Consider the following 112,159-nt stretch of genomic DNA (forward strand, 5'->3'; position numbering starts at 1 on the left):
TGGGGGGGGGTAGTTTTGTTTGTTTTGTTCTCCTCCTCCCCCCTGTCCCCCAACACACCCAACAAATACGCAGGGCCCTTCCCCCCCCCCCCTTCCCCCCCCCCCCCCCCCCCCCCCCCCCTCGGGGCGGCCGGTACGGCGGTTACTGCGGGGTCATGCGCTCCACCATCTCCGGGTGCTCCTCCAGCCAGGCCGCGACGGCTTCCTCCTCGTGGCCCTGGCCGCGGTTCTTGATCTCGGCCTCGAGCGTGCCGAGCTCGTCCTCGCTCATATGGAAGCCCTTGATCCACTTCGTGAGCTGCGGGTACTGCTCGGGGAACTTCTTGCTCGCGATGGTGCGGATCGTGTTGCCCTCGCCGAAGGCCTTCTTGGGGTCCTTCAGCTTGGTCAGCTCGTACTCGCTGTACGCCCAGTGCGGCGACCACAGGGTGACCGCGATGGGCTCCTTCTTGGCGAGGGCGCGCTTGAGCTCGGCCAGCATCGCCGGCGTGGAGCCGTCGACGACCTTGTACTCGTCCTCCAGGCCGTAGCCCGGCATGACCTCGTTCTTGAGCAGCTGCATCTCACCGGTGCCGGGCTCGATGCCGATGATCCTGCCGTCGAAGAGGTCGGCCTTGCCCTTGAGGTCCTCGAGGGACTTGACGTCCTTGACGTACGAGGGGACGGCGATCTCCAGCGAGGTGGGCTCGTACCAGGTGCCCAGGTCGGTGAGATCGTCCTTGCTCTTGTCCCAGTAGTTCTTCTGCGCGTACGGCAGCCAGGCGTCGAAGTTGAGGTCGAGGTCCCCGGACGCCAGGCCGGTGTAGACCGGGCCGACGTCCATCTGCTTGAGGTTCAGCTTGTAGCCGCGCCGCTCCAGGACGTTCTTCCACAGGTAGGTGACGGCGATGTCCTCGTCCCAGGGGAACCAGGCCACGTCCAGCGGCCGCTTCGCCTCGGCGGGGGCGGCGCCCGACCCGGACTCGACCGGGGCGAGCTTGTCGACGACACCCGGGTTGTCCTTGAGCCAGGCCCGGACGGCGTCCTGCTGCTTGCCCTTGCCCGCCTTGTTGATCTCGGCCTCGAGGCCGGTGAGCTCCTCCTCGGTCATCGAGAAGTCCTTCAGCCACTTCCCGACGACCGGGTTCTCGCCGGCGAAGCCCTTGCGCGACACCAGGTGCACGCCGTCGCCCTCGCCCCAGGATCCCTTGGGGTCCTTCAGCTTCTTCAGGTCGTAGTCGCTGTACGCCCAGTGCGGCGACCAGAGCGTGACGACGACCGGTTCCTTCTTGCTGTAGGCCCGCTTGAGCTCGGCCAGCATCGCCGGCGTGGAGCTGTCGACGACCTTGTACTCCTTGTCCAGACCGTAGTCCTTGAGGACCTTGCTCTTCAGCAGGCCCATCATTCCGGCGCTGGACTCGATGCCGGTGATCTTCCCGCCGAACGTGGAGGCCTTGCCCTTCAGGTCCTCCAGCGACTCGATGTCCTTCATGTACGCGGGGACGGTCAGCTCCAGCGTCGTCTCCTCGTACCAGGTGCCGAGGTCGTCGAGCTGCCCGCCGTACTTCTTCCAGTACGACTCGTGGGTGGTGGGCAGCCAGGCGTCGGTCTGGAAGTCGACGTTGCCCTGGGCGAGCGCGGTGTAGAGCGGCCCGGCCTCGAACTGTTTTGCCTCGACCTCGAAGCCGCGCTGTTCGAGGATCTCCTTCCACAGGAAGGTGGAGGCGACGCCCTCGTCCCACGGGATGTAGCCGATGCTGATCTTCTTGCCGTTGCCGACGTTCTTGCCGTCGGCGGTGGTGTCGGAGCCGCCCGCGGCGCCGCCGAACAGTCCCATGCCGCCCGCGACCAGGGCGAGGACGACGACACCGATCACGGCGACCTGCGGACGGGGCCGGTAGGACCAGATCTTCAGCCCCTGGGCGGCACGCGCCTTGGCGGCGGCGCGTCGGCCGAGCGGGGAGACATGGGTGCCCAGGGCGCTGGTCATGCGGTCCAGGTAGATCGCCAGGATGACGATGGCGATGCCGGACTCGGCGCCGAGGCCGATGTTCAGCTGGCCGATGGCCTCGATGACCGAGCCGCCGAGGCCGCCGGTGCCGACCATGCCGGCGATCGCGGCCATGGACAGGCCGAGCATGATGACCTGGTTGACGCCCGCCATCACCGTGGGCAGCGCCAGCGGCAGCTGGACGCGCAGCAGGGTGTTGCGGGGGGTCGTGCCGAACGCCTCGGCGGCCTCGACGAGTTCCTTGTCGACCTGGCGGATGCCCAGCTCGGTCATGCGCACGCCCGGGGCGAGCGCGAAGATCAGGGTGGCGACGATGCCCGGGGCGGAGCCGGTGCCGAAGAACAGGATCGCCGGGATGAGGTAGATCATCGCGGGCAGCGTCTGCATGAAGTCCAGGACCGGCCGGACGATGGCGCTGACCCGGTCGGAGCGGGCCGCCCAGATGCCCACCGGCACCGATATGACCAGCGCGATCACCGTGGCGACGATGACCAGCGCCAGCGTCACCATCGAGTCCTCCCACAGTTCGAGGGAGTCCAGGAAGGCGAAGCCGACGAAGGTGAGGACACCGGCGAAGGTGCCGCGCAGCCAGAAGGCGATCACCGCGAAGATGCCGCAGAGGATCAGCGGTTCGGGTGCCTGGAGGACGGCGTTGACGCCGTCGTAGGCGCCGGTGAAGACGGCCTTGAAGAAGTCGAACAGCCAGCTGACGTTGTCGAGCAGCCAGTCGACGGTGCTGTTGACCCAGTCGCCGAGCGGAATCCTAGGCACGGGCCATCACCTTCTCGCCGCCCTTGTCCCGCGGGGTGTCGCAGACCCCGGGGTCGGACTCCTCGTCGCCGAGGAAGCCGACGAGGCGCTGCCGGGGCACGACACCGACGAGCGCGTCCTCCTGGTCGAGCACCGCCACGGGGTGCGGAACCCGGGCGCTGATCGCGCACAGATCGGTGAACGGTGTGTCGGGCGACGCCGTCTCGCAGCCGCAGTCGGCCTCGTCGCCGCGCACCTCGCGGTCCATCACCGCGCCGGCGGTGAGCACGCGGGAGCGGTCGACGTCCTGGGTGAAGGAGGCGACGTAGTCGTTGGCGGGCCGGATCAGGATGTCCTGCGCGGTGCCGATCTGCACGATGCGGCCGTCGCGCATCACCGCGATGCGGTCGCCCAGACGCATGGCCTCGTTGAGGTCGTGGGTGATGAAGACGATCGTCTTCTTCAGCTTCTTCTGCAGTTCGATCAGCTGGTCCTGCATGTCGCGGCGGATCAGCGGGTCCAAGGCGCTGAAGGACTCGTCCATCAGCAGCAGGTCGGCGTCGGTGGCGAGCGCGCGGGCGAGGCCGACGCGCTGCTGCATGCCGCCGGACAGCTCGTCGGGCCACGACTGCTCCCAGCCGGCCAGACCGCACAGGGCGAGCGCCTCGTCGGCGCGGCGTTCGCGCTCGGCGCGGGGCACGCCCTGCACTTCCAGACCGTAGGCAGCGTTGTCACGGACGCTGCGGTGCGGGAACAGCGCGAAGTGCTGGAAGACCATGCTGATCTTCCTGGAGCGGACCTGGCGCAGTTCCCGGTCGGGCAGCGCGGTCAGGTCCTGGCCGTCGAAGCGCACGTGTCCGGCGGTGGGCTCCAGCAGGCCGTTCAGCATCCGCAGCAGGGTGGACTTGCCGGACCCGGACAGGCCCATGACGACGAAGATCTCGCCCGGCTCCACCGTGAACGAGGCGTCGATGACGGCCGCGGTGATGCCGTCGGCGCGGAGTTCCTCCCGGTCGGCTGTGTTCTTGCGCAGTCGTTCGACCGCCTGGTCCGGTCGTCTGCCGAACACCTTGAACAGATGCTCGGCCTCAAGCCTGGATGACACGCGTACCTCTTGTCTCGACGGCAAATGGCAGAAGCGATGTCCGGCGGACGGCTCACGCGGTCCAAAACAGTTGAATCTGTAACCGGCATCGCTCCGGGGGCGCGCCTCCCCTCTTTTGTATGGGGCAAACGTTTTCGTGTGACGCCTCACACAGGGAGCGCAGGGCGCAACTCGTTGTGCATCGTGCGGCAGGCACGTTCGCGCGCTTTTGCGGGGCGCTGTCGGTGGGGTGCGGCATGATGCGGGGCGTGACCGGACGACTGATGCTTCTCGACACCGCCTCCCTGTACTTCCGCGCCTACTTCGGCGTCCCGGACTCCGTCAGGGCTCCGGACGGCACGCCGGTGAACGCCGTGCGCGGACTGCTCGAATTCATCGACCGCCTGGTCAAGGACCACCGGCCGGACCACCTGGTGGCGTGCATGGACGCCGACTGGCGCCCGCACTGGCGGGTGGAGCTGATCCCCTCGTACAAGGCGCACCGCGTCGCCGAGGAGCACGCGGCGGGGCCGGACGAGGAGGAGGTGCCCGACACGCTGTCGCCGCAGGTGCCGGTCATCGAGAGCGTGCTGGACGCGGTGGGCATCGCGCGCGTGGGGGTCGCCGGGTACGAGGCGGACGACGTGATCGGCACGTTCACCGCCCGGGCGACGGGACCGGTCGACATCGTCACCGGGGACCGCGACCTGTACCAGCTGGTGGACGACGCGCGCGGGGTGCGGGTGCTGTATCCGCTGAAGGGCGTCGGCACGCTCCAGATCACGGACGAGGGCACGCTGCGCGAGAAGTATGGCGTGGACGGCGGGGGGTACGCGGATCTGGCGCTGCTGCGCGGCGATCCGAGCGACGGTCTGCCGGGCGTGCCCGGCATCGGGGAGAAGACGGCGGCCAAGCTGCTGGCCGAGTTCGGTGACCTGGCCGGGATCCTGGCGGCCGTGGACGACCGGCAGGCGCAGCTCACGCCGTCGCAGCGTCGGCGTCTGGACGAGGCGCGGCCGTATCTCGCGGTCGCTCCCAAGGTCGTCCGGGTCGCGGACGACGTGCCGCTCCCGGAGGTCAGTACGGCGCTGCCGCGCGGGCCGCGCGATCCGGCGGGCGTGGAGGCGTTGGCGGCCCGCTGGGGACTGGGTGGCTCGTTGCAGCGGCTGCTGACGACTCTCTCGGCGTGACCGGCGGGGCGCGGCGGGGTGGTAACTTAGGTAACCCTAACTGCTACCGCTGGGAGGCTCCTCATGGCAGAGCGACCGGAACGCGCCCCGCGCGCGCCGCACAGCGCGGAGGTCCTCCGCACCGAGCGGCTGACCCCGCACATGCAGCGCGTCGTGCTCGGCGGTGACGGTCTTGCCGGCTTCTCGGCGGACACCTGCACCGATCACTACGTCAAGCTGCTCTTCCCGGCACCCGGGGCGACGTATCCGGAGCCGTTCGACCTCCAGCGCATCCGTGAGGAGTTCCCGCGCGCGCAGTGGCCGGTGACCCGGACGTACACGGTGCGCCAGTGGGACGCCGAGCACCGCGAGCTGACCCTGGACTTCGTGGTCCACGGCGACGAGGGACTGGCCGGGCCGTGGGCCGCGGGCGTCCGGCCGGGCGAGGTCGTCCGGTTCCTGGGTCCCGGTGGCGCGTACGCCCCGGACCCTGCCGCCGACTGGCATCTGCTCGTCGGCGACGAGAGCGCGCTGCCCGCCATCGCCCGCTCGCTGGAGGCGCTGCCGCACGGCGCCAGGGCGTACGCCTTCGTGGAGGTCTCCGGGCCCGAGGAGGAGCAGAAGATCGACTCCGACGTGGAGGTCCGCTGGCTGCACCGCGGCACCGGGCGCGTCGGCGAGGCCCTGGTGGAGGCCGTGCGGGGTCTGGAGTTCCCGGAGGGCCGGGTGCACGCGTTCGTCCACGGCGAGGCCCACTTCGTGAAGGAGCTGCGCCGTCTGCTGCGGGTGGAGCGCGGTGTTCCGCGCGAGGACCTGTCGATCTCCGGCTACTGGCGGCTCGGCCACAACGAGGACGGCTGGCAGGCGTCGAAGCGCGAGTGGAACGCCCGCATCGAGGCCGAGCAGGAGGCGGGCACGCGGAGCACCACCGCCTGACCCGGTCCCGGTGCACCCGCCCACGGCCGGTGGGTGAGTCGGGGCCGCGCCGGGGGGAGCCGCCTGCCGCCGATCCGCGGGCAGTCGTGCCGCTGGGGCGGCACGGGTGGGCGCGACGGCACCCCGTAAGCGCCGGGCCGCGCGACCACCCCCCGGCCCACACCAACGCGGAGCGCCCCGCAAAGCGCCGGGCTGCGAAGTCCCGCCCCCCAACACCGCTCACCGGCGCTCGCAGGGTGCCGCTGCGCCCACCCTCCCCCACTCTCGGCTTCGCTCGAGCGGGAGGTACCCCCATCGCCCAAGCGGCACGACTGCCCGCAGCTACGCGGCAACGCGCAGCTACGCGGGGCACCCGCATGGCGCCGGGGCTGCAAAGCCCCCGGCCCGCAGCTACGCGGGGCACCCGGACCGGGCCAGCCGGGTGAACCGTCACCCCTCGCACCGGGCACCACGGCGTGGCGAGCCCCGCCAAGACGGGGCCCTGCCCCAGGATCCGGCCGCGTGGCACACACCTTCGACGAGCTCGTGGCCAAACAACGCGCCGCGGACGAGGCCCACGCCCGGATCCGGCAACTGCGGGAGACCTACGACCCGCACACCCGCGCCCGGTGGAGCGAGCACCAGACCTCCACCTGGGAAACCGCCTGGCGTGCCTGGCGCGACCTCGCCCGCGAGGTCCGCATCGCGGTGACCGAGTACGCGCGCGCCGAGGGCAGACCGCTCGGAGAGATCGAGGCGGAGCTGGCACGGGCGGTACACCGCGAGGAACCCCCCGAGCCGGGCGGCGGGTAGCGCCGGGACCCTCCGTCCCCGCCCCACCGCCCGTACGCTTGCTCGATGTGAGACGCAGACGGCCGATTCCCCCCTCCCCCCTGCCGCAGCGCGACGGCGTGGACCCGGTGCGGGTACGGCTGCCCGCCGGGGGCCCGGGGGCCACCGTGCGGGATCACCTGGTGGGGCGGCTCTCCGCCGGCCCCGGTGTCGTGGACGGCATGTTCGACGCGGGGCTGATCGTCGGCGCGGACGGCCGGGCCGTGCCGGCGGACACGCCGTACGCGCCCGGCATGTTCCTGTGGTTCCACCGGGAGCCGCCCGCCGAGGTGCCGGTGCCGTTCCCGCTGGAGGTCGTCCACCGGGACGAGCACATCGTCGTCGTCGACAAGCCCCACTTCCTCGCCACCACCCCGCGTGGCAGCCATGTCACCCAGACCGCGCTCGCCCGGCTCCGCCGTGACCTGGACATCCCGGAACTCGGCGCCGCGCACCGCCTCGACCGGCTCACCGCGGGCCTGGTGCTGTTCACGGTGCGGCCCGAGGAGCGCGGCGCGTACCAGACGCTGTTCCGCGACCGGCTGGTCCGCAAGGAGTACGCGGCCGTCGCCCCGTACGACCCGGGGCTGGACCTGCCCCGGACCGTGCGCAGCCGGATCGTGAAGGAGCGCGGGGTGCTGACCGCCCGGGAGGTCGAGGGCGAGGCGAACGCGCTGACGCGCGTGGACCTGGCCGGCCACCGGGCGGACGGTCTCGCCCGGTACCGGCTGGTGCCCGGCACCGGGCAGACCCATCAGCTGCGGGTCCACATGAACGCCCTGGGCGTGCCGATCCTGGGCGATCCGCTGTACCCCGAGGTGACCGGGCCCGTCCCGGCCGGTGACTTCCGGCGTCCGCTGCAACTGCTCGCGCGGACACTGGAGTTCACCGACCCGGTCACGGGGGTGGAGCACCGGTTCGACAGCGGCCGGGAGCTCGCGGCCTGGGCCTCGTACGAGGACTGGGCCGCCGGTCAGTAGCCGCGCCACCACCGCAGGAAGCGCTGCCACGCGTTCCGCGGCGGGGCGGGTGCCGCCGGCGGGGGCGGTGGCACCGGCACGGGCTGCGGCGCGGGCGGTTCGACGTGCGGCTCGGGGGGCGGCGCGGTGCGCGGCCGGGCGGCGTCGATGTGCCAGTCCCGCCGCGGGGCCCTGTCGTTCTCGTGGCTGGGGCGCTGCATCACGTCCTGCTGCGGCCGGGGCCTGAAGTGCACGGGCAGTTCCACGAGATGCCGTGAGGCGATGGACTCGGTGAAGGACAACTGCTCCTCGGCGACGCTGAGTTCCACGTCGGGCAGCCGCATGAGCAGGGCGTCGACCCCGACTTCGGCGATGAGGCGGCCGATGTCCTGGCCGGGGCACTCGTGCGTGCCGCCGCCGAAGGCGAGGTGCGAGCGGTTGCCCTGCATGTCGGCGGTCGGGTCGGGGCGCACGCGGGGATCGACGTTGGCCGGTGCGGGCGCGAACAGCAGGCCGTCGCCCTGGCGGATGCGCTGCCCGCCGAGCTCGGTGTCCTGCTTGGCGTAGTAGGCGAAGATGGTGCTGAACGGCGGTTCGTCCCACAGGAGTTGCTCCACCGCCTGGGGCACCGTCATCTGGCCGCCGTTGAGCTGGGAGCGGAAGCGCGGGTCGATCAGCACCTGGCGCAGCACGTTGGCGAGGAGGTTGGCGGTGGCCTCGTAGGCGGCGATGAGGACCACCCTGAGGTGCTGGCTGACCTCTTCGTCGGTGAGTCCGGCCGGGTGCTTGACGAGGTGGCCGGTGAAGTCTTCCGCCGGCTCGGCCCGGCGGCGGACGGTGAGGCGGTCCAGGGCCGCCATGACGTACGCGTTGCTGGCGATCGCGGTCTCGGTGCCCCTGATCATGTCGCGGGCGGCTTCGACCATCCGGTCGTTGTACTCGTCGGGCATGCCGAGCACATGGCACATCACGGCCATCGGCAGGTGCTCGGCGTACTGGCCGACCAGGTCGGCCTCGCCCGCCTCGCAGAACCGGTTGACGACGCGCTGGACGCTGCGGTTGACGTGCCGGCGCAGGCCGCGGAAGTCCGTGGCGGCCACGGCTGCGTCGATGGCGCCGCGCAGCCGCCGGTGCTCGTCGCCCTCGGCGTGGGCGCACATCGGCTGCCAGGCGATGTGCGGCATGAGCGGATGGTCGGGCTTGATCAGGCCCTCCCCGAGCGCGGACCAGATCCGGCTGTCCTTGCAGTACAGCGCGGGGCTGCGCACCAATTGCTGGCTCTCGGCGTGGCCGAGGACCACCCAGATCGGCACGTCGTCGTGGACCAGCACGGGCGCCACCGGGCCGTGCTCGGCCCGCAGTTCCTCGTACAGCTTCTTCAGGTCCTCCGACTCGTGCAGCCGGCTCAGCCCGCCGGGGCCCGATCCGTGCGCTGGGCAGCCGGGGGGCGGGCCGGGCCGGGGGGCGTCCGTTCCGGTCGGGGAGTCTCCCGTCAGGGAGTGGGGTTCAGGCGTCACAGTGGTCGCTCCGAGAGGGAAGGCGGGGTGTCTGGGGTCAGGTGAGCGAGCCGGTCATGGCGAGCGAGTGCAGGAACCGCATCAGGGTCATCAGGACGTCACGGCTGGAGGCGCGGCGCCGTACGTCGCACTCCATGATCGGGATCTGCTCGGACAGGTCGAGGGCGGACCGCAGGTCGGCGATGGGGTAACGCGGGGCGTCCGGGAAGGAGTTGACGGCGACGACGAACGGCACGCCGCGTTCCTCGAGCCGGCCCATGACGTCGAAGCTGACCTCGAGGCGGCGGGTGTCGACCAGCACGACGGCGCCGAGCGCCCCTTCGAACAGGCCGTTCCACAGGAACCAGAAGCGTTCCTGGCCCGGGGTGCCGAACAGGTACAGCACCAGCTGGTCCGTGATCTTGATGCGTCCGAAGTCCATGGCGACGGTGGTGGCCGTCTTGGACGCGGAGCCGAAGTTGTCGTCGACCCCGACGCCGGCCTGCGTCATGGTCTCCTCGGTGGTCAGCGGCTTGATCTCGCTGACCGAGCCGACCATGGTCGTCTTGCCGACCCCGAACCCGCCCACGATCACGATCTTCACCGCGGCCTGTGCCGTGTGCGGCAACTGGTCCTCGGCGCGGGGGCCCGGGATGGTCTCAGAGCCTTTGAAGTCCATGCATCACCGCTTCGAGAAGGGAACGGTCGGGCAGCGCCTTGCGGACGATCGAGGAGCGCGCCTGGACCAGTTCCGCCGTCAGCATCTCGGTGAGCAGCACCGTCACCACGCTGAACGGCAGGTTGAGATAGGCCGACAGTTCGGCCACGGACAGGGGGGCGACACAGAGCCGGAGCAGCGCCGCCTGCTCGGGGGTCGCGGAGGGCGGGGGGTCCGGGGAGCGCGCCACGATCAGCGTCACGAGGTCGATGTCCGCACGTTCGCCGTCCGGTCCGGCGACGACGTACAGCCGCTCCGGGTTGCCGCCCTCGCCCTCCTTCCTGGCCGGTTCGGCCGGTTGCGGAGGGGGGACGTCCTGGGGAAAGCGCCTCTGGCGTCGCGGAGGAGTCATACGGTCTGCCCGTTCCGTCGGGGCGGACTGGTCAGATGGGCGCCGATGCGGACGACGAGGTCGCGCATCATGCCGCCCATGCGGCCGGGTTCGCAGGTCATGTCGGAGAGCACGGCGAGATAGGCGTTGGCGCCGGCCGCCATCAGGTAGAAGTAGCCCTCGTTGATCTCGATGAGCACCATCTTCATCTCGCCGTCGCCGTGCGGGAGTTCCTGGGCGACGGCCCCGGCGAGGCTCTGTACGCCGGCGCAGGCGGCGGCGACCCGGTCGGCGGCGTCCGGCTCGCCGCCGTAGCGGGCGATGCGCAGGCCGTCCGCGGAGAGCACCACGATCATCTCGACGCCGGGAACGCCGTCGGCGAGTTCCTTGAGCATCCAGTCGAAGTTGGCTCGTTGCTGGATCACTTGAGGTCCCCCTCGTCCTCGGCCTCGGTGCGGGCCGGTTCGTTGATGAGATGCAGGTAGGCGGTCGGGTTCCGGGTGAAGTCGGTGGGGTGGACTCCCGGGTCGAGGTCCTTCGTCATGCCCTCCCAGAAGGCGTCGACCCACAGCCCGGGTTCGCGGTCGTTCTTCTTCTTCTCGGGTTCGGGCGTGGCCCAGATGTCGTGGTACTCCTCGCCCCGTTCCCTGGCCTCCCGTTCGGCCCGTTCGGCGGCGGCCTGCTCGGCGTACCGCTGGGCCAAGGGCGTCTTCACCCGGCTGCGGCGCTGCGGCAGTCCGCCCGCGGTCCACTCGGTGACCTCGGGGACGTCGTCCTCCATGGCGACCGTGTCGGGGATGCGGGGGCTGGTGGGGCGGCGCTTCTTGGGGGTGCGCTCCGGGCCGGGGAGCGCGTCGACCGGGCGGGGCACGGCGGTGGCGCCGATGCCGTGGGCGAGGCCGACGCCGGGCTCGTCGGTGAGCATCTCGCTGGGCACGACGAGGACGGCGCGTACGCCGCCGTAGGCGGAGGCGCGCAGCGAGACCCGCATGTCGAACGCGGTGCAGAGCCGGCCGACGACGGCGAGGCCGAGGCGTGGGTTCTCCCCGATCTCCTGGAGGTCGTGGCCCTTCTGGGCCTGTTCGAGGATGCCCTCGATACGGGCGCGGGCCTGTTCGTCGAGGCTGACTCCGGCGTCCTCGATCTCGATGGCGACGCCGGTCTGGACCTCCGTGGCGGTGACGCTCACCTTGCTGGTCGGCGGGGAGTAGCGGGTGCCGTTGTCGAGGAGTTCGGCGGCGGCGTGGATGACCGGCTCGACGTAGATGCCCTTGACGTTGACCTTGGCGATCGACTTCAGGTCGATGCGGCGGTACTCGAGGATGCGGGACATGGCGCCGCGCAGCACGCTGTAGAGCGCGACGGGCTTGGGCCACTGGCGTCCGGGGCGGCCGCCGCCGAGGACGGAGATGGAGTCGGCGAGGCGGCCGATCAGCGCGGTGCCGTGGTCGATGCGCAGCAGGTCGTCGAAGACCTCGGGGTTGCGGCCGTGGTCCTCCTCCATCTCCCGGAGTTCCTTCGCCTGCTGGTGGACGATCGCCTGGACGCGGCGGGCGATGCTGACGAAGGAGCGCTGGGCGGAGTCGCGCAGGTTCTCCTCGTCGTCGATGATCTTGAGCATCGTCCGCAGCAGGTCGATCTGGTACTTCGGCAGATCGCGCCAGGCCGGATCGAGCTGCGGGAGGAGGCGGAGCACCTCGTCGGGGTCGTTCCCGGAGTGCAGGACGTCCAGGGCCGCGGGAGTGACCTGCTGGGTGAAGTACTGCGTCTCCGTGTCATGGGCGGCGATCCGGGCCTCGAGATACGCACGGTGACGGTCGTGCTCGGCCTGTGCCTGCCTGAGGGCGCGGCCCCGGCGTACCGCCTCGGCCGCGGCCGTGGTCACCAGCAGGGTCGCGACGGCGCCGCAGACCCCGACGGCGATCCGGGCGGGCTCCGCCACCAGGGCGACGGCGGCTCCGGTCGCCGCCGCCATCACTATGGCCGGCAGCAACAGCACGCGTGCGTAAGGAAGTTGGACACTCGCCATGTGAGCCCTCTGAAGCGAATCGACTGATGGTCGGAGAATGTGCATATAGGGGAACAAGCGCACGAATTCATCTCAACTCGGTGCGCTGCGGGCGAGCTTAGTCCGACAGGATCATCGCCATGTCATATTCAGCAAGTGCCGGAAATGGCCCCTGAGGCAGGAGTACGCTCAGGTCATTTGCACGATGTGCCGCTGTTCGAACACCGTGAGTCACGGCGCACGGGCGTACGAAAATCACTCACCGTCATGGGTGAGGAAGGCCCCGCCGCTCCCTGATCCTTCCCACGAAACCGGCCGGTGATGCCCCGGCGCCGGGGCGCACGGAACGCGGAAGCCCGGCGCGCACGGGGCGCACCGGGCTTCGGACGGTCGGGGCGACGGGGCCCGCGGGGGTCAGCCCACGGAGGAGTAGGCGACCACCCCGCGCAGCAGTCCGTCGACCGCCTTGCGGGCGTTCTTGGCGACCGTCGAGCCGTCGGCGGACGGGGCCGCGGCCGCGATCTGGCCGAGCACGTCGATGACCTGCTTGCACCAGCGCACGAAGTCGCCGGCCGGCATCTCCGCCTCGCGCAGCACCTCATCCAGCCCCTTGCCCGACGCCCACATGTAGGCGGCCCAGGCGAAGCCGAGGTCGGGCTCTCGCTGGCCCACGCCCTCGGTCTGGCTGATCCGGAAGTCCTCCTCCAGGGCGTCCAGACGTCCCCAGATGCGGACCATCTCGCCGAGCGCCGCCTTCGCCTTCCCCGAGGGCAGCTTGGGCGCCATCGCGTCGTCGGCGACCCGCGCCTCGTACACCAACGCCGAGACGCACGCGGCGAGTTCGGCGGGGGCGAGTCCCTCCCAGACCCGCTCGCGCAGGCATTCGCTGGCCAGCAGGTCCAGTTCGCCGTACAGCCGCGCCAGCCGCTTGCCGTGCTCGGTGACCTCGTCGCCGCGCAGATAGTCCATCTCGGTCAGCAGCGCGACGATCCGGTCGAAGGTGCGGGCGATGGTGTTCGTCCGGCCCTCGATACGGCGCTCCAGCTGCGAGGTGTCGCGCAGCAGCCGGTGGTAGCGCTCGGCCCAGCGGGCGTGGTCCTCACGGTCCTGGCAGCCGTGGCAGGGGTGCGCCCGGAGCGCCTTGCGCAACCGCGCGATCTCCCGGTCGTCGGCCGCCTGGGAACGCTGCTTGCGGTGCCGCTCGGGGGCGATGTGCCCGGCCTTGGTGCGCAGCGCGGAGGCCAGGTCCCGACGGGACTGCGGGGAACGCGGGTTGAAGGACTTCGGGATCCGCATCCGCTCCAGCGCCTCCACCGGCACCGGGAAGTCGATCGACGCCAACCGCTTCACCTGCCGCTCCGCGGTCAGCACCAGCGGGCGCGGACCGTCCGCGTACTCGAAGCCGCGGTGGCCGTTGGAACGGCCCGCCGGCAGACCCGGGTCGAGGACCAGCGCCAGCCCCGCGTACTTCCCGGTGGGTACGTGGATGACGTCACCGGGCTTCAGCTTCTCCAACGCGACGGCGGCCTCCGCGCGGCGCTGCGCCGCGCCCTGCCGGGCCAGCTCGGTCTCCCGGTCCTTGAGTTCGCGGCGCAGCCGCGCGTAGTCCTCGAAGTCGCCGAGGTGGCAGGTCATGGAGGCCTTGTAGCCCTCCAGACCCTCCTCGTTGCGCTGCACCTGCCGGGAGATGCCGACGACCGACTTGTCCGCCTGGAACTGCGCGAAGGACGTCTCGAGGAGTTCCCGCGACCGGTGCCGGCCGAACTGCTCGACCAGGTTGACCGCCATGTTGTACGACGGCCGGAAGCTGGACCGCAGCGGATAGGTCCGCGTACCGGCCAGTCCCGCCAGGTGGTCGGGGTTCATCCCGCGCTGCCACAGCACGACCGCGTGGCCCTCGACATCGATGCCGCGCCGCCCGGCCCGGCCGGTCAGCTGGGTGAACTCGCCGGGGGTGATGTCGGCGTGCTGCTCGCCGTTCCACTTGACGAGCTTCTCCAGCACCACCGAGCGGGCGGGCATGTTGATCCCCAGGGCGAGGGTCTCGGTCGCGAACACGGCCTTCACCAGACCGCGGACGAACAGCTCCTCGACGACCTCCTTGAACGTCGGCAGCATGCCCGCGTGATGGGCCGCGATGCCGCGCTCCAGGCCCTCCAGCCACTCGTAGTAGCCCAGGACGTGCAGGTCCTCGGCCGGGATGGAGGCGGTGCGCTCCTCGACCAGGGAGCGGACCTGCTCGCGCGCCTCCTCGTCGTTGAGCCTCAGACCCGCGTACAGGCACTGCTGGACGGCGGCCTCGCAGGCGGCGCGGCTGAAGATGAAGGTGATCGCGGGCAGCAGGCCCTCGGCGTCGAGCCGCTCGATGACCTCGGGGCGGCTCGGCGTCCACACGCGCGAGCGCTGCCGGCGCTCCCGCTCCCGGTCCGCCTCGCGCATGTTGTTGCGCCCGCGCCGGCGGTCGCCCCAGGAGGGGCGGCTGGCCTCCAGCCGGGCCATGCGCGTGAGATCCGGGTTGACGGCCCTCTTCCGGCCCTCGCCCTCCTCGAACAGGTCGTATATCCGGCGGCCGGCGAGCACGTGCTGGAACAGCGGCACGGGCCGGTGCTCGGAGACGATGACCTGGGTGTCGCCGCGCACGGTGTCCAGCCAGTCACCGAACTCCTCGGCGTTCGACACCGTCGCCGAGAGCGACACCAGGGTCACGGACTCGGGGAGGTGGATGATCACTTCCTCCCAGACGGCGCCGCGGAAGCGGTCCGAGAGGTAGTGCACCTCGTCCATCACCACATAGCCGAGGCCGAGGAGGGTCTGCGAACCGGCGTACAGCATGTTCCGCAGCACCTCGGTGGTCATCACGACCACCGGGGCGTCGGAGTTGACGCTGTTGTCGCCGGTGAGCAGGCCCACCTTCTCCGTGCCGTAGCGGCGGCACAGGTCGGCGTACTTCTGGTTCGACAGCGCCTTGATGGGAGTCGTGTAGAAGCACTTCCTGCCCTGCTGGAGGGCGAGGTGGACGGCGAACTCGCCGACGATCGTCTTGCCGGAGCCGGTGGGCGCGGCGACCAGCACGCCCTTGCCCGCCTCGAGCGCCTGGCAGGCCTCGATCTGGAAGGGGTCGAGGCCGAAGTCGTACATCTCGCGGAAGGAGGCGAGCGAGGTGGCCTGCTCGGCAGCGCGCCTGCGTGCTGCCGCGTACCGCTCGGCCGGTGAGAGGTCCTCTGTCATCGTGCTTTCGAGCGTACCGGGCCGCACCGACAACAGGACGATCATTATCCGGAACCGTCCCTGTGAGCGATGCGGCCCCGCCGGTTCAGGGGCCCACGACCCGCAGGGCCCCCGGCACGCACCGCGCGGTCAGCGGCAGCGGACCCACCGGTTCGCCGTCCGCGTAGCCGGTGACCCCCTCGGCGGCCAGCTCCACGCTCGCCGCCCGCACCACCGTGACCGCGGGATGGTCGACGTGCGTCCCCCGGTACACCCGCGGGAACACGCGCAGCAGCGTGGACCGGCTGCACTCGCCCACCACCGTGATGTCGAACAGCCCGTCGGTGAGGTCCGCGCCGGGGCATATCCGCATGCCACCGCCGTACGACGGCCCGTTCCCGACGGCGACCAGCGTCGCCTCGACCTCACGGACCTCGCCGCCGTCGAGGGTGATCCGGTACGGGAGGGGCCGGAAGGCGGCGAGCTCGGCGACCATCGCGAGGTCGTACTTGAAGCGCCCGAGGGGCAGCCGCATCCGGTTGCCCCGGTCGTTGACCCGGGAGTCGAAGCCGGAGGCGAGCACGGCGCCGAACCAGCGGTCGCCGATCCGGCCGAGGTCGATGTCGCGGACCCGGCCGCACTTGAGGGCGTCGGCGATCATCCGGCCGGCCGCGGCGGGCTCCCGCAGGGGCATTCCGAGGGCCCGGGCGAAGTCGTTTCCGGTTCCGGCGGCCACCAGGCCGTAGGGGGTGCCGGTGCCGACGACGGCCTGAAGGGCGAGGTTCGCCATGCCGTCGCCCCCGACGGCGATCAGGGCGCCGGTGCCCTCCTCGACGGCGGCACGCGCCCGGTCCAGGGCGTCCCGGGGGTCGTCGCCGAGCACGGTCCGCACCGAGAAGCCGGCGTCCCGCAACGCGGCGGCGGCCGGGCGCGCCGCGCGGGCGCCCCGGCCGCCGCCCGCGGTGGGGTTGACGAAGAGGGTGATCTCGCTGGTCACGGGAGTGACCCTATGAGCTGCCCGCCGTTCCTCAGGTCACGTCGTCATAACCGTTGACCCGGTCCTTGGTCGTCTGCTCGGGCAGGGCCGCCACGGGCTCCACCGGTTCGATGGACTCCGGTGTGAGATCCAGCTCGGACGCCTCGTCGTCGGCGGGGCCCTGGGCCTCCTTGCGGGCCCGCCGTCTGTCGTTGAGCATCGAGAAGCCCACGGCGACGAAGTAGAGGACGACGATGGGTCCGGAGAGCGCGATCATGCCGACCGGGTCCGTGGTGGGCGTGGCGACCGCGCCGAAGACGAAGACGCCCATGACGACACCGCGCCACCAGCCGATCATGCGGCGGCCGGAGACGATGCCGACCAGGTTCAGCATGATGAGCAGCAGGGGGAGCTCGAAGGCCAGGCCGAAGACCAGCACCATCCTGATGGTGAAGTCGAGGACCTCGTCGAGCGAGAGGATGTTCGCCGATCCCCCGGGTGTGAGGCTGAGCAGCACCTTGATGCTGACGGGGAGGATCACGTACGACAGGTAGGCTCCGCCGACGAACAGCGGAACCGCGGCCGCGACGAAGTAGTACGTGTACTTCTTCTCGTGCTTGTGCAGCCCGGGGGCGACGAAGGCCCAGAGCTGGTAGAGCCACACGGGGCTGGAGACGATCAGGCCGGCCATGAGGCTCACCTTGATCGTCGTGGTGAACGGCGACGTCAGCGTGTTGAAGGAGACGATGGCGCAGTTGCCGCCGTCGCTGTTCGCCAGGTCCTCGCATTTGGGCACCGGCTCCGCGAGGAACTGCATGAGCTGCTCGCTGTAGAACGCGGCAACGATCATCACCACGACGATCGCGACGACGGCCTTGGCGAGCCGATTGCGCAGCTCACGCAGGTGTTCCACGAGGGGCATCCGCCCCTCGGGATCCCTCTCCTGCTTGCGGGCAGACTTGAGCAACCCACGTTCCCATCTCGTGCGGCGGGCCGGATGTCACCGGCCCTGCGTCAGCGCTTGGTCGTGTCCGTCGGCTCCGTGACCGGGCGGGAGCTGGTCACGTCGCCGGGGGCCGCCTGGATGGTGCGCTGCGCCGGGGGCTGCTCGCCGGTGGCCGGGGGGTCGGCCGGGGCGGAGGACTTGTTGTCGTCCTTCATCGCCTTCGCCTCGCTCTTGAGGATGCGCGCGGACTTGCCGAGCGACCGCGCCATGTCCGGAAGCTTCTTCGCGCCGAACAGCAGGATGATGACGACGAGGATCAGAATGATCTCGGTAGGTCCGAGCCGTCCCATAAGTCTTTACCTTCTCACCGAGGCGGGTGGGTGGGTGGCTGTCCGACCGGTCGGACATGTGTCCGAACGACGGTGCTGGCAGCGATCGTAACGCTCCGGGGTAAACGTTCGGCAATCCCCGTGCGTACTCCCGTCCGCGGTCCGGGCCTCGTTATCCGGGCCGCGATCAGCAGCGTACCTGCCGGGACCCACAGGGTGACAGGGCGAAGCCGCGCCGGGAGCGACGGATGGCTCAGAGGGCCTCGGCCGAGCGGGCCGCCACGGTCGCCGCGTGCTCCAGGTCCTCCGCGGCGCGGTTGATGCGGCGGGCCGAGTCCGTGACCTGCCGGGCGAGCCGCTCCGCCTCGACGAAGACCCGGACGGCGAGCACCCCGAGCACCAGCAGACCCAGGAACCCCATGGCAACCGCGAACATCGGCCAGAACATGAGGGCGAGCCTAGACCGTCGAGTGGAGTCGCAGCGTCCGGACCCCGCCGCCGGTCAGCAGCTCCACGATCCGCTCCCCCGCCGGCTTGCGGACGGCCGCCCCGCACTCGGGGCAGGTGAAGGAGTAGAACGTGGTGCGGCTGCTGGCACCGATGGCCAGGCGCAGCGCGCTCGCGGCGAGCTCGAACCGCTCCCGGCAGTCCGGGCAGCCCGCCCGGAACATCACCGGGGCCACGTTTCTCATCCCCGCGAACGCGGACGCCGCCGTCATGGTCCGCGCACCGGACGTCGCCGACTCGCTCAAAGCCCTCGCTCCTGCCTGTCGTCCTGTCCGTCCCGTACCGGGTGCGGGCGGCTCATCCGGCCGCCTCGGCCCCGTCGTACGCCGCCAGCGCCTCGCGGGCCGCCTGCCGGGCGCTGTCGGCCAGCCCGGACGGCTCGACGATGCGGCCGTCGCGGCCGAGCCGCAGGGCCAGCCGTCTGAGCGAGGCCGGGTCGGGGGTGCGCAGAGTGATACGCAGTCCGCCGTCGGGAAGCTCATCCGCGCTGTCGTGCGGGTAGTACTCGGCGACCCAGCGCCCGCCCGGTCCGACCTCGACCACCACCTCGGGGTCCTCGGCCGCGGGCTGCACCAGCCCTTCCGACAGGTCCCGCAGCTCGACCTCGGGCGGCGCGGACGGCTCGTCGAGGATCCGGATCTCGGCGACCCGGTCGAGCCGGAAGGTGCGGCGCGCCTCGGAGCGACGGCACCAGGCCTCGACATAGGTGTGGCCGACGCTCACCAGGCGGATGGGGTCGATCTCCCGCTCGGTGACCTCGTCCCGCGCGGGCGAGTAGTAGCGGATCCACAGTCTGCGGCGCTCGGCGATGGCCCGGTCGACGTCCGCGAAGACGCCGCCCTCGGACTCGAAGGTCACCGACAGCCGGGCGCTGGCGCCGGCCGCCTCACCGGCCGCCGTCTCCACCTTGGCGGTGGCCCGCAGCAGCGCCTGCCGGTCGCTCTCGCGCAGCCCGGGCAGCGTGGCCACGGCACGCGCGGCGACCAGCAGGGCGGTGGCCTCGTCGGCGGCGAGCCGCAGCGGCTCGGCGGCCTCCGCGCCGAGCGCGGCCGGATTGTGCCACCAGATGCGCTCGCCGTCGGTGTCGATGTCGAGGAGATCGCCGCCGCGGAAGCTGGTGCCGCACATGGGCAGCACATCGAGGTCGGAGACCAGCTCGTCCTCGGTGATCCCGAAGGCGCGCGCCACGTCCTCGATCCGGGCGCCGGGGCGCTCCCGCAGATACGTCACCAGGGAGAGCATCCGCCGGGTCTGGTCGATGGCGTTCACGGGCCTGACCGGTTTGCCTGCCACGTCTTGTCCGCTCCCCCTCAGCCCTTGGCCACGGCACGCAGCCGGTCCACCACGTCGGCCCGCAGCTCGGCGGGTTCCAGGACCACCACGTCGGGCCCGAACTCCACCAGCCAGGCATCCAGGCCGTGCCCGTACGGAATCTCCAACTCGTCCCAGCCGTCACCGAGTTCCCGCACCACGGTGGCCTTCGCCCGAAGGGGGTATCCGGCGTCCGAGCGCAGCCGGATCCGCGCCGAGCGGTCGGCGGTCTCCCCGGCCCAGCTCGCCACGGTCTCCCGCACGGTGACGACGTCCGGCACCGGGACGGTGAACCGGCCACCGCGCGAGCGCACCTTGCCGGTGATCCGGGAGAGCCGGAAGACCCGCTCGGCGCCCCGGTCGCGGTCCCAGCCGGCCAGGTACCAGTGGCCGCGCCAGCACTCCAGCGCCCACGGCTCGACGTGCCGCTGGCCCGGCTGGGCGGCGTTGGCCTTGCGGTAGTCGAAGACGACCGGCCGGCGGTCGCGGCAGGCCAGCATCAGCGGCTCGAACGCCGCCTCGTGCACGGGGATGCGGGGCTCCAGCGCGCCGTGGGCCCCGTACGGGTCGACGTCCTCGGGGAGGCCCGCGGCGCGCAGCTTCTGGAGGGCGCCGCTGGCCGCTCCGGCGAGCCGGGCCTGCTGCCACACCTTGGCGGCGAGCCCGAGGGCGGCGGCCTCCTCGGCGTCGAGGGTGATGGGCGGCAGCCGGTTGCTGTCGCGGCGGGCGAGGTAGCCGGTCTCCCCGTCGAGGTTCTCGACGGTCTCGATCACCAGGCCGAGTTCGCGCAGGTCGTCCTTGTCGCGCTCGAACATGCGGTTGAAGGAGTCGTCGGAGCCCGCCTCGAGGTAGGCCTCGATCGACTCGCGCAGTTCGCGCTTGCTGAGCGGCCGGCGCGTCCCGAGCAGACACAGCGCCAGATTCATCAGCCGCTCGGCCTTGGCAATGGCCATCGACCCGCTTCGCCTCCCTATGGTGCTTACGACCGATGACCGTACCGCCCCGGGGTGGCACGGTAAAAGCCGAGGGCCCATGCCCGGACAGGCATGGGCCACGGATGATCGACTCCGGTCGGATCAGACGCCGAGCAGGTCGACCACGAAGATCAGGGTCTCACCGGGCTTGATCGCCGGGGTGGGGCTCTGGTTGCCGTAGGCGAGGTGGGCGGGAATGGTCAGCTGACGGCGGCCGCCGACCTTCATGCCCTGCACGCCCTGGTCCCAGCCCTTGATGACCCGGCCGCCGCCCAGCGGGAAGCGGAACGGGGTGCCACGGTTCCAGCTGGCGTCGAACTCCTCGCCCGTGCTGAAGGCGACACCGACGTAGTGCACGGTGACGGTCTGGCCCGCCTTCGCCACCTCGCCGTCGCCCTCCCAGATGTCCTTGATCTCGAGGTCCGCCGGGGGCTCGCCGCCCGGGAAGTCGATCTCGGGCTTGTCGATGCTCACGTCTAACGCTCCTGCTTGTCTGCGGAAAGGCGAACACGCACAGTCTTACATCCTCACGCGGTCACAGCTTCGCGAGGATGTCGACCGAGAAGACCAGCGTGGAGTCCTTCTTGATGCCGCTGCCCTGCGGCGGCTCGTCGCCGTAGCCCAGCTCCGGCGGGATGACGATGAGGACCCGGCTGCCGACCTTCTTGCCGGTCAGCCCCTGCGCCCAGCCCTTGACGACCTGCTGGAGCGAGAACGACGTCAGCTGCCCGCGGCCGTACGTGGAGTCGAACTCCTTGCCGCCGTCCCACAGCACGCCCTTGTACTGCACCAGGACGCTGTTCTCGGCGCCGACCTCCTCCCCGTCGCCCTCGAGGACATAGCTCGACACGAGCTTCTTCGGGGCGTCCGCGTCGGGCACCTCGATGGAGGGCGCCTTGCCGTCGGTGTTGGTGCCGACCTTGGGCAGGTCGGTGTTGTCCTGGGCCACCTCGCTGCCCTTGGCGGAGCTCTTGGCGTTGAACGTGTCCTGCACGTCGACCACGAACACCAGCGTGTCGGTGCCCTTGATGCCGGCCTGCTGGTTGCCCTGCTCGCCGTACCCCCACGTGGGCGGCACGGCCATCTGGACGCGGCTGCCGGTCTTCTTGCCGGTCAGCGCGTACCGCCAGCCGTCGATGATGGTGCCCTGGGCGAGCTGGATGGCCAGCGGGCTCTTGCGGTCGTAGGAGTTGTCGAACACCTTCGCGGTGCTCCACACCTGGCCCAGGTAGTGGGCGACGACGAAGTCGTTCTCGGCGACCGTCTTGCCGCCGCCCGCGATGACCGTCTTGACCGCGAGGTCCTTGGAGGGGTCGCCACTGCCCTTGGCGACCGTCGGCTTCTCGCCGAACTTCGTACCGGCCGTGATCGCCGGCAGCGGCCCGTCGACGATCTTCGGCGCCGGCGCCGCGGACGTCTGAGGCGCCGAGGGCGACGCGCTGTCGCTGGCCTTGCCCGAGTCGGACTTGTCGTCGCCGCACGCGGCGAGGGTGGCCAGTCCGGCGGGAACGGCAATGAGAAGTGAGCGTCGGCGCACGGTGGGGGCCTCGTAATCGTGTCGATCTTGTGGATGGCGTCCGCGCAACTCTACGGCGTGAGAAGGGCGCCGCACGATGAAACGTACGGCGCCCGTGTGACGTTCCGGGAATTTTGGATCCCCTGGCGGAACGTGCCTCTCACATTCCCGCGATCAGCTTCTCCACGCGTTCGTCGACCGAGCGGAACGGGTCCTTGCACAAGACCGTCCGCTGGGCCTGGTCGTTGAGCTTGAGGTGCACCCAGTCCACGGTGAAGTCGCGGCGCTGCTCCTGGGCCCGCCGGATGAAGTCGCCGCGCAGCCGGGCCCGAGTGGTCTGCGGCGGAACGGACTTGCCCTCGAAGATCTTCAAATCGTTGCAGATCCGGGCCGCTTGTCCCTTTTTCTCCAGCAGGTAGTACAGACCCCGCCGGCGGTGGATGTCGTGGTAGGCGAGGTCTATCTGCGCGACCCGCGGATGCGACATGGTCATGTTGTGCTTGGCCCGGTACCGCTCGAGGAGCTTGTACTTCATGACCCAGTCGATCTCGGTGCCGATGCGGTCGAGGTCCTCGGACTCGATCGCGTCCAGCGTACGGCCCCACAGCTCCAGCACCTGCTCGACGGTGCCGGTGCGGATGCCGCGGCGCTCGCAGAAGTCCAGCGCCTTCTCGTAGTACTCGCGCTGCACCTCGAGCGCCGAGGCCTCCCGGCCGCTGGCCAGGCGCACCTTGCGCCGGCCGGTGATGTCGTGGCTGACCTCGCGGATCGCCCGGATCGGGTTCTCCAGCGTGAGGTCGCGCATCACGGTGCCCGCCTCGATCATGCGCAGCACCAGGTCGGTGGCGCCGACCTTGAGCAGCATGGTCGTCTCGGACATGTTGGAGTCGCCCACGATGACGTGCAGCCGGCGGTAGCGCTCGGCGTCCGCGTGCGGTTCGTCACGCGTGTTGATGATGGGCCTCGAACGGGTCGTCGCCGAGGAGACGCCCTCCCAGATGTGCTCGGCCCGCTGGCTGACGCAGTACACGGCGCCGCGCGGCGTCTGGAGCACCTTGCCGGCACCGCACAGCAACTGCCTGGTCACCAGGAACGGAATGAGGATGTCCGCCAGCCGCGAGAACTCCCCGTGCCGGGCCACCAGATAATTCTCGTGACAGCCGTACGAGTTGCCCGCGGAGTCGGTGTTGTTCTTGAAGAGGTAGACGTCGCCCGCGATTCCCTCCTCGTGCAGGCGTCGTTCGGCGTCCACCAGGAGTCCCTCGAGAATGCGCTCGCCTGCCTTGTCGTGGGTGACCAGTTCGGTCACGTTGTCACATTCCGGCGTTGCGTATTCCGGATGTGATCCCACGTCGAGATAGAGGCGGGCGCCGTTCCGCAGAAAGACATTGCTGCTGCGGCCCCATGACACGACACGGCGGAAGAGGTACCGCGCCACCTCGTCAGGCGACAGGCGGCGCTGTCCCCTGAACGTGCACGTGACACCGTACTCGTTCTCCAGCCCGAAAATGCGGCGGTCCATGAGGGAACATTACGCCCGATCCCCCGAGCTGAAACGAGGTTCGACGGCACGATTTGGATCATTTTCCGAACGGGCCGCAACCACCGCTCTCCCGGCGGGAACTGCCAGTACCCGCCCAGTGGCGAGCAAAACCAGCAGCGACACGCCGCCCGCGACGCCCGGCACCGCGAAGCCCCACACGGCACCGCCCGCCTCGACCACCGGGCCGGTGAGGCCTGTTCCGACCGACGCGCCGACGGTGAACGTCGTCACCAGCCAGGAGAACGCCTCGGTGACGGTTCCGCGCGGCGCGTGCCGGTCGACCAGCACGAAGGCGCAGGCGATGGCCGGCGCCAGGAAGAGCCCCGCGACCACGGTGAGCAACGTCATGGCCACCGCGCCCGGCATCAGCATCAGCGGCAGGTAACACACCGCCAGCAGGGCCACCAGCACCTGAAGTCGCCGCGCGGGTTCACCGGCCCACTGCCGTGCCCCGTACGCCATACCGCCGATGAGCGCGCCCAGCCCGATCCCCGCCATCAGCCAGCCGTACACGTGGTCGCCGCCGTGCTCGTCCCCGTACGGCACCGCCGCCACGGTGATGGACCCCAAGGCGATCCCCACACACAGGAAGGCGCCCAGCAGCGCGAGCAGCCCCCGCGAGCGCAGCGCGCCCAGCCAGTGCGCCTCGCGCGGCGCCGACCGCCAGGCCCGCGAGGGCGGCGACACGACCACGGAGAGGGCGCCCAGCACGCCCAGGGCATTCACCACCAGCAGCGCGCCCTGGGCGGACCACAGGGAGACGCACACCGTCACCAGCAGCGGCCCGACGGTGAACATCACCTCCTGCGCCACGGCGTCCATGGCGTACGCCCGGTGCACGTGGTCCTCCTTGTGCAGGACGGAGGACCACAGGGCCCGCAGCCCGCCCTCGAGGGGCGGTGTGAAGAGCCCCGCGGCGGCCACCGCGCCGTACGCCAGCGCGAGCGACCCGGTCCCCGCGAAGGCGAACACGGCCATCGCCAGCGCCGACAGCACTGCGGCGGGCAGCTGCACCCGCGGCTGCCCGCGCAGATCCACCAGCCGCCCCAGCACCGGCTGCCCGACGGCGTTGGCCACGCCGTACACCGCCGCCAACGCGCCGGCCAGGCTGTACGTACCGCCCTCCGCGCGCACGAACAGCACGATCGCGATGGCGGCGGTCGCGTTGGGCAGCCGCCCCACGAGCGTGCCCACGAGCAGCCGGGTGGCGTGCCGTGCCCGGAGGATCTCCAGGTATCCCGTGGCCATACGGGCCCCTTCACTGGAAGTTTTACGTATAACTAAGCCCTCCATACGTACCATGTCCGCTGTTCACCAGTCCAGACGAAGGAGCGGCCCGACGATGCCCCGAGCCGGCACCCGCCCCACGAGCCGGGACGTCGCCCAGGCCGCCGGCGTCTCCCAGGCCGCGGTCTCCCTGGTCCTCGGCGACAAATGGCGCGGCCGGGTCTCGGAGGCCACCGCGGAACGCGTCCGCGAGGCCGCGCGCACCCTGGGCTACCGCCCCAACCTCGCCGCCCGCAATCTGCGCCTGGGCCGCACCCGTACGGTGCTGCTGGTCGTCCCCGCCCTCACCACGGAGTTCTTCGCCGGCGTCTACACCGGGGCCGCACGGGTCGCCTCACGGCACGGCTTCGGTGTGGTCCTCTACCCCTCCCCCGAGGGCATCGGGCCCGCCCGTGACCCGTTCGCGTCCGCCCAGGCCGCGCTGGACGGCGTGATCGCCTCCTCCATGGCCGCGGAGGCGCTCACCGCGATCCGCGGCGACCAGCTGCCGCTGGTGATGCTGGACAGCGACCCCGCCGGGAGCGTGGGCGCGGCCACGGTGAACCTGGACATCGCCGACGGTGTCCGCCAGGTCACGGAACACCTTCTCGGGCTGGGCCACCGCCGTTTCCTCCACCTGGCGGCGGACGTGGCCTCCTGGACCTTCGAGGTCCGCGCGCGGGAGCTGGCGGCACGGCTGCGGGAGGTACCCGGGACGTCCTTGCGGACCGCGCGGGCGCCGATCTCCATCAAGGGCGCGGAGGTCTCGGCGGAGGCCGCGCTCTCCGGGGCACCGGACCGGCCGACGGCCGTGGTCTGCGACGACGACCAGCTGGCGGCGGGCGTGTACAAGGCGGCGCGGCGGCTGGGGCTGCGGGTCCCGGAGGATCTGTCCGTCACCGGGCTGGACGATCTGGCGCTGGCGACGGCGATCGACCCGGAGCTGACGACTGTGCGGCTGGACGCGGAGCTGTTCGGGGAGCGGGGGATGGGGGCGCTGCTGGCGGTACTCGAGGGACGCGAGCCCGTGGCCGGGGACATTCCGGTCGAGCTGGTGGTGCGGGGCTCGACGGCACGGGTGCGGACGGGCTGACGCGTCGCGTTTGTCGCAGCGGGCTGCACGGCGCCGTGCGGGGTGCCCCGGCGTGGGTGTGGGCCGGGGGTGGGTCGCGCTGCCCGGCGCGGTACGGGTGCCCTGCGCTGGTGTGGGCCGGGGGGTGTCTGCGCAGCCCCGCGCGGGTGCCTCCGGCGTTCGCGGGGCCGGGCGCCTTGTGGGGTGCCCCGCGTTGGTGCCGGCCGGGGATGGGTCGCGCGGCCCGGCGTTTACGGGGTGCCGTCGCGCCCACCCTCCCCCACTCTCGGCTTCGCTCGAGCGGGAGGTACCCCCATCGCCCCAGCGGCACGACTGCCCGCGGATGCGGCGGGGCGGCAGGCGGCTGGTCGCGGAGGGCGGGGCGTAGGGGCCGTACGCCGGGCGGCGGATTGTCGCCGACGGCGTGGAGGGGACGGGGCGGGGGTGGCCGCACGCAGTGGCTGGCGCGTCCGCGCCCTCAGCCACTCCAGCGTGCGTGATTCGCGCCAGTCCGAGGACGGACCCCCCGACCCACCCACCACCCGCAGGCGACCGGGCTACTCGACGTCCCCGCCGGACTCCTCCTCCGCCTCGGAGGCCGTCTCCGCGCCGCCCGCCTCCAGGAGACGGGCCAGCTGACGCCCCCCGATCCGCTTGAACTTCCGCTGCTGCGGCCGCGTACGGTCCAGCACCGCCACCTCCAGCCGCTCCGCGGGAATCTCCCGCTCACTGCCGTTGGTGTCCCGCGACAACGCCTGCACCGCCAGCTTCAGCGCCTCCGCCAGCGTCATCCCGTCCCGGTGCCGCTGATCCAGATACCCGCTGATCTGCTCCGCGTTGCCCCCCACCGCCACCGAGCCGTGCTCGTCCACGATGGACCCGTCGTGCGGCAGCCGGTAGATCTGGTCCCCCTCCGCGGTCTCCCCGACCTCGGCGACCACCAGCTCCACCTCGTACGGCTTCTCCCCCACGCTGGAGAAGATCGTGCCCAGCGTCTGCGCGTACACGTTCGCCAGACCCCGGGCCGTCACATCGTCCCGGTCGTAGGTGTACCCCCGCAGATCCGCGTACCGCACGCCCCCGATCCGCAGGTTCTCGTACTCGTTGTACTTACCGGCCGCGGCGAACGCGATCCGGTCGTAGATCTCGCTGAACTTGTGCAGCGCACGGGACGGGTTCTCACCGACGAACACGATCCCGTCGGCGTACTGCAGCACCACAAGGCTGCGACCACGGGCGATGCCTTTCCGGGCGTACTCCGCCCGGTCGGCCATCGCCTGCTGGGGTGAGACATAGAACGGCGTCGACACCGGTTATCCGTCCCTTTCTGTCGAAGTCACTGGACTAGAGCAACGAGGCCCGCGGACCGTCCGGCTGCTCCAGCCGCCGCTCCAGCACCGACCGGGCGATGTCGGACGCCTCGTCCTCGGAGAGCCGGCGGAAGCCGTCCTCGGTGATCACGGTGACGATCGGATAGATCCGGCGGGCGACATCGGGACCACCGGTCGCCGAGTCGTCGTCTGCCGCGTCGTACAGCGCCTGCACCACCAGCGTGGTGGCCTCGGCCTCACTCAGGTCGTCCCGGAACAGCTTCTTCATCGCACCGCGCGCGAAGATCGACCCGGAACCCGTGGCGGCGTACCCCTGCTCCTCGGAACGCCCGCCCGTGACGTCGTACGAGAAGATGCGCCCCTTGTCCCGGTCCACGTCGAACCCCGCGAACAACGGGACCACGGCCAGCCCCTGCATGGCCATGCCCAGATTCGAGCGGATCATCGTCGACAGCCGGTTCGCCTTGCCCTCCAGCGACAGCTGCGCGCCCTCGACCTTCTCGAAGTGCTCCAGCTCCAGCTGGAACAGCTTCACCATCTCGACCGCCAGCCCGGCCGTACCGGCGATGCCCACCGCCGAGTACTCGTCGGCCGGGAACACCTTCTCGATGTCCCGCTGCGCGATCACATTGCCCATCGTGGCCCGCCGGTCACCGGCGAGCACGACACCGCCCGGGAAGGTCACGGCCACGATCGTCGTGCCGTGCGGCGCCTCGATCACGCCCTTGACGGGCGGCAACGACCGCTTCCCCGGCAGAAGTTCCGGCTGGTGCTCGGAGAGGAAATCCATGAAGGAGGAAGATCCTGGCGTCAGGAAGGCAGCTGGTAGACGCCCGGTGCTACGAGTGTTGGCTTCCACGCGATTCCTTCCACGTATGCGGCAGCCCGCCTTATGGCATCGGGCCGATCCTTGAACTGCCCCAGCGCAGCGTTGCAGCTGAAGCACAGTACGCCACGGACCCTACCCGTCTCATGGCAGTGATCCACATGCTCGGCGGGTGCGACAAGGCAGATACAGCAGACGCCTTGTTGTTCCGCGACCAGCATGTCCAAGTCCACTGGCGTCAGCCCGTACTTGCGCTTGAAGTAGCTGATCCGGTTCCGCTCCGCCCGGCACACTCTGCAGTAGCTCGCCCAGCCGTCCGACGAGGACTTGTTCCGCTCCCACTCGGAGTGCGCCTTCACCTCTCCGCACTGCGGACAGCGCTTATGGCCCGGCGGGACCGGCACCCTCTCCCGGACTCTCCTCCCCTTGGCCTCCTGACGCTGCCGGTAGTACTCGGCGGAGCATTCCCGGCAGTACGCCTGGAGGCCATCGGGCATCGCCTTGTTGCTTGCGAACGCCGCCCGACGCAGGTGCTGCTTGCAGCGCGAACAGCGCTTTCCGTCAGAATCTTGATTCACTCGGCATTTCCCCCGCTTCACCTTCCAATCGAAGGTAAAACCGGGCCTACTGGCCGCCCTTCTGAACGAAGGACCTCACGAAATCCTCGGCGTTGGCCTCGAGTACGTCGTCGATCTCGTCGAGAACATCGTCCACGTCCTCGCTCAGCTTTTCCTGACGCTCCTTGAGGTCCTCCGCAGCCTGCGTCTCCGCCGCCTGCTCCTCGACCTCCTCCGTGGACCGGGTGGCCTTCTGCTGTCCGCCGCCGGTGTCCTTGGTCGCCATCACCCTCACCCCGCTCGGTTCGCCCGACACACTTGCTCGGTCAAGATCAGACCCTACTCGCCGGGTCCGACAATGCCCCCGCAGTTGCTCCAACGTACGGGGACCACCTCGATGATTCCCGGACCCGGCGTCTTCCACCCTGTCCGGCCGGCCCTTCCCGGGTACCCCTGGTACCCGCTCAGTTCCCGGACAACACCCTGACCAGGTCTTCTGCCGTACGGCAGCGGTCCAGGAGCTCCTTGACGTGATTACGCGTTCCGCGAAGCGGTTCCAGGGTTGGCACCCGCTGGAGCGAGTCGCGGCCCGGCAGATCGAAGATCACCGAGTCCCAGGACGCCGCCGCGACGTCGTCCGCGTACTGCTCCAGGCACCGCCCGCGGAAGTACGCCCGTGTGTCCTCGGGAGGCGCCGTACGGGCCCGCTCGACCTCTCCCTCGTCCAGCAGACGCTTCATGCGGCCCCGGGCCACCAGGCGGTTGTACAGGCCCTTCTCGGGGCGTACGTCCGCGTACTGGAGGTCCACCAGGTGCAGCCGGGCGGCGTCCCAGTCCAGGCCGTCCCTGCGCCGGTAGCCCTCCATGAGCTCCCGCTTGGCGACCCAGTCCAGCTCGCCGGCCAGGCTCATCGGGTCGTTCTCCAGCCGGGTGAGCGTGTCCTCCCAGCGCGTGAGGACGTCCTTGGTCTGGTCGTCGGCGTCGGCCCCGAAGCGTTCCTCGACGTACTTGCGGGCCAGCTCGTAGTACTCCATCTGGAGCTGGACCGCGGTCAGGGTCCGTCCGCTGCGCAGCGTGACGAGCCGCTTCAGCGTGGGATCGTGGGAGACCTGGTGCAGCGTCCGCACGGGCTGGTCGACCGCCAGGTCCACCGCGATGAACCCGTCCTCGATCATCGAAAGCACCAGGGCCGTCGTGCCCAGCTTCAGGTAGGTCGAGATCTCCGACAGATTGGCATCTCCGATGATCACATGCAGTCGCCGGTACTTCTCCGCGTCGGCGTGCGGCTCGTCCCGGGTGTTGATGATCGGGCGCTTCAGCGTCGTCTCCAGGCCGACCTCGACCTCGAAGTAGTCCGCCCGCTGGCTGAGCTGGAAGCCGTGCTCGTGCCCGTCCTGGCCGATGCCGACGCGGCCGGCGCCGGTGAAGACCTGGCGGGAGACGAAGAACGGCGTCAGGTGGCGCACGATGTCCGAGAAGGGGGTCTCCCGCTTCATCAGGTAGTTCTCGTGCGTGCCGTAGGACGCGCCCTTGTTGTCGGTGTTGTTCTTGTACAGGTGGATCGGCTGGGCACCGGGGAGCTGGGCGGCCCGTTCGGCCGCCTCGGCCATGATCCGCTCGCCGGCCTTGTCCCAGAGCACGGCGTCGCGCGGGTTGGTGACCTCGGGGGCGCTGTACTCCGGATGGGCGTGGTCGACGTAGAGCCGCGCGCCGTTGGTGAGGATCACGTTGGCCAGGCCGATGTCCTCGTCGGTGAGCTGGCTGGCGTCGGCGGCCTCACGGGCGAGGTCGAAGCCCCGCGCGTCCCTCAGCGGGTTCTCCTCCTCGAAGTCCCAGCGGGCCCGGCGGGCCCGGTGCATCGCCGCCGCGTAGGCGTTCACGATCTGGGACGAGGTGAGCATGGCATTGGCATTGGGGTGGCCGGGGACGGAGATGCCGTACTCCGTCTCGATGCCCATTACTCGCCGTACGGTCATGCGGCCCTCCTTGCCCGGCGGCGTCCCCGGTCGGGGGCGCTGCTGTACCGCCGGCGCTCCGGTGCGTGTGCGGTGCCCGTCCCCGCACTGCGCGACTCGGCGGTACGGAAGAGCCTAGAACGCCTTTGCGCTGGTGGGGAGATCATTTGCGTCATTGCTGTGCTCCAGCCGTGGCCCGAAAAGCAGTCGGCTGCGGGTACCCGTCGAGGGCACCCGCAGCCGCCCTGGCTTTTACAGGTACTGACCGGTGTTCGCCACCGTGTCGATGGAGCGTCCGGTGTCCGCACCCTGCTTTCCGGTGATGAGCGTCCGGATGTAAACGATCCGTTCGCCCTTCTTTCCGGAGATGCGGGCCCAGTCGTCCGGGTTGGTGGTGTTGGGCAGGTCCTCGTTCTCCTTGAACTCGTCCACGCAGGCCTGGAGCAGGTGGGAGACGCGGAGGCCCTTCTGGTTCTTCTCCAGGAAGTCCTTGATGGCCATCTTCTTGGCGCGGCCCACGATGTTCTCGATCATGGCGCCGGAATTGAAGTCCTTGAAGTACAGGACTTCCTTGTCGCCATTGGCGTAGGTGACTTCCAGGAAGCGGTTTTCCTCGGATTCGGCGTACATCTGTTCCACGGCGGTCTGGATCATGCTCTGGACCGTCATGGCCTTGTCGCCGCCGTGCTCGGTGAGGTCGTCGCCGTGCAGGGGGAGGCGCTCGGTGAGGTACTTGCCGAAGATGTCCTGGGCCGCCTCGGCGTCCGGACGCTCGATCTTGATCTTCACGTCCAGCCGGCCGGGCCGCAGGATGGCGGGGTCGATCATGTCCTCCCGGTTGGAGGCGCCGATCACGACCACGTTCTGAAGGCCCTCCACGCCGTCGATCTCGGCGAGCAGCTGGGGGACGATGGTGTTCTCCACGTCCGAGCTGACGCCGGAGCCGCGGGTGCGGAAGAGGGACTCCATCTCGTCGAAGAAGACGATGACGGGGGTGCCCTCGCTGGCCTTCTCACGGGCCCGCTGGAAGACCAGGCGGATCTGCCGCTCGGTCTCGCCGACGTACTTGTTCAGGAGCTCGGGGCCCTTGATGTTGAGGAAGAAGCTCTTGCCGGCGGCCTGGCCGGTGACCTCGGCGACCTTCTTGGCCAGCGAGTTGGCGACGGCCTTGGCGATGAGCGTCTTTCCGCATCCGGGGGGTCCGTAGAGCAGTACGCCCTTCGGCGGGCGCAGTTCGTGCTCCTTGAACAGGTCGGGGTAGAGGTACGGCAGCTCGACCGCGTCGCGGATGGCCTCGATCTGGCCGCCGAGGCCGCCGATCTGCTCGTAGCCGATGTCGGGGACTTCCTCGAGGACGAGTTCCTCGACCTCGCTCTTGGGGACGACCTCGTAGACGTATCCGGAGCGGGGCTCCATGAGCAGGGCGTCGCCGGGGCGGATGGTGACGTCCAGCAGCGGCTCGGCGAGCCGTACCACCCGTTCCTCGTCGGTGTGCCCGAGCACCAGGGCCCGCTCGCCGTCCTCGAGGATCTCCTTGAGGGTGACGATGTCGCCGACACGCTCGAACTCCATGGCCTCGACCACGTTGAGCGCTTCGTTGAGCATCACTTCCTGGCCGCGCCGGAGCTCTTCCAGCTCGACGCTGGGGCTGACGTTCACCCGGAGCTTGCGGCCGCCGGTGAAGATGTCGGCGGTGCCGTCCTCGTTCGCCGTGAGGAAGACACCGAAGCCGGCCGGGGGCTGTGCGAGCCGGTCGACCTCCTCCTTGAGGGCCACGATCTGGTCGCGGGCCTCACGGAGCGTGCCCGCGAGTCGTTCGTTCTGGGCGGACACGCCGGCCAGGTTGGTCTGCAGCTCGACGATCCGCTCTTCGAGAATCCTCGTGTGTCGCGGAGAGTCGGCGAGCTTGCGTCGCAGGACGGCGATTTCCTGCTCGAGATAGGCAATCTGCCCGGCCGGGTCGTCGGACCCGCGTCCTGGGCGGATGCCGCGGTTCATGTCGTCGTCGTGGGCTGCCACGGTCCTCACCTCCTCCAAGGGGAGCTGGACGCTTCCAGACCCTACCTGGGCGGGTGTCGATTGAAACCCCTAGATCACAAAGACGGTCGGGGTGTGTCCGATCTTCACCCTTGCGCTCTCCCTCACGCCAGGGGAATACCCACCGAAGATGAATGGAATCCAGGCGGAGGTAGGGTCGAAGTGTTCAACACCCGTCAGAGCTGGCCGGATTCCCGTCCGGCTCGACGCAGGAAACGGCAGGAGAGATGAGCGTGCAGCAGGAGGCCGGTGTCGGCGGCGAGGCCCTGGAGGTCTGGATCGACCAGGACCTGTGTACCGGCGACGGCATCTGCGCCCAGTACGCGCCCGAGGTGTTCGAGCTGGACATCGACGGCCTGGCCTATGTGAAGAGCCCGCAGGACGAGTTGTTGCAGGACAGGGGGGCGACAACGCCCGTGCCGCTGCCGCTGCTCACGGATGTGATCGACTCCGCGAAGGAGTGTCCGGGCGAGTGCATCCACGTGCGTCGGGTTTCGGACAGCGTCGAGGTGTACGGGCCGGACGCCGGGTGACCGGTTTGACACGTCGCGTCACGGCTGTCTGATTTCTCACAGCACCGGGGCGTGCGCCCCGCGGCGCCCGCGCGTGGGTCACACGCTCCTGGCGCCGGCCGGGGTGGTGCGCACGAACGCGCTGTTCTCCCATCGCCACTTCACGCTCTCGCGCACGTCCGGGCAGCAACTGGGCACGTCGGCGGACGAGTAGCCGAGGAGCGCGGCGGTGATCTCGCCGTCACGCACGGCGAAGTCGTCGACGTTGTTGCGGTCCTTGGGGTCGACGAGGGTGGCGACCACGCGCGGTTCGGTGCTGCCCGCGGCCTGGGTGAGGACGTACACGCCGTCGGGCGGGGTGCCCATCGGGGCGTCGCAGCGGACGACGGCCACCGTCTCCGGGCGTCCGTCGCCGTCGAGGTCGCCGGAGGCCTTCTTCCTCACCACGAGCTTCACCGGGCCGCAGTCGAGGGGGAACTCGACGGCCGCGGGGTCGGGCGGGGCGATGTGCGCCGGCGCGTTCTTCGTGTGCGGTCCGGGCGTGGGGGCCGCCGCGGTGGCGGCGTCGGGCTGGAGGACGGAGGAGAGGGCCACGACACCGGAGAGTGCGGTGGCGGTGGCGACCCAGTGGATGGGCCGGGCGTGCGTGTGGGCGAGCTCCGGGACGGCGGAAGGCTGCACGAGGAGTGTCTCCTGTGAGGGCAGTGCCGGTGGGGGTGGCCAGCATCGTGCCACACGTCACAGTACGGGGGGAACGGCGGGGGTGTGCAGTTCCGGTGCGCGGGGAACCGGGAGGGGTTCACCGTCCGCGCGTCGCGCCTGCCGTCGCGTCAACGCGCGGGCGCCGTGGCGCGGTTCCCGGGGATCACTGGGAACTGCGCCACGGCGCCGGTGCGTTGTGCGGGGAGGGTGGCGGGCCGCGTCAGCGGGCGGTGCCTCCGTCGGCGTTGGGGCCGGCGTAGTCCTCGCCGTAGGCGCCCTTGGCGGGGCGGCGGCGGCGCATGGGCGGCTCGACGCCGTCGGCGAGGCGGCGTGCGGTGAGCAGGAAGCCGGTGTGGCCGATCATGCGGTGGTCCGGGCGGACGGCCAGGCCCTCGATGTGCCAGTTGCGGATCATCGTCTCCCAGGCGGTCGGCTCGTTGAAGCAGCCGATCTCGCGGATGGACTCGACGGTCCGGGCGAGCTGGGTGGTGGTGGCGACGTAGCAGCAGAGGATGCCGCCGGGGACGAGCGCCTTGGAGACGGCCTCCAGGCACTCCCAGGGGGCGAGCATGTCGAGGATGACGCGGTCGACGTCGGTGTCGGACAGGTTGTCCTGGAGGTCTCCGACGGTGAGCTGCCAGGCGGGGTGCGGGCCGCCGAAGTAGCGTTCGACGTTCTGCCGGGCGATGTCGGCGAAGTCCTCGCGGCGCTCGTAGGAGTGCAGCATGCCCTGGTCGCCGATGGCGCGCAGCAGGAAGCTGCTGAGCGAGCCGGAGCCGACGCCGGCCTCGACGACGCGCGCGCCGGGGAAGATGTCGGCGAAGGCGAGGATCTGCCCCGCGTCCTTCGGGTAGACGACGGCTGCCCCGCGGGGCATGGACAGGACGTAGTCGGGGAGCAGGGGGCGCAGCGCGAGGTAGGCGACGTTCCCGGTGGTGCGGACAACGCTGCCCTCGGGAGCGCCGATCAGTTCGTCGTGGGGGAAGGAACCCTTGTGGGTGTGGAAGTTCTTCCCGGCCTCGAGCGTGAACGTGTAGTGGCGGCCCTTGGGGTCGGTCAGCTGAACCTGGTCCCCGACCTTGAAGGGCCCGCGCCTGCGGGCGGCACCGGTCGGTTCGGACATGTGACCAGCCTACCCGTCGCCGGAGGGGCCGCCGACCACGTGGGCGCTCAGCTGGGCCTTGCCATCGCCTTCACGAAGGCGCGCTCCACGTCCGCCGCGGAGAGGACGCCGTAGATCTCGCCGGTCTCCTCGACCACGAGGTACTCGGTCGCCGGGGTCGCGCGCAGGGCGTCCAGGAGGTCCTCCCCGGCGAGCTCGGCGGAGACGCGCATGCCGTCGGTGAGTTCCTGGGCGAGTCCGCCGACCGGGACCCAGGGGCGGCGGTGCTCGGGTACGCCGACGATGGCGGCCTCGCGGACCAGGGAGAGGGGGACGCCGTCGGGGTCGACGACGACCAGGGCGCGGGCGCCGGCGGTGTTGGCGCGGCGCAGGGCCTCGGAGAGGGGGGTGTCGGTCTCGACGGGCACCGCGCGGCGGGTGAGGTTGCGGGCGCGCAGTTCGGGGAGGTGTTCGCGCAGGCGGGCCATGCGCAGGCTGTTGCCGGCGCCGGTCCAGATGATCGCGGCGAGGATGGCGGCGAGCAGGGCGTCCAGGACGGTGTCCATGCCCACGTTGTCCACGGCGTCGGAGCCGAGGGCCCCGGACTGGGTGAGCAGCGGGAGGCCGATGAGTACGGCGACGGCGAGGGCGCGGCCGACCCAGGCGGCGGCGATGGTGCCGGTCATCGGCTTGCCGCTGATGGCCCAGACGACGGCGCGGAGCATGCGGCCGCCGTCCAGGGGGAGGCCGGGCAGGAGGTTGAAGACGGCGACGATGAGGTTGGAGACCATCAGGCCGGCCAGGAGCACGCCGGGGACGCTGCTGGGGTCGACGGCCAGTAGCGCGAGGTAGAACAGGCCGGACAGTACGAGGGAGAGCAGGGGGCCGACGAAGGCCAGCACGAACTCGCGTCCAGGGGTCTCGGCCTCCTTCTCGATCTCGGAGACGCCGCCGAAGAACTGGAGCTGGATGCGGCGCACCGGGAGCTTGAAGCGGAGGGCGGCGAGCGTGTGGGCGAGCTCGTGGACCAGTACGGAGGCGTAGAAGGCGACGGCGAAGAACAGGGAGACCAGGTAGCTGGCGGCGCCGAGCTCGGGCAGTACGCGGTCGATCTGTCCGCCGAAGACCCAGGTGATGAGGATGGCGACGAGGAACCAGCTGGGCGCCACGTAGACGGGCACCCCGAAGGGCCGTCCCATCAGCAGTCCGCCTCGCTGCGGCTCCTGGGGCCGCTGGGGCGGCGATGCCTGACCGGCGCCGGAGTGCGCGAGGGGGCGGCCCTCGGGGGTGTGGTGGTCGTCGTGAGGTTCCTTGCCCTTGCCCTTGCCTTCGTCGGCGGCGGCTTCGGTCTGCGGCTCCGGGGCCTGTGGTTCCGGCTGGACGGGAGGTTCCGGCTGGGCGGGCCCTGAGGCGTCGTCCGCATCTGCGTCCGTGGGCCGGGGGTGCTCGGGGGCGCCGTCGGGCCGCTCGTCGGCGGGCTCCTCCGTGGGTGCGGGGCGCGCGGGGCCGTCGGTGGGGTGGCCGGGCTCGGGGGCCGGGGGCTGAGGGCCCGTGCGGTCGGCCGACTCGTCGTTGCCGGGCCGCGGCTGTCCGCGCCCGCCGCTTACGTCCACCGGTGTCCCCTCGTTCGCTGCGTCTCCCGCGCCTGCCGGACGGGAGGGTCTCGTGTCGATGGTATGCGGCCTGCGCCGCGTGTTCCGCCCCGGCACCCCCGTCTCTTCCCGTTCGTCGCGGCGCCCGCGCCCCACCGTCACACCGCTGTGTCAGTGGCGGGCCGTAAGGTCTGTGGGCATGGAGACGAGCATCGAGGGCGGGGAGCGGGCCGACGGCGGTCCGGTCACAGAGGGCGTACGAGCGGACACGGTCGCCATACCGCCCGCCTCGCTGTCCCCCTCGCGTGCGAGTGACTTCATGCAGTGCCCGCTGCTGTACCGGTTCCGGGTCATCGACCGGCTGCCGGAGAAGCCGAGCGAGGCGGCGACCCGGGGCACGCTGGTGCACGCGGTGCTGGAGCGTCTCTTCGACGCCCCGGCCGCCGAGCGCACCGCGCCGCGGGCGAAGTCGCTGATCCCGGGTCAGTGGGACCGGCTGCGCGAGAGCCGGCCGGAGATCGTGGAGCTGTTCGCCGACGACCCGGAGGGCGAGCGGCTGGCGCGCTGGCTGTCGGAGGCGGAGGCGCTGGTCGAGCGCTGGTTCACGCTGGAGGATCCGAGCCGGCTGGAGCCGGCCGAGCGGGAGCTGTTCGTCGAGGCGGAGCTGGACTCGGGGCTGAGACTGCGCGGCATCATCGACCGGGTCGACGTGGCGCCCACGGGTGAGGTGCGGATCGTCGACTACAAGACGGGCAAGGCGCCCCGTCCGGAGTACGCCGAGGGCGCGCTGTTCCAGATGAAGTTCTACGCCCTGGTGGTGTGGCGGCTGAAGAACGTGGTCCCGCGCCGGCTCCAGCTGGTGTATCTGGGCAGTGGTGACGTGCTGACCTACGACCCGGTGCTCGCCGATCTGGAGCGGGTCGAGCGCAAGCTGCTGGCGCTGTGGGAGGCGATCCGGCTGGCGACGGAGACGGGTGACTGGCGGCCGCGCCCCACGAAGCTGTGCGGCTGGTGCGACCACCGTGCCCACTGCCCGGAGTTCGGCGGCACTCCCCCGCCGTATCCCCTGCCGGTGAGGGCGCCTGAGTCCGGCGGGGTCCCGGAGGGCAGAATGGGTGCGGACTAGCGAAGGAGACTTACGTGGCCATCCGCGTCCTACTGGTCGACGACCAGCCGCTGCTGCGCACCGGGTTCCGGATGATTCTGGAGGCCGAGCAGGACATCGCGGTCGTCGGCGAGGCCGGAGACGGCCTCCAGGCCCTGGACCAGGTGCGGGCGTTGCAGCCCGATGTGGTGCTGATGGACATCCGTATGCCGCGGATGGACGGAGTGGAGGCGACCCGGCAGATCACCGGGCCCGAGCGGGACGGGCCGGCGAAGGTGCTGGTGCTGACGACGTTCGATCTCGACGAGTACGTGGTGGAGGCGCTGCGGGCGGGGGCCAGCGGCTTCCTGTTGAAGGACGCCCCGGCCAATGAGCTGGTGCAGGCGATCCGTGTGGTGGCCGCCGGGGAGGCGATGCTCGCGCCGAGCATCACGCGCCGGCTGCTGGACAAGTACGCCACGCATCTGCCGTCCGGTGACGAGCCGGTGCCGGACACGCTGCACACGCTGACCGACCGTGAGGTCGAGGTGCTGAAGCTGGTGGCGCGCGGGCTGTCCAACGCGGAGATCGCCGCCGATCTGTTCGTCAGCGAGACGACGGTCAAGACGCACGTCGGTCATGTGCTGACGAAGCTGGGCCTGCGCGACCGGGTGCAGGCGGCGGTGTACGCGTACGAGAGCGGGCTGGTGCGCCCCGGCGCACAGTAGCGCGGCCGGCTGCGTCGGATACGACCGAGGGCGCCCTCCCCACCGGGAGGGCGCCCTCGTCGTGTACCGGCGCTCGTCAGTCGCTGACGCCGCGGCCGAGCTCCCAGAGCTGAAGCGTCGCCGAGGAGTTGAGGGCGTAGGCGGTGCCGGTGATGTCGTCGCGGGCGGCGACGTACTGCTTGCCCTGCCACAGCGGGAGCACCGGGACGTCGTCGGCGACGATGTCCTGGATCTCCGTCAGGCTGTCGGAGGCGGACAGCCGGTCGGCCTGGCGGCGCGACTCCGGGATCAGCTCCTTGCGGATCTCGGGGTTGGCGTAGGGCGAGTTGAGGAAGTTGTCCTCGTCGAGGAAGGGCGCGAGGAAGGCGTCGGCGTCCGGGTAGTCGGGGAACCAGCCCATGCCGTAGACGTCGTACTTGCCCTTCTGACCGGCCGGGCGGAACTCGGACCAGGCGGTGCCCTTGGTGTCGGTCTCGAACAGGCCGCTGTCGTTGAGCTGCTTGCTCAGCTGCTCGAACTCGGCCTTGGTGGCGGGACCGTAGTGGTCGGTCGTGTAGTGGAGGGTCAGCTTCACCGGGGTGGTGACGCCGGCCTCCTGGAGCAGCTGCCGGGCCTTGTTCAGGTTCGGGTCGCCGTACTTGTTGAAGAACGCGTTGGAGTGGCCCGCGATACCGGCGGGGACCAGGGAGAACAGCGGCTCGGCCTGGGAGCCGTAGACCTTGCCGACCAGTTCGCTGCGGTTGATGACCTGGGCCATCGCCTGGCGGACGGCCTTGTCCTTCACGGTCTGGGCGTCGGTGTTGAAGGCCAGGTACCGGATCTCCAGGCCGGGCGACTCGACGAGCTCGATCTCCCCGTCGGTGGCGTTGCCGAGCTTCTGGATCTGCTCCGGCGACATGCTGCGGGTCATCATGTCGATGTCGCCGCTCTCCAGCGCCTCGCCCATGGCCTCGGCGCTCTCGTAGGAGACCAGCTCGACCTTGTCGTTGTTGACCTCCAACGCGCCCTTGTACGAGGGGTTCTTGGAGAAGGTGGCCCGGACCAGCGCGCCGTCCTCGACCTTGCTCTCGAGGGTGTACGGGCCGGAGCCGTCGACGTCGAAGCCCTCGCGCAGCTTGCCCTTGTCGTAGTCGTCCGCGTTGACGATGCCGGCGACCGGGGTGGACAGCTTGTACGGGAAGGTGGCGTCGGCGCTCTTGAGGTGGAAGATCACCTCGCGGTCGCCCTGCGTCTCGACGGTGTCGATGGTGGACAGCAGCGCGAAGACGCCGCTGTCGCCCTCGAGGGAGAGGGCGCGCTCGATGGAGAACTTGACGTCCTCCGCGGTGATCTCGTCGCCGTTCGAGAACTTCAGGCCGTCACGCAGGGTGCAGCTGTAGCGCTCGTTGCCGGCGTCGGTGAAGCCGCACGTCTCGGCGGCGTCGGGGACCGGCTCGCCGTCACCGCGGGGCTGGACCATCAGGGTCTGGACGGTCTGCCGCAGGATGTTCCAGGTACCGACGTCGTAGGCCCAGGCCGGGTCGAGGGGCGAAAGGCCCTCGTCTTCCGATGCGGTGAACCGGTCCGTGGTGCCCACGACGATCGCATCGCCGTCGCCGCTCCCGCCCTCGGTGTCGCCACAGGCGGCGAGCACCGGCGCGAGCAGGCCCATCGCGGCCGCCAGCACCAAAGTCTTGCGGTTCATGCTCGAGTTTCTCCAGGACTGTCGACTCCGTGTATCCGGCATGCAGGGGTTGTCGCAGCGGATCACAAGGATGGGGGCGAGGTTCTCGCGATGAGATTAGTCCGCGCCCGCAGGAGGGTTCGCAGCCGCCGGAGTTGAGGGCTCATCACGGAGCGGAACCGGGTGTGAACGCACCGGTAAAGGCGACCAGGGAAGGATTAGTGCAGGTTTCCATCAATCGGGACACAAGGGCACACCGGTGACCTCCGAAATGGTGCGGAAGGCACACCTGGACATCGTTGTCGACCCCCTTCCATGTGGCGAACGTCACATGTGAAAAGAGGTTCCATGGGGCCGGAATTCAGCCATCCGCAGGCCGTCGAATTCTTTCGACGACATTCCGGCGGTAACACCGCTGCGCTGGGTGAACGCCTAGCGCATTTCCGTCATCAGACCGCGCAGGAATGTCAGGTCCACGACTTCCAGGGAGGGGACGACCGTGCGCCGGACGGCCGGTGTGATCGGGCCCACCGAGGGCACCGCGACGACCTGGCAGCCCGCCGCCTCGGCGGCGGTGACACCGGTCACCGTGTCCTCGACGACCGCGCACCGCAGCGGGTCCACACCGAGCCCCGCGGCGGCCGCCAGATAGGGGTCGGGGTGCGGCTTCGTGCGGGGCACCTCGTCACCGGCGACCGACAGCGCGAAGTGCTGCGGGCCCAGCGTGGTCAGCACCCGGTCGATGATGCGCCGGTGGGACGCGGAGACGAGCGCCGTGGGGATCTCGTGCTCGGACAGCTCGGCGAGCAGCCGCGCGGCGCCCGGCATCAGCGGCAGGGCGTGGTCGATGCGGTCCTCGAAGCCGTCGTTGAGCAGCACCGTCAGCTCGGCGAGACCGATGTCGGCACCGGTCGCCTCGATGAGGAACCCCGCGCTGCGGGTCATGGGGCCGCCGACCACGACATGGCGCCAGGAGTCGTCGAGGGTGTGGCCGAGGGAGGCGAAGACCTCGACCTCGACGTCCCACCAGAAGCCCTCGGTGTCCACCAGGGTGCCGTCCATGTCGAGGAGCACGGCCTGGAGGGCCGAGCCTTCGGCCGTACGGGTTCCGAGCGCGGGGACCGTACTGGTCATCCACGTACCTCCTTCGGGGACGATCAGGCCGGTTCCCACGAGGGGAACCGGCCTGCGGTGGACCGACCAGTGTACGTCGTGTGCGCCGCGAACGCCGGATGTGGCGTGTGAAGCGGCACACGGGCCCTCAGCGGGCGTACGAGTGCCTCACCGGGCGTACTGGCGCCTCACTGGCTGTACGGGCGCCTCACCGGGCGTTGAAGTACTTGGCCTCCGGGTGGTGGATGACGATGGCGTCCGTGGACTGCTCGGGGTGCAGCTGGAACTCCTCGGACAGCCGCACGCCGATGCGCTCCGGCTCGAGCAGGTCGGCGATCTTGGCGCGGTCCTCCAGGTCGGGGCAGGCGCCGTAGCCGAGGGAGAAGCGGGCGCCCCGGTACTTCAGGGCGAACATGTCCTCCATGGCCTCCGGGTCCTCGCCGGCGAAGCCGAGCTCGGAGCGCACACGGGCGTGCCAGTACTCGGCGAGGGCCTCCGCCAGCTGCACGGACAGCCCGTGCAGCTCGAGGTAGTCGCGGTAGGCGTTGGCCTCGAACATCCGGGCCGTCTCCTCGCCGATCCGGGAGCCGACGGTGACGACCTGGAGGCCGACCACGTCCGTCTCGCCCGACTCCTCCGGGCGGAAGAAGTCCGCCAGGCACAGACGGCGGCCGCGGCGCTGGCGCGGGAAGGTGAAGCGGGTGCGCTCGTTGCCCTGCTCGTCCAGGATGATCAGGTCGTCGTCCTTGGAGACGCACGGGAAGTAGCCGTAGACCACGGCCGCCTCCAGCAGGTTCTCCGTCTGGAGCCGGTCCAGGAGTCCGCGCAGCCTGGGCCGGCCCTCGGTCTCGACCAGCTCCTCGTAGGTGGGCCCGTCGCCGGAGCGGGCCTGCTTCAGACCCCACTGGCCCTTGAAGAGGGCGCCCTCGTCGAGCCAGCTCGCGTACTCCTTGAGCTGGATGCCCTTGATGACGCGGGTGCCCCGGAACGGAGGCTCGGGGACGGGGTTGTCGGTGGCGACGTCGGAGCGGACGTGTCCGGCCTCGGGGCGCTCGTCGATCTCGACGGTGGCCGCGCGGACCCGGCGCTGCTTCAGCTCGGGCAGCTTCGCGCCCGGCACTCCGCGCTTGATGCCGATGAGGGCGTCCATCAGGCGCAGGCCCTCGAAGGCGTCGCGGGCGTAGCGGACCTCGCCCTGGTAGATCTCGTGCAGGTCCTGCTCGACGTAGGCGCGGGTGAGGGCGGCGCCGCCGAGGATCACCGGGTAGTCGGCGGCCAGGCCGCGCTGGTTGAGCTCCTCCAGGTTCTCCTTCATGATCACCGTGGACTTCACCAGCAGGCCGGACATGCCGATGACGTCGGCCTTGTGCTCGTCGGCGGCGTCCAGGATCGCGGAGACGGGCTGCTTGATGCCCAGGTTGACGACGTTGTAGCCGTTGTTCGACAGGATGATGTCGACGAGGTTCTTGCCGATGTCGTGGACGTCGCCGCGCACGGTGGCCAGCACGATGGTGCCCTTGCCGGCCTCGTCGGTCTTCTCCATGTGGGGCTCCAGATGGGCCACCGCGGTCTTCATCACCTCGGCGGACTGGAGCACGAACGGCAGCTGCATCTGGCCGGAGCCGAAGAGCTCGCCGACCACCTTCATGCCGTCCAGGAGGGTGTCGTTGACGATGTCGAGCGCCGGACGGGTCTCCAGCGCCTCGTCGAGATCCTGCTCGAGCCCGTTGCGCTCGCCGTCGATGATGCGGCGCTTCAGCCGCTCCTCCAGGGGCAGCGCGGCCAGTTCCTCGGCCCTGCCGGCCTTGAGGGACTTGGCGGTGGCGCCCTCGAACAGCTGCATGAGCTTCTGGAGCGGGTCGTAGCCCTCGCTGCGGCGGTCGTGGATGAGGTCCAGGGCCGTACGGACCTCCTCGTCGCTGAAGCGGGCGATGGGCAGGATCTTCGACGCGTGCACGATCGCCGAGTCCAGGCCGGCCTTGACGCACTCGTCGAGGAACACGGAGTTCAGCAGGATGCGCGCGGCCGGGTTGAGGCCGAAGGAGATGTTCGACAGGCCCAGCGTGGTCTGCACCTTCGGGTGGCGCTTCTTCAGCTCGCGGATGCCCTCGATGGTGGCGAGGCCGTCCTTGCGGGACTCCTCCTGGCCGGTGCAGATGGTGAAGGTCAGACAGTCGACGAGGATGTCCTCCTCGCGGATGCCCCAGTTGCCGGTGAGGTCGGCGATCAGCCGTTCGGCGATCTCGACCTTCTTCTCGGCGGTGCGGGCCTGGCCCTCCTCGTCGATGGTCAGCGCGATCAGGGCGGCGCCGTGCTCCTGGGCCAGCCGGGTGACGCGGGCGAACCGGGACTCGGGGCCGTCGCCGTCCTCGTAGTTCACCGAGTTGATCACCGCGCGGCCGCCGAGCTTCTCCAGCCCGGCGCGGATGACGTCGACCTCGGTGGAGTCGAGCACGATCGGGAGCGTGGAGGCGGTCGCGAAACGCCCGGCCAGCTCCTCCATGTCGGCGACGCCGTCCCGGCCCACGTAGTCCACGCACAGGTCCAGCATGTGCGCGCCCTCGCGGATCTGCTCCCGGGCCATCTCCACGCAGTTGTCCCAGCGGCCCTCGAGCATCGCCTCGCGGAACTTCTTCGAGCCGTTGGCGTTCGTGCGCTCGCCGATCGCCAGGTAGGAGGTGTCCTGGCGGAAGGGGACGGTCTGGTAGAGGGAGGCCGCGCCCGGCTCCGGGCGCGGGTCGCGCTCCGCCGGGGCCAGACCGCGCACCCGCTCCACCAGCTGCCGCAGGTGCTCGGGCGTCGTACCGCAGCAGCCGCCCACCAGGGACAGGCCGTAGTCGCGGACGAAGGTCTCCTGGGCGTCCGCCAGCTCTCCCGGGGACAGCGGGTAGCGGGCGCCGTCCTTGGTGAGCTCCGGCAGGCCGGCGTTCGGCATGCACGACAGCTGGATGCGGGAGTGGCGGGCGAGGTAGCGCAGGTGCTCGCTCATCTCGGCCGGGCCGGTCGCGCAGTTCAGGCCGACCATGTCGATGCCCAGCGGCTCCAGCGCGGTGAGCGCGGCGCCGATCTCGGAGCCGAGCAGCATGGTGCCGGTGGTCTCGACCGTGACGGAGACGATCAGCGGGACCTCGAACCCGGCGATCTCCATCGCGCGGCGGGCGGCCACGACGGAGGCCTTGGTCTGGAGCAGGTCCTGGGTGGTCTCCACGAGCAGCGCGTCGGCGCCGCCCGCGAGAAGACCCTCGGCGTTCTGCTGGTAGGCGTCGCGGATGGCGGTGAAGGTGGTGTGGCCGAGGGTGGGCAGCTTGGTGCCGGGGCCCATCGAGCCCAGCACCCAGCGGGTGCGGCCGTCCCGCGCGGCGAACTCGTCCGCCGTCTCGCGGGCGATGCGGGCACCCGCCTCGGACAGCTCGGCGACGCGCTCCGCGATGTCGTACTCGCCCAGGGCGGTGAGGTTGGCGCCGAAGGTGTTGGTCTCGACGCAGTCGACTCCGGCGTCGAAGTACTCGGCGTGGACCGAACGGACGATGTCGGGCCGGGTCAGGTTCAGGATCTCGTTGCAGCCCTCGAGGTTCTCGAAGTCCTCGAGTGTGGGGTCCTGTGCCTGGAGCATGGTGCCCATGGCACCGTCGGCCACCACCACTCGGGTGGCGAGTGCCTCACGGAGGGCGGACACACGGGTCCGGCTGTCGGCGGAAGGGGTCAGCGGCAACGAGGCCATGAAAGGGGCTCCCTCAGGTGCGACGGCTGTCGGCTTTGCGGCTGCCCGGGATGCCCGTGTCCGAGCGTCCCCGGCTGGGCGCACCCCGCCAGGGTATCGGGGACCTCGCCCTGATGTTCAGGGCGTCCACGGGGCGGACGATGATGGCCGACAGTCGACGTTCGGAGTACGGGTGGCGGAACCGATCAGGACCGACCATTAGCGAGAGGTCGGCATCGACCGGTAGTGTTCGACATTGCCGAACAGCGGCAGCGGCGCGTCGCGGGTCGACGGTCGAAGGGGACGGAGGCAGTACGGCGATGGCACGGAACATCCAGTCGCTCGAACGGGCGGCAGCGATGCTGCGGCTGCTCGCGGGTGGTGAGCGCCGGCTCGGCCTGTCGGACATCGCCTCGTCGCTGGGCCTCGCCAAGGGCACCGCCCACGGCATCCTGCGCACCCTCCAGCAGGAGGGCTTCGTCGAGCAGGACGACGCCTCCGGGCGCTACCAGCTGGGCGCCGAGCTGCTGCGCCTGGGCACCACGTATCTGGACGTGCACGAGCTGCGGGCACGCGCCCTGGTGTGGACGGACGACCTGGCCCGCTCCAGCGGCGAGAGCGTCTACCTCGGGGTGCTGCACCAGCAGGGCGTGCTGATCGTGCACCACGTCTTCCGGCCCGACGACAGCCGGCAGGTCCTGGAGATAGGGGCCATGCAGCCGCTGCACTCCACGGCCCTGGGCAAGGTGCTGTCGGCCTACGACCCCGTGGCCCACAGCGAGGCCCTGGAGGCCGACCGCAAGGCCTTCACGGACCGCACGGTGTGCGATCTGGACGGCTTCGAGCACATCCTCGACCTCACACGCGCGCGGGGTTACGCGGCGGACGTGGAGGAGACCTGGGAGGGCGTCGCCTCGGTGGCGGCGCCCATCCACGACCGGCGCCGCATGCCGGTGGGCGCGGTGGGCGTCACCGGGGCGGTGGAGCGGCTGCGCCGGGACGGCGAGCTGCGGCCCGAGCTGATCGCGGCGGTACGGGACTGCGCCCGCGCGGTGTCGCGGGATCTGGGCGCCGGGCGCTTCTGAGCGGAACACCGGGATGACCGGACGACCGGGATGCCTTACGGCATTCCGGTCACATCCGTACCCTGATGCGGACATACGGGGCATGAGCGACGTAGTGGCCCGAAGATCGATAACCCGCGGCGATCAATAACGATCGCGCTTTCGATAACCAAACCCTTGACGCCCGGGTGGCTCCGGGAAAGACTCCCGTCCATCGGTCGGCATTGTCGAACACCTACCGGCAATACGCGCTAGAGTGTGACAACGCCAAGGGCCGGCATCGCTCTCACCCCTGAGGGCGCCAATCCCCGGTGGGACCCGGGGGTCGGCTCCCTGGACGAAGGACAAAGGAGTCGCGGGTGTCCAGCTCCGACATCTTCATCGGCGAGACCATCGGTACCGCCATACTCATCCTGCTCGGCGGCGGCGTGTGTGCCGCCGTGACATTGAAGGCCTCCAAGGCCCGTAACGCCGGCTGGCTCGCCATCGCCTTCGGGTGGGGCTTCGCCGTCATGACGGCGGTGTACATATCCGGACCGCTCTCCGGCGCCCACCTCAACCCGGCCGTCACCGTGGCGCTCGCCATCAAGGACGGTGAGTGGAGCAACGTTCCGACCTACTTCGCCGGAGAGTTCCTCGGCGCGATGATCGGCGCGGCTCTGGTCTGGCTGGCCTACTACGGCCAGTTCCAGGCCCACCTCACCGACAAGGAGATCGTCGGCGGTCCGGGCGCGCAGGCCACCGCCGCCAAGGCGGTCGAGGCGCAGGAGAAGGGCGCGGGCCCCGTGCTCGGCGTCTTCTCCACCGGCCCGGAGATCCGCAACACGGTGCAGAACCTCACCACGGAGATCATCGGCACCTTCGTGCTGCTGCTCGCCGTCCTCACCCAGGGCCTGAACGACGCGGGCAACGGCCTCGGCGTGCTGGGCGGTCTGATCACGGCGCTCGTCGTCGTCTCCATCGGTCTGTCGCTCGGCGGCCCGACCGGATACGCGATCAACCCGGCCCGTGACCTCGGTCCGCGCGTCGTCCACGCCCTGCTGCCGCTGCCCAACAAGGGCGGCTCCGACTGGTCCTACGCCTGGATCCCGGTGGTCGGTCCGCTCATCGGCGGCGCCATCGCGGCCGGTGTCTACAACGTCGCCTTCGCGTAGCTCGCCAGGTCGCCGCGAAATCCCGAATGCTGTAGCAGCGCCGTACGTACTGCCCCGTAACCAAGGAACTCCCAGGAGCACACAGTGACCGACGCCCACACCGCCGGCCCGTTCATTGCCGCCATCGACCAGGGCACCACCTCCTCCCGCTGCATCGTCTTCGACCGCGACGGGCGCATCGTCTCCGTCGACCAGAAGGAGCACGAGCAGATCTTCCCCAAGCCGGGCTGGGTGGAGCACGACGCCACCGAGATCTGGACCAACGTCCAGGAGGTCGTCGCCGGAGCCATCGAGAAGGCCGGCATCACCCGCGACGACATCAAGGCCATCGGCATCACCAACCAGCGCGAGACCACCGTGCTGTGGGACAGGAACACCGGTGAGCCGGTCCACAACGCCATCGTCTGGCAGGACACCCGCACCGACGCCCTCTGCCGCGAGCTCGGCCGCAACGTCGGCCAGGACCGCTTCCGCCGCGAGACCGGCCTGCCCCTCGCCTCCTACTTCGCCGGCCCCAAGGCCCGCTGGCTGCTCGACAACGTCGAGGGCCTCAAGGAGCGCGCCGAGGCCGGCGACATCCTCTTCGGCACCATGGACACCTGGGTCATCTGGAACCTGACCGGTGGCACCAACGGCGGCCACCACGTCACCGACGTCACCAACGCGTCCCGCACGATGCTGATGAACCTGCACACCATGCAGTGGGACGAGAAGATCGCCGAGTCCATCGGCGTCCCGCTGGCGATGCTGCCCGAGATCCGCTCCTCCGCCGAGGTCTACGGCGAGATCACCGGCGGCAAGCTCGGCGAGCTGCTCGGCGGCATCCCCGTCGCCTCCGCCCTCGGCGACCAGCAGGCGGCCCTTTTCGGCCAGACCTGCTTCGCCGAGGGCGAGACCAAGTCGACGTACGGCACCGGCACCTTCATGGTGATGAACACCGGCGACAAGATCATCAACTCCTACAGCGGCCTGCTGACCACGGTCGGCTACCGGATCGGCGACCAGAAGCCGGTCTACGCCCTGGAGGGCTCGATCGCCGTCACCGGCTCCCTGGTGCAGTGGATGCGCGACCAGATGGGCCTCATCTCCACCGCCGCCGAGATCGAGACCCTCGCGCTCTCCGTCGAGGACAACGGCGGCGCCTACTTCGTACCGGCCTTCTCCGGACTGTTCGCCCCGTACTGGCGCTCCGACGCCCGCGGTGTGATCGCCGGTCTCACCCGGTACGTCACCAAGGCGCACCTCGCGCGCGCCGTGCTGGAGGCCACCGCCTGGCAGACGCGGGAGATCGCGGACGCCATGACGAAGGACTCCGGCGTGGAGCTGACCGCCCTCAAGGTCGACGGCGGCATGACCTCCAACAACCTGCTGATGCAGACGCTCTCGGACTTCCTGGACGCCCCCGTGGTGCGCCCGATGGTCGCCGAGACCACCTGCCTCGGCGCCGCCTACGCCGCCGGCCTCGCCGTCGGCTTCTGGAACAGCACCGACGACCTGCGCGCCAACTGGCGGCGGGCCGCCGAGTGGACCCCCCGCATGGACGCGGAGACCCGCGACCGTGAGTACAAGAGCTGGCTCAAGGCCGTCGAGCGGACCATGGGCTGGCTCGAGGACGAGGAGTAAGAAACCGCCATGACCACCCAGTCCACCCTGCAGTCCGTGCCTGCCCTGGGGACGCACCCGGCGTCCGGCTCGAACCCGAGCCGCGCCGAGACCCGGGAGCAGCTCTCCAAGGCGTCGTACGACCTTCTCGTGATCGGCGGCGGCATCCTGGGCATCTCCACCGCCTGGCACGCCGCGCAGTCCGGCCTCAGGGTGGCCCTGGTGGACGCCGGTGACTTCGCCGGCGCCACCTCCTCCGCCTCCTCCAAGCTGCTCCACGGCGGTCTGCGCTACCTCCAGACCGGCGCGGTGAAGCTGGTCGCGGAGAACCACTTCGAGCGCCGTGCGGTCTCCCGCCAGGTGGCCCCCCACCTGGCGAACCCGCTCACGTTCTACCTCCCCGTGTACAAGGGCGGGCCGCACGGCGCGGCCAAGCTCGGGGCCGGCGTCTTCGCGTACTCGGCGCTGTCCGCCTTCGGCGACGGCGTCGGCCACCTGCTCTCGCCGGCCAAGGCCGCGCAGGACGTGCCGGAGCTGCGCACCGAGAACCTCAAGGCCGTGGCCGTGTACGGCGACGACCAGATGAACGACGCGCGCATGGCGCTGATGACGGTCCGCGCGGCGGCCGAGTCCGGCGCGGTCGTCCTCAACCACGCCGAGGTGACGGGCCTGCGCTTCACCCGGGGCCGGGTCACCGGTGCCGAGCTGCGGGACCGTCTCTCGGGCGACGAGTTCGGGGTGAACGCCCGGCTCGTACTGAACGCGACCGGCCCGTGGGTCGACCACCTGCGCCGAATGGAGGACGCGAACGCGGCGCCGTCCATCCGTCTGTCGAAGGGCGCGCATCTGGTCCTGAAGCGGACCGCCCCCTGGCGGGCCGCGCTGGCCACGCCCATCGACAAGTACCGGATCACCTTCGCCCTTCCCTGGGAGGACATGCTGCTGCTCGGCACGACCGACGAGGAGTTCGAGGGCGACCCGGCGGATGTCGCGGTCAACGACAAGGACATCGCCCAGATACTCGACGAGGCCGCGTTCTCCATCCGCGACCAGCAGCTCGACCGTGATCTGATCACGTACGCCTTCGCCGGTCTGCGGGTGCTGCCGGGCGGCCCCGGGGACACGGCCAAGGCCAAGCGGGAGACGGTCGTCACCGAGGGCCGGGGCGGGATGCTGTCCGTCGCGGGCGGCAAGTGGACCACGTTCCGCCACATCGGCCGTACGGTGATGCGCAAGCTCCAAGAGCTTCCGGGGCACCCGCTGGGCGACGACTTCGAGCCGGTCGCCGCGCTGCCGAAGAAGCTGCCGCTGCCCGGTGTGGCCAACCCGCGCGCGGTGGCCCACCGCCTGCTGGTGGACGGCCCGGCGCCCGGCCCGCGCATGGCGGCGGACACCGCCAGGCACCTGGCCACCCACTACGGCTCGCTGGCGTTCGACATCGCCCGGCTGGCCAACGACGACCCGGCGCTGGCCCAGCGGGTCCACCCCGACGCCCCGGAGATCTGGGCGCAGGTCGTCTGGGCCCGGGACCACGAGTGGGCTCAGACCGCGGACGACGTGCTGCGCCGCCGCACCACCCTGACGATCCGGGGCCTGGCCACCGACGAGGTCCGCGCCAACGTCCAGGACCTGCTCGACAAGAGGTGACCGCAAGTCCCCGGCTCCCCCGCACGGGAGCCGGCACCGGGTGAGGGGCGACTCCGCGCCGACGGAGCCGCCCCTCTCCCGTGTCCGGGGCGTGGTCCGTGCCGCCACCGCCGCCGACCGGGCCGCGGTCGTCGAGCGGGACGGCGCCCTGGCCGGGGTGCTCACCTACGCGCTCGGGGACGAGGGGCTGGAGGTCGTCACGGTGGACGCGGTGCGGCGCGGCGGGTGTGGCCGGTGACCACCGACGACAACCTGGACGCGCTGCGCTTCCACCAGCGGCGCGGGCCGCGCATCGTCGGGTCGCACCGGGCGCGGTCGACGCGGCCCGCCGGCTCAAGCCGTCCGCTGTTGCTCTGAGCGGTGTTCCGAGCCCGCATAATGGCGGGATACATCGGAGGTCTGGCCGCTAGGAGGCGCAGTATGGCAGTGACCGACGAGGCGATCGAGAAGATCAAGGGGATGATCGTCTCGGGTGCGCTGCGTCCCGGCGCCCGGCTGCCGAAGGAGAGCGAGCTCGCCGCCGAGCTGGGGCTGTCCCGCAACTCCCTGCGTGAGGCGGTGCGCGCCCTGTCGCTGATCCGCATCCTGGACGTGCGGCAGGGCGACGGCACCTACGTCACCAGTCTGGATCCGCAACTCCTGCTGGAGGCGTTGAGTTTCGTCGTCGACTTCCACCGTGACGACACGGTCCTGGAGTTCCTCGCCGTGCGCCGCATCCTGGAGCCGGCCGCGACGGCCGCCGCCGCGACACGCATCAGCGAGGAGCAACTGGACGCGCTGTCGGAGCAGTTGGACCGGCTCGGCGAGGAGCCGTCGGTGGAGGACCTGGTCGCCGCCGACCTGGAGTTCCACCGGGGCATCGTGCGCAGCTCCGGCAACTCCGTGCTGTGCTCCCTGCTCGACGGTCTGTCCGGCCCCACCACCCGGGCCCGGATCTGGCGCGGTCTCACCCAGGAGGACGCGGTCGGCCGCACCCTGCGCGAGCACCGGGCGATCCTCTCCGCGCTGCGGGACCGGGACCCGGAGGCGGCGCGGTCCTGGGCGACGGTGCACATCGCGAGCGTGGAGCAGTGGCTGCGCTCGACGCTGTGACGGGTGTTTCCCGGTGTCCGACGGGGCAGTGATGGGGGCACTCCCCCTGTGAGGGGGCTGCGGGCGCCCCGTGGTCACGCCGTAAGGTTGGGGCGTACGCGAGGGCACGTCGGAAGGAGGCGCTGGGTGATCGAGCTCGAGGGGGTTCCCGAGCTGATCGACCCGGTCATGGTGGCCGCGTTCGAGGGCTGGAACGATGCCGGTGACGCCGCCTCCACCGCGGTCGCGCATCTGGACAGGGAGTGGAAGGGCGAGGTGTTCGCGGCGCTGGACGCCGAGGACTACTACGACTTCCAGGTGAACCGCCCCACGGTGTTCATGGACGGCGGGGTTCGCAAGATCACCTGGCCGACGACGCGGCTGTCGGTGGTCCGGGTCGGTGGTGAGAAGCCGCGCGACCTGGTCCTGGTCCGGGGCATCGAACCGTCCATGCGGTGGCGCTCGTTCTGCAACGAGATCCTCGGCTTCGCGCACGAACTGGGCGTGGAGCTGGTGGTCGTGCTGGGCGCGCTGCTCGGTGACACCCCGCACACCCGTCCGGTCCCGATCAGCGGGACCACGTCCGACCCGGACCTGGCCCGCCGCATGGACCTGGAGGAGACCAAGTACGAGGGCCCCACGGGCATCGTCGGCATCCTCCAGGAGGCGTGCACGCACGCGGGCGTGCCCGCGGTGTCGCTGTGGGCGGCCGTCCCGCACTACGTGTCGCAGCCGCCCAACCCGAAGGCCACGCTGGCTCTCCTGAACCGTCTGGAGGACCTGATCGACGTGCGCGTCCCGCTGGGCGAACTGCCCGAGGACGCGCGTGCCTGGCAGGTGGGCGTGGACCAACTGGCCGCGGAGGACAGTGAGGTGGCCGAGTACGTGCAGACGCTGGAGGAGGCCCGGGACACCGCCGAGCTGCCGGAGGCGTCGGGCGAGGCGATCGCCCGCGAGTTCGAGCGGTATCTGCGGCGCCGTGACGGGTCGTCGGGGCCGCCCGGCGGGCATGCCACGGCCGACGGCTCGGACGGCGCGTCGTACCGGCGGGACACTCCGGGCGGGCGCACCCGCCCGCCCAGGCCGCCGAAGCCGGAGGCGGACTCGGACGGCGAGGAGTCGTCGGAGGACTGAGGGAAGCGAGTGGGGCGCCCCGTTCGGAAACGGGGCGCCCCCTTTCTCGTGTTTCGCGCGCTTCTCGTGTTCGCGTTACAGCGCGACGCCGAGCAGCGCGTCCACCGCGCGGGAGACGACGCCGGGCGCGCCGGTGTCCGTGCCGCCGCTCTCCTCCTGGCGCACGGTCCAGCGGTCGACGGCGGCCAGCGCGGCCGGGGCGTCCAGGTCGTTGGCGAGCGCCTCGCGGATCTCCTCGACCAGCGCCTCGGCGGGCGGGCCGTCGGGGCGGGAGACCGCGGCACGCCAGTGGCCCAGACGGGTCACGGCGTCCTGGAGGACCTGGTCGGTCCATTCCCAGTCGGCGCGGTAGTGGTGGGCGAGCAGCGCCAGCCGGATCGCCGCCGGGTCCACTCCGTCGCGCCGCAGCTTGGAGACGAACACCAGGTTGCCCTTGGACTTGGACATCTTCTCGCCGTGCAGGGCGACCATGCCGGCGTGGACGTACGCCTTGGCCATGGGGAACTCGCCGGTGAGCGCCTGGGCGTGGGAGGCCCCCATCTCGTGGTGCGGGAAGACCAGGTCGGAGCCGCCGCCCTGGACGTCGAAGCCCATGCCGAGGTGGTCGAGGGCGATGGCCACGCACTCGATGTGCCAGCCGGGGCGGCCCCGGCCGAGCGAGCCGCCGTCCCAGCTCGGCTCGCCCTCGCGGGCGGCCATCCAGAGCATCGGGTCGACGGGGTTCTTCTTGCCGGGACGCTCCGGGTCGCCGCCGCGTTCGGCGGACAGCAGCCGCATGGCGGCGGCGTCGAGGTTCGAGACCTGGCCGAAGTGCGGGTCCGACTCGACGGAGAAGTAGATGTCGCCCTCGACCTCGTAGGTCGCGCCCAGATCGCGCAGCCGTTCGACGAGCGGGACGATGCCGGGTATCGCCTCCACGGCGCCTATGTAGTGGCGCGGGGGCAGCATCCGCAGGGCCGTCATGTCCTCACGGAACAGCGCGGTCTCGCGCTCCGCGAGCTCCGCCCAGTCGAGGCCGTCGCGCTCGGCCCGCTCCAGCAGCGGGTCGTCGACGTCGGTGACGTTCTGGACGTAGTGAACCTGCCGCTTGGTGTCGAGCCACACGCGCTGCACCAGGTCGAACGCGTTGTACGTCGCCGCGTGTCCGATGTGGGTGGCGTCGTAGGGGGTGATGCCGCAGACGTAGATACGGGCGACGGGACCGGGGTCGAGGGTGATCGGCCCCCCGGTCGCGGTGTCGTGGATCCTCAGGTCGCGGCCCTGACCGGGCAGGGCGGGGACCTCGGAAGCGGGCCAGGCATGCATGTACATGAGCCTAACCGGACCGGAGTTCCGGATACGAACCGGAGTCGCCCGGATGACCGGGAAGGCGCTCTTGCGCGACGGCGTCCGTCGTGCAGACCCCGGCCGGCCCGGACAGCCGGGCCGGGGAGTCGGACCGGGGAGTCGGACCGGGGCGTCAGACCGGGGGCCAGGGGATGGCGGGCCAGTCGCCGCCGGGCTGCGGGTGGGTGCCGGTGGTGAGGAGGGTGTCGACACGGGCGCGGGTGGCGTCGATCTCCGCGGGGGTGATGAGGGGGGCCAGGACGGTGGTGAGGGCGCCGTCGTCCGTGAGGGCCCGTCCGAGGCCCTCCAGGACGTCCAGCGCCTCCGCGGTCAGCGGCTCCCCCGCCCAGCCCCACAGTAGGGTGCGGAGCTTGTCCTCGACGTTGAAGGTGACCCCGTGGTCGATGCCGTACAGCAGGCCCTCGGCGGTGGGCAGCAGATGGCCACCCTTGCGGTCGGCGTTGTTGATCACCGCGTCGAGCACGGCCAGCCGGCGCAGCCGCTCGTCGTCGGCGTGCACGAGCAGCGCGGTGCGCCCCTCACCGACCTCGGCGAACCCGATCGCCTTCCAGCCCGGCTCCGGTTCCTCGCCGTCGACCAGGGCGAGGAGCTCCGCGCCGGGCGCCGTCTCGATCCACAGCTGGCACATCCCCTCGCCGTACGGGCCGTCGCGGAGCACGGTCGGCGGGACGAGCCCCCAGCCGGTCGCCCGGGAGACCTCGTACGCCGCGACCTCGCGCCCGGCGAGCGTGCCGTCGGGGAAGTCCCACAGGGGCCGCTCCCCCGCGACCGGCTTGTAGACGCACGCGGCCTCGCGGCCCTCGTACGCCACGGTGCAGTACAGCGCGGCGTTCGACGCCTCACGGATGCGTCCGCGCACGGTCAGCTCGCCCTCGGCGAGCAGCACGGCGGCGGCCGGATCGGCGGCCGTCACGCTCCGCGGCGGTATCCGTTCTGGCGCGGACATACGTGTCCTTCCGGGTCGAGCGGGAGGCTGCACAGCGGGCACGGCGGCCGCCCGGCGTTGACGACGTCGAGGGCGCGCTTGGCGAAGGCCCGGGCCTGCGCGCCGGTGAGCCGGACGCGGAGCATCGGGGGCCCGTTCTCCTCGTCCTGGAGCAGCCGCTCCTCGGCCTCGGCCAGGTCCTCCTCGGAGTCGGCGTCCAGCTCGACGAGGGCCTGTGCCTCGACGATCATGCGCTGCTCCTCGCCGTCCCAGGCGAGCGCCATGGTGCCGACGCGGAACTCCTCCTCGACGGGGGTGTCCAGCGGGGCGCTGTCGGTGATCTCGGTCGGTGCCATGGCGGGCACCGCGGCGCTGCCGCCGCTACGGCGTACGACCTCGTCGAGCAGTTCGTCCATCCGCTCGGCGAGCGCCGCGACCTGGGTCTTCTCCAGGGCCACGCTGGTCACCCGGGAGCCGGCGGAGGCCTGGAGGAAGAACGTACGGCGCCCTGGCAGTCCGACCGTGCCGGCCACGAAACGTTCCGGTTGGTCGTAGAGGAACACCTGACGGGACACGTCCTGTCTCCATTGAGAGTTGTGTGGGCCTTGTGGACCTTATGGGCCTTGCGGGCACGGACGGCTGTTCAAACCTGACGCACTGCTGCGACCGCTTCACCCTACTGCGGCCGACGATCACGGTGCGCCCGCGCCGCCCCCGACGGTGGCGTCACCGGCGGGCGGCTCCTCGCGCGGCGCCAGGGACGCGAAGTCGCCGGTGTCGCCGAGGCGGACCAGGAAGGGGCGCAGTCGTGTGTAACGGATCGCGGTGATGGAACACGGTTCAACGGCGATCCGCTGGAAGAGGTCGAGATGAAGTCCGAGTGCGTCCGCGACGAGAGACTTGATGATGTCGCCGTGCGAGCACATGAGGTACACGGCGTCCGCCCCGTGATCGCGCTCCACGCGCGCGTTCCACTCGCGCACCGCCTCGGCGGCGCGCGTCTGCATCGCGCGCATGGACTCCCCGCCGGGGAACGCCGCCGCCGACGGGTGCGCCTGCACCACCTCCATCAGCGGCTCGTCCTTGAGCTCGGCGAGTTTGCGTCCGGACCAGTCGCCGTAGTGGCACTCGCCGATGCGGTCGTCGGTGTGCGGGGTGAGGCCGGGACGCGCCTCCAGCAGTGGCTGGAGCGTCTCCCGGCAGCGCTGGAGGGGGCTGGTGACGATCTCGGCGAGCGGCAGCTCGGCGAGCCGTCCGGGCAGTGCGGCCGCCTGGGCGGCGCCGCGGTCGTCGAGGGCAACGCCGGGCGTCCAGCCGGCGAGCAGTCCCTCGGTATTGGCGGTGGAACGTCCGTGCCGGACCAGGAGCAGCGTGGGCATGCGGCCCAGGGTAGGCGCACGCGTGTGTGGTGTGTTCGCCGCAGGAAGGGAGAAGGGGTTCCGTGATCGTCGACTGTGCCATCTACCGGGAGGGTCGCCGGTCGGAGGGGCCCCTGGACTTCTCCGACGCGCTGGACGTGGCCCGGTCGGCGGGGGGCTTCGTCTGGATCGGGCTGCACGAGCCGACGGCGGACGAGTTCGGCCTGGTCTCGCAGGAGTTCGGCCTGCACCCGCTGGCGGTCGAGGACGCCCTCAAGGCCCACCAGCGGCCCAAGCTGGAGGTGTACGACGACTCGCTCTTCGTGGTCCTCAAACCGGTCCTGTACGAGCCGCGGAGCGACACCGTCTCCTCCGGCGAGGTCATGATCTTCCTCGGGGACGCGTTCGTGGTGACGGTCCGGCACGGCGAGGGGACTCCGCTGGGCGCCGTGCGGAAGCGGCTGGAGCGAGAGCCCGAGCTGCTGGGCGAGGGGCCCACGTCGGTGCTGTACGCGGTCGCCGACGCGGTCGTCGACCACTACCTGGACGTGGCGACCGAGTTGCAGACCGATCTGGAGGAACTGGAGGCGGAGGTCTTCACCCCCGACAGCGGGGGCTCGCGGCACACCGCGTCCCGGATCTACAACTTCAAGCGGCAGATCCTCGAGTTCCGCCGGGCGACCGGGCCGCTGGCGCTGCCGATGACGCGGCTGGCGGGAGTCGGCACGTACGGGGCGGGGGTGCCGTTCGTGGAGGACAGGGCGCGGCCCTTCTTCCGTGACGTGCACGATCACCTCACCCGCGTGAACGAGTCCGTGGAAGGGCTGGACCGGCTGGTCTCGGACATCCTCTCGGCGCATCTCGCGCAGATGAGCGTGCGGCAGAACGACGACATGCGGAAGATCTCGGCGTGGGCGGCCATGGCCGCGATCCCCACGATGATCGCGGGGATCTACGGGATGAACTTCGAGCACATGCCGGAACTGCGGTGGGAGTGGTCGTATCCGACGGTGATCGTGGTGATGGGTGCGCTGGAGGTGTTGTTGTTCCGGCTGTTCAAGCGGCGGGGGTGGATGTAGCCGTGGGCCTCAAGCGAATTCCGGTTCCGGGTTCGCGGGGCCGCCGAGGGCGTTGCGGCGGTCGGGCATCCTGAGCGAGACCATGCGGCGCCAGCCGGCCACGCGCTCGTACGCGTACACCGCGTGGATGCCCGCGGCGAGGAGTGCCCCCTTGGGTTTGGACCAGCCGAGGATGCGGCCCATGTGGGCCATCACCGCCAGGCTGACGTCCCGGTAGATGCGGATCTCCGCGCGTGCGCACTCGCGGAGGGTGCGCTGGATGGCGCGGCCGTGTCCGGCGTACGCGAAGCGGAGCAGTTCCTCGTGGCAGTAGGCGAGGTGGTTGTCCTCGTCGTTGGAGATCATCCTGACCGCGCGGCCGAGGTCGGGGTGGTCGGCGAAGTGCTTGCGGAGCAGTTCCATCTGCTCGGAGGCGCGCTGTTCGGTGACCCTGCTGTGGGCGAGGTAGGTGACGATGTCCTGGACGGTGAGGGACTCGTCGCGTTTGAGCTGGTCGTGGGCCAGGCCGATGCCGTTCTGCTCCAGGAGCATCGTGTAGTCCGTCTCCGGGGGGACCGGGACGGGTTCCAGGCCGCGCTTCTTCATCAGGGCGTTGAAGATGCGGCCGTGCTTGTCCTCGTCGGCGCCGTGCCTGGTGATCTTCGGGACGAGGTCGCGCTGGGTCTCCGGGACCAGCGCGGCGATGCGGGCGTTCTCCCAGCCGCCCTGGGACTCGCCGCTCGCGGCGATGGAGCAGAACAGGGCGAAGGACTCGTCGTTGTCGACGATCTCCTGGAACAGACTCTTTGCCGAAAGCATGGTGAGCCGCCTCTCCGCAGGCTTCCGCGGGGTTCCGCGGGCTTCCGCGGTACCAAGGTTCCGCAATTCTGCAAAGAACGAGTCAAGTGCGCGAGGCGGGGCGGGGCAACAGGTGGGGCGGACAACTCCGCCAAACGGAGTACGGGAGAGGGGGCTCGGGAGCGTAACCGGCCGGGTTGACGGGCGTTGATGGGGTGACGGCCGTGGCGGGGAGGACCCCCGAGCCCCCACCACGGCCGTGACAGTCACGCGAGACCGGCGCGTTCCAGGGCCTCGGTGCCGGCGCGGAGGGACGCGAGGCGCTCGTCGAGCGTGAAGCCGGCCGGGGCGAGGGTGAGGGTGGTGACTCCGGCGGCGGCGTAGGCCTTCATCCGGTCGGCGATGCGGTCCACCGAGCCGAGGAGGGTCGTCCTGTCGATCAGGTCGTGCGGGACCGCGGCGGCGGCGCCCTGCTTGTCGCCGGACAGGTACTTGTCCTGGATCTCCGTGGCCTCGCGCTCGTAGCCCATGCGCTGCGCCAGCTGGTTGTAGAAGTTCTGCTTGCGGCTGCCCATGCCGCCGACGTACAGCGCGGTGTAGGGGCGGAAGGTGTCGGCGAGGGTGGGGACGTCCTTGTCGTCGCCGACGGCGAGGGGGACGGTGGGGCAGATGTCGAAGCCGTCGAGGGTCTTGCCGGCCTTCTCGCGGCCGGCGCGGATGTGCCTGACGGCGGTGTCCTCGAGGTGGTCGGCGGAGGGGAAGATCAGGAGGGCGCCGTCGGCGATCTCGCCGGTCTGTTCGAGGTTCTTCGGGCCGATCGCGGCGATGTAGAGGGGGATGTGCTCGCGCTCGGGGTGCACGGTGAGCTTGATCGGCTTGCCGGGGCCGCCGGGGAGGGGGAGGGTCCAGTGCTCGCCGTCGTAGGAGAGGCGTTCGCGGGTCATGGCCTTGCGGACGATCTCGACGTACTCGCGGGTGCGGGCGAGGGGCTTGTCGAACTTGACGCCGTACCAGCCCTCGGAGACCTGGGGGCCGGAGACGCCGAGGCCCAGCCGGAAGCGGCCGCCGGAGAGGGAGTCGAGAGTGGCGGCGGTCATCGCGGTCATCGCGGGCTGGCGGGCCGGGATCTGGAAGATGGCCGAGCCGACGTCGATGCGGTGGGTTTGGGCCGCGACCCAGGTGAGGACGGTGGCGGCGTCGGAGCCGTAGGCCTCCGCGGCCCAGCAGACCGCGTATCCGAGGCGGTCCGCCTCCTGGGCCACGGCGAGGTTGTCCGCGTCCATTCCGGCGCCCCAGTAGCCGAGGTTGATACCTAGCTGCATGGCGGGTCTCCCCTTACCGATGAGTAACGTCGCTTGTGCGGAGACCATATACCTCCGGTGGTCGGGTGGGATGCCTGCGGTTGGTGGGTGGGTCGGGGCCGGGGCGGGGGTGTCCGTCCTCGGACCGGCGCGGAATCGGCTTGTCGAAGAGGTCGAGGGCGCGGACGCGCCGGCCACTGCGGGCGGCCACCCCCACCCCGTCCCCTCCGCGCCGTGGGCGCCTGCGGGCAGTCGCCCGCCGTGCCCATCCGCGGGCAGTCGCCCGCCGTGCCCATCCGCGGGCAGTCGCCCGCCGCGCCCATCCGCGGGCAGTCGCCCGCCGTGCCCATCCGCGGGCAGTCGCCCGCCGCGCCCATCCGCGGGCAGTCGCCCGCCGTGCCCATCCGCGGGCAGTCGTGCCGCTGGGGCGGCACGGGTGGGCGCGACGGCACCCCGCAAGCGCCGGGCCGCGCGAACACCGCCCGCCCCACACCAACGCGGGGCACCCGCCAAGGCGTCGGGCCCGCGAACGCCGGAGGCACCCGCAGCGCCAGTCGGCGGCGCGCCACCAGCCATCCCCTCGGAAATCCGTTGTCCACAGGCACCCCACACCAAAGGCTCCGGCCAGTAATCTCGGCGTTCATGGAGCAGAGGCATCTCGGCCGTACCGGCCTGCGCGTGTCCCGAATCGGGCTCGGGACTCTGACCTGGGGTCGGGACACCGACGAGCACGACGCCGCGGACCTCTTGAAGACCTTCTGGGAAGCCGGCGGCACCCTCGTCGACACCGCCGACGTGTACGGCGACGGAGAGTCCGAGTACCTGCTCGGCAAGCTGATGGACGGGCTCGTGCCGCGCCGGGACCTCGTCATCTCGACGAAGGCCGGCAGCGTGCCCGACCCCGACCGCCGCTTCGACGGCTCCCGCGGCCACCTGCTCGCCGCGCTCGACGCCTCGCTGGCCCGCCTCGGCACCGACTACGTCGACGTGTGGCACGTCCACGCCTACGACCCCGCCACCCCGCTCGACGAGACCCTGCAAGCCCTCGACATCGCCGTAGGCAGCGGGCGGGTGCGCTATGCCGGTGTCTCCAACTTCTGCGGCTGGCAGCTGGCCAAGGCGGCGACCTGGCAGCTCGCCGCACCCGGGGCGCGGACCCGGCTGGCGAGCACGCAGATGGAGTACTCGCTGCTCCAGCGCGGTGTGGAGCGCGAGGTACTGCCCGCCGCCGTCGACCTCGGGATCGGCCTGCTGCCCTCGTCGCCGCTGGGCCGGGGCGTGCTCACGGGCAAGTACCGCAATGACGCCGCCCCGCCGGACTCCCGCGGCGCCTCGGAGCATCTCGCGCCGTTCGTCGCGCCGTACCTCGACGACACCGCCGCCAGGATCGTGGACGCCGTGACCACGGCGGCGGACGGGCTCGCCGTGACCGCGTTGCAGGTGGCGCTCGCCTGGGTCCGTGACCGGCCCGGCGTCGCCGCCCCCATCGTCGGCGCGCGCAACGCGCAGCAGCTCACGGCGGCGTTGTCAGTGGAGGCCCTTAGTCTTCCTGACGAGATCTGCCGGGCGCTCGACGATGTGTCGGCGCCCGTGCACCGCTATCCCGATCACCACTGGAGCACGCTGTGAGCACGGAGCCGCCCGAGACCGCGGAGGACGCCGAGGAGCCGGGGACGCCCGCCGAGGGCGGACAGGTGTCCGAGGCCGAGGCCGAGCTGGCCGCGCAGCGCCTGGAGCGGGAGCGGATCGAGCGGCGGAAGGCGGAGAAGGAGGGGCCGATCCGGGCCGGGGGCAAGCTGAGCGGCACGGCCGCCGATCTGCTGGCCGCCGTGCGCGCCGTGGAGAGTGGTGAGAAGCCCGCCGCCACGGTGTTCGAGGAGGCCGCTCCCGCGCCGCGGCGGCCCGCTGCCGAGCCCGTGCGGCGGGTCGCGCCGGTCGTCCCGGGTGAGGCGGGGCCCGCCGCCGGTGCCGTCGAGGACGTGCGGGAGGTGCTGGTGCGGGGCGGTGCGCCGGAAGGTCTTGCCGTGCAGGCCGCCGGGGTGCTCGGGGACGCCGATGTGCTGCGCGCCGATCCCTGGCAGTTGCTGCGGGTCGCCGGGGTGCGGCCCGAGCAGGCCGACTCCTTCGCGCGGGCGCTGCTCGGGGCCGAGGCGGGGCCGGACGACGAGCGGCGGGGGCGGGCGGTCACCGTGTGGCTGCTGGAGCAGGCCGCGCTCGCCGGGCACACCGCCCTGGAGATGCCGGCGCTGGTCACCGCGCTGGAGCGGCAGGGGGTGCCGGAGTCCGAGGAGGCCGTGCAGAACGCCATCTCGGAGGGGGACGTGCTGGTTTTCCAGGACGCCGTCGGCGAGGCCGCCGGGGAGGACGAGGAGCCTCCGGTGCGGGTGCTGGTGGGGCTGGAGCGGTATGCGCTGGCCGAGGAGAGCCTGGCCGACGGGCTGGCCCGGCTGGTCAACTCGGTGCCCAAGCAGGACGGCGCGAGTGAGGAGTGGGAGCGTGCGGCCGCCTCGGCGGAGGGGTCCGCGGGTGAGCTGATCCGCGCGGTCGCCGGGCACGGGCTGGTGCTGCACACCGGTGGGGAGGCCTCGCTGGCCGAGCCGGCGGCGCTGGTGCGTGCCGCACGCGGTCTGGGACTGCGGGTCTGGGCCGTCACCCACGGTCCGGTGGGGCGCGCCCGGTTCGCCGCGCTGCTGGGGGACGAGGAGGCCGGGGTCGCCACCGTGGCGGGGCTGCTGTCCGGGGCCGAGGGGCCCGGTCGGGACGCCGACGGGGCGCTGGACGTGGATCTGCTGGTCGTGCTCGACGCCCCGCAGCTCGATGTCGAGGCCGCCGCGCTGCTGACGGAGTCCCTGCCGGACGGGGCCCGGCTGGTGCTGGCCGGTGATCCCGCGGTGCTGTGGTCGGTGGGGCCCGGACGGGTGTTCGCCGATCTGCTGGCGGCGCGGGTGTGCCCGCAGATCGCCTCCCGGCGGCCGGATCCCGGCCCGCTGGGCGAACTGGTCTCCGGGATCGGCGTCGGCGAGCTGAACCAGGTGGCGGCGCCCGGCAAGGAGGTCGTGATCGTGCCGGTGCGGGACGCGGGCGAGGCCGTGCACCGGACCGTGCAGCTGGTGGTGGACTCGGTGCCGCGCGCCATCGGGGTGCCGGTCGAGGAGACCCAGGTGATCACCCCGGGGCACGGGGGCGCCGTCGGGACCCGTGCGCTCAACGCGGCGCTGAAGGAGCGGCTGAATCCGGGTCCGGGGCGCTTCGGCGGGTTCGATCCGGGTGACCGGGTCGTCTACTCCCCCGCTCCGGGACGTACGCTGCCGGGCCGCGTGGTGCGGGCCGACGACGAGGGGCTGCACCTGGAGTGCGGGGGCGAGGAGATCGTCGTACCGAGGGAGCGGGTGGAGTCGTCCGTGCGGCACGGGTGGGCGCTGACCGCGCACCAGGCGGTGGGCTGCCGGTGGCCCGCGGTGGTCGTGGTGCTGCCCGGGGACGCCACGCAGGCCCTGAGCCGGCCCTGGGTGTACACGGCGTTCAGCCGGGCCGACCGCCATCTGTCCGTGGTGCACGGTGCGGAGCAGGCGCTGCCGCGTGCCGTGGCCGAGGTGGCGGCGAAGCCGCGGACCACGCGGCTGCCGGTGCTGCTGGCCCCGCAGGTGCCGGTGGCGGAGGGCTGAGTCGGCGTCCGGACACGGCTACGGCGGCACCGGAGGTGCCGCCGTGGTCGTGGGGACGGGTGTGGTCAGCGATCCGCGTCGAGGGGTTCCAGGTCCTCGTCCTCGTCCAGGGCCGGGTCCAGTTCGTCCTCGAGGTCATCGTCGTCGTCGAGGTCCTCCTCGTCGTCGAAGACCGCGCTGACGTCGAAGCGGCACACCACCTGCTGCGGGTCCACCTGCTCGAACGGCGCCTCCAGCCACTCGCCGGGTTCCGCGGGGTCGTCCGATGCCGTCACCCAGAGCGTGGAATCGCCCTCCTCCAGTCCGAACTCCTTGTGCCGGGAGGCGATCTCGTCCGGCTCGTACTCGCCGAACAGCAGGCCCAGCGCGCCGTGGACGGTGCCCGAGGCCCCCGGGCCCTCGTCGTCGGCCGCCTCGATCCGCTGGGCGTGCGCGAGCAGCCGCTGGGGTTCCGCGACGGCGTAGTCGCGGCGGATCAGCACGCTGAGCGCGTTCGGTTCCTCGGGGCCGGTGTACGGCGGCAGCGCTTCCTCCGCGCCGGGGATCTCGAAGGGTGTGACCTCGTCGTAGCGGTCGTAGAGCAGTTCGTCGTACGTCTCCGCGGCCGCGGCCAGCTGGTTGAACGCCTCGTAGACGGCCGGGTCGTCCTCCCCCGACCGGCTTTCGACCGCGGCCAGGTGGCGGTCGAGCGCGGTCTTCACCGCCTCGGCGGCGGCGCGTACCTCGGCAGCGGTGGGCTGCGCAGCATCAGACATAGTGCAGACGCTATCCGTACCGGGGCCCGGCCCGCACAATAGATGCGATGCCGGAATACGAATTTGTCGACGTGCACGTACCGCGCGGGGTCTCCCGCACGGACACGGCACGTCTGCTGACGGACCATGCAGAGTACGGTCACTGGGAGTTGTACCGCCTGACGCTGATGCGTGACGGCAGCCGCAGGGTGCGGCTGCGCAGGCGGATCATCCGCCAGGTACGCGCCACCTGGTGAGCCGGGGCCCCGACAGGAATCACACAACGGAGCGGACCCCGCGGTCGCGGGGTCCGCTCCGTGTGCCCGGTGTCACGCGGCGGTCCGTGCCTTGCGGTAGAGGATCGCGCCGGCCAGCAGCGCGCCCGCGCCGGCGGGCAGCACGAGGCCCATGGGCACGTCGCTGCCGGTCTGCGCGAGCTGCGCGTCGTGCCGCGGCTGGGTGATCGGGTGGGTGTCCGGCTCGTCGTCGGTCGACGGGCGGTCCGGGGTCCGCTCGTCCGGGGTGTCCGGCTCGTCACCGGGCTGCTCGGGGCTGCCGGGTCCGCCGGGCTGTTCCGGCGTCCCGGGCCCGGAGTCGCCGTTCGCGCAGCCGTTGCCCTCGGTGGCGTTGCCGGCGCCGAGGACGTCGACGCTGTTGCCGCAGACGTTCACCGGGATGTGGACCGGTGCCTGGATGTGGTTGCCGGAGCCCACACCCGGTGAGTCACTGGTGTGTCCGCCGGCGTGCGCGCCGCCGTGGTCGCCGGAGTCGCCGTATCCGTCCGAGGAGGAGCCGCCCTCGTTGGCGCAGGAGTTCCCCACGGCCGGATTGAGGACGCCGGCGACGTTGACCGTGTTTCCGCACACGTTGACCGGCACGTCCACCGGCGCCTGCACCGAGTTGCCGGAGAGGACGCCGGGCGAGCCGGCGGCGGCGCCCGTCGCGCCGGAGTCGGCGTGGGCGGCACCGCCCGCGGCGGCGAGCACGCCCGTGGCCGCCGCCATCGTCATCAGGCCCTTGCGGGTGACCTGTCGCATTGCTGAAATCCCTGCCTTTGACCTTGGTCAAGAAGAAGGCCGGGAATGGCGTTCCGCCGTATTCCCGGGGTTCCGACGTTCGACGAGACCGGTCGGCCCCGGAGCGCATGGCGCGCGCTCCGGGGCCGACGGGCTCGAGCCCTCAGCGGGCATGCCCTAGAGGGCGAGGCACAACGTCACTTGTTGATGCAGGTGTTGCCGAAGGCGGGGTTCAGCAGACCGATCACGGAGACGGTGTTGCCGCACGCGTTCACGGGGATGTGAACCGGGACCTGCACGACGTTGCCGGAAAGGACACCCGGGGAGTGCACGGCGGCACCCTGGGCACCGGAGTCGGCGGCGGCCATGCCCGCGCCCGCGAGAACCAGTCCACCGGTGGCAGCCGCGACGGCGACGACCTTCTTGAGCATTATTCCTCCTTGTTGGCAAAGCGATCCAAAGTCGCGGATCACATCACGGCTAACGAGGAGGGAGTAATGAGGCTACGAGCTTATCGTCGCATTCACTCTTCCCAGTCAACTCCGTACGTCTGCCCGATTGTTGGGTTCATCGGGTAACCGGCTCAGGACGCGTCGAGGAAACGGTCGAGCACCCGCACGCCGAACTTCAGGCCGTCCACCGGGACCCGCTCGTCGACCCCGTGGAACATGCCCGCGAAGTCCAGCTCCGGGGGGAGCTTCAGCGGCGCGAAGCCGAAGCAGCGGATGCCGAGGTCGTCGAAGGACTTGGCGTCGGTGCCGCCGGAGAGCATGTACGGCACGGCCCGCGCGATCGGGTCCTCGGCGCGCAGGGCGGTCTGCATGGCGTCGACGAGCCGGCCGTCGAAGTCGGTCTCCAGGGCCTTGTCGGAGTGCACGTCCTCGCGCCGCACGCGCGGGCCGAGGATGCGGTCCAGGTCGGCGAGGAACTCCTCCTCGTAGCCGGGCAGGAACCGGCCGTCGACGTGCGCGGTGGCCTGGCCGGGGATGACGTTGACCTTGTAGCCGGCGCCGAGCATGGTCGGCGCCGCCGAGTTGCGCAGAGTGGTGCCGATCATGCGGGCGATGCCGCCGAGCTTGGCGAGGGTCTCGTCCATGTTCTCCGGGTCGAGCTCGGTGCCGAGCGCGTCGGAGAGCTCGTCGAGGAAGGCCCGTACGGTCTTGGTGACCCTGACCGGCCACTTGTGCCGGCCGAGGCGGGCGACGGCCTCGCACAGTTCGGTGATGGCGTTGTCGTCGTTGGTCATCGAGCCGTGGCCGGCGGTGCCGTCGACGGTGAGCCGCATCCAGTGCATGCCCTTCTCGGCGGTCTCGACGAGGTAGAGGCGCAGCTTCTCGTTGACCGTGAAGGAGAAACCGCCGACCTCGCCGATCGCCTCGGTGACGCCCTCGAACAGCTCGGGGTGCTTGTGCACCAGGTGCTTGGCGCCGTAGGTGCCGCCCGCCTCCTCGTCCGCGAGGAAGGCGAGGACGATGTCGCGGGGCGGCTTGCGTCCGCTGCGCAGCCGGTCGCGGACGACGGCGAGGGTCATCGCGTCCATGTCCTTCATGTCGACCGCCCCGCGCCCCCACACGCATCCGTCGGCGATCTCGCCGGAGAAGGGGTGGTGGGTCCAGTCGTCCGCGTTGGCCGGTACGACGTCGGTGTGGCCGTGGATGAGCAGGGCGGGCCGGGACGGGTCCTCGCCCTCGATCCGGGCGACCGTGGAGGCGCGCCCCGGGTGGGACTCGAAGATCTTCGGTTCCAGGCCCACCTCGGCGAGCTTCTCGGCGACGTACTCGGCCGCCTTGCGCTCGCCGGGGCCGGAGTGGTCGCCGTAGTTGCTGGTGTCGATCCGGATCAGCTCGCGGCAGAGGTCCACGACCTCGTCCTCACCGGTGACGCTCCTGGCCGTGTCCGTCTCGCTCACGTGCTTCCTCCCGCTGCTGGTGTTCCCGGTGATGGGTCGCCCTCATCCTCCCTCGCCGCCGCGTCCGCCCCAAGACCCGGCCCGGCCCGTCACACGCCGTTCACGCGACGACGCGGCAGGGCGGGGTGATCGGCCACCCCGGAACACCTGGTAATGTTTACGTCGTCGCCGCGGGGGGAAACCCGCGCGACAGACACCTTGTCCGGGTGGCGGAATGGCAGACGCGCTAGCTTGAGGTGCTAGTGCCCTTTATCGGGCGTGGGGGTTCAAGTCCCCCCTCGGACACATGAAGCGCGAGGGCCGCGACCACGAGGTCGCGGCCCTCGGGCGTTGTCGCGGAGGCCGACCATGACCACTCGTTCCTGCCCCTGTGGGCTCCCGGAGGCGTACGAGGCCTGCTGCGGCCGATTCCACTCCGGCGCGGCCCCCGCTCCGACCGCCGAGCGGCTGATGCGGTCGCGGTACTGCGCCTTCGTGCGGCAGGACGGCGCGTATCTACTGCGGACCTGGCATCCGAGGACGCGACCGGAGCGGATCGACTTCGATCCCCGGATGCGGTGGACCGGGCTGGAGATCCTGGACACGACCGACGGATCCGCCTTCCACTCCACCGGGACGGTGACCTTCCGGGCCTCCTACCGGGGCGGCTCCCTGCACGAGCGCAGCCGGTTCGAGCGGGTCGACGGGGCGTGGGTGTACGTCGACGGGGAGTTCCTGAGCTAGCTAGGGCGCCAGGATGTCCAGTTCCTGGAGGGCGCCCTCGGTGATCTCTCGGGTCAGTCGTTCCGCGCGGGCGGCGTCGCGTTCGCGGACCGCCTCGGCGAGCTGCACGTGCAGGGTGACGGCGGCGGGGTCGGGGTCCTCGAACATCACGTCGTGGTGGGTGCGGCCGGCCAGCACCTCGGCGACGACGTCGCCGAGGCGGGCGAACATCTCGTTGCCGGAGGCGGTCAGGATCACGCGGTGGAACGCCACGTCGTGGAAGAGGTATCCCTCCAGCCGGTGACCGCGGGAGTTGGCGACCATGCCGAGGGCGCACTCGGTGAGTTCCGCGCACTGCTCGGCGGTGGCGTTGCGGGCGGCCAGGCCCGCCGCGACGGGTTCGATCGCCGAGCGCAGCACCGTCAGTGAGCGGAGTTGGCGGGGGCGGTCCGCGCCGGCCAGGCGCCAGCGGATGACCTGCGGGTCGTACACGTTCCACTCGCAGGTCGGCAGCACCGTCACGCCCACGCGGCGCCGGGACTGGACCAGGTGCATGGACTCCAGGACGCGGACGACCTCCCGCATCACGGAACGCGACACGTCGAAACGCTGTGCGAGCTCGTCGGTGCGCAGGACACTGCCGGGCGGATACTCGCCTGCGGTGATCTCGGGGCCGAGGGTGTCCAGTACGTGGCCGTGCAGCCCCCGGCCCGTGGTGCTCATGCACTCAGAGTACGGGGCGGATCACGGGAATAAAAAGTCAGACTTATATGTCACAGACTCTTGAATTCGTCGTACCTAATAGGTTTCAGTTGCGTCGACATCATGCGTCGACGAAGACAGCAGACAGTGAGGCAGCGATGAACACCCCCCATGTCGTCGTGGTCATGGGCGTCGCGGGCACCGGCAAGACCACCATCGGTCCCCTGCTCGCGGCCCGGTACGGCGTCCCGTACGCCGAGGGCGACGACTTCCACCCGCCGGCCAACATCGCCAAGATGACGGCCGGGACCCCCCTCACCGACGAAGACCGGTGGCCCTGGCTCGACGCCATCGGCGACTGGGCGCGCGGCCGGGCCGGACTCGGCGGGGTGGTCAGCTCCTCGGCGCTGAAGCGGTCGTACCGCGACCGGTTGCGGGCCGCCGCGCCCGACATCGTCTTCGTGCACCTCACCGGTGACCGCGCCCTCATCGAGGACCGGATGTCGCACCGTCAGGGCCACTTCATGCCCACGGCACTGCTCGACTCCCAGTTCGCCACGCTCCAGCCGCTGGAGCCGGACGAGGCCGGAGTCGCCGTGGACGTGGCGGGCGAACCCGAGGAGATCGCCGCACGGGCGGCCACCGCCCTGGAGGCCCTCCCCGAGCCGACCCCGTAGGTCCCGCCGGAACCGCCTCTCCCGGGGCACCCCCACTGCCCCGCCCCCCTCCCCACCCCCGTAGAAACAAGGGAACCACCGTGACCAGACTCAGCGTTGAGATGCTGGCAGCGGACGCACCCGAGCCGATCACCTCGGCCGGCCACGCTCAGCTGGGCATCGCCGTCCTGGCGGGCATCGCCGTCATCGTCCTGCTCATCACCAAGTTCAAGCTGCATGCCTTCCTGTCGTTGACCATCGGGTCGCTGGCGCTCGGCGCGTTCGCCGGGGCGCCGCTGGACAAGGTCATCACCAGCTTCAGTGCCGGACTCGGCTCCACCGTCGCCGGCGTGGGCGTCCTCATCGCCCTCGGCGCGATCCTCGGCAAGATGCTGGCCGACTCGGGCGGCGCCGACCAGATCGTCGACACCATCCTCGCCAGGGCGAGCGGCCGTTCCATGCCGTGGGCGATGGTGCTGATCGCCTCGGTGATCGGTCTGCCGCTGTTCTTCGAGGTCGGCGTGGTGCTGCTGATCCCCGTGGTGCTGATGGTCGCCAAGCGCGGCAACTACTCCCTGATGCGCATCGGCATCCCGGCGCTCGCCGGTCTGTCCGTGATGCACGGTCTGGTCCCGCCGCACCCCGGTCCGCTGGTCGCGATCGACGCCGTCGGCGCCAACCTCGGTGTGACGCTGGCGCTGGGCGTGCTCATCGCCATACCGACGGTGATCATCGCGGGTCCGCTGTTCTCCAGGTACGCCGCCCGCTGGGTGGACGTCCCGGCCCCCGAGCGGATGATCCCGCAGCGGCCCTCCGAGGACCTGGAGAAGCGCCCAGGCTTCGGCCCGACGCTGGCCACGATCCTGCTGCCGGTCGTGCTGATGCTCGCCAAGGCGCTGGTCGACATCGTCATCGACGACCCCGAGAACTCGGTGCAGCGCGTCTTCGACGTGATCGGCTCCCCGCTGATCGCCCTGCTGGCGGCCGTGCTGGTCGGCATCTTCACGCTGGGTGTGCCCGCCGGGTTCAGCCGGGAGCGGATCTCGCAGCTGGTCGAGAAGGGGCTCGCGCCGATCGCGGGCATCCTGCTGATCGTCGGTGCGGGCGGCGGCTTCAAGCAGACGCTGATCGACACCGGAGTGGGCCAGATGATCCTGGACATCTCCGAGGACTGGTCGATCCCGGCGCTGCTGCTGGCCTGGCTGATCGCGGTGGCGATCCGGCTGGCGACCGGTTCGGCGACGGTGGCGACCGTCTCGGCGGCCGGTCTGGTGGCGCCGCTCGCGGCCGACATGTCGACCACGCACGCGGCCCTGCTGGTGTTGGCGATCGGTGCCGGTTCGCTGTTCTTCAGCCATGTCAACGACGCCGGCTTCTGGCTGGTGAAGGAGTACTTCGGGCTGAGCGTCGGTCAGACGATCAAGACCTGGTCGATCATGGAGACGATCATCTCGGTGGTCGCCGGTGGTCTGGTGCTGCTGTTGTCCCTGATCATTTAGCCGGGACCCCGCACAGGGCCCGCCCGCTCCTCGTCGAGGTGCGGGCGGGCCCTGTGCCGTTCAGGGGCGCCACAGCGGGTGTTCCCGCTCCGCCCAGTCGCGGCCGACCGAGCCCGTGCGCATGCCGCGCCGGGCCTCCGGGTCCGCCAGGGCCATGCCGATGTGTCCGGCGAGGACGATGCCGATGGTCAGGGCCAGCCAGTCGTGGACGAAGGTCGCGCTGGTGCGCCACACCAGCGGGGTGAGGTGGGTGAACCACATCAGCAGTCCGGTGCCGAGCATCACCAGCGTGGCGCCCGCGATCCAGGCCGCGTAGATCTTCTGGCCGGCGTTGAACTTGCCGGCCGGCCGGGACGAGGGGCGCCGGTCGCGGCGCAGGGCGGCCCGCAGCCAGGCGCGGTCGTGCCGGCCGAAGCGGTTCAGGCGGCCCAGGTCGGCGCGGAAGGCGCGGGAGACGAGGCCGACGAGGACCGGGACGGGCAGGAGGAGGCCGGACCACTCGTGGAGGGTGACGACGAGGGCGCGGCGGCCCACCAACTGGGCGAGCTGGGGGACGTAGAGGCAGGCGGCCGTGAACACGCATACGCCCATCAGCGCGGCCGTGGCGCGGTGCACCCGGCGCTGGGCGCGGCCGAAGCGCCGTACGGTGCCGGCGGCGGGCGGGGCGTCAGTCCGTAGGCTCATCGTCGCGTCCGTTCGAGCGGCCGACCCAGGCGTCGACGTCGTAGCCGCGCTCCTCCCAGTAGCCGGGTTCGACGTCCTCGGTGACGGTGATGCCGGAGAGCCACTTGGCGGACTTGTAGAAGTACATCGGGGCCACGTAGAGGCGGGCCGGTCCGCCGTGGGCGTGGCCGAGGTCCTCGTCCTGCATGCGCAGGGCGACCAGGACGTCGGCGCGGCGGGCCTGGTCGAGGGTGAGGCTCTCGGAGTAGGCGCCGTCGAAGCAGGTGAAGCGCACCGCCCCGGCCGAAGGGCGCACTCCCGCGGCGTCCAGGAGCCGGGACAGGCGCACCCCCTCGAACGGCGTGTCCGGCACCCGCCAGCCGGTGACGCACTGGACGTCCCGGACCATGCGGGTCTGCGGCAGGGCCTTCAGGTCGGCCAGGGTGTAGCTGGTGGGCCGGTCGACGAGGCCGTCGACGGTGAGGCGGTAGGTGTCGGCGTTCTTGCGCGGGACGGACGAGGTGACCGAGTAGTAGCGGAAGCCGCCGCCGTTGGGGAGCAGTCCGGTCAGGCCCGTGGGGTCCTTGTCGGAGGCTCCGGCGAGGAAGGATTCCAGGCCGCGCTGGAGGGTGGGCGCGGTGACCACGCCGAGGGCGCCCAGGCCGAGGGTGCCGAGGAGGACGCGGCGGCCGATGGGTTTGCCCCGCGCGTCCCCTTCCTCGGGGAGCCGCGGCGGCTGTTCGGAGTTCACCTCTCCATTCGAGCACCCGCGTCCCCGCCGGACCAGGGATCGCGGGTGCCCGTCAGATTTCCGTAATCACGCCCCTACGAGGTGCGCTCCGCCTCCTTCTCCAGCTGGAACGCCTCGTTGCCGAGTCCGATGCGGGCGTGCTTCTCGGGGGCGCGTGCGCGCAGCACCGCTCCCTGGACCAGGCCGACGACCAGGGCGAGGCCGATGATGCCGGGCAGCATCCAGCTCAGGGCGGAGTCGGGTCCGGCGCCGACCAGTACGTCGAAGTCCTTGACGGTGTAGCCCGCGATGACGACCAGGGCGATGCCCGCCAGCGCCGAGGTGACCAGCCGCCAGCTCTGCGCGCCGGCGGCCCCGCGCCGGACGAAGAAGACGACGACGGACAGGGAGGCGATCGCCATCAGCACGATCACGCCGAGCGCGCCGACGTTGCCGCCCCAGGTGAACAGGTGCAGGACCGGGGCGGTCGGGTCACCGGTCGGCTTGTCGTCGGTGAGGGCGAAGGCGAGGACGAGCACGGCGGCGATGACCGTCTGGAGCAGGGAGCCGGTGCCGGGGGCGCCGCTGGTGCCGGTGGTACGGCCGAAGGCGGCGGGCAGCAGGCCCTCGCGGCCCATGGCGAAGGCGTACCGGGCGACGACGTTGTGGAAGCTGAGCATCGCCGCGAACATGCCGGTGACGAAGAGGATGTGCAGGACGTCGGTGAAGGTGGCGCCGAGCCGGTCCTCGGTGAGGAAGAAGAGCAGTCCCGCGCTCTGCTCCTGGGAGGTGGCGACAATCCCGGCGGGGCCGGTGGCGACGGTGAGCGCCCAGCTGCTGAGGGCGAAGAAGACGGCGACGCCGGTGACCGCGAGGAACATCACGCGCGGCACGAGGACGTGCGGCCTGCTGGTCTCCTCGGCGTAGACGGGGGCCTGTTCGAAGCCGAGGAAGGCGGCGATGCAGAAGCACAGGGCGGTGCCGACGCCGGCGCCGGTGAGCGTGTCCGGGTTGAAGGCGTGCAGCGACAGGCCCTCCTTGCCGGGGTCGGCGACGGCGGCGATGTCGAAGACGACCACGAGCAGCACCTCGATGACCAGCAGCACGCCGAGGACGCGGGCGTTGACGTCGATCTTCAGCCAGCCCAGCGCGCCGACGGCGAGCACGGCCGCGAGCGCCGGTATCCACCAGGCGACCTCGACGTCGGCGTAGGTGGCGAAGAGGCCGGAGACCTCGAAGCCGAAGATGCCGTAGATGCCGACCTGGAGGGCGTTGTAGGCGACGAGGGCGACCAGGGCGGCGCCCGCTCCGGCGGTGCCGCCGAGGCCGCGGGAGATGTAGGCGTAGAAGGCGCCGGCGTTGTGGACGTGCCGGCTCATCTCGGCGTAGCCGAGGCTGAAGAGGACCAGTACGACGCCGAGGGCGACGAAGAGCAGCGGCTGGCCGACGATGCCCATCACCGCGAATGTGGTGGGCATGACACCCGCGACCACCATGAGCGGGGCGGTCGCGGCGAGGACGGAGAGCAGCAGGCCCCCCGTGCCGAGGCGGTCGGCGCGCAGGGCGCGCTCCTGCCCCTTGAAGGTACTGATGCCGTCGGCTGTGGCTCTGCTCGTGCTCGAACTGTCCGTCGTCATCGAAAGGCCGTCCTTGGTCGGTTGTGGTTGTCGGCGATCGGGTGCGGGGGGTGGGGGCTGGGGTCAGGCCGTGCCCAGAGCTGCGGCGCGGGCGGTGCGGAAGGCGGTGAGGGCGTCCCGGTCGGGATACGACCAGGGGGCCGCGGTGGCGTGTTCGCCGATGCGGTGGAAGAGGGCGGCCGCCTCGGCGCCCCGGCCCTCGCAGACCTTGGCGTGGGCGAGGAAGTTCAGGTCGACCAGGCGGCGCGGATGGCCCTCGTGCTCCCACTCCAGCCACCAGTCGAAGGCGGCCTTCATCACCTGCCGGGCGCGGCGGCCGACCCAGTGGCCGGAGGCGACCGGATCGGCGGGTTCGTGTCCGGCGGCGGCCAGGGCGCGGTAGCGCTCGGCGTGCGCGACGACGGGCAGGATCGCCAGCGGGGAGTCGGCGGGCGCCTGCTCGGCGGCCCAGTTGGCGAAGTCGTACACCTCGTGCAGCGGGTCCGGGCCCGCCTCGACGCGGCGCTCCGCGAGCCAGGCGACCACCAGGTGGTGGGCGTGGTGGTGGTCCGCGTACCGGGTGCGGATCTGCTCGAAGAGCCGGACCACGTCCCCCTCGGCGCCCTGGGCGCACTCCAGCAGGAGCAGTCCGAGCCACGGGGTGGGGTCGGCGGGCGCGCGTTCCGCCGCCTTGAGGCAGGTCTCGCGGACGCGGGCCGGTTTCTCCTTGCCGCGCAGCGCCCGCCGTACCTGGGCCAGCGCGAGCAGCACGGACGCGTCACCGGACTCGGGCTCGGCGAGCAGCCACTCGCGGGCCCAGGCGGCGCTGGAGGACTCCCGGGCGAGCACCGTGATGCGGTGCCCCCGGCGGTCCCAGTCCTCCCCCGTACGGACCAGGAGCGAGCGGGTGTTCTGCCATCGGCCCTGTGCCAGCGCGGTCCGCGCGGCGACGAGTTCGGCGTCGTCAAGGGCCTCGTCGAAGGCCTGTGCCGCACGTTTGCGGGCACGGCCGAGGGGAGGCGGGGGTGGGGACACCGCGGAACTTCCTCACGCGCTCTTCTTGTGGTCGTCGGCTTACGACGGGTGGTCGGTACGGCAGTGGTCGGCTGCCGATTGCCATGAGCCGATCACTCACAGCAAACCGTCAGCCCACGGATCACGTCAAGGGCACCCCATGCGTTACACGCGTCAACTGCGGTCACGGACGGGCGACTTGTGACATCCGGGGCCGAAAGGTCGCCCGGTCGGCGTGACGCGGCCGACATCCCTCGGCGGCCGACATCCCTCCGCGGCTGACATCCCTTCGCGGCCGTGGACGGAGGCGTCGCGGGCGGGCGGCGGCTAGAGTCGGCCTCACGCGTCCGTCACCCCGCATGATCATCGAGGTACGCAGCGTGTCGGTTCCGGTCCTCGTGCTCGCCGTGAGTGCCGCGTGCTGTCTGGGTTTCGGTTTCGTCCTCCAGCAGAACGCGGCGCACCGGGCCCCGCTGGGCGACTTCCTCTCCCCCCGGCTCCTGCTCGACCTGATGAAGGTGCCCCGCTGGCTGGGCGGCATGGCCCTCATGGTGGCCGGCCTGGCGCTCGGCGCGGCGGCGCTGGGCCACGGCGAGCTGTCCCTGGTGGAGCCGCTGCTGGCGACGAACCTGCTGTTCGCGCTGGCGCTCTCCCGCCACCAGACCCGACAGCCGCTGGGCCGCCAGGGCTGGGCGGGCCTCGCGCTGCTCGCGGGCGGGGTGACCGCGTTCGTCGTCGCGGGACAACCTACGGGCGGCCACGCGCTCACCGATCCGCTGCGGCACTGGCTGATCATCGGCGGCATGGTCGGGCTGGCCGCGCTGCTCACGGGGTGCGCCAAGCACTCCCGGCTGACCGTGGGCCCGATCCTGCTGGCCGTGGCCGCGGGGCTGCTCTACGGCGTGCAGGACGCGCTGACCCGGGTGAGCGGGCAGCGCTTCGCCGACGGGGGCCTCGCGGGACTGTTGACCGGGTGGCAGCCGTACGCGGTGCTGGCGCTGGGGGTGACGGGGCTGGTGCTGGTGCAGAGCGCCTTCGAGACCGCTCCCCTGCGGATGTCCCTGCCCGCCCTCACCGCGGCCCAGCCGCTGGCCGGGATCGCGTGCGGCGTCGGCTTCCTCGGCGACCGGCTGCGCACGGACACCGGGGCGCTGACCTGGGAGGCGTGCGGGCTCGCGGCGATCGTCGCGGGGATCGTGCTGCTGGGGCTGCATCCCGCGATGCCGCGGGGTGTGCCGAAGCACGCGCACACGGGCGAGGTGCGGGTGGACTGAGCCGTCGGACCCGCGCCGGGCGGGCGTCGGCGGCGCTGTTTGGATGGCCCCATGAGTGCTGACGAGATCATCGACATCGTCGACGAGAACGACCGGGTGGTGGGGCGGTCCCCGCGCGGCGAGGCGTATGCGCGGGGGCTGCGCCACCGTTGCGTCTTCGTCCTGGCCAGGGACACCGAGGGCCGGGTCTTCGTCCACCGCCGCACGGCGACCAAGCTGGTCTTCCCCTCCCTGTACGACATGTTCGTCGGCGGGGTCGTCGGCGCGGGCGAGGGCTACGACGAGGCGGCCCTGCGGGAGGCCGAGGAGGAACTGGGCGTGACCGGGCTGCCCCGGCCCGAGCACGTCCTCACGTTCCTCTACGACGACGGGGCGGGCCACAGCTGGTGGTCGGCGGTGTACGAGGTCCGCTGCGACCTGCCCGTACGGCCGCAGGCCGAGGAGGTGGCCTGGGGGGACTTCCTGCCGGAGGCGGAGCTGGAGCGGCGGCTGGGCGAGTGGGAGTGGGTGCCGGACGGGCTGGCCGCGTACGAGCGGCTCCGGGCGCATCGGTCGCTCGGGTCCCGCGGCTGAGCAGTAGGGTCACGGGGTGATCGAGTTCGTACGGAATGTTCGGCTGTGGTTCGCGCCCGGGGAGGTGCGGGGGGAGGGCGACACGCCCGACTACCGGTTCTCGCTGGCGAACGAGCGGACGTTTCTCGCCTGGCTGCGTACCGCGCTCGCGTTGATCGGTGGCGGGTTCGCCGTGGACCAGTTCCTGCCGGATCTGCGGTGGGGGTGGCGGGTCGGGCTGGCGTTGGCGCTGCTGGCGGCGGGGGCGTTGTGCGCGTTGCGGGCGGTGAACCACTGGGTGCGCTGCGAGCGGGCCATGCGGCGGGGGGAGGACCTGCCGGTGTCGCGGTTTCCCGCGCTGCTGAGCCTTGTGGTGGCGGTCGTGGCCGTCGTGATGGTTGTGGTGGTGCTGGTGGGGTGGGAGGGGTGAGCGGGACGGCGGCAGCCTCCGGGGGGCCTCCTGAGCGGGATCCCGGGTTGCAGCCCGAGCGGACTCGGCTCGCGTGGCGGCGTACGACGTTGACGGGGACCGTGGTGGCGGTGCTCGCGGGGAAGGCCGCGCTGGCGGGTGGGGTGTCGGTGGGCGGGGGCTTGGCGGGAGTGGCGTGCTGCGTGTGCTGGCTGGGGTTTCTGGCGGTGGCGCATCGGCGGATTCGGGCGTTGGCGGCGGGCGGTGTGCCGGGGGGGCTGGTGCCTCGGTATGCCGCCCTGGCGGTGCTGTGCGTGGTCGTGATGGTGGCGGGTGGGGCGGGGCTCGTGGTGGAGGGGTGAGGGGTTTTCTCGCCGGTTTTCTCGCCGGTTTTCTCGCCCCCGCCGCCCCTTCCCGTCCCGACCTGGGGCTCCGCCCCAGACCCCGCTCCTCAAACGCCGGAGGGGCTGGGTTGATGCCGGACAGGCTGAGTTTTTAGTCGGGCAGGGTTACCACGATCTTGCCTCGGGTGCGGCCCCGCTGGTTCAGTTCGTGGGCCTTCGCCGCCTGTTCCAGGGGGAAGGTGTCCGAGACGTGGACCGTCACCGTGCCCTGGTCCGCCAGGTCGGACAGGTGCTGGAGGTCCTGGGGGTCGGGGCGGACGAACCAGTAGTGGCCGCCGTAGCTCACCACCTCGGGGTCGGTGATCGAGGCCAGGCGGCCCTCGGGGGCCAGCAGGTTCGCGGAGACCTTCAGGGCGTCGCCGCCCACCGAGTCGAACACCGCGTCTACACCCTCGGGGGCCAGTCCCCGCACCCGTTCGGCCAGGCCCTCGCCGTAGGTGACCGGCTCTCCGCCCAGGCCGCGTACGAAGTCGTGGTTGCGCTCGCTCGCCGTCCCGATGACCCGGGCGCCGACGTGGGCGGCGAGCTGGACGGCGATGGATCCGACGCCGCCGGCCGCCGCGTGCACCAGCACCGTCTCGCCCCGCTTGACCTCGAGGACGCGGTGCAGCACCTGGTAGGCGGTGAGCCCCGCGAGGGGCAGGCCGGCCGCCTCCTCGAAGGACAGCCTGCGCGGCTTGCGCGCGAGGGTGCGCACCGGTGCGGCCACGTACTCGGCGAAGGTGCCGCCTGAGAGGACGTCCGCGCGCACGTAGCCGATGACCTCGTCGCCGGCGGTGAACTCCGGTACGGCGGGCCCGGTCCGGACGACCACGCCCGAGACGTCCCAGCCGGGGACGACCGGGAACACCGGCCGGAGGAGGGAGTCGAGATAGCCCTCGCGGCACTTCCAGTCGACCGGGTTGACGGCCGCCGCCCGCACCTTCACCAGCACCGAGTCGGGGCCGACCCTGGGGTCGTCGACCTCCCCGAGTCCGAGCACTTCGGGGCCGCCGTACCGTGAGTAGCTGATCGCCTTCATGGCTCCGACCCTCCGGGGTCCGCCCGCACGGTGCAAGCCGAATCGCTCGATATACGCCATTCGCGTGGCGGCCGGACGAAGGGCGGACACGGCCAGGCCCTGTCGTCACATTCCCGCCGTCCGCCCGGCGGGCGGGCCTCGCGGCGTCAGGTGCGTGCCCTCGCCGCGCCGGGCCCTGAGCCTCGTACTGGATGCACTTGGCTCGGGGCCCGGTGCGGCGGTGGGGGCACCTGCCGCTCGATCGAAGCCGAGAGTGGGGGAGCGTGCATGGCGTCCTGGGGCAGGCGGGAATGTGACGGCAGGGCCTGAGCGCCTATCGTGGCTCCGATCACGTTTGGTCGTCGCTCTGGACGACATACCGACCGGTCGGCATCATATGGCGGGTACCCTTCACCTGCCCGTAGGAGCGACGATGAGCCCCGACCACCCGCCCGGACTCGATCTCGACCGGCTGCGCGGCCTGCTCGAACGGGAGCGGCCCGGCCTGGTGAACGGCCCGCTCTCCGGCCGGCTGATCGAGGGCGGCAGGTCGAACCTCACCTACGCGGTCTCCGACACCGTCTCGAAGTGGGTCGTACGGCGGCCCCCGCTCGGCCATGTGCTGGCCACCGCGCACGACATGAGGCGCGAGCACCGAGTGATCAGCGCACTGCACCCGACCGCCGTTCCGGTGCCGCGCACCGTGCTGCTGTGCGAGGACGAGGAGGTGCTCGGGGCGCCGTTCTACGTCATGGAGTTCGTCGAGGGCACCCCGTACCGGACGGCCGGCCAGCTGGCCCCGCTCGGGCCGGAGCGCACCCGGGACGCCGTGCTGAACCTGGTGGACACGCTCGTCGAGCTGCACGGGGTGGACCCCGGCGAGGTGGGCCTGGCGGACTTCGGCCGCCCCGAGGGCTTCCTCGACCGGCAGCTGCGGCGCTGGGGGAAGCAGCTGGACGCCTCCCGCAACCGGGAGCTGGCCGGCATCGACGAGCTGCACGCCGCGCTCGGGCGCGATCTGCCCGTCTCCCCCGCACCGGCCGTCGTGCACGGCGACTACCGCCTCGACAACGCGCTGATCGGACCGGACGACCGGATCAAGGCCGTCCTCGACTGGGAGATGTCCACGCTCGGCGATCCGCTGACGGACCTGGGGCTGCTGGTGATGTACAGCATGCCGCTGGGCATGCCCGACTCCCCCGTCTCCACGACCGCCGAGGCCCCCGGGCACCCCACGCCGGCCGAGCTGATCGAACGGTACGCGGAGCGGTCGGGACGCGACGTCTCCACGGTGTCCTGGTACACGGCGTTCGCCTGGTTCAAGCTCGCCGTGATCCTGGAGGGCATCCACTACCGCTACACGCTGGGCCAGACGGTCGGGCGCGGCTTCGACCGCATCGGCGATCTGGTCCCTGTCTTCATCCAGCACGGTCTGACCACTCTTCAGGAAGGCTGACGGACATGGACTTCGCGTTCGACGCGCGCACCGAGGAGCTGCGCGCCAAGCTGCTCGCCTTCATGGACGAGCACGTGTACCCGGCCGAGGCGGTCGCCCACGAGCAGCGTGCCGGGCTGGACTCGCCGTGGAAGAACGTCCCCGTGGTGGAGGAGCTGAAGGCCGAGGCCCGCCGGCAGGGGCTGTGGAACCTGTTCCTGCCCGACTCCGAGTACGGCGCCGGTCTCACCAACCTCCAGTACGCGCCGCTCGCCGAGATCATGGGCCGTTCGCCGCAGATCGCGCCGACCGTCACCAACTGCGCGGCGCCCGACACCGGGAACATGGAGGTGCTGGCGCAGTTCGGCGACGAGCGGCAGCGGAAGCAGTGGCTGGAGCCGCTGCTGGCCGGTGAGATCCGCTCGGCGTTCGCGATGACCGAGCCGGACGTGGCCTCCTCCGACGCCACCAACATCACCACGCACATCGAACGCGACGGCGACGAGTACGTCATCACCGGACGCAAGTGGTACATCTCCGGGGCCATGCACCCCGACTGCGCGGTCTTCATCGTGATGGGCAAGACCGACCCGGACGGGGCGGACATCCGCCGCCAGCAGTCGATGGTCCTGGTCCCGCGCGACACCCCGGGCGTCACGATCACGCGCGCCATGCAGGTGTTCGGCTACGAGGACCACTACCACGGCGGACACGCCGAGGTGGTCTTCGACCACGCGCGCGTGCCGGTGGCGAACCTGATCGGCGAGGAGGGCGGTGGCTTCGCCATCGCGCAGGCCCGGCTCGGTCCCGGCCGGATCCACCACTGCATGCGGCTCATCGGCATGGCCGAGCGGGCCATCGAGCTGATGTGCCGGCGGGCGGTGTCCCGTGACGCCTTCGGCAAGGCGCTGGCACAGCAGGGCGTGGTCCAGAACTGGATCGCCGACGCGCGCGTGGCGGTCGAGCAGCTGCGGCTGCTGGTGCTGAAGACGGCCTGGATGATGGACACCGTCGGCAACCGGGGCGCCCACACCGAGATCCAGGCCATCAAGATCGCCACCCCGCGCACGGTCGTCGGCATCCTCGACCGGGCGATCCAGCTGTACGGCGCGGGCGGGGTCAGCCAGGACTTCCCGCTGGCCGAGCTGTACGCCGGTGCCCGCACGCTGATGATCGCCGACGGCCCGGACGAGGTGCACCAGCGGTCGCTGGCGCGGCGGGAGCTGAAGAAGTACCTGTAAGGCCCGCTGGAGACACCCCTAGTAGCCGCCGGACGGTGTGTGGTCCGTCAGCGCCAGTGCCCGCAGGAAGTCGTGCAGGCGCAGGAGCCGGCGGGCCAGCAGCCGGGCGGGGGTGGGGGCGTCGGGGGCGTAGGCGGTGGTCCACAGGGCCGGTATGAGATCCATGTCCTCAGGATCGGCAGCCCCCGCCCAGCGGTCCAACAGATGGTTTCGCTGGGATCGATCTCTAGAATGAATGGATGGAGATCCGTCAGCTCCGTCATTTCATGGCGGTCGTCACCGAGGGCAGCTTCACCGCCGCCGCACGCGCCGAGCTGATCGTGCAGTCCGCGCTCAGCACCTCGATCCGCAATCTGGAACGGGAGCTGGGCGCCGATCTGTTCGACCGCACCGGCCGTCGGGTCGTCCTCACGGAGGCGGGGCGCGCGCTGCTGCCGCAGGCGCGGGCGCTGCTGGCCGGGGCGCGGTCCGCGCGGGAGGCGGTGGCGGCCGTGGCGGGGCTGGAGGCCGGACGGGTGGCCATCGGCACCATCCAGACGCTGACCTGCGTCGATCTGCCCGCCGAACTGGCCGCCTTCCATCAGGGGTTCCCCGGTGTCCAGGTCTCCGTGCGGGACGCCACGGTGGACGAGCTGACCGAGGCGCTGCGGGCGGGCGAGCTGGACCTGGCGTATCTCGCGCCGGACGCGCGGGAGCTGCCGGAGGGGCTGACGGTGCACGCCACCTGGCACGAGGAGCTGGTGCTGATCACCGCGCCGGGGCATCCGCTCGCCGCGGCCGGCCGGACGCTGATCAGGGATCTGGCCGAGGAGCCGTTCGTGGACTTCCGCGCGGGGACCGGTCTGGAGACCGCCGTACGGCGGCTGGCGGCCCACTGCGGGCTGCGGCGCCGCATCACCTGTGACGTCACCCAGGCGGGGCTGCTGGTGGATCTGGTGCGGGCCGGTATCGGGGTGGCGTTCGTGCCCCGGCCGATCGGTGAGCGGGCGGGGCTGCCGTGCGTCACGGTCCGGCAGCCCGATCCCGGGCGCACGGTGGTGCTGGCCGGGCGGGGATCACGGCCGCGCAACCCGGCCGCGGCGGCCCTCCTCGATCATCTGACGGGCCGCCCGGAGGGCGTCAGGGACGAAGTGCCCGCAGCAGCAGGTCCGCCAGGTGGTCGGCGACCTCCTGAGGGCTGAGCGGGCCGTCGGGGCGGTACCAGGTCGACAGGTGGTGCACGGAGCCGAAGTGGTAGTCGACCACCAGGTCGGCCGGGGTGGCCGTGGAGAACACGCCCTCCCGCTGGCCCTCCTCGATCAGGGCGCGGAAGCGCTCGTGGTAGCGGCGGCGCTCGGCGCGCACCTGCTTGTTCTTCTCCGGGCTGAGGTGGTGCATGGAGCGGAAGAAGATCGACGCGTCGTCGAGGTTCTCGATCGTGGTGACGACGACGTCGGCCGCCGCCCCGCGCAGCCGCTTCTCGATCGGCTCGTCGGAGTCCGCGAAGTGGTCCAGGCGTTCCTGCTGGAGGCGCAGGACACGCGCGTACACCTCGTGCAGCAGGTCGTCCTTGGAGCCGAAGTAGTGGTAGAGCGCCCCCTTGGTGACGCCGGCCGCCTCGACGATCTCCTGCACCGAGGTGCGGTCGTAGCCCTGCTCGGCGAAGAGCCGGGTGGCGGCGGCCAGGAGCCGCTGCGGCACAGGAGTCCCGTCACCGTCCGTCGTCCTGGGCACTGCCGCCACCCGCCTTTCCGTGTCGCTGCTAGTTGTCGTGGGTCAGGGAACGCAGTTCCCGCCGGAGGATCTTCCCACTGGCCGTCTTCGGCAAGTCCGGCAGGATCTCCACCTGGCGCGGATACTTGTAGGCGGCCAGTCTCTCCTTGCAGTACGCGGCGAGCGCGGCCGGGTCCGTGTCGGCGCCGGGGCGCAGGCTGATGAAGGCCTTGACGGTCTCCCCGCGGTAGCCGTCGGGCACTCCGACGACGGCGGCCTCGCGCACCGCCGGGTGCGTGTAGAGCACGTCCTCGACCTCGCGCGGCCACACCTTGAAGCCGGACGCGTTGATCATGTCCTTCTTGCGGTCGACGACGTACAGCCAGCCGTCGGGGTCCATGAAGCCGATGTCGCCGGTGCGCAGCTCGCCGTCCGGGAAGGTCTCGGCGGTGGCGTCGGGCCGCCGCCAGTACCCGGGCACCACCTGGGGCCCGCGCACGACGATCTCGCCCTGCTCGCCGAAGGGCACGTCCTCGCCCCGGTCGTCCACGATCCGTACGACGGTGTCGGGGCCCGGCACGCCGACGGCCAGCGTGCCGGACGCCTCGTCCACGGGCGCCTCCAGGTGCGGCGGGACGGAGGCGCAGGGTGCGGTGCATTCGGTCAGTCCGTAGCCGTTGCGGATGTACGGCCCGAAGCCGGCCCGGAACTTCTCCACCAGGGCGGGCGGCAGCGGGGCGCCGCCGGAGGAGATCACCCGGAACGAGGAGAAGTGGTCGCGGCGCACGTCGGGGTGGGCGGCCAGCGCCATGAAGGCGGTGGACGGGCCGACGGTGTAGTGCGGCCGGTGCTCGGCGAAGGCGTCCAGGACCACACCGGACTCGAAGCGGTACGCCAGGACGAGGGTGCCGGCGCTGTTGAGGCAGGCGCCGAGCTGGCAGACCATCCCGGTGATGTGGAACAGGGGCGCGAGCGCGAAGTACACGGGCGCCTCGGGCAGGCCGAGCCCGGTGCGCTGCCGTTCCGCGTTGTACATGATGTTGCGGTGGGTGTTGGTGGCGCCCTTCGGCGTGCCGCTGGTGCCCGAGGTGTAGCTGATCAGCGCGGTGTCGCCGGGAGCGGGGTCGCGGTGCTCGGGGGCCGTGCGGCCCTCGCGGGCGACGGTGGTGAGGTCGTCGGCGTCGGGTGCCTGCGGGAGCCGCTCGAAGTTCAGCACGCGGGCGTCGCCGCGCGTCTGGAAGTCCAGCTCGCAGCCGGTGAGCACGATCCGTACGGGCGAGCCGGCGGCCGTGTCGCGCAGATACGACTCCCAGGCCCGGTCGGAGCAGATCAGCGCGGCCACGTCGCCGTCGCGCAGGACGTGGGTGACCTCGCCCGACTTGTACATCGGGTTGACGGGCACGACGACCGCGCCCGCCTTCCAGGCGCCGAGCAGGGCCAGCACGAAGTGCGGGGAGTTCTGGAGCAGGATCGCCACGCGCTCGCCCCGCTCCAGGCCGCGTGCGGCGAGGTGGCCGGCGACGGAGTCGCTGAGTTCGTCGGCCTCGCGGTAGGTCAGGCGGCCGTCGAAGTAGGCGAGGAAGGTGCGGTCGGGTGTCTCGGCCACCGCGCGGCGCAGGGCGTGCACCAGCGAGGGGGCGGGGTCGAGGGGGGCGCGCTGGGCGTCGGTGAGGAGGGCCAGCCAGGGCTTGGCCGCGTAGCGGGAGCCGGTCACCGGCCGGCCTCCCAGTGCTGCTGGATGCGGTTCATGCCGGAGAGCCAGCGCTCGGGGTCGGCGGCACGGGCCTGGTAGTACTCGGCGACCTCCGGGTGCGGGAGGATCAGGAAGCGGTCCTCCTCGATGCCGCGGAAGAGGGCGTCGGCCACGTCCTCCGGTTCTATCGCGGTCGGCTTGAGGACGAGGTCGCCCGCGCTGCCGCTCGCCTCCAGCATGTCGGTGCGCACGCCCTGCGGGCAGATCGCGTGGACCTTCACCCCGCGGTGGCGGTACGTCAGTGACAGCCACTCGGCGAAGGCGTAGGCGCCGTGCTTGGTGACGCTGTAGGGGGCGGTGCCGATCATGGTGAGCAGTCCGGCGGCGGAGACGGTGGAGACGAAGCGGCCGCTGCCGCGCTCCAGCCAGTCCGGGAGCAGGGCGTGCGCCGCGCGGACGTGCGCCATCACGTTCACGTCCCAGGAGAGCGCCCAGCCCTGCTCGTCGAGCGGGTCGCCCGGCGCGCCGCCGTCGCGGCCGACGCCCGCGTTGGCGCAGTAGACGTCGACCGTCCCACCGAGCGCGTCACGGGCCTCGGCGATGATCGCCGAGGCGTCGCCCGGGACGGCGATGCCACCGGTCTCCTCGGCGACGGCCTTCGCCCGGTCGGCGTCCAGGTCGTTGACGACGACCCGTGCTCCCTGGGCGGCGAAGCGGCGGGCGAGCGCCGCTCCGATGCCGCCCCCGGCTCCCGTGACGACCACCTTCGCACCCTGCACGGCTTGCACCATCGGTCTCCTTCGACGCGGCTCCCAGCGGTTCCGGCGTCAGACTAACCGGTCGGTATGCGCGGTGGAAGAGGTGTTCGGCGCGGGCTCGGTCCGGTTCGTTCCCCGGGGCGGTCTCGCACGCTAGCGTGCGTGGGCATGACACCCGCCGCGATCACGGAGGTCACTGAATGAAGCTGTCCAGACGGAGCCTGCTCGCCACCACCGGGGCCGCGGTGGCGGCCTCCGCCGCACCGGCCGCCGCCGCTTCCGGCCCGGCGCAGGGGGGTGGCCGCGGGCTGCGCACCGGGTTCGAACGGCTCGCCGCGGACGGCTACGCGCTGCTCGACGGGCGGCGCGTGGGCGTGGTCACCAACCCGACGGGCATCACCCGGGACGTGCGGCACATCGTCGACGTGATGCACGCCGACGACCGGGTGGACCTGATCGCGGTCTTCGGCCCCGAGCACGGCTTCCGGGGCACCGCGCAGGCGGGGGGCTCCGAGGGCCGCTACGACGACCCGGCGACCGGTCTGCCCGTCTACGACACGTATCTGAAGAGCGGTCAGGCGCTCGCCGACATCTTCACCGCGTCCGGGGTGGACACGGTCGTCTTCGACATCCAGGACGTCGGCGCGCGGTTCTACACGTACATCTGGACGCTGTTCGACTGCATGGAGGCGGCGCGGCTCGCCGGCAAGTCCTTCGTGGTCCTCGACCGGCCGAACCCGGTGTCCGGGCGGGCGGCGCTGGGCCCGGTGCTGCACAAGGAGTTCGCGACCTTCGTCGGGCGGGAGCCGATCTCGCAGGCGCACGGGATGACGGTGGCGGAGCTGGCGCTGCTGTTCAACGGGGAGTTCCTGACGGCACCGGTGCCACTGGAGACCGTACGGATGTCGGGCTGGAAGCGGTCGGACTTCTATGACGCGTCGGGGCTGCCCTGGGTGCCGCCGAGCCCGAACATGCCCACGCCGGAGACGGCGCTGGTGTACTCGGGGACCTGTCTGTTCGAGGGCACGAACCTGTCGGAGGGGCGCGGGACCACCCGGCCGTTCGAGCTGCTGGGCGCGGAGGGGATCGACGGGCGCTGGGCGGCCGAGGCGAACGGGCTGGGGACGGCGGGCGTGCGCTTCCGGGAGGCGTACTTCGCGCCGACGTTCTCCAAGTTCCAGGGGAAGACCGTCGGAGGCGTCCAGCTGCATGTGCACGACCGGGAGGCGTTCGATCCGGTGCGGACGGGGATCGGGCTGCTGATCACGGCCAAGCGGTCGTGGAGCGGCTTCGCCTGGCGTGCGGACAACTGGATCGACAAGCTCACCGGCTCCACGCTCGTCCGGACGATGATCGACGCGGGCGCGGACACGGACGAGGTGGTCGGCGGCTGGCAGGAGGAGCTGGCGGGGTTCCGGAGGACGCGCCGGGAGTACCTGCTCTACCGCTGAGCGGGTCGTACGGGACGGCGGCGGGTCGCGGGTGGCGGCCCGCCGCCGTCGTGTGTCGGGCCATCGCCGACGCTGTGACCTGCGACGACACGATTCCGGCCGCCGTCGGCCGGTACCGCGGGCCGGGCGGATCGGCACCCGGAGTGCATATCGGCGGCGTCTTCAGGAACCCGTGGAAGCCGCGGGGAGTTCTCAGGCTGTCGAGGAGGGGCTCCTCCCTGCGGGGAGGACACGGAGCGGCTTACCGCCGGTATCCCCGTGAACGACCACAACTGAAATACGGATCACGGGAGTTGACCCGTGAGTCCCCGCGGCCGGCTGATGGGGGCCATCGGAAGAAGGATGGAGCCGATTCGCGTGTCGATACGTCTATTCGGCGACGTCCGTTCGACGACGCCGAAGTGACCGGACTACAGGTGCAGGTGTGACGGAGGTGCAGGACGATGGCCGGTTTCCGGAGTCTGGCGAGACAGGTCCGAGATCCACGGTGCGATCTGGCACTGCGGCGCTATTCGCTGCGCAAGTGCCTTGAGCGATTCGCGCCTTATGGGCACAGGGCGACCTGGGACCATCTGTGCTCGCGGGCCGGGTTCGATCCCGAGGACCGCTCCGTCGACCCGGCGCGGCTCGTGGCCGCACTGGACGAGCTGGAGGAGGCCCGGGCGGTCTGGCTGGCCTATGAGGTGGAGTTCGCCGAACGCCGCAGGAAGGAGAAGCACGACGGGCTGCGCAGGCCGGGCAGTGTGGACGACTGGCACCGGCTGACCTGGGGCGGTTTCGGTGTGGCCTGGTGCGACGATCCGCGGGTGCATCCGCGCGAGCCCCTGGCCGAGGTGCTGCGGCGGCTGATAGCGGCGCTGGAGCGCGAGCCGGGCACGGCGTGCCCCGTGTGCCGGGGGGAACGGCTCATGTGGCGCTACGACCTGGATCACGAGCCGTCGACCGGCCCGGTCTGCACGGACTGCGGAATCCTGGTGCCGCGTCCCGTGCTCACTCCCGGAGCCCTGGCGGACGCCCGCCGGGCGAGGCTGCTGGTGTCGGCCTGAGCGACGGGCCTCGGGAGGTGCGCCGGGGATGCCGCACCCCCGATGGCTCGGGGACCGTAGCAGGCCGTAAACCGGTCGTTCCAGCGTTTTGTTCCACGGACAGTTGAGGGCGATGAGACACCTCTGAGAGCCCTGGAGCTGTGCCGATGTCGACGCTGCGCGTCACCGCCGAAGTCCTGACCGTCCACGAACACCCGGGTGCCGACGCCCTCGAACTGGCCCAGGTGGGCCTGTACCGGGCCGTCGTCGCCAAGGGCGCGTACCGCACGGGTGACGCCGCGGTCTACATCCCCGAGCAGTCCGTGCTGCCGGCCGCGCTGATCGAGGAGCTGGGCCTGACCGGCCGCCTGGCGGGCGGGAACCACGACCGGGTCAAGGCGATCCGGCTGCGCGGCGAGCTGTCGCAGGGCATCGTGTGCCGGCCGAGGGCGCTCGCGGACGTCGACCTCGCACGGGCCGCCGCCGACGGCACCGACTTCGCGGAGCTGCTCGGCATCACCAAGTGGGTGCCACCGGTCCCGCCGACCATGAGCGGCGAGGTGGAGTCCGCGCCCGATCTGCTGCCCTGGGTCGACATCGAGAACATCCAGCGCTACCCGGGGATCTTCGCTCCCGGCGAGCCCGTGGTGCTCACCGAGAAGGTGCACGGCACGGCCTGCCTGCTGACGTACGCCGCCGAGGAGGACCGCGTGTACGTCTCCTCCAAGGGGTTCGGCGCCAAGTCGCTGGCACTGAAGGAGGACCCGCGCAACCTGTACTGGCGGGCGGTGCGCGGTCACGGTGTCGCCGAGGCCGCGGCCGGCCTCGCGGCGCGGCTGGGGGCCCGGCGGGTCGGCATCTTCGGCGAGGTGTACGGCGCGGGGGTGCAGGACCTGGCGTACGGCGCGGACGGGCGGCGCGACACCCTCGGGTACGCCGTGTTCGACGTGTCGGCGGAGATCGACGGACGGGTGCGGTGGCTGGACGCGGCGGAACTGCTGGACGGGCGGCTGCCGTTGGTGCCGCGGCTGTTCGCGGGGGCGTACGACAGTGAGCGGGTGCTGGAGATCGCGAGTGGGCGGGAGACGGTGTCCGGGCGGGAGCTGCATCTGCGCGAGGGGGTGGTGATCCGGGCGGCCGTGGAGCGCCACAGTGCGGTGACGGGGGGCCGGGCGATAGCGAAGGCCGTGAGCCCGGCGTATCTGACCCGCAAGGGCGGTACGGAGTACGAGTGACCGGGGTGCCGTGGGTGGCGCGGGGGTACGGATGCTCACCGGCGCTTGCCGGGCGCCGCTGCACCCACCCGTGCCGCCCCAGCGGCACGACTGCCCGCAGCTGTGGGTCAGCGGCTGCGCTTCTCGGCCAGCAGGCGGGAGCCCGTGAGGTGGTCGCCGGTGATGTCGTTCGGGTTGGACAGGACGCAGGTGTCCAGTGACAGGCAGCCGCAGCCGATGCAGTCCGTGAGATGGTCACGCAGCCGGTTCAGCTGCCGGATGCGTTCGTCCAGCTCGGAACGCCACACCTCGGAGAGGTGCGCCCAGTCCTCCCGCGTGGGTGTGCGTTCCTCCGGCAGTTCGGCGAGCGCCTCACGGATCGTGGCCAGCGGGATCCCCACGCGCTGGGCGGCGCGGATGAAGGCGACCCGGCGCAGCGTGTCCCGGGCGTAGCGGCGCTGGTTGCCCGGGGTGCGACGGCTGCTGATCAGGCCCTTGGACTCGTAGAAGTGCAGGGCCGACACGGCGGCGCCGCTGCGGGCGGCCAGCTGGCCCACGGTGAGCTCGTGGATCTTCTCGGGAATCTGAGGCACTCCCCGAACCCTACCCACCCGTCCGGCGGGCGGTTCCGTTGACAGGGGCCGCCCGGCCCACCATGCTAAGCAGTTGCTTAGACATGCGCAGACGGATGCGCTGCGCCTACGTGACGCGAGAGGCCGGGACATGGCAGAGCCGAGGATCTTCACATCCGTCGACGACCTGAAGGCGGCGGTGGGCGAGCAGCTGGGGTACACCGACTGGCTGGAGGTCGACCAGAAGCGGATCGACCTGTTCGCCGAGGCCACCGGCGACCACCAGTGGATCCACGTGGACCCGGAGAAGGCCGCGGCGGGACCGTTCGGGACGACCATCGCGCACGGCTACCTCACGCTGTCGCTGCTGCCGCTGTTCGGCCCGCAGCTGATCTCCGTCGAGGGCGTGAAGATGGGCGTCAACTACGGCACCAACAAGGTCCGCTTCCCCGCCCCGGTCCCGGTCGGCTCGCGGGTGCGCGCCACCGCCACGGTCACCGCGGTCGACGAGGTGCCGGGCGGCGTCCAGGTGGCCACGGCCTTCACCGTGGAGCGCGAGGGCGGCGACAAGCCGGTGTGCGTGGCCGAGTCGGTGGCCCGCTACTACCTCTGAGCGGACCCGGTCGCCCCGACCATCCTGAGCACGAGGTCGGCGTAGAGCGCGCCGACCTCCTCGGGGGTGCGGGGCCCGTCGACGTTGAACCAGCGGGCCACGTCGATGCAGAGGGAGAGCACGGCGAGGGTGGTGCCCCGCACGTCGATCACGTCGAACTCGCCGGAGCGCACGCCCTCCTCGATGATCCCGCGCACCTCGGCGTCGACCTGCCGGCGCAGTCCGAGGATCTCAGCGCGGGCCTCGGGACCGAGCGAGTCGAGTTCGTACTGCACGACCCTGGCGGTGGTCCGGCCGCCCGCGTGCCAGCGGACGAAGGAGCTGACCGCGTCGGCGAGCCGCTCGGTGGGGCTGCCCTCGGCGCGGGCCGCCGTGCGCAGGATCTCCACCGCTTTCTCGTGGCCGATCCTGCTGATGCGGTGGAGCAGCTCTTCCTTGGTCTTGTAGTGGATGTAGAGCGCTGCCGGGCTCATGCCGGCGCGGCCGGCGATGTCGCGGGTCGTCGTGGCGTGGTAGCCGCGCTCCGCGAACGCCTCCACGGCGGCGAGCAGCAGCCGTCGGGCCGCGTCGGGCGTGACCTCACCCCACGGCTGCGCCTCACCGCCGGCCGTCTCCTCCGCCGTACTCATCGCTCACCTCATTCGCTGGCAGGGGTAACACCATACCGGCAAGGGTGAGCGGGCGCTTAGCGCGCCCTCCCGATGATCAGAGCTTCTGGAGCGGGTCGTGCTCGGCGAGGAGCTTCTCCAGGCGGGCCTGGTCGACCCGGTTGACGATCTGCCCGGCCTCCTGGCGGTCGCGGATGACCTTGGCCAGGGTGAAGGCGGAGGTGACCAGGTACAGGACCGCGATGCCGAGGAAGGCACGGACCCAGGCGTCGGTCTCCAGGTTGAAGATACCGACCGCGGTGGCGCCCAGGGCCACCCCGAAGGACGCGACGGCCTGGCCGTAGAAGGCGGCCGTGCTCTGCTGCTTGACCGGTGTGTCGCTCATGGGGACAAGAATCGGCGGATGTGGCCGCCGCCACATCCGCTCGGATACTCAGAAGGCGTACTCAGAACGCCGAAACCCCGGTCAGCGCACGGCCGATGACGAGTTTCTGGATCTGGCTGGTGCCCTCGTAGAGGGTCATGACACGGGCGTCGCGCAGGAGCTTGCCGGCCGGGTATTCGTCGATGTAGCCGTAGCCGCCGAAGACCTGGAGGGCGTTGTTGGCGGCGCGGACGGCCGCCTCCGAGGCGAAGAGCTTGGCCTTGGAGGACTCGACGGCGAAGGGCCGGCCGCGGTCGATCAGATCGGCGACCCGCCAGGTGAGCAGCCGGGCCGCGTCTACGTCCACGGCGATGTCGCTGATCAGCTCCTGGACGAGCTGGTGACGGGCGATGGGCTTCCCGAACTGCTCCCGCTCCCCCGCGTACCGCACGGCCGCGTCCAGGGCGGCCTGGGCTATGCCGACACAGCCGGCCGCGACCGACATCCGGCCCTTGGCGAGGGCGGACATGGCGACCGAGAAGCCCTTGCCCTCCTCGCCCAGCATCGCGGAGGCGGGCACACGCACGTCCTCGAGCACCAGCTCGGCGGTGGCCTGGCCGCGCAGGCCGAGCTTGCCGTGCACGGTGCGGCGGGTCAGTCCGGGGGTGTCGGTGGGGACGAGGAAGGCGGAGACGCCCTTGTGGCCGGGGGCGTCGGTGGAGCGGGCGAAGAGCAGCACGACGTCGGCCCAGGTGCCGTTGGTGATGAACATCTTGGTGCCGTTGACGACGTAGTCGTCGCCGTCGCGGACCGCGCGCGTGGTGAGGTTGCCGGCGTCGGAGCCGGTGCCCGGTTCGGTGAGGCCGAAGCAGCCGACGTACTCCCCGGAGGTGAGCCCCGGCAGCCAGGCGCGCTTCTGCTCCTCGCTGCCCCAGGCGGCGACGGTCTTGGCGACCAGGCCGAGGGAGACGGAGACGATGCCGCGCACGGAGGAGTCGCCGCGGCCCAGTTCCTCGGTGACCAGGCAGTACGCGAGATGGTCGCCGCCGCTGCCGCCGTACTCCTCGTCGACGGTCAGCCCGAGGAAGCCGACCTCGCCGAGCTTCTTCACGATGCCGCGGTCGACCTCCTCGGCGCGGTCCCAGGCGGTGGCGTGGGGCACGACCTCGCGCTCCACGAAGTCCCGGGCCAGCCGGCGGACGGCCTCCTGCTCCTCGCTGAGCTCCAGGTTCATACCGAGTCACCCCATGTGAGATTTAAATTAGCACTGCTAGTTTACAGGCGCAGCCCTACTATGTGCGCCATGGCCCGACCGCGCAAGCCCTTGCTCAGCACCGACCGGATCGTCGGTACGGCCCGCGCGCTGGTGGACGCGGAGGGTCTCGCGGCCGTCTCCACGCGCCGGCTCGCCGCGGAACTCGGGGTGAGCGGGCCCTCGCTCTACAACCACTTCCGGACCAAGGACGAGATCCTGGAGGCGGTGGCCGACTCGGTGAGCGCGCTGGTCGACCTGTCGATGTTCGAGGACGGCCGGGAGTGGCGGACCGCGCTCCACGACTGGGCGGTCTCCTACCGGGCCGCGCTGCGCGACCACCCGAACATCGTTCCCGTCCTGGCCCGCGGCCCGGGCCGCCGCCCGGCGGCGCTGCGGCTCGCCGACGCGGTCTACGGCGCGATGGTCGAGGCGGGCTGGCCGCCCGCGCAGGCCACGTCCATCGGCGCGCTGATGCGGTACTTCATCATGGGCTCCGCGCTCGGCTCCTTCGCGGGCGGCTTCGTGGACGACGCCGGCGCCTACGATCCCGCCGACTACCCCCACCTCGGGCAGGCCCATCTGCTCGCCGAGCAGCAGGAGAAGATCGACGAGCGGGCCTTCGAGGCGGGGCTGACGGCGCTGCTGGACGGGCTGGCGCTCCAGTACGAGCGGGTACGGGGCGGGGCGTAGCGGTCGCACGACACTTCGGTGAGCGCCGAACCGTCCGTACCGCATGCTGGAGGGCATGACCTCCAAAGACCCCCGGGCGGCCGGTCTCGCCCGGTTCGCCGCGCTGGTCGCCGACGAGACGCGGGCGGCGTGTCTGCTCGCGCTGCTGGACGGGCGGGCCTGGACGGCGGGTGAGCTGGCCCGGCACTCCGGGGTCGCCGCGTCCACGCTGAGCGAGCACCTGGGCAAGCTGGTGGCGGGCGGGCTGCTGACCGAGGAGCGGCAGGGGCGGCACCGGTACGTGCGGCTGGCCGGCACCGGGGTCGCACAGCTGGTGGAGGACCTGGCGGCGCAGGTGGCTCCCGGTGCCGCCGAACGCCCGCGCACGCTGCGGCAGTCGGGTGCCGGGTCGGCCATGGCGCGCGGACGCACCTGCTACGACCATCTCGCCGGGCGGCTGGGCATCGCCGTCACGGACGCCCTCACCGCACGAGGTCTGCTGCTCCAGGACACCGGGTTCGCGCTCACCGACGCGGGCCTGCGCTGGTTCGGCGCGGCGGGCATCGACCTGGACCGCCGCGGACGCCGGCCGCTGGCCCGGGCCTGCCTGGACTGGACGGAACGCCGCCCCCACCTCGCCGGAGTGGCGGGCGCGGCCCTGTGCCGGCACGCCCTGGACACGGGGTGGTGCGTGCGCATCGGCTCCGAACGGGCGGTGAAGGTGACCGAGGCCGGCGAACGCGCGCTGTCCGAGCTCCTCGGGATCGACACGGAGGCCCTCCGCTGACCGCGGGCCGCCGTCCGAAATCCGCGAGCTTCCCACTCGTACCCTCTCCTAGCCTCGGGAGCATGATGAACGTCTCCTCGCGTCCCGCCCTCCGCCCGGAGGTGCTCGCGGCCTGCGCGGCTGCGGTCACCGTCGTGCTGTGGGCCTCCGCCTTCGTGTCCATCCGCAGTGCGGGGGCCGCGTACTCGCCGGGGGCGCTCGCGCTCGGCCGGCTGCTGGCCGGGGCTCTGACGCTGGGGGCGATCTGTCTGCTGCGCCGGGAGGGGCTGCCGCCCCGGCCGGCCTGGCGGGGGATCCTGATATCGGGGGTGCTCTGGTTCGGGTTCTACATGGTGGCCCTCAACTGGGGCGAGCAGCAGGTCGACGCCGGTACGGCGGCGCTGGTGGTGAACATCGGGCCGATCCTGATCGCCCTGCTCGGCGCCCGTCTGCTCGGGGACTCGATGCCGCCCCGGCTGCTGGCGGGGATGGCCGTTTCGTTCGCCGGTGCGGTGACCGTGGGGCTGTCGATGTCCGGCGAGGGCGGGTCCTCGGTGCTCGGCGTGGTGCTGTGCCTGCTGGCGGCCGTGGCCTACGCGGCCGGGGTGATCGCGCAGAAGCCGGCGCTGGGCGTGGCGAGCCCGCTCCAGGTGACGACGTACGGGTGCCTGGTGGGGGCGGTGGGCTGTCTGCCGTTCGCCGGGCAGCTCGTGGGGGAGGCCGCCGACGCGCCCGTCTCCGCCACGCTCAACATGGTCTATCTGGGCGTCTTCCCGACCGCCCTGGCCTTCACCACCTGGGCCTACGCCCTGGCCCGTACGACCGCAGGCCGGATGGGCGCGACGACGTACGCCGTACCCGCGCTGGTCGTGCTGATGTCGTGGCTGGCGCTCGGCGAGGTGCCGGGCCCGCTCACGCTGGTGGGCGGCGCGCTGTGTCTCGCGGGTGTGGCGGTGTCCCGGTCGCGGTCGCGGGCGGCGGCGCGGGCGGCCGAGGCCCCGGTTCCCCGGGAGGAGGCCGCCCGCGAGCCGCGCTAGGGGGTCTCCCCGTCAGAAGACCACCAGTGCCCGTCCGCCCTTGCCTGCCAGCATGTTGTCGAAGGCGGCCGGGATGTCGTCCAGGGTGATGCGTTCGGTCACCAGGGCGCCCGGGTCCAGGCGGCCGGCCTTGATGTGCTCGGCGAGGACCGGCAGGTCGCGGGCGGGGTCGGAGTTGCCGTAGACGCAGCCGGTGAGGGTCCGGCCCCAGTGGAAGATCTCCAGGGCGTTGAAGGTGACCTGCTGGTCCTTGCCGCCGATGCCGACGACCGTGGTGCGTCCGCCCCGCCGGGTGGATTCCCAGGCCGTGCGGATGGTGGTCGCGCGGCCGACGCACTCGACGGACACGTCCACGCCCTCCTTGCCGGTGAGGGCGCGGATCTGCCGGGCGGTGGTGTCCGAGGCGACGAGGTAGTCGGTGGCGCCCGCCGACCGCGCGAGCTCCTCCTTCTCCGGGGAGACATCCACTGCGACGATCGTGGACGCGCCCGCGACACGGGCCGCCTGGAGGGCGGCGAGGCCCACTCCCCCGACGCCGAACACGGCGACCCGCTCGCCCGGTCGCACCCCGGCCGAGTGGTGGACGGCGCCGTAGCCGGTGAGCACCGCGCAGCCCAGGAGGGCGGCGTCGGTGAGCGGGACGCCGTCCGGGGCGGGCAGCACGCAGGACGCGGACACCACCGTCTCCTCGGCGAACGCGGCGACGTTCAGCCCGGGGTACAGGTCGGTTCCGTCGTCGGTGCGGCGGGCGTGCACTTCGGCGGCGCCGGCCAGCGCGTTGGCGCACAGCCAGACCTCGCCGCGTGCGCAGGCCGGGCAGGCGCCGCAGGACGGGGCCCAGTTGAGGACCACACCGTCACCGGGCGCGACATGGGTGACGCCCTCGCCGACGGCGACGACCGTGCCGGCGCCCTCGTGGCCGAGGACGGCCGGGACCGGCAGGCGCATGGTTCCGTTGGACAGGGACAGGTCGGAGTGGCAGACCCCGGCGGCGGCGAGCCGGACGCGGACCCGTCCGGGGCCGGGCTCGGGCAGGTCGATCCCGGTGATCTCCAGCGGGGCGTCGACGGCGGGCAGAACGGCGGCACGTACGGCCATGGCGGATACGACTCCCCTAGAACTGGAGGGACTTGGTCTGGAGGTACTCGGTGAGGCCGTGGGCGCCGAGTTCGCGGCCGACGCCCGACTGCTTGTAACCGCCGAAGGGCGCGAGGGGGTTGAAGCGGCCGCCGTTGATGTCGACCTGGCCGGTCTCCATGCGGCGGGCGAAGGCCACCGCCTCCGCCTCGTCACCGGCCCAGACGGCGCCCGCCAGGCCGTAGACGGTGCCGTTGGCGATGCGCAGGGCGTCCTCCTCGTCCGCGTAGCGCAGGACCGACAGGACAGGCCCGAAGATCTCCTCCTGGGCGACGGTCATCTCCGGGGTGACGTCGGCGAAGACCGTGGGGCTGACGTGGTAGCCCTTCTCGTGCGGGGAGTCGGGGCCGCCCGCGACCAGCCGGGCGCCCTCGGCGACACCCTTCTCGATGTACCCGCGCACGCGTTCCCGCTGCCTGGCGTTGACGAGCGGGCCGATGCGGTCGGCGTACTTCGCGGCGGCGGACGCGGCGAGCTCCACGGCCTCGTCGTACTGGTCCCGGTGGACCAGCATGCGGGTCCAGGCGCTGCACGTCTGGCCGGAGTTGGACATGACGTTGGCGACGCCGACGTTGACCGCGCGGGCCAGGTCGGCGCTCGGCAGGATCACGTTGGCGGACTTGCCCCCGAGCTCCAGGGCGACCTTCTTCACCATGCCCGAGGCGATCGCGCCGATCCGGCGGCCTACGGCCGTGGAGCCGGTGAAGGAGACCAGGTCGACGCCCGGGTGCTCGGCGAGGGCCTGCCCGGCGACCGGGCCGAGGCCGGTGACGAGGTTGAACACGCCCGCCGGGATACCGGCCTCGTGCACGGCCTCCGCGAACAGCCGGGCGACCAGCGGGGTGTCCTCGGCGGGCTTGACGACGATGGTGCAGCCGGCCGCGAGCGCGGGGGCGGTCTTGGCGACGATCTGGTGGAGCGGGTAGTTCCAGGGGGTGATCGCCCCGACCACTCCGACGGGCTCGTGGAGGACCGTCGAGTTGCCCGTCCGCTCCTCGAAGGAGTACGTCGCCGCCAGCTCGGCGTAGGAACCCGCCACGGCGATCGGTACGCCCGCGTGCACGGCCCCCGAGAGCTTCAGGGGCGAGCCGAGTTCGGCGGTCACCGTCTCGGCGATCTCGTCCTGCCGGGCCACGAGCACGTCCCGGAGCGCGGCCAGGCGGGCGGCGCGCTCGGCGGGCGGGGTGGCGGCCCAGGCGGGGAGGGCGGCGCGGGCGGCGCGCACGGCGGCGTCGACGTCCTCCACGGTGCCGGCGGGGACGGTGGCGATCACCTGCTCGTCGGCCGGGTTCACCACCTCGATCACATCCGGTCCGGCGGCGGGGCGCCAGGCGCCGTCGATGTACATGCCGTCGTATGCCTTCATCGCGCTTCCTCCGGGGCGGGGCGTCGGTGTCCGACCGCTCAGTATCGTGCGAGCTCCTAAACTAGCGATGTTAGTTTTTCCGCGCCAGAGGTCTCCCGCGTCTACGAGGTCACTCGTCCAGGTCCGGCAGTCGCGCCGGGTTGGGGCAGATCCGTTCGCCGTTCTGGTCGAAGACGAAGAGGTGGGCGAGGTCGACCAGGAGGGGTACCTGCATGCCGTGCCGGAGTCGGATGTCGGGCGTGGTGCGGACGATGAGGTCACCGGGCACGCACGGCTCGGCGGAGACGGGCACCGGGTCCGGCCGCTCGGGCTCGTCCGACGCCCCCACGGGCCCCGCCCGCAGCGCGCCGGCCCGCTCCCGCAGCCGCCCCAGGACCGAGCCCTCGCGGCGGCGGCGCCGGGCCGGACGGCCGGGCACCGGACGCGGCGCCTCGAGATCGGGCACGACGGCGGGGCGGGAGCCGGTGTTGAAGTGCACGAGGACCTCGTGGCCCTGGAACTCCAGGTGCTCCACGAGACCGGTGAGCGCCACCTCGCCGGTCCGGGCGGCGGACGGCTTGGCGATCCGTACGGCCTCCGAGCGCAGGCCCACGATGACCTCGCGGCCCTGCTGCACCCGCAGCAACTGGTGGTCCAGGGACAGGGGTTCGGGCAGCCGCAGGAACTGCTTGCCCAGGCTGATGGTCATCGCCCCGTCGAGCGGGGCGCGCACCAGACCGCGCAGCAGATTGATGCGCGGGGTGCCGATGAACGCGGCGACGAAGACATTGCTCGGCAGCGCGTACACCGTGCGCGGGGTCCCGACCTGCTGGAGGACGCCGCCGCGCAGTACGGCGACGCGGTCGCCGAGCGACATGGCCTCGGACTGGTCGTGGGTGACGTAGACGGTGGTGACGCCCAACTCCCGGGTGAGCTGGGAGATCTCGGCGCGCAGTCGGTTGCGGAGCTTGGCGTCGAGGTTGGACAGCGGCTCGTCCATCAGGAAGGCGGAGGGGTGGCGGGCGATGGCCCGGCCCATGGCGACGCGCTGGCGTTCTCCTCCGGAGAGCTGGGCGGGGAAGCGGTCGAGGAGGTCCTCGATGCCGAGCATGCGGGCGGTGGCGTCGACGCGCGGGGCCGGGTCGGTGCCGGGGGCCTCGATGCGGAGCGGGAAGCCGATGTTGTCCCGGCTGGTCATGCTCGGGTACAGGGCGAAGTTCTGGAACACCATCGCCATGTCCCGGTCGGAGGGGGGCAGTTCGTTGCCGTACTCGCCGTCGAGGAACAGCCGGCCCTCGTCGATGTCCTCCAGCCCGGCGATCATCCGCAGCACGGTGGACTTGCCGCAGCCGGAGGGGCCGAGCAGGACGAGGAACTCGCCGGGCGCGATGTCCAGCGACAGCCGGTCCACCACGCGGATGCCTCGCGTGTATGCCTTGCTCACGTCGTGCAGGGAGATGGCGCGTGTCATGAGGGTGCCCCCGGGGGCGTGTCAGGGCGCTGGTGCTCCGCGTTCGGAACGCCCCGTGCGGGTCGTACGGGACGTGTGAGTCACGGAAGCTAACGGAAAGTAGGCAGCCGGGGGAAGATGCTGGGCGGGAACTGGGCGGGGGCGTCCGCTTCGTGAGAAAGCGGACGCCCGGATTCGCCCCTGCGGGGCGGTCTTTTGCATGGAGCTTGGGGGGCGTGGCCGGTGGGGTGCGTGCGGGTCGTGTGGGGCTTGGCGCGCAGTTCCCCGCGCCCCTGAGCGGCGTGGCCGCCGGTGGGTGAATGCCGGTCCTGTGGGGCTTGGCGCGCCGTTCCCCGCGCCCCTGGGCGGCGTGGGCGCCGGTGGGTGCGTGCCGGTCGTGTGGGGCTTGGCGCGCCGTTCCCCGCGCCCCTGAGCGGCGTGGCCGCCGGTGGGTGAGTGCCGGTCGTGCGGGGCTTGGCGCGCCGTTCCCCGCGCCCCTGAGGGGGTGGGCGCCGGTGGGTGCGTGCCGGTCGTGTGGGGCTTGGCGCGCCGTTCCCCGCGCCCCTGAGCGGCGTGGCCGCCGGTGGGTGCGTGCCGGTCGTATGGGGCTTGGCGCGCCGTTCCCCGCGCCCCTGAGCGGCGTGGCCGCCGGTGGGTGAGTGCCGGTCGTGTGGGGCTTGGCGCGCCGTTCCCCGCGCCCCTGGGCGGGGTGGGCGCTCGCTAGTGATTTGTGCGGGGGCGGGGGGTGGTCTTTTGGGGGGACTGGGGGTTTTGGGTGGGGGCGGGTGGGGTGCGTAGGGCGATGCCTGAGGAGAGGAGGAGCAGGGCGCCGAGCATGATGAACGGGGCCGCCACGCCTGCGATGCCCGCGATCAGGCCCGCTGCCGCGGGGGCGGCTACCTGGCCCAGGCGGTTGCCGGTGAGGCGCAGGGCGAGGGCGGTGGAGCGGGCGTCGGCGGGGGCGGCCTGTACGACCGTCGTCATCGACAGCGGCTGGCCCACGCCGAGGCAAAAGCCGAGGACGGCCAGGAGCAGCGCCAGCGCCCAGACCGGAAGGGGCAGCGCGACGCCCGCGCACAGCAGCGCCGCCAGCAGACAGGTCACCGTCAGCAGCGTCGTACGGCCGAGCAGCCGCAGTAGGGGCGTGAGCACCAGCCGGCAGGCGATCGTCGCCGCCGCGCGGAGGCTGAGCAGCAGGCCGATGACGGTCGGGTCGATGCCCCGGTGCTCGCCGACCACCGGGAGGTAGGCGGTGAGGATGTCGGTCGCGGACAGCACGGCCAGGCTGATGAGGATGCCCGCGGGGACGCCCCGGGCGCGCAGGATGCCGCGCACCGGCACCCGCCGGCCCTGTTCCTTACGGGAGGTCGGGGCGCCGGGTCGTTCTATGCGCCACAGCGAGGTGAGCGCGACCGCTCCGCCCGCTCCCGCCGCCAGCAGGGCGAACGCGCTGGTGCGGGCCATGTCGGGGCCGATCAGCGCGCCCGCCGCGATCGGGCCGACCAGCTGCCCCAGCGAGGCGCCGATGGTGAAGTGGCCGAAGTTGCGGTCCTGTTCGCGCGGCGCGGACTGGCGGGCGACGAGCGACTGCGCGCCGATGACGAAGCAGAGGTGGCCGAGGCCCATGACCCCGCTCCACAGGGCCATCGTCCACAGCGAGCCGGCGAGGCCGCTCAGCGCGCAGCCGCCGGAGATGAGCACCACGCCGACCGGCAGCAGGGGCGCGCAGCGGCCGTGGTCGGTGCGCCGGCCGAGCGGTACGGCGGCGAACAGCGGCAGCAGTGCGTACACGCCCGCGATCACACCGATCGCCCGCTCGTCCGCGCCGAGTGCCAGCGCCCGGTAGGAGACGGCGGGCCGGGCCATCGACACCGCGCCCTGCGCGAAGCCGAAGGCGATGACGAGGCGGAGCAGCCAGCCGCGGTTCCCACCGGGCGTCATGATCGGGTCCTTTCCGACAGAGGGCCGGGTACCGGGCTCAGATGATGCCGAACAGGATTCCGGCCGCGAGGATCACCAGGCAGATCATGGCGGCCCACTTCACCACGAAGCGCGTGTGGTCGCCGAACTCGACCTTCGCCATGCCGACCAGGACGTACACCGCGGGGACGAGCGGGCTGGACATGTGCAGCGGCTGGCCGACGAGGGAGGCGCGGGCCATCTCCAGCGGGGAGACCCCGTGCGCGGCGCCGGCTTCGGCGAGGACGGGCAGGACACCGAAGTAGAAGCCGTCGTTCGACATGAAGTAGGTCAGCGGCAGGCTCAGCAGGCCGGTGACCAGGGCCATGTGCGGGCCCATGCCCTCGGGGATGACGTCCACCATCCACTTGGCCATGTGGTCGACCATGCCGGTGCCCTGGAGGACGCCGGTGAAGACGGCGGCGGCGAAGACCATGCCCGAGACGTTGAGGACGTTGTCGGCGTGGGCCGCGAGACGGGCCTTCTGGTCGGGGATGTGCGGGAAGTTGACGGAGAGCGCGAGGGCGGCGCCGAGCAGGAACAGCACCGGGATCGGCAGCAGCTCCATGATCATGGCGGTGAGCAGGCCGACCGTGAGCAGCGCGTTGAACCAGTACAGCTTGGGGCGCAGGGTGGGGCGGTTCGGGTCGAGGCCCTGGAAGTCGTCGTCCTCGGCGTCGGCGTCCGTGCCGGCGCCGGAGCCGCCGGCCGGGCGGGTGCCCCCGCTGCCGGAGCCCGCGCCGACCAGCACGGTCTCCGTCTCCTTCTCCTCCTCCTTCACCAGCGCCTCGTCCAGCGTCAGCACGCCCAGCCGCCTGCGCTCGCGCAGACCGAGCACGTACGCGAGGACGACGACGCCCAGCAGCCCGACCAGCAGGGCCGGGATCATCGGGACGAAGATGTCGCCGGCGTCGAGCTTCAGCGCTGTGGCGGCGCGGGCGGTCGGGCCGCCCCAGGGGAGGGTGTTCATCACGCCGTTGGCCATGGCGGCGACGCCGGTCATCACGACCAGGCTCATCTTCAGGCGCTTGTACAGCGGGTACATCGCCGAGACGGTGATCATGAAGGTGGTGGAGCCGTCGCCGTCCAGGGACACGATCGCGGCGAGCAGCGCGGTGCCGACGACGATGCGCATCGGGTCGGCCTTGCAGAACCGGAGGATGCCGCGGACGATCGGGTCGAAGAGTCCGACGTCGATCATCACACCGAAGTAGACGATCGCGAACATGAGCATCGCCGCGGTGGGGGCGAGGCTGGACACGCCGTCGATGACGTAGTCACCGAGGTGGGCGCCCTTGCCGACGAACACGCAGAAGAGCGCGGGAATCAGCACGAGCGCCGCGATCGGCGACATCTTCTTCAGCATGATCAGGACCAGGAAGGTCGCGATCATGACGAAGCCGAGGATGGTCAGCATGAGTGGATACCTAACGTTCGCCCTTGAACATCCCACCAGGGCCGGCGGTGCGACGACGTTAGGTGCCGCCAAGCTGCGTTAACAAGACGTTGACGTGCGAGCAATAAGCGCAAAACCCCAGGTCACAGCTTTGCTCAGGTCAGCGCCCGGAACGTTTCGGTCACGGCGGCGGTCAGCGGGGCCACCTCGACGGGCACCCCGTTGAGGACGGCGTTGCCCGACAGCGGGTCGAGGAGGCTGCCGTCGAGGAGCTGGTTGACGTTGGCCCCGGGGTCGACGGCGGCGTGCCGGGTGCGGGTGCCGGGCCGGTCGTGGCCCCAGCCGTGCGGCAGGCTCACTACGCCCCGGCGCACCCCGTCGGTGATCTCGGCGGGCGCGGTCACCTCTCCCCCGGCGCCCTTGATCCGCACCGGTTCCCCGTCCCGGACGCCGAGGCGTTGGGCGTCCTCGGGGTGGAGGTGGAGGGTGCAGCGGTTGGAGCCGCCGGTGAGTGCCGGCACATTGTGCATCCAGCTGTTGTTGGAGCGCAGATGGCGGCGGCCGACGAGGACGAGTCCGGCGGGGCGCTCGTCCAGGGCGGCGCGCAGCCGCGGGAGGTCGGCGGCGATGGGCTCCGGCAGCAACTCCACTTTTCCGCTGCGGGTCTTCAGCGGCTGGGGCAGCCTCGGGCGCAGGGGGCCGAGGTCGATGCCGTGCGGGTGGGCGAGCAGCTTCTCCAGGGTGAGCCCGTCCGGGGCGGCGCCGAAGCCGTCGCCGTACGGGCCGAGGCGCAGCATCATGTCCAGGCGCCGTTCGGGGCCGTTCGCGCCGGTGAGCAGGCCGGCCAGTTCCCTCGGGTCGCGGCCGTGGACCGGGGAGTGCGGGTCGGTGACCGCCTTGCCGAGGGTCTGGTCGATCACCAGGGCGTCCACCGCGGCGGGGTCGGCGCCGTGCATGCCGGTCGCGGCGAGGACGAGCCGGGCGAGGATCTCGGTCTCGGCCATGCGGCCGGGCTCCAGGGGGACGGCGGGGCGGGTGTAGCGGACCTGGTTGCGCACGGCGAGGGTGTTGAAGGCGAAGTCGTGGTGGGGGCTCTGCGCGGGCGGGGGCGGCGGCAGGACGACGTCGGCGTGCCGTGAGGTCTCGTTGAGGTACGGATCGACGCTCACCATGAAGCCGAGCGAGTCGAGTGCCTTGTCGAGCCGCTCGCCGTCCGGGGCGGAGAGCACCGGGTTGGCGGCGACGACGACGAGGGCGCGGACCGGCTCGCCCTCGTCGGTGACGGTGTCGATCTCCTCGGCGAGGGCGGACAGCGGCAGTTCACCCTTGGCCTCGGGGTGCCGGCGCACCCGGGAGTGCCAGCGCCCGAGGGCGAATCCGCGGCCGGGCCCGGCGGGACGCGGGGTCTTGTCGGTGGCGGCCTGGGGGAAGAGGGCGCCGCCGGGGCGGTCGAGGTTGCCGGTGAGGACGTTGAGCACGTCGACGAGCCAGCTGGCGAGGGTGCCGTGCGGGACGGTGCAGCTGCCGATGCGGCCGTAGACGGCGGCGGTGGGGGCGGCGGCGAGTTCCCGGGCGAGGGCGCGGATGGTGGCGGCGTCGACGTCGCAGGCGGGGGCCACGGCTTCGGGGGTGAAGTCCTTGAGCGCGGCGGCGAGTTCGTCCGCGCCCTGGATGTGCGGCGCCCGCTCCCCCAGGTCGACCAGGCCCTCGTCGAAGAGGACGTGCGCCATGGCCGCGAGCAGCAGCGCGTCGGTGCCGGGGCGGACGGCGAGGTGCCGGTCGGCGAGGCGGGCGGTGCGGGTGCGGCGCGGGTCGACGACGGTGAGGGTGCCGCCGCGGGCCTTCAGGGCCTTGAGGCGGCCGGGGAAGTCGGGCGCGGTGCACAGACTGCCGTTGGACTCCAGCGGGTTGGCGCCGATGAGCAGCAGATGGTCGGTGCGGTCGAGGTCGGGCACGGGGATCGCGTTGGCGTCGCCGAAGAGCAGTCCGCTGGAGACGTGCTTGGGCATCTGGTCGACGGTGGAGGCGGTGAACAGGCTGCGGGTGCCGAGCCCGGCGATCAGTACGGGCGGGTAGAGGGCGCCGGCCATGGTGTGGACGTTGGGGTTGCCCAGGACGACGCCGACGGCGTGCGGTCCGTACCGCTCGACGACGGGCCGTATCCCGGCGGCCACGGCGTCGAACGCCTCTTCCCAGGTGGCCTCGCGCAGTTCGCCGTCGACGCGGACGAGCGGGGTGCGCAGCCGGTCGGGGTCGGAGTCGACGGCCCCGAAGGCGGCGCCCTTGGGGCAGATGAAGCCCTTGCTGAACACGTCGTCCCGGTCGCCGCGGGCGCCGGTGACCCTGCCGTCGTCGATGGTGAGGGTCAGGCCGCAGGTGGCCTCGCACAGGGGGCAGATTCGAAGGGCGGTGCGGGACACGGGACCTCCCGGGTACGGCGGGGGTGACGCACGGACGGGCCGAGCATACCGACCGGTACGCATGGAGGGGAGGGGTCGCTCGTTCCGAGGGGTCACAGCGACGCGGGGAGGCGGCTCAGTCCAGCGTCCGGGCCAGGTACGCCCGCAGCATCTCGCGCAGTTCGCCGATCACCTTCTCGTCGCCCCCGGGCGCCATCCGGAACGCCAGGTGGACCAGGGCGTCGGCGGTCTCGACGGCGACCAGGAAGGCGCGGCGCAGGTCGTCGTCGGCCTCGCGGCCCAGATAACCGGAGAGCAGGCCGGTGAGCCGGTCGGCGACCCGGTGGTTGGGTTCGGCGCGGCGGGTGCCGACGGGGATCTGGTTGCCGAAGTCGACGAGCGAGAAGCCGGGCGCGGTGCGCTTCATGTCGAGGTACTCGTCGAGCACGACGTCCATGGCGTGCCGCCAGCCCCGGTCGCCGGTGGCCCTGAGCCGTTCGGTCACCCGCTCCGAGAAGCGTTCCAGGTTGCGCTGGGCCAGGGCGTCGGCCATCTGGCGCTTGTTGCCGAAGAAGCGGTAGACGGAGCCGATGGGCACACCGGCGCGCTCGGCGACGGCACGGGTGCTGAGGTCGTCGTAGCCGACCTCGTCGAGGAGGTCGGCGCAGGCGTCGAGGATCCTGGCCAGCCGTTCGGCGCTGCGCCGCTGCACCGGCGCTCGGCGGAGCGATGTCGCGTGGGGCACGGGTTTCATCATGCCTGCTCGGCTCCGCCCGGTGAACCTCGCCCTCCGCTTTGGTCCCGCCCGTCCGTTCCGCGCGCCTGTTCCGGGGGTGCCGTGGTGATCGGCTCGACGCTGGGGTCGGGGCTCGGCTCCTGGTCCGACACCGTGATGTCGGCCGTGCTCTCCACGGGCTCGCCGTCCACGGCCCACACCGAGCCGTCGTCGGCGTACAGGCGGACGGTGACCTGGTGCGTGCCGCGCGGGACGGAGTGGCCGGGGAGGTGGTACTCGGGGGTGCGCAGCAGGGCGACGCGGCGGCCGTTCAGTTCGAGGTGCGCCAGGCCGCGTCCGGCCACGGCGCGCTCACCGGTGCCGTCCGGCGAGAAACGGAAGTTGCGCACGGTCAGTCGCACGTCCCAGCCGCCGTCGGTGTCGGGCGTGACCTCGACGCCGACCTCGGGGGCACCCTCCTCGTCCACTTCGCGGTAGGGGCGGCCCTCCTCGTCCCGCTCGTCGATGAGTTCGCCGACGGGTGAGGGCGACACCCCGTCCCGCCCCCGGGTATCGCTCGGACCGCAGCCCGCGGTTCCGGTCAGGAGTACGACACAGACCGCGAGCGCGGTGATCAGGCTGCGCGTCCACGACATGCCGGGGAGCGTAGAACACCGGTACGAGCTCGCGGATCCCCCTGAAGTCGGGTTCCGGGTCCTCCGCCGAGACGAGGCGGGCGAAGGACGGCACCGAGATCGCGTGGCCCCCTTGCGCCCGCGAAAACGCAATCCTACGGTGGTGCATAGGAATCGGATGGCAAGGGAGCACCGAGCATGAGCGATGGGGGCACCGCCCGCGTGAGCGAGTTCGAGCGCGCGGGAGCGCGCAAGAGCGCCGAAGGACTGGAACACCTCACCGGTTTCGGCAACGAGCACAGCTCCGAGGCGATCCCGGGCGCCCTGCCCGAGGGCCGCAACGCACCGCAACGCGCACCGCTCGGGCTGTACGCGGAACAGCTGAGCGGTACGGCGTTCACGGAGCCCCGCGCGGAGAACCGCCGCTCCTGGCTGTACCGGATCCGTCCGTCGGCCGCCCACCCGGCGTTCACCCGCACGGGCAACGGAGCCCTGCGCTCCGCCCCCTTCACCCAGACGGTGCCGGACCCCAACCGACTGCGCTGGAACCCGCTGCCGGTGCCCGCCGAGGGCACGGACTTCCTGGCCGGCCTGTGGACGCTGGGGGGCAACGGCGACGTCACCCAGCGCACCGGGATGGCCGTGCACCTGTACCACGCCAACGCCTCGATGGACCGCGTGTTCAGCGACGCCGACGGTGAACTGCTGATCGTCCCCGAGCACGGCGGGCTGCTGCTGCGCACGGAGTTCGGGCTGCTGCGTGTGGAGCCGGGACACATCGCGCTGATTCCTCGTGGGGTGCGGTTCCGTGTGGAGCTCCTGGACGATTCGGCCCGCGGCTACGTGTGCGAGAACTATGGGGCGCCGTTCCGGCTCCCCGACCTCGGCCCGATCGGCGCCAACGGGCTGGCCAACGCCCGCGACTTCCGCGCCCCGGTCGCCGCGTACGAGGACGTCGAGGGACCGGTGGAGGTGGTGAACAAGTTCTGCGGCAACCTGTGGTCGGCCACGTACGACCACTCCCCGCTCGACGTCGTCGCCTGGCACGGCAACCATGTGCCCTACGCCTACGATCTGCGCCGATTCAATGTGATGGGCACCATCTCGTACGACCACCCGGATCCGTCGATCTTCACGGTGCTGACCTCGCCGAGCGACACCCCGGGGCTGGCCGGGGTGGACTTCGTGGTCTTCGCTCCGCGCTGGCTGGTCGGTGAGGACACCTTCCGTCCGCCGTACTTCCACCGGAACGTGATGAGCGAGTACATGGGCCTGATCGAGGGCGCGTACGACGCGAAGGCGGAGGGCTTCGTGCCGGGCGGGGGTTCGCTGCACAACATGATGTCGGCGCACGGCCCCGACCGGGAGACCTTCGAGAAGGCGAGCGCCGCCGAACTGCGCCCGCAGAAGATCGACGACGGCCTTGCCTTCATGTTCGAGACCCGCTGGCCGGTGTCCCTGACCCCCCAGGCGGCACGGGCGGAGCACCTGCAACAGGGATACGACGACGTCTGGCAGGGTCTCGAGCGTCACTTCCGCCCGTTGCACTGAACCTTCCCGACCGGTACGGATAGCCCCGTGACCTCCTTCGCCCCGGACTCGATCGTCCTGAACCGTAAGTTGCCGCTCTGGTATCAGGTGTCGCAGTCGTTGCGCGCCTCGATCCTCGGCCGCTCGCCCCAGGACCCCCTGCGCCTGCCCACCGAGGAACAGCTGGCCGGGCACTACGGGGTGAGCGTGCTGACCATGCGGCAGGCGCTGAAGGAGCTGGAGGACGAGGGGCTGATCACCCGCCACCGCCGGCGCGGCACGTTCATCGAGCCCGATGTCCGGCGGGGCGCCCCGGTACGGCTGCTGGGCTCGGTGGACGCGATCGTGGCCCAGCAGTCCGGTATGACGACCGAACTGCTGGAGCACGGTCCGGCGCCGGTGCCGGCCGAGATCGCCGAGTACTTCCCGGACCTGTCGGAGGCGGCCGCGTACCACCGGCTGCGCAGCGACGAGAAGACGGGCGAGCCGACCAACCACGCCCGCAACTGGGTCCGCCCCGAACTGGCCGCCCGTATCGACCTGGACGACCTGGTGCGATGGCCGATGACCAAGGTGCTGCGCGATGCCGTCGGGGCGGACATCAGCCGCATCACGGACACGGTGGAGGCGCGGCTCGCGGACCCGGAGACGGCCCGGCTGCTCCAGGTCCCGCTGCTCAGCCCGATCCTGCACTACACGGGCGTCACCTACGACAGCGCCGGCCGCCCCCTGGACGTGGCCGTCATCAACTACCGGGGCGACCGCTTCTCGTTCACGGTGACGCTGGACGCCACCTGATCCACCGGCCCCCGAACGCCGTACGATGCCCAGCGTGACGCACGACGACGCTCCGCTCCTTGCGGACCTCATGCCGTGGTCCGTCGCACCGCCGCGGCTCGGCCGGGGGTGGCCGACGGCACCCGACGCGGCGTCCCTGAAGGCCCGTTGGGACGCCCTGGTCAAGACCGAGGGACGGGACCGCGAGACCCTGTTCCGGCCGACCCGTGCCCGCACCCCGCACTCGGCGGTCGGACAGCTGCCGGGGCAGGGCGGCGGCACCGAGCGGCTGGCCCGCGCCTCGGGCCCGTGCCCCGAGCCGGTACGCGTCCTGCACGGCCCGTTCGACGAGCAGTGGCTGATCCCCGACCACCGGCTGATCGACGCCGCCCGGCCCGAGCTGTGGCGGGTGGCGGACGAGCGGCAGGTCTTCGTCGTCGAGGCCGGCCCGGCGCGGGGCGCCGCCCAGGACCCCGCCGGTCCGCCCCTGCTGGCCACGTCCCTGCTGCCCGTGCTGCGCACCGGCCGCGTCCGCCCGCTGTACCGCCGGCCCGGCGCCGCCGAGCCGAACCTGGTACCCGGACTGACCGGCCACCTCGCCGCCAGGCTCGGCCGGGGCACCTCGCCGCTGGACGTCCTCGCCTGGACGATGGCGGCCTCCCGGGCCACGCCCGCCGGGCTCGCGGTGCCGCTCACCGCGGACGCCGACGTGTGGGAGCGGGGCGTGGCGGTGGGCCGCCGGATGCTGTGGCTGTCGCGGCGCGACGGGGAGCGCCCCAGGCTTCCCGGCGGGCGCCGCCCGTATGTGCGCGCCCCGCTGCCCTCCCGGCCGCTGACCCTGGACTACGACCGCGACGAGGAGGCCCTGTTGCTCGACGAGGGCCGCATCTCCCCGGTGCCGCCCGGGGCCTGGGACTTCGAGGCCGGGGGTGTACGGGTGCTGGAGCAGTGGTTCGCGGCCCGTACGGAGCCGGCCGAGCCGGGCACCCTGGACGCGATCCGGCCGGCCGGCTGGCCACAGGCCTGGACCTCGGAGCTGCTGGAACTGATCACCGTCCTCGCCCTGCTGGCCGAACTGTGCCCGCAGCGGGCCGCGTTGACGGACACGGCGGTCCCGGATCCGATCACACCGGACGAGCTGCGGGAGGCGGGCGTGCTCCCCGTGCCGCCCTCCGCACGCCGCCCGGCCTCGGTGCTCGACGCCCACGAGGAGGGGCCGGAGGGGCAGCTGGCCCTGATCTGAAGGGTCAGCGGCCGGGGTCGAAGCCGTCCAGCATCCGGCCGAGCGCCCGTTCGAACACCGCCTCCAGATCGATCGGCCCGGCGTCCTCCGCGAAGGCCGCCGCCATCCGCGGGTATGCGCCGGTCGCGATCCGGGCGCCCAGATAGGCGATGCGGATGGCGTTCTCCCGCTCCTGCGACCAGGGCAGCGAGCGGGTGCGTTCGGCGGTGGCCAGCTCGTTGCTGACGTACGTGGTCACGATGCCGTTCAGCATCGCGATCAGCTCCAGTTTGGTGCCGTAGGGCCCGGGGAGCGGGTCCAGGCAGGCCAGGCAGTGTTCGAGGTAGCGAAGGGCGTTGGGGCTGAAGCCGTAGACCGGTGACATCAGCCGGGGCAGCCACGGGTGGCGGTGCATCAGCGCGCGGGTCTGGTGCGCCGCCCGGAGCATGTCGGCGCGCCAGTCGCCGCTGGGCTCCCACAGCTCGTGCTCGCCGCCCGCCGCGTCCACCATCAGCTCGTACAGGTCCTCCTTGCGGGGGACGTAGTTGTACAGCGACATGGTGCCGCAGCCCAGTTCGGCGGCGACGCGCCGCATGGTCACGGCGTCCAGGCCCTCCGCGTCGGCGATCCGCACGGCCGCAGCGGCGATGTCGGCGCGCGTGTACGACGGCCTCGGTCCGCGGCCGGTGCGCTCGGGGCGCGCCCAGATCACTTCGGGTTCGGCCGCTCGGCCCGCCATCGGTCATCACCTCGCCCACCATCGTAGTTACGTACGGCGTACGTAGTGCGCTAGGGTTGGCCCATGACTACTACGTACGCTGTACTTAGTGAGGGTCTGGAGAAGCGGTACGGGCAGGTCCGTGCCCTGCGCGGGCTGGATCTGGCGGTGGCCCGGGGCACGGTGTGCGGGGTGCTCGGGCCCAACGGGGCGGGCAAGACGACGGCCGTCCGGCTGCTGACCACGCTGCTGCGGCCGGACGCGGGCTCCGCGCGGATCGCGGGCCACGACCTCGTACGGGAGGCCCCCGCCGTACGCCGCAGGATCGGCGTCACGGGCCAGGACACCTCGATCGACGGCGACCTCACGGGCCGGGAGAACCTGCGGCTGTTCGCCCGGCTGCACCGGGTGGACGGCGCGGCCGGACGGGCCGCCGAGCTGCTCGACCGCTTCGGGCTGACGGAGGCGGCCGACCGGCCGGCGTCCGGCTACTCGGGCGGCATGAGGCGCCGACTGGATCTGGCGGCGAGCCTGATCCGGCGGCCCGAGGTGCTGTTCCTGGACGAGCCGACGACCGGGCTCGACCCGGCCAGCCGCACGCTGATCTGGGACGCGGTGCGGGAGCTGACCGGCGAGGGCACGACCGTGCTGCTCACCACCCAGTACCTGGAGGAGGCGGACCGACTGGCCGACGACATCGCGGTGGTGGACCGCGGCCGGGTCGCGCACACCGGCTCCCCGTCCGAGCTCAAGTCGCTGGTCGGCACGCACGTCGAGGTGGTCGTGGCGGACGCCGGCGCACTGCCGGCGGCGGCCGGGGTGCTCGACCGGCTCACGGGCTCGCCGCCGTCCCTCGACCGGGAGCGGAACGCCGTCGGCGCGGTCGCCAAGGATCCGACGCTCACCCTCCCGCACCTGGTGCGCACGCTGGACGCGGCGGGCGTGCCGCTGCTGGACGCGAGCCTCAGGCCCCCGACCCTCGACGACGTGTTCCTGCGGCTGACCGCCGGGACGGACTCCCTCTCCCCCTCCGACGACAAGGAGCGTGCCGCGTGAGCACGTTGGCGTACGACGGGACCGCGATGCTCGGCCGGCAGCTGCGGCGGATGCGGAACAACCCGGGGCTGCTGATCCTCACCCAGACGATGCCGGTCAGCATGCTGCTGTTCTTCGGCTACGTCTTCGGCAGCGCGCTCGCCGTGTCGGGCGCCGAGTACCGGTCCTTCCTGGTGCCCGGGCTGCTGGTGGCGACGGCGGCGGGCGGTGTCATGACCGGCATGTTCCAGTCGGCGCAGGACGTGCACCGGGGGGTGACGGACCGGTTCCGCACGCTGCCGATGAGCCGGGCGGCCGTGCCGCTGGGCCAGGCGGCGGCGGACGTCGTGGTGACGGCGGCCGGGACGGTGCCGTTCCTGCTGGTGGGGCTCGCGGTGGGCTGGCGGGTGGAGGGGAGCGCGCTCGAAGCCGTGGGCGCCGTCGCCCTGTTGCTGCTGTTCCGGTTCGCCTGTGTGTGGATCGGGATGTTCCTCGGACTGCTCACCCGGAACGAGGAGGCGGCCGGCCAGCTGGGCGGGGCGACGTTCCTGCTGCCGCTGCTGTCCAGCGCGTACATCCCGACGGCGGGGCTGCCGGACGGGCTGCGCACGGTCGCGGAGTGGAATCCGATCAGCGCGGTGGCGACGGCGCTGCGGGACCTGTTCGGCAACGCCCCCGTGCCCGACGGGGCGGCCTGGCCGGTGGCGCATCCCGTCGCGGGGTCGCTGATGTGGTGTGCGGTGCTGCTCGCGGTGTTCGTGCCGCTCGCGGTACGGCAGTACGGGCGCGGGAAGGGCTGAGACCCGCGGGGATGTCAGGTCCCTGCCAGGAATGAGGCGACCGTTGGGCCCCCGGAGCGCTGCCGGGTGGGTTCGGGGGCGCCGGCATGGGGAGGTGCCGGTGTCGGATCGGGCGCCGGGGCGCCGCCGCGTGCCGCGGGGATGACGGACGGGGGCGGGGGCGCCGCGCCGGGACGGTGGTGGGCCGTCCGGGCGCCGGCGCTACCGGCTGCCGAACAGGGAACGGCGCAGTCGACGCAGCGGGGCGAAGAGCGAGACGCGGCTCGTCCGAGCCCGCGCGCCCCTGGCACCGCGGTCGTGCGCGGCGTCACGCGCGATGAGCTCGCGCATCAGCGACGTCGCCTCGGCCGTCTCCCGCTGCGGGACCGCGGGTCCCCCGAGGACCGAGAGATGGCGGTCGAGGCGCGAGCTGGTCGCGCTGCTACCGCAGGTGATCGCAGGGACCCTGGCCCTGCTGCGCACTGTTATCTGTTCCATGTCACTCCCCACCCGTACGAGTCCACCCGGCCCGGGCAGGGTAACCCTATCGCCCCATCCGGGCACTCGTGTATCGAGGTCACAGGATTCACCTTCCCCTTAAGGGGGTTGACGAACACTCGTCGATTACTCTCCGAATCCGACCGTTTTCAGGGCGAGTTGAGCTATGGGCCGGGAGGTGGGCTGCTCCGACCCGCCCGCGGGTTCGACGGTCACGGCGAGTGACGTCGCGGCGGACTCGAGACCGGAGGCGACCAGGGGCGTGTCGCCGTCGAACAGGCCCAGGGAACGCGGTCGCGCGTCCGCACCCATGAGCCAGAGCTGACGGACACGTCCGTTCGGGGGGTCGTCGTATCCGCCGAGGGTG

Annotated in this window: 108 protein-coding genes and 1 tRNA gene (1 of these 109 cut by a window edge); 43 read left to right on the forward strand and 66 right to left on the reverse strand. The window is 71.6% G+C overall.

Annotated elements, in window-relative coordinates; translation table 11 throughout:
- Nucleotides 1–142: 142 nt before the first annotated feature.
- Nucleotides 143–2,761 carry an ABC transporter permease/substrate binding protein gene (locus ACZ470_RS32925; RefSeq protein WP_468433204.1) on the reverse strand — a complete coding sequence of 873 codons (2,619 nt, stop codon included), beginning with the start codon at nt 2,759–2,761 and terminating at the stop codon, nt 143–145.
- Complete coding sequence (locus tag ACZ470_RS32930) at nt 2,754–3,845, reverse strand: quaternary amine ABC transporter ATP-binding protein (protein WP_468433206.1); 1,092 nt, start codon at nt 3,843–3,845, stop codon at nt 2,754–2,756. Before ACZ470_RS32930 ends, ACZ470_RS32925 begins: the two co-directional genes overlap by 8 nt.
- Before the next feature lie 239 nt (nt 3,846–4,084).
- Here ACZ470_RS32930 and ACZ470_RS32935 point away from each other — a divergent pair, with 239 nt between their 5' ends.
- The 4 genes from ACZ470_RS32935 to ACZ470_RS32950 all read left to right on the forward strand — a co-directional run bounded on the left by ACZ470_RS32935 (nt 4,085) and on the right by ACZ470_RS32950 (nt 7,719).
- Entirely contained in the window at nt 4,085–5,014 is a 930-nt protein-coding gene (locus ACZ470_RS32935) for a 5'-3' exonuclease (protein ID WP_468433420.1), read from the forward strand.
- Between the two features lie 63 nt (nt 5,015–5,077).
- Complete coding sequence (locus tag ACZ470_RS32940) at nt 5,078–5,929, forward strand: siderophore-interacting protein (protein WP_468433208.1); 852 nt, start codon at nt 5,078–5,080, stop codon at nt 5,927–5,929.
- A 501-nt stretch (nt 5,930–6,430) separates the two neighbouring features.
- A complete protein-coding gene (locus tag ACZ470_RS32945) occupies nt 6,431–6,721 on the forward strand; it encodes a hypothetical protein (RefSeq protein ID WP_468433211.1) in 291 nt (96 codons plus the stop codon).
- 47 nt (nt 6,722–6,768) lie between these two features.
- A complete protein-coding gene (locus tag ACZ470_RS32950; RefSeq protein WP_468433213.1) occupies nt 6,769–7,719 on the forward strand; it encodes an RluA family pseudouridine synthase in 951 nt (316 codons plus the stop codon).
- Here ACZ470_RS32950 and ACZ470_RS32955 read toward each other — a convergent pair.
- The 17 genes from ACZ470_RS32955 to ACZ470_RS33035 form a co-directional block, all read right to left on the reverse strand.
- Entirely contained in the window at nt 7,713–9,215 is a 1,503-nt protein-coding gene (locus ACZ470_RS32955; RefSeq protein ID WP_468433215.1) for a cytochrome P450, read from the reverse strand. The genes ACZ470_RS32950 and ACZ470_RS32955 overlap by 7 nt on opposite strands.
- A 37-nt stretch (nt 9,216–9,252) precedes the next feature.
- Complete coding sequence (locus ACZ470_RS32960) at nt 9,253–9,873, reverse strand: GTP-binding protein (RefSeq protein WP_030867364.1); 621 nt, start codon at nt 9,871–9,873, stop codon at nt 9,253–9,255.
- Entirely contained in the window at nt 9,854–10,264 is a 411-nt protein-coding gene (locus tag ACZ470_RS32965; RefSeq protein ID WP_468433218.1) for a DUF742 domain-containing protein, read from the reverse strand. Before ACZ470_RS32965 ends, ACZ470_RS32960 begins: the two co-directional genes overlap by 20 nt.
- Nucleotides 10,261–10,668, reverse strand: a complete 408-nt coding sequence (locus tag ACZ470_RS32970; protein ID WP_125507959.1) for a roadblock/LC7 domain-containing protein — start codon at nt 10,666–10,668, stop codon at nt 10,261–10,263. The genes ACZ470_RS32965 and ACZ470_RS32970 overlap by 4 nt, the downstream gene beginning before the upstream one ends.
- Nucleotides 10,665–12,242 (reverse strand): ATP-binding protein, encoded by a 1,578-nt coding sequence (locus ACZ470_RS32975; RefSeq protein WP_468433221.1) that lies wholly within the window; start codon nt 12,240–12,242, stop codon nt 10,665–10,667. Before ACZ470_RS32975 ends, ACZ470_RS32970 begins: the two co-directional genes overlap by 4 nt.
- Nucleotides 12,243–12,665: 423 nt before the next feature.
- Nucleotides 12,666–15,524: a DEAD/DEAH box helicase gene (locus tag ACZ470_RS32980; protein WP_468433223.1), complete on the reverse strand. Its 2,859-nt coding sequence runs from the start codon at nt 15,522–15,524 to the stop codon at nt 12,666–12,668.
- A gap of 40 nt (nt 15,525–15,564) precedes the next feature.
- Nucleotides 15,565–16,455, reverse strand: a complete 891-nt coding sequence (locus tag ACZ470_RS32985) for a diacylglycerol kinase (RefSeq protein ID WP_468433225.1) — start codon at nt 16,453–16,455, stop codon at nt 15,565–15,567.
- Nucleotides 16,456–16,486: 31 nt separating this feature from the next.
- Nucleotides 16,487–17,356 (reverse strand): twin-arginine translocase subunit TatC, encoded by an 870-nt coding sequence (tatC, locus tag ACZ470_RS32990; RefSeq protein WP_468433422.1) that lies wholly within the window; start codon nt 17,354–17,356, stop codon nt 16,487–16,489.
- 92 nt (nt 17,357–17,448) lie between these two features.
- Nucleotides 17,449–17,730, reverse strand: coding sequence for a Sec-independent protein translocase subunit TatA (gene tatA, locus ACZ470_RS32995; protein ID WP_145870252.1), 282 nt, complete (start codon nt 17,728–17,730; stop codon nt 17,449–17,451).
- A gap of 232 nt (nt 17,731–17,962) precedes the next feature.
- A complete protein-coding gene (locus ACZ470_RS33000) occupies nt 17,963–18,157 on the reverse strand; it encodes a hypothetical protein (protein WP_468433227.1) in 195 nt (64 codons plus the stop codon).
- Between the two features lie 10 nt (nt 18,158–18,167).
- Entirely contained in the window at nt 18,168–18,461 is a 294-nt protein-coding gene (locus ACZ470_RS33005; RefSeq protein ID WP_468433229.1) for a hypothetical protein, read from the reverse strand.
- A gap of 52 nt (nt 18,462–18,513) precedes the next feature.
- Complete coding sequence (locus tag ACZ470_RS33010; protein WP_468433231.1) at nt 18,514–19,509, reverse strand: helix-turn-helix transcriptional regulator; 996 nt, start codon at nt 19,507–19,509, stop codon at nt 18,514–18,516.
- Nucleotides 19,510–19,526: 17 nt separating this feature from the next.
- The gene (locus ACZ470_RS33015) at nt 19,527–20,480 is read right to left on the reverse strand and encodes a helix-turn-helix transcriptional regulator (RefSeq protein ID WP_468433233.1); all 954 of its coding nucleotides are present in this window, start codon (nt 20,478–20,480) and stop codon (nt 19,527–19,529) included.
- 123 nt (nt 20,481–20,603) lie between these two features.
- Entirely contained in the window at nt 20,604–20,975 is a 372-nt protein-coding gene (locus tag ACZ470_RS33020) for an FKBP-type peptidyl-prolyl cis-trans isomerase (protein ID WP_006132299.1), read from the reverse strand.
- Between the two features lie 61 nt (nt 20,976–21,036).
- Nucleotides 21,037–22,038 carry an FKBP-type peptidyl-prolyl cis-trans isomerase gene (locus ACZ470_RS33025; RefSeq protein WP_468433236.1) on the reverse strand — a complete coding sequence of 334 codons (1,002 nt, stop codon included), beginning with the start codon at nt 22,036–22,038 and terminating at the stop codon, nt 21,037–21,039.
- Between the two features lie 139 nt (nt 22,039–22,177).
- On the reverse strand, nt 22,178–23,539 hold the full coding sequence (gene pafA / locus ACZ470_RS33030; protein WP_142196373.1) for a Pup--protein ligase: 1,362 nt from the start codon (nt 23,537–23,539) through the stop codon (nt 22,178–22,180).
- A 9-nt stretch (nt 23,540–23,548) separates the two neighbouring features.
- Nucleotides 23,549–24,808, reverse strand: coding sequence for an MFS transporter (locus ACZ470_RS33035; RefSeq protein WP_468433238.1), 1,260 nt, complete (start codon nt 24,806–24,808; stop codon nt 23,549–23,551).
- A 94-nt stretch (nt 24,809–24,902) separates the two neighbouring features.
- Here ACZ470_RS33035 and ACZ470_RS33040 point away from each other — a divergent pair, with 94 nt between their 5' ends.
- Nucleotides 24,903–25,919 (forward strand): LacI family DNA-binding transcriptional regulator, encoded by a 1,017-nt coding sequence (locus tag ACZ470_RS33040; RefSeq protein WP_468433239.1) that lies wholly within the window; start codon nt 24,903–24,905, stop codon nt 25,917–25,919.
- Between the two features lie 536 nt (nt 25,920–26,455).
- Here the strand turns inward: ACZ470_RS33040 and prcA are convergent.
- The 6 genes from prcA to arc form a co-directional block, all read right to left on the reverse strand.
- Complete coding sequence (prcA, locus tag ACZ470_RS33045; RefSeq protein WP_468433240.1) at nt 26,456–27,208, reverse strand: proteasome subunit alpha; 753 nt, start codon at nt 27,206–27,208, stop codon at nt 26,456–26,458.
- Between the two features lie 34 nt (nt 27,209–27,242).
- On the reverse strand, nt 27,243–28,088 hold the full coding sequence (gene prcB / locus ACZ470_RS33050) for a proteasome subunit beta (RefSeq protein WP_468433242.1): 846 nt from the start codon (nt 28,086–28,088) through the stop codon (nt 27,243–27,245).
- Nucleotides 28,040–28,552: an endonuclease VII domain-containing protein gene (locus ACZ470_RS33055; RefSeq protein WP_468433243.1), complete on the reverse strand. Its 513-nt coding sequence runs from the start codon at nt 28,550–28,552 to the stop codon at nt 28,040–28,042. Before ACZ470_RS33055 ends, prcB begins: the two co-directional genes overlap by 49 nt.
- Before the next feature lie 127 nt (nt 28,553–28,679).
- Nucleotides 28,680–28,898 (reverse strand): ubiquitin-like protein Pup, encoded by a 219-nt coding sequence (locus ACZ470_RS33060; protein ID WP_468433245.1) that lies wholly within the window; start codon nt 28,896–28,898, stop codon nt 28,680–28,682.
- Nucleotides 28,899–29,076: 178 nt separating this feature from the next.
- Nucleotides 29,077–30,588, reverse strand: a complete 1,512-nt coding sequence (gene dop, locus ACZ470_RS33065) for a depupylase/deamidase Dop (RefSeq protein WP_468433247.1) — start codon at nt 30,586–30,588, stop codon at nt 29,077–29,079.
- Between the two features lie 231 nt (nt 30,589–30,819).
- A complete protein-coding gene (arc, locus tag ACZ470_RS33070; protein WP_468433250.1) occupies nt 30,820–32,586 on the reverse strand; it encodes a proteasome ATPase in 1,767 nt (588 codons plus the stop codon).
- Nucleotides 32,587–32,831: 245 nt separating this feature from the next.
- On the opposite strand from arc, the gene ACZ470_RS33075 reads away from it, so the two are divergent.
- Nucleotides 32,832–33,137, forward strand: coding sequence for a ferredoxin (locus ACZ470_RS33075; protein WP_468433252.1), 306 nt, complete (start codon nt 32,832–32,834; stop codon nt 33,135–33,137).
- A 78-nt stretch (nt 33,138–33,215) separates the two neighbouring features.
- Here ACZ470_RS33075 and ACZ470_RS33080 read toward each other — a convergent pair whose 3' ends face one another.
- The 3 genes from ACZ470_RS33080 to ACZ470_RS33090 all read right to left on the reverse strand — a co-directional run bounded on the left by ACZ470_RS33080 (nt 33,216) and on the right by ACZ470_RS33090 (nt 36,533).
- Nucleotides 33,216–33,797, reverse strand: a complete 582-nt coding sequence (locus ACZ470_RS33080; protein ID WP_468433254.1) for a hypothetical protein — start codon at nt 33,795–33,797, stop codon at nt 33,216–33,218.
- A 241-nt stretch (nt 33,798–34,038) separates the two neighbouring features.
- Nucleotides 34,039–34,941: a tRNA (adenine-N1)-methyltransferase gene (locus tag ACZ470_RS33085; protein ID WP_366750754.1), complete on the reverse strand. Its 903-nt coding sequence runs from the start codon at nt 34,939–34,941 to the stop codon at nt 34,039–34,041.
- Between the two features lie 47 nt (nt 34,942–34,988).
- Nucleotides 34,989–36,533 carry a site-2 protease family protein gene (locus ACZ470_RS33090; protein WP_468433256.1) on the reverse strand — a complete coding sequence of 515 codons (1,545 nt, stop codon included), beginning with the start codon at nt 36,531–36,533 and terminating at the stop codon, nt 34,989–34,991.
- Nucleotides 36,534–36,711: 178 nt separating this feature from the next.
- Here ACZ470_RS33090 and ACZ470_RS33095 point away from each other — a divergent pair, with 178 nt between their 5' ends.
- On the forward strand, nt 36,712–37,638 hold the full coding sequence (locus tag ACZ470_RS33095) for a RecB family exonuclease (protein WP_468433258.1): 927 nt from the start codon (nt 36,712–36,714) through the stop codon (nt 37,636–37,638).
- A gap of 14 nt (nt 37,639–37,652) precedes the next feature.
- Entirely contained in the window at nt 37,653–38,324 is a 672-nt protein-coding gene (locus tag ACZ470_RS33100; RefSeq protein WP_018570356.1) for a response regulator, read from the forward strand.
- Between the two features lie 76 nt (nt 38,325–38,400).
- Here ACZ470_RS33100 and ACZ470_RS33105 read toward each other — a convergent pair whose 3' ends face one another.
- From ACZ470_RS33105 to metH, 3 genes are all read right to left on the reverse strand, one after another.
- Entirely contained in the window at nt 38,401–40,008 is a 1,608-nt protein-coding gene (locus ACZ470_RS33105; protein WP_468433260.1) for an ABC transporter substrate-binding protein, read from the reverse strand.
- 411 nt (nt 40,009–40,419) lie between these two features.
- Nucleotides 40,420–41,121, reverse strand: coding sequence for an HAD family hydrolase (locus ACZ470_RS33110; RefSeq protein WP_468433262.1), 702 nt, complete (start codon nt 41,119–41,121; stop codon nt 40,420–40,422).
- 187 nt (nt 41,122–41,308) lie between these two features.
- Nucleotides 41,309–44,821 carry a methionine synthase gene (metH, locus tag ACZ470_RS33115; RefSeq protein WP_468433264.1) on the reverse strand — a complete coding sequence of 1,171 codons (3,513 nt, stop codon included), beginning with the start codon at nt 44,819–44,821 and terminating at the stop codon, nt 41,309–41,311.
- Nucleotides 44,822–45,120: 299 nt separating this feature from the next.
- Between metH and ACZ470_RS33120 the strand changes: the two genes are divergently transcribed.
- The 8 genes from ACZ470_RS33120 to ACZ470_RS33155 all read left to right on the forward strand — a co-directional run bounded on the left by ACZ470_RS33120 (nt 45,121) and on the right by ACZ470_RS33155 (nt 52,472).
- Entirely contained in the window at nt 45,121–45,885 is a 765-nt protein-coding gene (locus ACZ470_RS33120; RefSeq protein ID WP_468433266.1) for an IclR family transcriptional regulator, read from the forward strand.
- A 338-nt stretch (nt 45,886–46,223) separates the two neighbouring features.
- Nucleotides 46,224–47,018, forward strand: a complete 795-nt coding sequence (locus ACZ470_RS33125) for an MIP/aquaporin family protein (RefSeq protein ID WP_468433268.1) — start codon at nt 46,224–46,226, stop codon at nt 47,016–47,018.
- Between the two features lie 84 nt (nt 47,019–47,102).
- Nucleotides 47,103–48,641 (forward strand): glycerol kinase GlpK, encoded by a 1,539-nt coding sequence (gene glpK / locus ACZ470_RS33130; RefSeq protein WP_468433270.1) that lies wholly within the window; start codon nt 47,103–47,105, stop codon nt 48,639–48,641.
- A 9-nt stretch (nt 48,642–48,650) separates the two neighbouring features.
- Complete coding sequence (locus tag ACZ470_RS33135; protein WP_468433272.1) at nt 48,651–50,267, forward strand: glycerol-3-phosphate dehydrogenase/oxidase; 1,617 nt, start codon at nt 48,651–48,653, stop codon at nt 50,265–50,267.
- Between the two features lie 40 nt (nt 50,268–50,307).
- Complete coding sequence (locus tag ACZ470_RS33140) at nt 50,308–50,505, forward strand: hypothetical protein (protein ID WP_468433274.1); 198 nt, start codon at nt 50,308–50,310, stop codon at nt 50,503–50,505.
- Complete coding sequence (locus ACZ470_RS33145; protein WP_468433276.1) at nt 50,502–50,624, forward strand: hypothetical protein; 123 nt, start codon at nt 50,502–50,504, stop codon at nt 50,622–50,624. The genes ACZ470_RS33140 and ACZ470_RS33145 overlap by 4 nt, the downstream gene beginning before the upstream one ends.
- 63 nt (nt 50,625–50,687) lie before the next feature.
- The gene (locus tag ACZ470_RS33150) at nt 50,688–51,359 is read left to right on the forward strand and encodes a FadR/GntR family transcriptional regulator (protein ID WP_468433278.1); all 672 of its coding nucleotides are present in this window, start codon (nt 50,688–50,690) and stop codon (nt 51,357–51,359) included.
- 126 nt (nt 51,360–51,485) lie between these two features.
- On the forward strand, nt 51,486–52,472 hold the full coding sequence (locus tag ACZ470_RS33155; protein ID WP_468433280.1) for a PAC2 family protein: 987 nt from the start codon (nt 51,486–51,488) through the stop codon (nt 52,470–52,472).
- A 75-nt stretch (nt 52,473–52,547) separates the two neighbouring features.
- Here the strand turns inward: ACZ470_RS33155 and mshC are convergent, their stop codons facing one another.
- The 4 genes from mshC to ACZ470_RS33175 all read right to left on the reverse strand — a co-directional run bounded on the left by mshC (nt 52,548) and on the right by ACZ470_RS33175 (nt 56,123).
- A complete protein-coding gene (mshC, locus tag ACZ470_RS33160) occupies nt 52,548–53,777 on the reverse strand; it encodes a cysteine--1-D-myo-inosityl 2-amino-2-deoxy-alpha-D-glucopyranoside ligase (RefSeq protein ID WP_468433282.1) in 1,230 nt (409 codons plus the stop codon).
- Between the two features lie 154 nt (nt 53,778–53,931).
- Nucleotides 53,932–54,765, reverse strand: coding sequence for an SCO1664 family protein (locus ACZ470_RS33165; protein WP_468433284.1), 834 nt, complete (start codon nt 54,763–54,765; stop codon nt 53,932–53,934).
- Complete coding sequence (locus ACZ470_RS33170) at nt 54,729–55,319, reverse strand: DUF3090 domain-containing protein (RefSeq protein ID WP_468433286.1); 591 nt, start codon at nt 55,317–55,319, stop codon at nt 54,729–54,731. The genes ACZ470_RS33165 and ACZ470_RS33170 overlap by 37 nt, the downstream gene beginning before the upstream one ends.
- A gap of 117 nt (nt 55,320–55,436) precedes the next feature.
- Nucleotides 55,437–56,123 (reverse strand): histidine phosphatase family protein, encoded by a 687-nt coding sequence (locus tag ACZ470_RS33175; protein ID WP_468433288.1) that lies wholly within the window; start codon nt 56,121–56,123, stop codon nt 55,437–55,439.
- Between the two features lie 62 nt (nt 56,124–56,185).
- Between ACZ470_RS33175 and corA the strand changes: the two genes are divergently transcribed.
- Nucleotides 56,186–57,181, forward strand: coding sequence for a magnesium/cobalt transporter CorA (gene corA, locus ACZ470_RS33180; RefSeq protein ID WP_468433289.1), 996 nt, complete (start codon nt 56,186–56,188; stop codon nt 57,179–57,181).
- Between the two features lie 9 nt (nt 57,182–57,190).
- Here corA and ACZ470_RS33185 read toward each other — a convergent pair whose 3' ends face one another.
- The gene (locus tag ACZ470_RS33185) at nt 57,191–57,979 is read right to left on the reverse strand and encodes a ferritin-like domain-containing protein (protein ID WP_468433291.1); all 789 of its coding nucleotides are present in this window, start codon (nt 57,977–57,979) and stop codon (nt 57,191–57,193) included.
- 245 nt (nt 57,980–58,224) lie between these two features.
- A complete protein-coding gene (locus ACZ470_RS33190; RefSeq protein WP_468433293.1) occupies nt 58,225–59,280 on the reverse strand; it encodes an LLM class F420-dependent oxidoreductase in 1,056 nt (351 codons plus the stop codon).
- Between the two features lie 621 nt (nt 59,281–59,901).
- Here ACZ470_RS33190 and ACZ470_RS33195 point away from each other — a divergent pair.
- Nucleotides 59,902–60,888: an aldo/keto reductase gene (locus ACZ470_RS33195; protein ID WP_468433295.1), complete on the forward strand. Its 987-nt coding sequence runs from the start codon at nt 59,902–59,904 to the stop codon at nt 60,886–60,888.
- On the forward strand, nt 60,885–62,924 hold the full coding sequence (locus tag ACZ470_RS33200) for a helix-hairpin-helix domain-containing protein (RefSeq protein WP_468433296.1): 2,040 nt from the start codon (nt 60,885–60,887) through the stop codon (nt 62,922–62,924). Before ACZ470_RS33195 ends, ACZ470_RS33200 begins: the two co-directional genes overlap by 4 nt.
- Before the next feature lie 65 nt (nt 62,925–62,989).
- Here the strand turns inward: ACZ470_RS33200 and ACZ470_RS33205 are convergent, their stop codons facing one another.
- Entirely contained in the window at nt 62,990–63,679 is a 690-nt protein-coding gene (locus ACZ470_RS33205; RefSeq protein ID WP_468433298.1) for a hypothetical protein, read from the reverse strand.
- Between the two features lie 47 nt (nt 63,680–63,726).
- Here ACZ470_RS33205 and ACZ470_RS33210 point away from each other — a divergent pair, with 47 nt between their 5' ends.
- Nucleotides 63,727–63,915, forward strand: a complete 189-nt coding sequence (locus tag ACZ470_RS33210; RefSeq protein WP_468433300.1) for a DUF5703 family protein — start codon at nt 63,727–63,729, stop codon at nt 63,913–63,915.
- A gap of 72 nt (nt 63,916–63,987) precedes the next feature.
- Here the strand turns inward: ACZ470_RS33210 and ACZ470_RS33215 are convergent, their stop codons facing one another.
- From ACZ470_RS33215 to ACZ470_RS33225, 3 genes are all read right to left on the reverse strand, one after another.
- Entirely contained in the window at nt 63,988–64,695 is a 708-nt protein-coding gene (locus ACZ470_RS33215) for a chaplin (RefSeq protein ID WP_468433302.1), read from the reverse strand.
- A gap of 176 nt (nt 64,696–64,871) precedes the next feature.
- Nucleotides 64,872–65,105 carry a chaplin ChpH gene (gene chpH / locus ACZ470_RS33220; protein ID WP_468433304.1) on the reverse strand — a complete coding sequence of 78 codons (234 nt, stop codon included), beginning with the start codon at nt 65,103–65,105 and terminating at the stop codon, nt 64,872–64,874.
- 152 nt (nt 65,106–65,257) lie between these two features.
- Nucleotides 65,258–66,583: a M20/M25/M40 family metallo-hydrolase gene (locus ACZ470_RS33225; RefSeq protein ID WP_468433305.1), complete on the reverse strand. Its 1,326-nt coding sequence runs from the start codon at nt 66,581–66,583 to the stop codon at nt 65,258–65,260.
- A gap of 200 nt (nt 66,584–66,783) precedes the next feature.
- Between ACZ470_RS33225 and ACZ470_RS33230 the strand changes: the two genes are divergently transcribed.
- Nucleotides 66,784–66,868: transfer RNA gene (locus ACZ470_RS33230), tRNA-Leu, on the forward strand.
- Between the two features lie 63 nt (nt 66,869–66,931).
- Nucleotides 66,932–67,306, forward strand: coding sequence for a YchJ family protein (locus ACZ470_RS33235; RefSeq protein WP_468433306.1), 375 nt, complete (start codon nt 66,932–66,934; stop codon nt 67,304–67,306).
- Here ACZ470_RS33235 and ACZ470_RS33240 read toward each other — a convergent pair whose 3' ends face one another.
- Complete coding sequence (locus ACZ470_RS33240; protein WP_468433308.1) at nt 67,307–68,008, reverse strand: FadR/GntR family transcriptional regulator; 702 nt, start codon at nt 68,006–68,008, stop codon at nt 67,307–67,309.
- Nucleotides 68,009–68,145: 137 nt separating this feature from the next.
- Here ACZ470_RS33240 and ACZ470_RS33245 point away from each other — a divergent pair, with 137 nt between their 5' ends.
- Nucleotides 68,146–68,664, forward strand: a complete 519-nt coding sequence (locus ACZ470_RS33245; protein WP_468433310.1) for a gluconokinase — start codon at nt 68,146–68,148, stop codon at nt 68,662–68,664.
- A gap of 80 nt (nt 68,665–68,744) precedes the next feature.
- On the forward strand, nt 68,745–70,142 hold the full coding sequence (locus ACZ470_RS33250) for a GntP family permease (RefSeq protein ID WP_468433312.1): 1,398 nt from the start codon (nt 68,745–68,747) through the stop codon (nt 70,140–70,142).
- A gap of 60 nt (nt 70,143–70,202) precedes the next feature.
- On the opposite strand, the gene ACZ470_RS33255 is transcribed toward ACZ470_RS33250, so the two are convergent.
- From ACZ470_RS33255 to ACZ470_RS33270, 4 genes are all read right to left on the reverse strand, one after another.
- Nucleotides 70,203–70,826: a cytochrome b/b6 domain-containing protein gene (locus tag ACZ470_RS33255; RefSeq protein WP_468433314.1), complete on the reverse strand. Its 624-nt coding sequence runs from the start codon at nt 70,824–70,826 to the stop codon at nt 70,203–70,205.
- The gene (locus tag ACZ470_RS33260; protein WP_468433316.1) at nt 70,810–71,556 is read right to left on the reverse strand and encodes a molybdopterin-dependent oxidoreductase; all 747 of its coding nucleotides are present in this window, start codon (nt 71,554–71,556) and stop codon (nt 70,810–70,812) included. The genes ACZ470_RS33255 and ACZ470_RS33260 overlap by 17 nt, the downstream gene beginning before the upstream one ends.
- 74 nt (nt 71,557–71,630) lie before the next feature.
- Complete coding sequence (locus tag ACZ470_RS33265; protein WP_468433318.1) at nt 71,631–73,172, reverse strand: APC family permease; 1,542 nt, start codon at nt 73,170–73,172, stop codon at nt 71,631–71,633.
- 63 nt (nt 73,173–73,235) lie between these two features.
- Nucleotides 73,236–74,186 (reverse strand): hypothetical protein, encoded by a 951-nt coding sequence (locus ACZ470_RS33270; RefSeq protein ID WP_468433320.1) that lies wholly within the window; start codon nt 74,184–74,186, stop codon nt 73,236–73,238.
- A 338-nt stretch (nt 74,187–74,524) separates the two neighbouring features.
- Here ACZ470_RS33270 and ACZ470_RS33275 point away from each other — a divergent pair, with 338 nt between their 5' ends.
- Genes ACZ470_RS33275 through ACZ470_RS33290 form a run of 4 tightly spaced genes read left to right on the forward strand, consistent with a single transcriptional unit; the run spans nt 74,525 to nt 76,762 of the window.
- Nucleotides 74,525–75,439 (forward strand): DMT family transporter, encoded by a 915-nt coding sequence (locus ACZ470_RS33275; protein ID WP_468433321.1) that lies wholly within the window; start codon nt 74,525–74,527, stop codon nt 75,437–75,439.
- 51 nt (nt 75,440–75,490) lie between these two features.
- The gene (locus ACZ470_RS33280; RefSeq protein ID WP_468433323.1) at nt 75,491–76,012 is read left to right on the forward strand and encodes an NUDIX domain-containing protein; all 522 of its coding nucleotides are present in this window, start codon (nt 75,491–75,493) and stop codon (nt 76,010–76,012) included.
- A 16-nt stretch (nt 76,013–76,028) separates the two neighbouring features.
- The gene (locus tag ACZ470_RS33285; RefSeq protein ID WP_468433325.1) at nt 76,029–76,421 is read left to right on the forward strand and encodes a YidH family protein; all 393 of its coding nucleotides are present in this window, start codon (nt 76,029–76,031) and stop codon (nt 76,419–76,421) included.
- A complete protein-coding gene (locus tag ACZ470_RS33290; RefSeq protein ID WP_468433327.1) occupies nt 76,418–76,762 on the forward strand; it encodes a DUF202 domain-containing protein in 345 nt (114 codons plus the stop codon). Before ACZ470_RS33285 ends, ACZ470_RS33290 begins: the two co-directional genes overlap by 4 nt.
- A 133-nt stretch (nt 76,763–76,895) precedes the next feature.
- Here ACZ470_RS33290 and ACZ470_RS33295 read toward each other — a convergent pair whose 3' ends face one another.
- Complete coding sequence (locus tag ACZ470_RS33295) at nt 76,896–77,825, reverse strand: NADP-dependent oxidoreductase (RefSeq protein ID WP_468433328.1); 930 nt, start codon at nt 77,823–77,825, stop codon at nt 76,896–76,898.
- Nucleotides 77,826–78,237: 412 nt separating this feature from the next.
- On the opposite strand from ACZ470_RS33295, the gene ACZ470_RS33300 reads away from it, so the two are divergent.
- Nucleotides 78,238–79,260 (forward strand): phosphotransferase family protein, encoded by a 1,023-nt coding sequence (locus ACZ470_RS33300; protein ID WP_468433330.1) that lies wholly within the window; start codon nt 78,238–78,240, stop codon nt 79,258–79,260.
- A 5-nt stretch (nt 79,261–79,265) separates the two neighbouring features.
- Entirely contained in the window at nt 79,266–80,480 is a 1,215-nt protein-coding gene (locus ACZ470_RS33305) for an acyl-CoA dehydrogenase family protein (protein WP_468433332.1), read from the forward strand.
- An 18-nt stretch (nt 80,481–80,498) separates the two neighbouring features.
- On the opposite strand, the gene ACZ470_RS33310 is transcribed toward ACZ470_RS33305, so the two are convergent.
- Nucleotides 80,499–80,645 (reverse strand): hypothetical protein, encoded by a 147-nt coding sequence (locus ACZ470_RS33310; RefSeq protein WP_468433334.1) that lies wholly within the window; start codon nt 80,643–80,645, stop codon nt 80,499–80,501.
- A gap of 74 nt (nt 80,646–80,719) precedes the next feature.
- Here ACZ470_RS33310 and ACZ470_RS33315 point away from each other — a divergent pair, with 74 nt between their 5' ends.
- Nucleotides 80,720–81,661, forward strand: coding sequence for a LysR family transcriptional regulator (locus tag ACZ470_RS33315; protein WP_468433336.1), 942 nt, complete (start codon nt 80,720–80,722; stop codon nt 81,659–81,661).
- Here the strand turns inward: ACZ470_RS33315 and ACZ470_RS33320 are convergent.
- Genes ACZ470_RS33320 through ACZ470_RS33330 form a run of 3 tightly spaced genes read right to left on the reverse strand, consistent with a single transcriptional unit; the run spans nt 81,600 to nt 84,656 of the window.
- A complete protein-coding gene (locus ACZ470_RS33320; protein WP_466925739.1) occupies nt 81,600–82,193 on the reverse strand; it encodes a TetR/AcrR family transcriptional regulator in 594 nt (197 codons plus the stop codon). The genes ACZ470_RS33315 and ACZ470_RS33320 overlap by 62 nt on opposite strands.
- A 28-nt stretch (nt 82,194–82,221) precedes the next feature.
- Nucleotides 82,222–83,886, reverse strand: coding sequence for a class I adenylate-forming enzyme family protein (locus tag ACZ470_RS33325; protein WP_468433338.1), 1,665 nt, complete (start codon nt 83,884–83,886; stop codon nt 82,222–82,224).
- Entirely contained in the window at nt 83,883–84,656 is a 774-nt protein-coding gene (locus ACZ470_RS33330) for an SDR family oxidoreductase (RefSeq protein ID WP_468433340.1), read from the reverse strand. Before ACZ470_RS33330 ends, ACZ470_RS33325 begins: the two co-directional genes overlap by 4 nt.
- Before the next feature lie 167 nt (nt 84,657–84,823).
- Here ACZ470_RS33330 and ACZ470_RS33335 point away from each other — a divergent pair, with 167 nt between their 5' ends.
- The 3 genes from ACZ470_RS33335 to ACZ470_RS33345 all read left to right on the forward strand — a co-directional run bounded on the left by ACZ470_RS33335 (nt 84,824) and on the right by ACZ470_RS33345 (nt 88,334).
- Nucleotides 84,824–86,074, forward strand: coding sequence for an exo-beta-N-acetylmuramidase NamZ family protein (locus tag ACZ470_RS33335; protein WP_468433343.1), 1,251 nt, complete (start codon nt 84,824–84,826; stop codon nt 86,072–86,074).
- Between the two features lie 443 nt (nt 86,075–86,517).
- The gene (locus ACZ470_RS33340; protein WP_468433344.1) at nt 86,518–87,120 is read left to right on the forward strand and encodes a hypothetical protein; all 603 of its coding nucleotides are present in this window, start codon (nt 86,518–86,520) and stop codon (nt 87,118–87,120) included.
- Between the two features lie 146 nt (nt 87,121–87,266).
- Nucleotides 87,267–88,334 (forward strand): RNA ligase (ATP), encoded by a 1,068-nt coding sequence (locus ACZ470_RS33345; protein WP_468433346.1) that lies wholly within the window; start codon nt 87,267–87,269, stop codon nt 88,332–88,334.
- Nucleotides 88,335–88,441: 107 nt separating this feature from the next.
- Here the strand turns inward: ACZ470_RS33345 and soxR are convergent, their stop codons facing one another.
- On the reverse strand, nt 88,442–88,906 hold the full coding sequence (soxR, locus tag ACZ470_RS33350; RefSeq protein ID WP_468433347.1) for a redox-sensitive transcriptional activator SoxR: 465 nt from the start codon (nt 88,904–88,906) through the stop codon (nt 88,442–88,444).
- A gap of 130 nt (nt 88,907–89,036) precedes the next feature.
- On the opposite strand from soxR, the gene ACZ470_RS33355 reads away from it, so the two are divergent.
- Entirely contained in the window at nt 89,037–89,498 is a 462-nt protein-coding gene (locus tag ACZ470_RS33355; RefSeq protein WP_468433348.1) for a MaoC family dehydratase, read from the forward strand.
- Here the strand turns inward: ACZ470_RS33355 and ACZ470_RS33360 are convergent.
- The 3 genes from ACZ470_RS33360 to ACZ470_RS33370 form a co-directional block, all read right to left on the reverse strand.
- Nucleotides 89,489–90,127, reverse strand: coding sequence for a TetR family transcriptional regulator (locus ACZ470_RS33360; RefSeq protein WP_468433349.1), 639 nt, complete (start codon nt 90,125–90,127; stop codon nt 89,489–89,491). The genes ACZ470_RS33355 and ACZ470_RS33360 overlap by 10 nt on opposite strands.
- 76 nt (nt 90,128–90,203) lie before the next feature.
- Entirely contained in the window at nt 90,204–90,491 is a 288-nt protein-coding gene (locus ACZ470_RS33365; protein ID WP_150153759.1) for a YiaA/YiaB family inner membrane protein, read from the reverse strand.
- Nucleotides 90,492–90,552: 61 nt separating this feature from the next.
- Nucleotides 90,553–91,704, reverse strand: a complete 1,152-nt coding sequence (locus ACZ470_RS33370) for an acyl-CoA dehydrogenase family protein (protein ID WP_468433351.1) — start codon at nt 91,702–91,704, stop codon at nt 90,553–90,555.
- A gap of 69 nt (nt 91,705–91,773) precedes the next feature.
- Here ACZ470_RS33370 and ACZ470_RS33375 point away from each other — a divergent pair, with 69 nt between their 5' ends.
- From ACZ470_RS33375 to ACZ470_RS33385, 3 genes are all read left to right on the forward strand, one after another.
- Complete coding sequence (locus ACZ470_RS33375; protein ID WP_468433352.1) at nt 91,774–92,415, forward strand: TetR/AcrR family transcriptional regulator; 642 nt, start codon at nt 91,774–91,776, stop codon at nt 92,413–92,415.
- Nucleotides 92,416–92,470: 55 nt separating this feature from the next.
- Complete coding sequence (locus ACZ470_RS33380) at nt 92,471–93,181, forward strand: ArsR/SmtB family transcription factor (protein WP_468433354.1); 711 nt, start codon at nt 92,471–92,473, stop codon at nt 93,179–93,181.
- A gap of 62 nt (nt 93,182–93,243) precedes the next feature.
- Nucleotides 93,244–94,197, forward strand: a complete 954-nt coding sequence (locus ACZ470_RS33385) for a DMT family transporter (RefSeq protein WP_468433356.1) — start codon at nt 93,244–93,246, stop codon at nt 94,195–94,197.
- Nucleotides 94,198–94,209: 12 nt separating this feature from the next.
- Here ACZ470_RS33385 and ACZ470_RS33390 read toward each other — a convergent pair whose 3' ends face one another.
- The 8 genes from ACZ470_RS33390 to ACZ470_RS33425 form a co-directional block, all read right to left on the reverse strand.
- On the reverse strand, nt 94,210–95,295 hold the full coding sequence (locus ACZ470_RS33390; RefSeq protein WP_468433358.1) for a Zn-dependent alcohol dehydrogenase: 1,086 nt from the start codon (nt 95,293–95,295) through the stop codon (nt 94,210–94,212).
- A gap of 16 nt (nt 95,296–95,311) precedes the next feature.
- Nucleotides 95,312–96,700 carry an aldehyde dehydrogenase family protein gene (locus tag ACZ470_RS33395; RefSeq protein WP_468433359.1) on the reverse strand — a complete coding sequence of 463 codons (1,389 nt, stop codon included), beginning with the start codon at nt 96,698–96,700 and terminating at the stop codon, nt 95,312–95,314.
- 109 nt (nt 96,701–96,809) lie between these two features.
- On the reverse strand, nt 96,810–98,150 hold the full coding sequence (locus tag ACZ470_RS33400) for an ABC transporter ATP-binding protein (RefSeq protein ID WP_468433360.1): 1,341 nt from the start codon (nt 98,148–98,150) through the stop codon (nt 96,810–96,812).
- A gap of 699 nt (nt 98,151–98,849) precedes the next feature.
- Nucleotides 98,850–100,070, reverse strand: coding sequence for an MFS transporter (locus tag ACZ470_RS33405; protein WP_468433361.1), 1,221 nt, complete (start codon nt 100,068–100,070; stop codon nt 98,850–98,852).
- Nucleotides 100,071–100,107: 37 nt separating this feature from the next.
- The gene (locus ACZ470_RS33410; RefSeq protein ID WP_468433424.1) at nt 100,108–101,541 is read right to left on the reverse strand and encodes a CitMHS family transporter; all 1,434 of its coding nucleotides are present in this window, start codon (nt 101,539–101,541) and stop codon (nt 100,108–100,110) included.
- Nucleotides 101,542–101,639: 98 nt separating this feature from the next.
- Nucleotides 101,640–103,904 carry a molybdopterin oxidoreductase family protein gene (locus tag ACZ470_RS33415; RefSeq protein ID WP_468433363.1) on the reverse strand — a complete coding sequence of 755 codons (2,265 nt, stop codon included), beginning with the start codon at nt 103,902–103,904 and terminating at the stop codon, nt 101,640–101,642.
- 115 nt (nt 103,905–104,019) lie between these two features.
- Nucleotides 104,020–104,637 carry a TetR/AcrR family transcriptional regulator gene (locus ACZ470_RS33420; protein ID WP_468433426.1) on the reverse strand — a complete coding sequence of 206 codons (618 nt, stop codon included), beginning with the start codon at nt 104,635–104,637 and terminating at the stop codon, nt 104,020–104,022.
- A complete protein-coding gene (locus tag ACZ470_RS33425) occupies nt 104,637–105,254 on the reverse strand; it encodes a hypothetical protein (protein ID WP_468433365.1) in 618 nt (205 codons plus the stop codon). Before ACZ470_RS33425 ends, ACZ470_RS33420 begins: the two co-directional genes overlap by 1 nt.
- A 177-nt stretch (nt 105,255–105,431) precedes the next feature.
- Here ACZ470_RS33425 and hmgA point away from each other — a divergent pair, with 177 nt between their 5' ends.
- Genes hmgA through ACZ470_RS33440 form a run of 3 tightly spaced genes read left to right on the forward strand, consistent with a single transcriptional unit; the run spans nt 105,432 to nt 108,783 of the window.
- Nucleotides 105,432–106,784 (forward strand): homogentisate 1,2-dioxygenase, encoded by a 1,353-nt coding sequence (gene hmgA, locus ACZ470_RS33430; RefSeq protein WP_468433367.1) that lies wholly within the window; start codon nt 105,432–105,434, stop codon nt 106,782–106,784.
- A 27-nt stretch (nt 106,785–106,811) separates the two neighbouring features.
- A complete protein-coding gene (locus tag ACZ470_RS33435; protein WP_468433369.1) occupies nt 106,812–107,561 on the forward strand; it encodes a GntR family transcriptional regulator in 750 nt (249 codons plus the stop codon).
- Between the two features lie 25 nt (nt 107,562–107,586).
- Nucleotides 107,587–108,783, forward strand: coding sequence for a type ISP restriction/modification enzyme (locus tag ACZ470_RS33440; protein WP_468433370.1), 1,197 nt, complete (start codon nt 107,587–107,589; stop codon nt 108,781–108,783).
- Between the two features lie 4 nt (nt 108,784–108,787).
- Here ACZ470_RS33440 and ACZ470_RS33445 read toward each other — a convergent pair whose 3' ends face one another.
- Entirely contained in the window at nt 108,788–109,501 is a 714-nt protein-coding gene (locus ACZ470_RS33445; RefSeq protein ID WP_468433372.1) for a TetR/AcrR family transcriptional regulator C-terminal domain-containing protein, read from the reverse strand.
- 63 nt (nt 109,502–109,564) lie between these two features.
- Here ACZ470_RS33445 and ACZ470_RS33450 point away from each other — a divergent pair, with 63 nt between their 5' ends.
- Nucleotides 109,565–110,536, forward strand: coding sequence for an ATP-binding cassette domain-containing protein (locus ACZ470_RS33450; protein ID WP_468433373.1), 972 nt, complete (start codon nt 109,565–109,567; stop codon nt 110,534–110,536).
- Nucleotides 110,533–111,315 carry an ABC transporter permease gene (locus ACZ470_RS33455; RefSeq protein WP_468433375.1) on the forward strand — a complete coding sequence of 261 codons (783 nt, stop codon included), beginning with the start codon at nt 110,533–110,535 and terminating at the stop codon, nt 111,313–111,315. The genes ACZ470_RS33450 and ACZ470_RS33455 overlap by 4 nt, the downstream gene beginning before the upstream one ends.
- 201 nt (nt 111,316–111,516) lie before the next feature.
- Here ACZ470_RS33455 and ACZ470_RS33460 read toward each other — a convergent pair whose 3' ends face one another.
- Together ACZ470_RS33460 and ACZ470_RS33465 are read right to left on the reverse strand one after the other, a co-directional pair.
- On the reverse strand, nt 111,517–111,792 hold the full coding sequence (locus tag ACZ470_RS33460; RefSeq protein WP_468433376.1) for a hypothetical protein: 276 nt from the start codon (nt 111,790–111,792) through the stop codon (nt 111,517–111,519).
- Between the two features lie 126 nt (nt 111,793–111,918).
- Nucleotides 111,919–112,159 carry the 3' end of an anti-sigma factor gene (locus ACZ470_RS33465; protein ID WP_468433378.1) on the reverse strand. 578 nt of this gene lie beyond the right edge of the window, so only the last 241 of its 819 coding nucleotides appear in the window; its start codon lies off the right edge, out of view — the gene reads right to left on this strand; its stop codon occupies nt 111,919–111,921.

It is taken from the genome of Streptomyces sp. NPDC031111 (assembly GCF_055570675.1).

Coding starts and splice junctions, on each gene's coding strand:
- ACZ470_RS32935 (WP_468433420.1), top strand. CDS start 4,085: ATGCGGGGCGTGACCGGACGACTGATGCTTCTCGACACCGCCTCCCTG.
- ACZ470_RS32940 (WP_468433208.1), top strand. CDS start 5,078: ATGGCAGAGCGACCGGAACGCGCCCCGCGCGCGCCGCACAGCGCGGAG.
- ACZ470_RS32960 (WP_030867364.1), bottom strand. CDS start 9,873: ATGGACTTCAAAGGCTCTGAGACCATCCCGGGCCCCCGCGCCGAGGAC.
- ACZ470_RS32965 (WP_468433218.1), bottom strand. CDS start 10,264: ATGACTCCTCCGCGACGCCAGAGGCGCTTTCCCCAGGACGTCCCCCCT.
- ACZ470_RS32980 (WP_468433223.1), bottom strand. CDS start 15,524: ATGATCGTCCTGTTGTCGGTGCGGCCCGGTACGCTCGAAAGCACGATG.
- tatC (WP_468433422.1), bottom strand. CDS start 17,356: ATGCCCCTCGTGGAACACCTGCGTGAGCTGCGCAATCGGCTCGCCAAG.
- tatA (WP_145870252.1), bottom strand. CDS start 17,730: ATGGGACGGCTCGGACCTACCGAGATCATTCTGATCCTCGTCGTCATC.
- ACZ470_RS33000 (WP_468433227.1), bottom strand. CDS start 18,157: ATGTTCTGGCCGATGTTCGCGGTTGCCATGGGGTTCCTGGGTCTGCTG.
- ACZ470_RS33015 (WP_468433233.1), bottom strand. CDS start 20,480: ATGGCCATTGCCAAGGCCGAGCGGCTGATGAATCTGGCGCTGTGTCTG.
- pafA (WP_142196373.1), bottom strand. CDS start 23,539: ATGGACCGCCGCATTTTCGGGCTGGAGAACGAGTACGGTGTCACGTGC.
- ACZ470_RS33035 (WP_468433238.1), bottom strand. CDS start 24,808: ATGGCCACGGGATACCTGGAGATCCTCCGGGCACGGCACGCCACCCGG.
- ACZ470_RS33040 (WP_468433239.1), top strand. CDS start 24,903: ATGCCCCGAGCCGGCACCCGCCCCACGAGCCGGGACGTCGCCCAGGCC.
- ACZ470_RS33055 (WP_468433243.1), bottom strand. CDS start 28,552: ATGCCCGATGGCCTCCAGGCGTACTGCCGGGAATGCTCCGCCGAGTAC.
- ACZ470_RS33060 (WP_468433245.1), bottom strand. CDS start 28,898: ATGGCGACCAAGGACACCGGCGGCGGACAGCAGAAGGCCACCCGGTCC.
- dop (WP_468433247.1), bottom strand. CDS start 30,588: ATGACCGTACGGCGAGTAATGGGCATCGAGACGGAGTACGGCATCTCC.
- ACZ470_RS33075 (WP_468433252.1), top strand. CDS start 32,832: ATGAGCGTGCAGCAGGAGGCCGGTGTCGGCGGCGAGGCCCTGGAGGTC.
- ACZ470_RS33085 (WP_366750754.1), bottom strand. CDS start 34,941: ATGTCCGAACCGACCGGTGCCGCCCGCAGGCGCGGGCCCTTCAAGGTC.
- ACZ470_RS33095 (WP_468433258.1), top strand. CDS start 36,712: ATGGAGACGAGCATCGAGGGCGGGGAGCGGGCCGACGGCGGTCCGGTC.
- ACZ470_RS33105 (WP_468433260.1), bottom strand. CDS start 40,008: ATGAACCGCAAGACTTTGGTGCTGGCGGCCGCGATGGGCCTGCTCGCG.
- ACZ470_RS33110 (WP_468433262.1), bottom strand. CDS start 41,121: ATGACCAGTACGGTCCCCGCGCTCGGAACCCGTACGGCCGAAGGCTCG.
- metH (WP_468433264.1), bottom strand. CDS start 44,821: ATGGCCTCGTTGCCGCTGACCCCTTCCGCCGACAGCCGGACCCGTGTG.
- ACZ470_RS33120 (WP_468433266.1), top strand. CDS start 45,121: ATGGCACGGAACATCCAGTCGCTCGAACGGGCGGCAGCGATGCTGCGG.
- ACZ470_RS33135 (WP_468433272.1), top strand. CDS start 48,651: ATGACCACCCAGTCCACCCTGCAGTCCGTGCCTGCCCTGGGGACGCAC.
- ACZ470_RS33150 (WP_468433278.1), top strand. CDS start 50,688: ATGGCAGTGACCGACGAGGCGATCGAGAAGATCAAGGGGATGATCGTC.
- mshC (WP_468433282.1), bottom strand. CDS start 53,777: ATGCATGCCTGGCCCGCTTCCGAGGTCCCCGCCCTGCCCGGTCAGGGC.
- ACZ470_RS33165 (WP_468433284.1), bottom strand. CDS start 54,765: ATGTCCGCGCCAGAACGGATACCGCCGCGGAGCGTGACGGCCGCCGAT.
- ACZ470_RS33175 (WP_468433288.1), bottom strand. CDS start 56,123: ATGCCCACGCTGCTCCTGGTCCGGCACGGACGTTCCACCGCCAATACC.
- ACZ470_RS33185 (WP_468433291.1), bottom strand. CDS start 57,979: ATGCTTTCGGCAAAGAGTCTGTTCCAGGAGATCGTCGACAACGACGAG.
- ACZ470_RS33190 (WP_468433293.1), bottom strand. CDS start 59,280: ATGCAGCTAGGTATCAACCTCGGCTACTGGGGCGCCGGAATGGACGCG.
- ACZ470_RS33195 (WP_468433295.1), top strand. CDS start 59,902: ATGGAGCAGAGGCATCTCGGCCGTACCGGCCTGCGCGTGTCCCGAATC.
- ACZ470_RS33205 (WP_468433298.1), bottom strand. CDS start 63,679: ATGTCTGATGCTGCGCAGCCCACCGCTGCCGAGGTACGCGCCGCCGCC.
- ACZ470_RS33210 (WP_468433300.1), top strand. CDS start 63,727: ATGCCGGAATACGAATTTGTCGACGTGCACGTACCGCGCGGGGTCTCC.
- ACZ470_RS33215 (WP_468433302.1), bottom strand. CDS start 64,695: ATGCGACAGGTCACCCGCAAGGGCCTGATGACGATGGCGGCGGCCACG.
- chpH (WP_468433304.1), bottom strand. CDS start 65,105: ATGCTCAAGAAGGTCGTCGCCGTCGCGGCTGCCACCGGTGGACTGGTT.
- ACZ470_RS33235 (WP_468433306.1), top strand. CDS start 66,932: ATGACCACTCGTTCCTGCCCCTGTGGGCTCCCGGAGGCGTACGAGGCC.
- ACZ470_RS33240 (WP_468433308.1), bottom strand. CDS start 68,008: ATGAGCACCACGGGCCGGGGGCTGCACGGCCACGTACTGGACACCCTC.
- ACZ470_RS33245 (WP_468433310.1), top strand. CDS start 68,146: ATGAACACCCCCCATGTCGTCGTGGTCATGGGCGTCGCGGGCACCGGC.
- ACZ470_RS33255 (WP_468433314.1), bottom strand. CDS start 70,826: ATGAGCCTACGGACTGACGCCCCGCCCGCCGCCGGCACCGTACGGCGC.
- ACZ470_RS33265 (WP_468433318.1), bottom strand. CDS start 73,172: ATGACGACGGACAGTTCGAGCACGAGCAGAGCCACAGCCGACGGCATC.
- ACZ470_RS33275 (WP_468433321.1), top strand. CDS start 74,525: ATGATCATCGAGGTACGCAGCGTGTCGGTTCCGGTCCTCGTGCTCGCC.
- ACZ470_RS33280 (WP_468433323.1), top strand. CDS start 75,491: ATGAGTGCTGACGAGATCATCGACATCGTCGACGAGAACGACCGGGTG.
- ACZ470_RS33295 (WP_468433328.1), bottom strand. CDS start 77,825: ATGAAGGCGATCAGCTACTCACGGTACGGCGGCCCCGAAGTGCTCGGA.
- ACZ470_RS33300 (WP_468433330.1), top strand. CDS start 78,238: ATGAGCCCCGACCACCCGCCCGGACTCGATCTCGACCGGCTGCGCGGC.
- ACZ470_RS33305 (WP_468433332.1), top strand. CDS start 79,266: ATGGACTTCGCGTTCGACGCGCGCACCGAGGAGCTGCGCGCCAAGCTG.
- ACZ470_RS33310 (WP_468433334.1), bottom strand. CDS start 80,645: ATGGATCTCATACCGGCCCTGTGGACCACCGCCTACGCCCCCGACGCC.
- ACZ470_RS33315 (WP_468433336.1), top strand. CDS start 80,720: ATGGAGATCCGTCAGCTCCGTCATTTCATGGCGGTCGTCACCGAGGGC.
- ACZ470_RS33330 (WP_468433340.1), bottom strand. CDS start 84,656: ATGGTGCAAGCCGTGCAGGGTGCGAAGGTGGTCGTCACGGGAGCCGGG.
- ACZ470_RS33335 (WP_468433343.1), top strand. CDS start 84,824: ATGAAGCTGTCCAGACGGAGCCTGCTCGCCACCACCGGGGCCGCGGTG.
- ACZ470_RS33340 (WP_468433344.1), top strand. CDS start 86,518: ATGGCCGGTTTCCGGAGTCTGGCGAGACAGGTCCGAGATCCACGGTGC.
- ACZ470_RS33345 (WP_468433346.1), top strand. CDS start 87,267: ATGTCGACGCTGCGCGTCACCGCCGAAGTCCTGACCGTCCACGAACAC.
- ACZ470_RS33355 (WP_468433348.1), top strand. CDS start 89,037: ATGGCAGAGCCGAGGATCTTCACATCCGTCGACGACCTGAAGGCGGCG.
- ACZ470_RS33360 (WP_468433349.1), bottom strand. CDS start 90,127: ATGAGTACGGCGGAGGAGACGGCCGGCGGTGAGGCGCAGCCGTGGGGT.
- ACZ470_RS33365 (WP_150153759.1), bottom strand. CDS start 90,491: ATGAGCGACACACCGGTCAAGCAGCAGAGCACGGCCGCCTTCTACGGC.
- ACZ470_RS33370 (WP_468433351.1), bottom strand. CDS start 91,704: ATGAACCTGGAGCTCAGCGAGGAGCAGGAGGCCGTCCGCCGGCTGGCC.
- ACZ470_RS33375 (WP_468433352.1), top strand. CDS start 91,774: ATGGCCCGACCGCGCAAGCCCTTGCTCAGCACCGACCGGATCGTCGGT.
- ACZ470_RS33380 (WP_468433354.1), top strand. CDS start 92,471: ATGACCTCCAAAGACCCCCGGGCGGCCGGTCTCGCCCGGTTCGCCGCG.
- ACZ470_RS33385 (WP_468433356.1), top strand. CDS start 93,244: ATGATGAACGTCTCCTCGCGTCCCGCCCTCCGCCCGGAGGTGCTCGCG.
- ACZ470_RS33390 (WP_468433358.1), bottom strand. CDS start 95,295: ATGGCCGTACGTGCCGCCGTTCTGCCCGCCGTCGACGCCCCGCTGGAG.
- ACZ470_RS33395 (WP_468433359.1), bottom strand. CDS start 96,700: ATGAAGGCATACGACGGCATGTACATCGACGGCGCCTGGCGCCCCGCC.
- ACZ470_RS33400 (WP_468433360.1), bottom strand. CDS start 98,150: ATGACACGCGCCATCTCCCTGCACGACGTGAGCAAGGCATACACGCGA.
- ACZ470_RS33405 (WP_468433361.1), bottom strand. CDS start 100,070: ATGACGCCCGGTGGGAACCGCGGCTGGCTGCTCCGCCTCGTCATCGCC.
- ACZ470_RS33420 (WP_468433426.1), bottom strand. CDS start 104,637: ATGAAACCCGTGCCCCACGCGACATCGCTCCGCCGAGCGCCGGTGCAG.
- ACZ470_RS33425 (WP_468433365.1), bottom strand. CDS start 105,254: ATGTCGTGGACGCGCAGCCTGATCACCGCGCTCGCGGTCTGTGTCGTA.
- hmgA (WP_468433367.1), top strand. CDS start 105,432: ATGAGCGATGGGGGCACCGCCCGCGTGAGCGAGTTCGAGCGCGCGGGA.
- ACZ470_RS33440 (WP_468433370.1), top strand. CDS start 107,587: ATGCCCAGCGTGACGCACGACGACGCTCCGCTCCTTGCGGACCTCATG.
- ACZ470_RS33445 (WP_468433372.1), bottom strand. CDS start 109,501: ATGGCGGGCCGAGCGGCCGAACCCGAAGTGATCTGGGCGCGCCCCGAG.
- ACZ470_RS33450 (WP_468433373.1), top strand. CDS start 109,565: ATGACTACTACGTACGCTGTACTTAGTGAGGGTCTGGAGAAGCGGTAC.
- ACZ470_RS33460 (WP_468433376.1), bottom strand. CDS start 111,792: ATGGAACAGATAACAGTGCGCAGCAGGGCCAGGGTCCCTGCGATCACC.